This window comes from Paenibacillus sp. FSL M7-0420 (assembly GCF_038002345.1).
GTDB lineage: Bacteria > Bacillota > Bacilli > Paenibacillales > Paenibacillaceae > Paenibacillus_AQ.
On the sequence record NZ_JBBOCJ010000001.1, the window covers coordinates 2,998,308 to 3,113,650 of the forward strand.

110 protein-coding genes and 1 riboswitch (2 of these 111 cut by a window edge) are annotated in these 115,343 nt (G+C 53.9%); of the genes, 76 read left to right on the forward strand and 34 right to left on the reverse strand.

Annotated elements, in window-relative coordinates; genetic code table 11:
* The 5 genes from MKX51_RS12590 to MKX51_RS12610 all read left to right on the forward strand — a co-directional run.
* On the forward strand, positions 1 to 426 hold the 3' portion of the coding sequence (locus MKX51_RS12590; RefSeq protein ID WP_076074433.1) for an ABC transporter ATP-binding protein. 369 nt of this gene lie to the left of the window's left edge; 426 of the gene's 795 nt are visible here — the last part of the coding sequence; its start codon lies beyond the left edge, outside the window; the stop codon is at positions 424 to 426.
* Positions 427 to 605: 179 nt separating this feature from the next.
* A complete protein-coding gene (locus MKX51_RS12595) occupies positions 606 to 1,397 on the forward strand; it encodes an SDR family oxidoreductase (protein WP_340992594.1) in 792 nt (263 codons plus the stop codon).
* 240 nt (positions 1,398 to 1,637) lie between these two features.
* On the forward strand, positions 1,638 to 2,360 hold the full coding sequence (locus MKX51_RS12600) for an MgtC/SapB family protein (RefSeq protein WP_340944578.1): 723 nt from the start codon (positions 1,638 to 1,640) through the stop codon (positions 2,358 to 2,360).
* Between the two features lie 82 nt (positions 2,361 to 2,442).
* Positions 2,443 to 3,435: an aldose 1-epimerase gene (locus MKX51_RS12605; RefSeq protein WP_340941304.1), complete on the forward strand. Its 993-nt coding sequence runs from the start codon at positions 2,443 to 2,445 to the stop codon at positions 3,433 to 3,435.
* Between the two features lie 341 nt (positions 3,436 to 3,776).
* Complete coding sequence (locus MKX51_RS12610; protein ID WP_340992595.1) at positions 3,777 to 5,588, forward strand: LTA synthase family protein; 1,812 nt, start codon at positions 3,777 to 3,779, stop codon at positions 5,586 to 5,588.
* A 15-nt stretch (positions 5,589 to 5,603) separates the two neighbouring features.
* On the opposite strand, the gene MKX51_RS12615 is transcribed toward MKX51_RS12610, so the two are convergent.
* The 4 genes from MKX51_RS12615 to MKX51_RS12630 all read right to left on the reverse strand — a co-directional run bounded on the left by MKX51_RS12615 (position 5,604) and on the right by MKX51_RS12630 (position 8,857).
* Positions 5,604 to 6,605: a hypothetical protein gene (locus tag MKX51_RS12615; RefSeq protein WP_340992596.1), complete on the reverse strand. Its 1,002-nt coding sequence runs from the start codon at positions 6,603 to 6,605 to the stop codon at positions 5,604 to 5,606.
* Positions 6,602 to 7,609, reverse strand: a complete 1,008-nt coding sequence (locus MKX51_RS12620; protein ID WP_340992597.1) for a hypothetical protein — start codon at positions 7,607 to 7,609, stop codon at positions 6,602 to 6,604. The genes MKX51_RS12615 and MKX51_RS12620 overlap by 4 nt, the downstream gene beginning before the upstream one ends.
* On the reverse strand, positions 7,606 to 8,520 hold the full coding sequence (locus MKX51_RS12625) for a helix-turn-helix transcriptional regulator (protein WP_340941299.1): 915 nt from the start codon (positions 8,518 to 8,520) through the stop codon (positions 7,606 to 7,608). The genes MKX51_RS12620 and MKX51_RS12625 overlap by 4 nt, the downstream gene beginning before the upstream one ends.
* A 148-nt stretch (positions 8,521 to 8,668) precedes the next feature.
* Positions 8,669 to 8,857, reverse strand: coding sequence for a hypothetical protein (locus MKX51_RS12630; protein ID WP_340941297.1), 189 nt, complete (start codon positions 8,855 to 8,857; stop codon positions 8,669 to 8,671).
* Positions 8,858 to 9,073: 216 nt separating this feature from the next.
* Between MKX51_RS12630 and MKX51_RS12635 the strand changes: the two genes are divergently transcribed.
* From MKX51_RS12635 to dnaN, 11 genes are all read left to right on the forward strand, one after another.
* Positions 9,074 to 10,087, forward strand: a complete 1,014-nt coding sequence (locus MKX51_RS12635; protein ID WP_340992598.1) for a substrate-binding domain-containing protein — start codon at positions 9,074 to 9,076, stop codon at positions 10,085 to 10,087.
* Between the two features lie 21 nt (positions 10,088 to 10,108).
* Positions 10,109 to 11,974, forward strand: a complete 1,866-nt coding sequence (locus tag MKX51_RS12640; RefSeq protein WP_340992599.1) for a cache domain-containing sensor histidine kinase — start codon at positions 10,109 to 10,111, stop codon at positions 11,972 to 11,974.
* 22 nt (positions 11,975 to 11,996) lie between these two features.
* Complete coding sequence (locus MKX51_RS12645) at positions 11,997 to 13,211, forward strand: response regulator (RefSeq protein WP_340992600.1); 1,215 nt, start codon at positions 11,997 to 11,999, stop codon at positions 13,209 to 13,211.
* A gap of 205 nt (positions 13,212 to 13,416) precedes the next feature.
* A complete protein-coding gene (gene chvE / locus MKX51_RS12650) occupies positions 13,417 to 14,526 on the forward strand; it encodes a multiple monosaccharide ABC transporter substrate-binding protein (protein ID WP_340992601.1) in 1,110 nt (369 codons plus the stop codon).
* Between the two features lie 101 nt (positions 14,527 to 14,627).
* Positions 14,628 to 16,157: a multiple monosaccharide ABC transporter ATP-binding protein gene (gene mmsA, locus MKX51_RS12655; RefSeq protein WP_340992602.1), complete on the forward strand. Its 1,530-nt coding sequence runs from the start codon at positions 14,628 to 14,630 to the stop codon at positions 16,155 to 16,157.
* Positions 16,158 to 16,163: 6 nt separating this feature from the next.
* Complete coding sequence (mmsB, locus tag MKX51_RS12660) at positions 16,164 to 17,327, forward strand: multiple monosaccharide ABC transporter permease (RefSeq protein WP_340941290.1); 1,164 nt, start codon at positions 16,164 to 16,166, stop codon at positions 17,325 to 17,327.
* A 365-nt stretch (positions 17,328 to 17,692) separates the two neighbouring features.
* Positions 17,693 to 18,361: a TraX family protein gene (locus MKX51_RS12665; protein WP_340992603.1), complete on the forward strand. Its 669-nt coding sequence runs from the start codon at positions 17,693 to 17,695 to the stop codon at positions 18,359 to 18,361.
* Between the two features lie 92 nt (positions 18,362 to 18,453).
* The gene (locus MKX51_RS12670; protein WP_340992604.1) at positions 18,454 to 19,962 is read left to right on the forward strand and encodes a copper amine oxidase N-terminal domain-containing protein; all 1,509 of its coding nucleotides are present in this window, start codon (positions 18,454 to 18,456) and stop codon (positions 19,960 to 19,962) included.
* A gap of 162 nt (positions 19,963 to 20,124) precedes the next feature.
* Positions 20,125 to 20,484 (forward strand): BlaI/MecI/CopY family transcriptional regulator, encoded by a 360-nt coding sequence (locus MKX51_RS12675; protein ID WP_340992605.1) that lies wholly within the window; start codon positions 20,125 to 20,127, stop codon positions 20,482 to 20,484.
* A complete protein-coding gene (locus tag MKX51_RS12680) occupies positions 20,481 to 21,911 on the forward strand; it encodes a M56 family metallopeptidase (RefSeq protein WP_340992606.1) in 1,431 nt (476 codons plus the stop codon). The genes MKX51_RS12675 and MKX51_RS12680 overlap by 4 nt, the downstream gene beginning before the upstream one ends.
* 536 nt (positions 21,912 to 22,447) lie before the next feature.
* On the forward strand, positions 22,448 to 23,575 hold the full coding sequence (dnaN, locus tag MKX51_RS12685) for a DNA polymerase III subunit beta (protein WP_340992607.1): 1,128 nt from the start codon (positions 22,448 to 22,450) through the stop codon (positions 23,573 to 23,575).
* Positions 23,576 to 23,871: 296 nt separating this feature from the next.
* Here dnaN and MKX51_RS12690 read toward each other — a convergent pair whose 3' ends face one another.
* Positions 23,872 to 25,287: a metallophosphoesterase gene (locus MKX51_RS12690; protein WP_340992608.1), complete on the reverse strand. Its 1,416-nt coding sequence runs from the start codon at positions 25,285 to 25,287 to the stop codon at positions 23,872 to 23,874.
* A 279-nt stretch (positions 25,288 to 25,566) separates the two neighbouring features.
* Between MKX51_RS12690 and MKX51_RS12695 the strand changes: the two genes are divergently transcribed.
* Both MKX51_RS12695 and MKX51_RS12700 read left to right on the forward strand, forming a co-directional pair.
* Complete coding sequence (locus tag MKX51_RS12695; RefSeq protein ID WP_036729316.1) at positions 25,567 to 26,166, forward strand: nitroreductase family protein; 600 nt, start codon at positions 25,567 to 25,569, stop codon at positions 26,164 to 26,166.
* Between the two features lie 79 nt (positions 26,167 to 26,245).
* Positions 26,246 to 26,440: a DUF2188 domain-containing protein gene (locus MKX51_RS12700; RefSeq protein ID WP_340941281.1), complete on the forward strand. Its 195-nt coding sequence runs from the start codon at positions 26,246 to 26,248 to the stop codon at positions 26,438 to 26,440.
* A gap of 108 nt (positions 26,441 to 26,548) precedes the next feature.
* On the opposite strand, the gene MKX51_RS12705 is transcribed toward MKX51_RS12700, so the two are convergent.
* The gene (locus MKX51_RS12705) at positions 26,549 to 27,727 is read right to left on the reverse strand and encodes a peptidylprolyl isomerase (protein WP_340992609.1); all 1,179 of its coding nucleotides are present in this window, start codon (positions 27,725 to 27,727) and stop codon (positions 26,549 to 26,551) included.
* Positions 27,728 to 27,981: 254 nt separating this feature from the next.
* Positions 27,982 to 28,317, reverse strand: coding sequence for a LytTR family transcriptional regulator DNA-binding domain-containing protein (locus tag MKX51_RS12710; protein WP_173126417.1), 336 nt, complete (start codon positions 28,315 to 28,317; stop codon positions 27,982 to 27,984).
* Between the two features lie 184 nt (positions 28,318 to 28,501).
* On the opposite strand from MKX51_RS12710, the gene MKX51_RS12715 reads away from it, so the two are divergent.
* Complete coding sequence (locus MKX51_RS12715) at positions 28,502 to 29,608, forward strand: lactonase family protein (RefSeq protein WP_340992610.1); 1,107 nt, start codon at positions 28,502 to 28,504, stop codon at positions 29,606 to 29,608.
* Positions 29,609 to 29,745: 137 nt separating this feature from the next.
* Here the strand turns inward: MKX51_RS12715 and hfq are convergent, their stop codons facing one another.
* Positions 29,746 to 29,967 (reverse strand): RNA chaperone Hfq, encoded by a 222-nt coding sequence (gene hfq, locus MKX51_RS12720; protein ID WP_173126423.1) that lies wholly within the window; start codon positions 29,965 to 29,967, stop codon positions 29,746 to 29,748.
* A 112-nt stretch (positions 29,968 to 30,079) separates the two neighbouring features.
* Between hfq and MKX51_RS12725 the strand changes: the two genes are divergently transcribed.
* Positions 30,080 to 30,751 (forward strand): phosphatase PAP2 family protein, encoded by a 672-nt coding sequence (locus tag MKX51_RS12725; protein ID WP_340992611.1) that lies wholly within the window; start codon positions 30,080 to 30,082, stop codon positions 30,749 to 30,751.
* 91 nt (positions 30,752 to 30,842) lie between these two features.
* On the opposite strand, the gene MKX51_RS12730 is transcribed toward MKX51_RS12725, so the two are convergent.
* Positions 30,843 to 31,343, reverse strand: a complete 501-nt coding sequence (locus MKX51_RS12730) for a hypothetical protein (protein ID WP_340992612.1) — start codon at positions 31,341 to 31,343, stop codon at positions 30,843 to 30,845.
* Between the two features lie 193 nt (positions 31,344 to 31,536).
* Between MKX51_RS12730 and MKX51_RS12735 the strand changes: the two genes are divergently transcribed.
* Together MKX51_RS12735 and helD are read left to right on the forward strand one after the other, a co-directional pair.
* Positions 31,537 to 32,592, forward strand: a complete 1,056-nt coding sequence (locus tag MKX51_RS12735) for an FUSC family protein (protein ID WP_076074501.1) — start codon at positions 31,537 to 31,539, stop codon at positions 32,590 to 32,592.
* 85 nt (positions 32,593 to 32,677) lie between these two features.
* The gene (helD, locus tag MKX51_RS12740) at positions 32,678 to 35,035 is read left to right on the forward strand and encodes an RNA polymerase recycling motor HelD (RefSeq protein WP_340992613.1); all 2,358 of its coding nucleotides are present in this window, start codon (positions 32,678 to 32,680) and stop codon (positions 35,033 to 35,035) included.
* Positions 35,036 to 35,387: 352 nt separating this feature from the next.
* Here helD and MKX51_RS12745 read toward each other — a convergent pair whose 3' ends face one another.
* From MKX51_RS12745 to fsa, 3 genes are all read right to left on the reverse strand, one after another.
* Positions 35,388 to 36,584 (reverse strand): MFS transporter, encoded by a 1,197-nt coding sequence (locus MKX51_RS12745; protein WP_340992614.1) that lies wholly within the window; start codon positions 36,582 to 36,584, stop codon positions 35,388 to 35,390.
* Between the two features lie 12 nt (positions 36,585 to 36,596).
* Positions 36,597 to 37,040, reverse strand: coding sequence for a MarR family winged helix-turn-helix transcriptional regulator (locus MKX51_RS12750; protein WP_340941270.1), 444 nt, complete (start codon positions 37,038 to 37,040; stop codon positions 36,597 to 36,599).
* A 154-nt stretch (positions 37,041 to 37,194) separates the two neighbouring features.
* The gene (gene fsa / locus MKX51_RS12755) at positions 37,195 to 37,842 is read right to left on the reverse strand and encodes a fructose-6-phosphate aldolase (protein ID WP_036694437.1); all 648 of its coding nucleotides are present in this window, start codon (positions 37,840 to 37,842) and stop codon (positions 37,195 to 37,197) included.
* Between the two features lie 134 nt (positions 37,843 to 37,976).
* On the opposite strand from fsa, the gene MKX51_RS12760 reads away from it, so the two are divergent.
* Both MKX51_RS12760 and MKX51_RS12765 read left to right on the forward strand, forming a co-directional pair.
* On the forward strand, positions 37,977 to 38,540 hold the full coding sequence (locus MKX51_RS12760) for a hypothetical protein (protein WP_076074512.1): 564 nt from the start codon (positions 37,977 to 37,979) through the stop codon (positions 38,538 to 38,540).
* Complete coding sequence (locus tag MKX51_RS12765) at positions 38,524 to 39,078, forward strand: macro domain-containing protein (RefSeq protein ID WP_340992615.1); 555 nt, start codon at positions 38,524 to 38,526, stop codon at positions 39,076 to 39,078. Before MKX51_RS12760 ends, MKX51_RS12765 begins: the two co-directional genes overlap by 17 nt.
* Before the next feature lie 34 nt (positions 39,079 to 39,112).
* Here MKX51_RS12765 and MKX51_RS12770 read toward each other — a convergent pair whose 3' ends face one another.
* Positions 39,113 to 39,310 carry a hypothetical protein gene (locus MKX51_RS12770; protein WP_340941266.1) on the reverse strand — a complete coding sequence of 66 codons (198 nt, stop codon included), beginning with the start codon at positions 39,308 to 39,310 and terminating at the stop codon, positions 39,113 to 39,115.
* Between the two features lie 125 nt (positions 39,311 to 39,435).
* Between MKX51_RS12770 and rpiA the strand changes: the two genes are divergently transcribed.
* From rpiA to MKX51_RS12805, 7 genes are all read left to right on the forward strand, one after another.
* Positions 39,436 to 40,116 (forward strand): ribose-5-phosphate isomerase RpiA, encoded by a 681-nt coding sequence (gene rpiA / locus MKX51_RS12775; protein ID WP_340944572.1) that lies wholly within the window; start codon positions 39,436 to 39,438, stop codon positions 40,114 to 40,116.
* The gene (locus tag MKX51_RS12780) at positions 40,085 to 40,591 is read left to right on the forward strand and encodes a VanZ family protein (protein WP_340992616.1); all 507 of its coding nucleotides are present in this window, start codon (positions 40,085 to 40,087) and stop codon (positions 40,589 to 40,591) included. Before rpiA ends, MKX51_RS12780 begins: the two co-directional genes overlap by 32 nt.
* 60 nt (positions 40,592 to 40,651) lie before the next feature.
* Entirely contained in the window at positions 40,652 to 41,092 is a 441-nt protein-coding gene (locus MKX51_RS12785) for a GNAT family N-acetyltransferase (protein ID WP_340941262.1), read from the forward strand.
* A 222-nt stretch (positions 41,093 to 41,314) separates the two neighbouring features.
* The gene (locus tag MKX51_RS12790) at positions 41,315 to 41,767 is read left to right on the forward strand and encodes a MarR family winged helix-turn-helix transcriptional regulator (protein ID WP_340941260.1); all 453 of its coding nucleotides are present in this window, start codon (positions 41,315 to 41,317) and stop codon (positions 41,765 to 41,767) included.
* Complete coding sequence (locus MKX51_RS12795) at positions 41,764 to 44,922, forward strand: MMPL family transporter (protein ID WP_340992617.1); 3,159 nt, start codon at positions 41,764 to 41,766, stop codon at positions 44,920 to 44,922. The genes MKX51_RS12790 and MKX51_RS12795 overlap by 4 nt, the downstream gene beginning before the upstream one ends.
* A gap of 198 nt (positions 44,923 to 45,120) precedes the next feature.
* Entirely contained in the window at positions 45,121 to 45,654 is a 534-nt protein-coding gene (locus MKX51_RS12800; RefSeq protein ID WP_340992618.1) for a sigma-70 family RNA polymerase sigma factor, read from the forward strand.
* A complete protein-coding gene (locus MKX51_RS12805; RefSeq protein WP_340992619.1) occupies positions 45,651 to 46,796 on the forward strand; it encodes a DUF4179 domain-containing protein in 1,146 nt (381 codons plus the stop codon). The genes MKX51_RS12800 and MKX51_RS12805 overlap by 4 nt, the downstream gene beginning before the upstream one ends.
* An 84-nt stretch (positions 46,797 to 46,880) precedes the next feature.
* Here MKX51_RS12805 and MKX51_RS12810 read toward each other — a convergent pair whose 3' ends face one another.
* The gene (locus MKX51_RS12810; RefSeq protein ID WP_340992620.1) at positions 46,881 to 47,552 is read right to left on the reverse strand and encodes a tetratricopeptide repeat protein; all 672 of its coding nucleotides are present in this window, start codon (positions 47,550 to 47,552) and stop codon (positions 46,881 to 46,883) included.
* A 291-nt stretch (positions 47,553 to 47,843) separates the two neighbouring features.
* Between MKX51_RS12810 and MKX51_RS12815 the strand changes: the two genes are divergently transcribed.
* From MKX51_RS12815 to MKX51_RS12835, 5 genes are all read left to right on the forward strand, one after another.
* Positions 47,844 to 48,845, forward strand: coding sequence for an aldo/keto reductase (locus tag MKX51_RS12815; RefSeq protein WP_340992621.1), 1,002 nt, complete (start codon positions 47,844 to 47,846; stop codon positions 48,843 to 48,845).
* Positions 48,846 to 48,871: 26 nt separating this feature from the next.
* The gene (locus MKX51_RS12820; protein ID WP_340992622.1) at positions 48,872 to 49,234 is read left to right on the forward strand and encodes a hypothetical protein; all 363 of its coding nucleotides are present in this window, start codon (positions 48,872 to 48,874) and stop codon (positions 49,232 to 49,234) included.
* Between the two features lie 174 nt (positions 49,235 to 49,408).
* Complete coding sequence (locus MKX51_RS12825; protein ID WP_340992623.1) at positions 49,409 to 50,047, forward strand: Hsp33 family molecular chaperone HslO; 639 nt, start codon at positions 49,409 to 49,411, stop codon at positions 50,045 to 50,047.
* Positions 50,048 to 50,052: 5 nt separating this feature from the next.
* Positions 50,053 to 50,739 (forward strand): MerR family transcriptional regulator, encoded by a 687-nt coding sequence (locus tag MKX51_RS12830; protein ID WP_340992624.1) that lies wholly within the window; start codon positions 50,053 to 50,055, stop codon positions 50,737 to 50,739.
* Positions 50,740 to 50,928: 189 nt separating this feature from the next.
* Positions 50,929 to 51,087, forward strand: coding sequence for a hypothetical protein (locus tag MKX51_RS12835; protein WP_340992625.1), 159 nt, complete (start codon positions 50,929 to 50,931; stop codon positions 51,085 to 51,087).
* A gap of 151 nt (positions 51,088 to 51,238) precedes the next feature.
* Here the strand turns inward: MKX51_RS12835 and MKX51_RS12840 are convergent, their stop codons facing one another.
* The 3 genes from MKX51_RS12840 to MKX51_RS12850 all read right to left on the reverse strand — a co-directional run bounded on the left by MKX51_RS12840 (position 51,239) and on the right by MKX51_RS12850 (position 52,250).
* Positions 51,239 to 51,544: an HNH endonuclease gene (locus MKX51_RS12840; protein WP_340992626.1), complete on the reverse strand. Its 306-nt coding sequence runs from the start codon at positions 51,542 to 51,544 to the stop codon at positions 51,239 to 51,241.
* Positions 51,545 to 51,547: 3 nt separating this feature from the next.
* On the reverse strand, positions 51,548 to 51,760 hold the full coding sequence (locus MKX51_RS12845) for a hypothetical protein (protein ID WP_209873220.1): 213 nt from the start codon (positions 51,758 to 51,760) through the stop codon (positions 51,548 to 51,550).
* A gap of 88 nt (positions 51,761 to 51,848) precedes the next feature.
* Positions 51,849 to 52,250: a hypothetical protein gene (locus MKX51_RS12850; RefSeq protein WP_340992627.1), complete on the reverse strand. Its 402-nt coding sequence runs from the start codon at positions 52,248 to 52,250 to the stop codon at positions 51,849 to 51,851.
* Between the two features lie 184 nt (positions 52,251 to 52,434).
* Here MKX51_RS12850 and MKX51_RS12855 point away from each other — a divergent pair, with 184 nt between their 5' ends.
* From MKX51_RS12855 to MKX51_RS12945, 19 genes are all read left to right on the forward strand, one after another.
* Positions 52,435 to 53,787 (forward strand): ABC transporter substrate-binding protein, encoded by a 1,353-nt coding sequence (locus MKX51_RS12855; protein WP_340992628.1) that lies wholly within the window; start codon positions 52,435 to 52,437, stop codon positions 53,785 to 53,787.
* A 99-nt stretch (positions 53,788 to 53,886) separates the two neighbouring features.
* Positions 53,887 to 54,840, forward strand: a complete 954-nt coding sequence (locus tag MKX51_RS12860) for a carbohydrate ABC transporter permease (protein WP_340941242.1) — start codon at positions 53,887 to 53,889, stop codon at positions 54,838 to 54,840.
* The gene (locus MKX51_RS12865) at positions 54,837 to 55,700 is read left to right on the forward strand and encodes a carbohydrate ABC transporter permease (RefSeq protein ID WP_036729216.1); all 864 of its coding nucleotides are present in this window, start codon (positions 54,837 to 54,839) and stop codon (positions 55,698 to 55,700) included. The genes MKX51_RS12860 and MKX51_RS12865 overlap by 4 nt, the downstream gene beginning before the upstream one ends.
* 186 nt (positions 55,701 to 55,886) lie before the next feature.
* A complete protein-coding gene (locus MKX51_RS12870) occupies positions 55,887 to 57,614 on the forward strand; it encodes a cache domain-containing sensor histidine kinase (protein WP_340992629.1) in 1,728 nt (575 codons plus the stop codon).
* A 14-nt stretch (positions 57,615 to 57,628) separates the two neighbouring features.
* Entirely contained in the window at positions 57,629 to 58,996 is a 1,368-nt protein-coding gene (locus MKX51_RS12875) for an ABC transporter substrate-binding protein (RefSeq protein WP_340992630.1), read from the forward strand.
* A 17-nt stretch (positions 58,997 to 59,013) separates the two neighbouring features.
* Entirely contained in the window at positions 59,014 to 60,609 is a 1,596-nt protein-coding gene (locus tag MKX51_RS12880; RefSeq protein ID WP_340992631.1) for a response regulator, read from the forward strand.
* Between the two features lie 525 nt (positions 60,610 to 61,134).
* Positions 61,135 to 62,346 (forward strand): MFS transporter, encoded by a 1,212-nt coding sequence (locus MKX51_RS12885; protein WP_340992632.1) that lies wholly within the window; start codon positions 61,135 to 61,137, stop codon positions 62,344 to 62,346.
* 116 nt (positions 62,347 to 62,462) lie between these two features.
* A complete protein-coding gene (locus MKX51_RS12890; RefSeq protein ID WP_340992633.1) occupies positions 62,463 to 63,530 on the forward strand; it encodes a fatty acid desaturase in 1,068 nt (355 codons plus the stop codon).
* 167 nt (positions 63,531 to 63,697) lie between these two features.
* Positions 63,698 to 64,837, forward strand: coding sequence for a sensor histidine kinase (locus tag MKX51_RS12895; RefSeq protein ID WP_340753984.1), 1,140 nt, complete (start codon positions 63,698 to 63,700; stop codon positions 64,835 to 64,837).
* Positions 64,834 to 65,436: a response regulator transcription factor gene (locus MKX51_RS12900; RefSeq protein WP_340941233.1), complete on the forward strand. Its 603-nt coding sequence runs from the start codon at positions 64,834 to 64,836 to the stop codon at positions 65,434 to 65,436. Before MKX51_RS12895 ends, MKX51_RS12900 begins: the two co-directional genes overlap by 4 nt.
* Positions 65,437 to 65,837: 401 nt before the next feature.
* A complete protein-coding gene (locus MKX51_RS12905; RefSeq protein ID WP_340992634.1) occupies positions 65,838 to 67,283 on the forward strand; it encodes an SWIM zinc finger family protein in 1,446 nt (481 codons plus the stop codon).
* Positions 67,284 to 67,332: 49 nt separating this feature from the next.
* On the forward strand, positions 67,333 to 69,189 hold the full coding sequence (locus tag MKX51_RS12910; protein ID WP_340992635.1) for a HEAT repeat domain-containing protein: 1,857 nt from the start codon (positions 67,333 to 67,335) through the stop codon (positions 69,187 to 69,189).
* An 83-nt stretch (positions 69,190 to 69,272) separates the two neighbouring features.
* Positions 69,273 to 70,376, forward strand: a complete 1,104-nt coding sequence (locus MKX51_RS12915) for an AAA family ATPase (protein ID WP_076074576.1) — start codon at positions 69,273 to 69,275, stop codon at positions 70,374 to 70,376.
* Positions 70,373 to 72,718, forward strand: a complete 2,346-nt coding sequence (locus tag MKX51_RS12920; protein WP_340992636.1) for a DUF5682 family protein — start codon at positions 70,373 to 70,375, stop codon at positions 72,716 to 72,718. Before MKX51_RS12915 ends, MKX51_RS12920 begins: the two co-directional genes overlap by 4 nt.
* Positions 72,719 to 73,960: a VWA domain-containing protein gene (locus MKX51_RS12925; protein ID WP_340992637.1), complete on the forward strand. Its 1,242-nt coding sequence runs from the start codon at positions 72,719 to 72,721 to the stop codon at positions 73,958 to 73,960. It begins immediately after the preceding gene.
* 123 nt (positions 73,961 to 74,083) lie between these two features.
* Positions 74,084 to 75,169 (forward strand): aspartate-semialdehyde dehydrogenase, encoded by a 1,086-nt coding sequence (asd, locus tag MKX51_RS12930; RefSeq protein ID WP_076074596.1) that lies wholly within the window; start codon positions 74,084 to 74,086, stop codon positions 75,167 to 75,169.
* Between the two features lie 147 nt (positions 75,170 to 75,316).
* Entirely contained in the window at positions 75,317 to 75,502 is a 186-nt protein-coding gene (locus MKX51_RS12935; RefSeq protein WP_036729188.1) for a DUF3934 family protein, read from the forward strand.
* A gap of 116 nt (positions 75,503 to 75,618) precedes the next feature.
* Complete coding sequence (locus MKX51_RS12940; protein WP_340992638.1) at positions 75,619 to 76,314, forward strand: pseudouridine synthase; 696 nt, start codon at positions 75,619 to 75,621, stop codon at positions 76,312 to 76,314.
* A 95-nt stretch (positions 76,315 to 76,409) separates the two neighbouring features.
* On the forward strand, positions 76,410 to 77,348 hold the full coding sequence (locus MKX51_RS12945) for a hypothetical protein (RefSeq protein WP_340992639.1): 939 nt from the start codon (positions 76,410 to 76,412) through the stop codon (positions 77,346 to 77,348).
* A gap of 193 nt (positions 77,349 to 77,541) precedes the next feature.
* On the opposite strand, the gene MKX51_RS12950 is transcribed toward MKX51_RS12945, so the two are convergent.
* Positions 77,542 to 79,350: an ABC transporter ATP-binding protein gene (locus MKX51_RS12950; protein ID WP_340992640.1), complete on the reverse strand. Its 1,809-nt coding sequence runs from the start codon at positions 79,348 to 79,350 to the stop codon at positions 77,542 to 77,544.
* Positions 79,351 to 79,555: 205 nt separating this feature from the next.
* Between MKX51_RS12950 and MKX51_RS12955 the strand changes: the two genes are divergently transcribed.
* On the forward strand, positions 79,556 to 80,116 hold the full coding sequence (locus tag MKX51_RS12955; protein ID WP_340992641.1) for a GNAT family N-acetyltransferase: 561 nt from the start codon (positions 79,556 to 79,558) through the stop codon (positions 80,114 to 80,116).
* Positions 80,117 to 80,436: 320 nt separating this feature from the next.
* Here the strand turns inward: MKX51_RS12955 and thiE are convergent, their stop codons facing one another.
* The 7 genes from thiE to MKX51_RS12990 all read right to left on the reverse strand — a co-directional run bounded on the left by thiE (position 80,437) and on the right by MKX51_RS12990 (position 86,337).
* On the reverse strand, positions 80,437 to 81,102 hold the full coding sequence (gene thiE / locus MKX51_RS12960) for a thiamine phosphate synthase (protein WP_340992642.1): 666 nt from the start codon (positions 81,100 to 81,102) through the stop codon (positions 80,437 to 80,439).
* The gene (gene thiD, locus MKX51_RS12965; protein WP_340992643.1) at positions 81,099 to 81,926 is read right to left on the reverse strand and encodes a bifunctional hydroxymethylpyrimidine kinase/phosphomethylpyrimidine kinase; all 828 of its coding nucleotides are present in this window, start codon (positions 81,924 to 81,926) and stop codon (positions 81,099 to 81,101) included. The genes thiE and thiD overlap by 4 nt, the downstream gene beginning before the upstream one ends.
* A 26-nt stretch (positions 81,927 to 81,952) precedes the next feature.
* Positions 81,953 to 82,759 carry a hydroxyethylthiazole kinase gene (thiM, locus tag MKX51_RS12970; protein WP_340995599.1) on the reverse strand — a complete coding sequence of 269 codons (807 nt, stop codon included), beginning with the start codon at positions 82,757 to 82,759 and terminating at the stop codon, positions 81,953 to 81,955.
* A gap of 18 nt (positions 82,760 to 82,777) precedes the next feature.
* A complete protein-coding gene (locus tag MKX51_RS12975) occupies positions 82,778 to 83,857 on the reverse strand; it encodes an ABC transporter substrate-binding protein (RefSeq protein ID WP_340992644.1) in 1,080 nt (359 codons plus the stop codon).
* Positions 83,854 to 84,630, reverse strand: coding sequence for an ABC transporter permease (locus tag MKX51_RS12980; RefSeq protein WP_340992645.1), 777 nt, complete (start codon positions 84,628 to 84,630; stop codon positions 83,854 to 83,856). The genes MKX51_RS12975 and MKX51_RS12980 overlap by 4 nt, the downstream gene beginning before the upstream one ends.
* Entirely contained in the window at positions 84,611 to 85,432 is an 822-nt protein-coding gene (locus MKX51_RS12985; protein ID WP_340992646.1) for an ABC transporter ATP-binding protein, read from the reverse strand. The genes MKX51_RS12980 and MKX51_RS12985 overlap by 20 nt, the downstream gene beginning before the upstream one ends.
* A gap of 79 nt (positions 85,433 to 85,511) precedes the next feature.
* Positions 85,512 to 85,614: riboswitch (TPP riboswitch) on the reverse strand.
* Positions 85,615 to 85,680: 66 nt separating this feature from the next.
* A complete protein-coding gene (locus tag MKX51_RS12990) occupies positions 85,681 to 86,337 on the reverse strand; it encodes a TetR/AcrR family transcriptional regulator (RefSeq protein ID WP_340992647.1) in 657 nt (218 codons plus the stop codon).
* Between the two features lie 150 nt (positions 86,338 to 86,487).
* Here MKX51_RS12990 and MKX51_RS12995 point away from each other — a divergent pair, with 150 nt between their 5' ends.
* The 4 genes from MKX51_RS12995 to MKX51_RS13010 all read left to right on the forward strand — a co-directional run bounded on the left by MKX51_RS12995 (position 86,488) and on the right by MKX51_RS13010 (position 90,567).
* Entirely contained in the window at positions 86,488 to 88,008 is a 1,521-nt protein-coding gene (locus MKX51_RS12995) for a DHA2 family efflux MFS transporter permease subunit (protein WP_340992648.1), read from the forward strand.
* A 268-nt stretch (positions 88,009 to 88,276) separates the two neighbouring features.
* Positions 88,277 to 89,131 carry an amino acid ABC transporter substrate-binding protein gene (locus MKX51_RS13000; protein ID WP_340992649.1) on the forward strand — a complete coding sequence of 285 codons (855 nt, stop codon included), beginning with the start codon at positions 88,277 to 88,279 and terminating at the stop codon, positions 89,129 to 89,131.
* On the forward strand, positions 89,131 to 89,799 hold the full coding sequence (locus MKX51_RS13005) for an amino acid ABC transporter permease (RefSeq protein WP_340941211.1): 669 nt from the start codon (positions 89,131 to 89,133) through the stop codon (positions 89,797 to 89,799). Before MKX51_RS13000 ends, MKX51_RS13005 begins: the two co-directional genes overlap by 1 nt.
* Positions 89,800 to 89,817: 18 nt before the next feature.
* Positions 89,818 to 90,567, forward strand: a complete 750-nt coding sequence (locus MKX51_RS13010; protein ID WP_340992650.1) for an amino acid ABC transporter ATP-binding protein — start codon at positions 89,818 to 89,820, stop codon at positions 90,565 to 90,567.
* 210 nt (positions 90,568 to 90,777) lie between these two features.
* Here MKX51_RS13010 and MKX51_RS13015 read toward each other — a convergent pair whose 3' ends face one another.
* Positions 90,778 to 91,452 (reverse strand): S-layer homology domain-containing protein, encoded by a 675-nt coding sequence (locus MKX51_RS13015; protein WP_340941209.1) that lies wholly within the window; start codon positions 91,450 to 91,452, stop codon positions 90,778 to 90,780.
* Positions 91,453 to 91,566: 114 nt separating this feature from the next.
* Positions 91,567 to 92,142, reverse strand: coding sequence for a hypothetical protein (locus MKX51_RS13020; protein WP_340992651.1), 576 nt, complete (start codon positions 92,140 to 92,142; stop codon positions 91,567 to 91,569).
* A 287-nt stretch (positions 92,143 to 92,429) separates the two neighbouring features.
* Between MKX51_RS13020 and fur the strand changes: the two genes are divergently transcribed.
* Positions 92,430 to 92,903, forward strand: coding sequence for a ferric iron uptake transcriptional regulator (gene fur / locus MKX51_RS13025; RefSeq protein ID WP_340941206.1), 474 nt, complete (start codon positions 92,430 to 92,432; stop codon positions 92,901 to 92,903).
* Between the two features lie 94 nt (positions 92,904 to 92,997).
* On the opposite strand, the gene MKX51_RS13030 is transcribed toward fur, so the two are convergent.
* Positions 92,998 to 93,678 (reverse strand): TIGR00266 family protein, encoded by a 681-nt coding sequence (locus MKX51_RS13030; protein ID WP_036729143.1) that lies wholly within the window; start codon positions 93,676 to 93,678, stop codon positions 92,998 to 93,000.
* A 231-nt stretch (positions 93,679 to 93,909) separates the two neighbouring features.
* On the opposite strand from MKX51_RS13030, the gene MKX51_RS13035 reads away from it, so the two are divergent.
* Positions 93,910 to 94,125: a hypothetical protein gene (locus MKX51_RS13035; protein WP_340992652.1), complete on the forward strand. Its 216-nt coding sequence runs from the start codon at positions 93,910 to 93,912 to the stop codon at positions 94,123 to 94,125.
* 3 nt (positions 94,126 to 94,128) lie between these two features.
* Here the strand turns inward: MKX51_RS13035 and MKX51_RS13040 are convergent, their stop codons facing one another.
* A complete protein-coding gene (locus MKX51_RS13040; RefSeq protein ID WP_340941202.1) occupies positions 94,129 to 94,947 on the reverse strand; it encodes a helix-turn-helix domain-containing protein in 819 nt (272 codons plus the stop codon).
* Positions 94,948 to 95,259: 312 nt separating this feature from the next.
* On the opposite strand from MKX51_RS13040, the gene MKX51_RS13045 reads away from it, so the two are divergent.
* The 5 genes from MKX51_RS13045 to MKX51_RS13065 are packed head-to-tail and all read left to right on the forward strand — an operon-like array spanning position 95,260 to position 100,221.
* The gene (locus MKX51_RS13045) at positions 95,260 to 96,027 is read left to right on the forward strand and encodes a sugar phosphate isomerase/epimerase family protein (protein WP_340941200.1); all 768 of its coding nucleotides are present in this window, start codon (positions 95,260 to 95,262) and stop codon (positions 96,025 to 96,027) included.
* Positions 96,020 to 97,117, forward strand: coding sequence for a Gfo/Idh/MocA family protein (locus tag MKX51_RS13050; protein ID WP_340992653.1), 1,098 nt, complete (start codon positions 96,020 to 96,022; stop codon positions 97,115 to 97,117). Before MKX51_RS13045 ends, MKX51_RS13050 begins: the two co-directional genes overlap by 8 nt.
* Before the next feature lie 48 nt (positions 97,118 to 97,165).
* Complete coding sequence (locus tag MKX51_RS13055) at positions 97,166 to 98,236, forward strand: Gfo/Idh/MocA family protein (protein WP_340941198.1); 1,071 nt, start codon at positions 97,166 to 97,168, stop codon at positions 98,234 to 98,236.
* A gap of 41 nt (positions 98,237 to 98,277) precedes the next feature.
* Positions 98,278 to 99,246, forward strand: a complete 969-nt coding sequence (locus MKX51_RS13060; RefSeq protein ID WP_340941196.1) for a sugar phosphate isomerase/epimerase family protein — start codon at positions 98,278 to 98,280, stop codon at positions 99,244 to 99,246.
* A gap of 3 nt (positions 99,247 to 99,249) precedes the next feature.
* Positions 99,250 to 100,221: a phosphotransferase family protein gene (locus tag MKX51_RS13065; protein WP_340992654.1), complete on the forward strand. Its 972-nt coding sequence runs from the start codon at positions 99,250 to 99,252 to the stop codon at positions 100,219 to 100,221.
* A gap of 49 nt (positions 100,222 to 100,270) precedes the next feature.
* Here MKX51_RS13065 and fabV read toward each other — a convergent pair whose 3' ends face one another.
* Positions 100,271 to 101,467, reverse strand: a complete 1,197-nt coding sequence (gene fabV, locus MKX51_RS13070; RefSeq protein ID WP_340992655.1) for an enoyl-ACP reductase FabV — start codon at positions 101,465 to 101,467, stop codon at positions 100,271 to 100,273.
* Positions 101,468 to 101,779: 312 nt separating this feature from the next.
* Here fabV and MKX51_RS13075 point away from each other — a divergent pair, with 312 nt between their 5' ends.
* Entirely contained in the window at positions 101,780 to 102,850 is a 1,071-nt protein-coding gene (locus MKX51_RS13075; RefSeq protein WP_036729120.1) for an ABC transporter ATP-binding protein, read from the forward strand.
* Between the two features lie 168 nt (positions 102,851 to 103,018).
* Positions 103,019 to 104,452, forward strand: a complete 1,434-nt coding sequence (locus tag MKX51_RS13080; protein WP_340992656.1) for a glycoside hydrolase family 43 protein — start codon at positions 103,019 to 103,021, stop codon at positions 104,450 to 104,452.
* Between the two features lie 135 nt (positions 104,453 to 104,587).
* Here the strand turns inward: MKX51_RS13080 and fabF are convergent, their stop codons facing one another.
* A complete protein-coding gene (fabF, locus tag MKX51_RS13085) occupies positions 104,588 to 105,826 on the reverse strand; it encodes a beta-ketoacyl-ACP synthase II (RefSeq protein ID WP_340992657.1) in 1,239 nt (412 codons plus the stop codon).
* Between the two features lie 132 nt (positions 105,827 to 105,958).
* On the opposite strand from fabF, the gene MKX51_RS13090 reads away from it, so the two are divergent.
* Both MKX51_RS13090 and MKX51_RS13095 read left to right on the forward strand, forming a co-directional pair.
* Entirely contained in the window at positions 105,959 to 106,801 is an 843-nt protein-coding gene (locus MKX51_RS13090) for a helix-turn-helix transcriptional regulator (protein ID WP_340992658.1), read from the forward strand.
* A gap of 128 nt (positions 106,802 to 106,929) precedes the next feature.
* A complete protein-coding gene (locus tag MKX51_RS13095) occupies positions 106,930 to 108,036 on the forward strand; it encodes a citrate synthase/methylcitrate synthase (RefSeq protein WP_340992659.1) in 1,107 nt (368 codons plus the stop codon).
* A gap of 115 nt (positions 108,037 to 108,151) precedes the next feature.
* Here MKX51_RS13095 and MKX51_RS13100 read toward each other — a convergent pair whose 3' ends face one another.
* Positions 108,152 to 108,439, reverse strand: a complete 288-nt coding sequence (locus MKX51_RS13100; protein ID WP_340992660.1) for a hypothetical protein — start codon at positions 108,437 to 108,439, stop codon at positions 108,152 to 108,154.
* 175 nt (positions 108,440 to 108,614) lie between these two features.
* Here MKX51_RS13100 and MKX51_RS13105 point away from each other — a divergent pair, with 175 nt between their 5' ends.
* Positions 108,615 to 109,382, forward strand: a complete 768-nt coding sequence (locus tag MKX51_RS13105) for an exodeoxyribonuclease III (RefSeq protein ID WP_340992661.1) — start codon at positions 108,615 to 108,617, stop codon at positions 109,380 to 109,382.
* Between the two features lie 98 nt (positions 109,383 to 109,480).
* Here MKX51_RS13105 and MKX51_RS13110 read toward each other — a convergent pair whose 3' ends face one another.
* Both MKX51_RS13110 and MKX51_RS13115 read right to left on the reverse strand, forming a co-directional pair.
* A complete protein-coding gene (locus MKX51_RS13110; RefSeq protein ID WP_340992662.1) occupies positions 109,481 to 110,986 on the reverse strand; it encodes an amidase family protein in 1,506 nt (501 codons plus the stop codon).
* A 15-nt stretch (positions 110,987 to 111,001) separates the two neighbouring features.
* Complete coding sequence (locus MKX51_RS13115) at positions 111,002 to 112,147, reverse strand: VanZ family protein (RefSeq protein ID WP_340992663.1); 1,146 nt, start codon at positions 112,145 to 112,147, stop codon at positions 111,002 to 111,004.
* A gap of 133 nt (positions 112,148 to 112,280) precedes the next feature.
* Between MKX51_RS13115 and MKX51_RS13120 the strand changes: the two genes are divergently transcribed.
* From MKX51_RS13120 to MKX51_RS13135, 4 genes are all read left to right on the forward strand, one after another.
* On the forward strand, positions 112,281 to 112,628 hold the full coding sequence (locus MKX51_RS13120; RefSeq protein WP_340992664.1) for a hypothetical protein: 348 nt from the start codon (positions 112,281 to 112,283) through the stop codon (positions 112,626 to 112,628).
* Positions 112,629 to 112,762: 134 nt separating this feature from the next.
* On the forward strand, positions 112,763 to 113,995 hold the full coding sequence (locus tag MKX51_RS13125) for an aminopeptidase (protein ID WP_340992665.1): 1,233 nt from the start codon (positions 112,763 to 112,765) through the stop codon (positions 113,993 to 113,995).
* A gap of 441 nt (positions 113,996 to 114,436) precedes the next feature.
* On the forward strand, positions 114,437 to 114,973 hold the full coding sequence (locus MKX51_RS13130; RefSeq protein ID WP_340992666.1) for a sigma-70 family RNA polymerase sigma factor: 537 nt from the start codon (positions 114,437 to 114,439) through the stop codon (positions 114,971 to 114,973).
* A protein-coding gene (locus MKX51_RS13135) for a DUF4179 domain-containing protein (protein ID WP_340992667.1) crosses the window boundary here: on the forward strand, positions 114,963 to 115,343 show its beginning. 759 nt of this gene lie beyond the right edge of the window; only the first 381 of its 1,140 coding nucleotides appear in the window; it begins with the start codon at positions 114,963 to 114,965; its stop codon lies beyond the right edge, outside the window. The genes MKX51_RS13130 and MKX51_RS13135 overlap by 11 nt, the downstream gene beginning before the upstream one ends.

A 115,343-nucleotide genomic window follows, 5' to 3' on the forward strand; every position in this document is an offset into this window, starting at 1 on the left:
CGCACACTGTTCCGCGAACAGCTCAGCCGCCTGGGCATCGGCCTGGAAGACCGGCTGCGCGCCAAGGTGGGACTGCTCTCAGGAGGCGAGCGGCAGGCGCTGAGCCTGCTGATGGCGACCTTCACCCAGCCGCAGATTCTGCTGCTGGATGAGCATACAGCTGCGCTGGACCCTTCGCGCGCCGAGCTGATCACCACCCTTACGGAATCCATTGTCCGTGAGATGAAGCTGACTACGCTGATGGTTACCCATAACATGGATCAGGCGATCCGCCTGGGTAACCGGCTCATCATGATGGATAAAGGCTCCATCATCCTCGATTTCGATGAGACGCGCAAGAAGGATCTGACGGTTGAGCGTCTGCTTGGCGAATTCGAAGCGATCAGCGGCCATAAGCTGGCCGACGACCGGATGATGCTGGGCTGATTTACGGCTTATCATTCATGTATGTTAGGGCTTGATCTGCCGCCGGTTAAACCGGCAGCGGGTCAAGCTTTTTGTCATTATCAGGTGTTCTGGTCCGATTCACTTCCGGGTATGAGAGGTAAAGTTAAGGGAAAGAACATAACTTGAACATCAAACACCAAATGGAGGCGACTGGACATATGACTGCGAAGAAACTGGAAGGCAAGGTAGCGATTGTTACAGGAGGCGGCTCGGGCATCGGCCGGGCATCTGTGCTGGAGTTCGCCAGAAGCGGAGCCAAGGTGGCACTTCTGGACCGGACGGTGGAGAATGCGGAGAAGGTGGCCGCTCAGATCACGAAGGAGGGCGGGGAAGCTGCAGTGTTTGAATGCGATATCGCTGATCCGCCGCAGGTGGAGCATGCTGTGAAACAGGTTATCGAGAAGTGGGGACAGCTGGATGTGGTCTTCGCCAATGCCGGAATTAACGGGGCCATGACACCGATTGAGACGATGGACATCGAGTCCTGGGATCAGACGATTCAGATTAATCTGCGGGGCACCTTCGCCACTGTCAAGTATGTCATCCCCCATCTCAAAGAGAAGGGCGGCAGCATTCTGATCAACAGCTCGATCAACGGTAACCGGGTATTCTCCAATGTCGGGTTCTCTGCCTATAGTACGACCAAGGCGGGTCAGGTGGCTTTTATGAAAATGGCTGCTCTTGAGCTGGCCCAGTACAAGATTCGTGTAAACGCTATCTGTCCGGGAGCAATTACCACGAATATCGATGATAATACCTATCCTTCGGATGATCTTAAGGAAGTGCAGATTGAAGTGGAATTCCCGGATGGCGGGCAGCCGCTGGAGAAGGGGCCGGGGCGTCCGGATCAGGTGGCCAAGCTGGCGCTGTTCCTGGCTTCTGAGGATTCGGATCACATCACGGGTACGGAAATCTACTGTGACGGCGCGGAATCCCTCCTGCACGGCTAATCCTTCTATAAGTCACTCATCGCTCATATGATGGAATAAGTGAAGTCTTCTCTGAAGCGGACGATGTTCCTGGCCGGAGCCTCAGGCAGTACTGCCTGAAGCTCCCGGTTAGCGGGGATAGGCGTCCGTTTCTTTTGTAACCCTGGCAGCAGAAAATTTCAGTAAAGATTGCAGCGTTTTTCAGGTATACTGTTTCTATGTGCCATGACGGGCGAGAAAGGAGGAAAATGAATTATGAATATGGACCTGCTGCATATGGAGTCAATCATCAAGCTGCTTGTGGCCATGCTGTTCGGGCTGTTCATCGGCATTGACCGCCAATTGAAACAGAAACCGCTGGGAATCCGGACCAGTATGGTCATCAGCATCGCCAGCTGTCTGGTAACTCTGGTATCCATTCATGCCTATGACAAATTCGGCGGACCGGAGCATCCGAACATGGACCCGATGCGTCTGGCGGCGCAGATTGTCAGCGGTATCGGTTTTTTGGGGGCGGGTGTTATTCTGCGCAGAGGCGGAGATGCCATCTCCGGGCTGACCTCGGCGGCGCTGATCTGGACGGCTTCCGGTATCGGGATCGCGGTCGGTGCGGGCTTTTATGTAGAGGCGGGTTACGCGGTTATACTGCTTATGTTCGCGGTTAACGCCGTTCCGCTGCTTATCAAAGCCATCGGACCCGAAGTGCTGAACAAGCACGAGATCTCCATCAAAATCATTATGGAACCGAATTATATTCTGACGGATGTGATTCAGAAGATTGAGCAGCGGAATGTCATTACCGACCAGCGCAAAACACGTAAAACCGGCCGGACCATCCGGCGAATGAAGATTAAGGATCTTGAGGATGGCAGGCAGATGATCGACATGGTCGTTTCTGCGCCAGACAAGGATTATGCTACGGAAATCTATTATGATGTGAAAAAAATCGAGCATGTCATGAGTGTCGAAGTGGAGCAGCTGTAAAAATGGCATGTTGCCATTCCGGCAGATGTGGTACTCTATCTATGAGAGAGTCATTTTGATCATATGGAAGGGGATTATTGTAATGACACCGATTACAGCATTTGAAGGACACTATGAGGGAGAAGCCGCTGTCTGGCTGAAGGCCGGCCGTTATGAAGCGGCTATTCTGCCGGGCATCGGCGGGAATCTGATCTGCTTCCGGGATACTGAGAGCGGTTACCGTTTCTTGCATGAGCCTGGCGCGGAAGAGATGGAAGCGTTCAAGGCGAACCCGGGCATTCACGGTATTCCTGTACTATTTCCGCCGAACCGCTATGAGGATGGAGAGTTCCCGTGGAATGGACAGACCTATCATTTGCCTGTCAATGAAGCCAAAACCGGCAATCATCTGCACGGCTTCCTACATACAGCTGCATGGGAGGTAGAGGAATTCGGCACCGGCACAAGCGAAAGCTTCGTTACTGTAGCGATCAAGGTGGATGAGAACCATCCGTCCTATCAGTATTTGCCGTTCAAATACACGGTCAAGCTGCGCTATACGCTCGGTGAAGGCGGCCTGTCCCAGCAGCTGCTGGTCCACAATGACGGCGATGTGCTGATGCCTTGCCTGCTGGCGTTCCATACCGCGATTAATGCTCCGTTCGCACCAGGCAGCAGCGCGCAGGACTACCGTGTTAAGCTAACGATCGGCGAACGCTGGGAGCTTAACGAGCGGATGCTGCCAACCGGCAAATTCCAGGAGCTGACTGCCGATGAAGTGGCTCTGCGCGGCGAAGGATTGTATCCGTTCTACGCGTCAATGGACAACCACTACACCGCAGCCGCCCAGAATGGACGGAACCGGATGGAGCTTACCGACAGTAAGGCCGGAGTTACGCTGGTGTATGATGTGGGCACCTCGTATAAGCAATGGATGATCTGGAACAACGGCGCGACCGAAGGCTTCTTTTGCCCGGAGCCGCAGATCAACCTGGTGAACGCCCCGAAGGTGGATCTGCCTGCCGATGAAATTGGCTTGTTCGGGCTGGAGCCTGGGGAATATTGGGAGGAGAGCAGCCGGATATACGTGAAGTAGGCTTAGGCACAGGCGTCATTCCGGTGAATATTTGGACTTCCGGCCGCTGTTGTCCCCAGATTTCTTGATTTGTACCGCTTACCGCGGTGGAAATCCGGGGACAAAGGCGGACGCTACCGCTCCTACAGTTCCAAAATCCCCCTCCAATCCTTGGCCTAATTAGTTATTATCCTTTTCAGTCTATCCCGCTGGGATGAGAGTAGAACATAAAGAAGAGAGCAGCGCCTGATGTTTGGATGCTGTTCTTTTTTTGGCGTTGTGCCCATTTGGCTACTAAATTTTAAGGCGGTTTTAAGCTAAAAGGCGTATACTACTCCTTTAACAGTTAGGAGTGAATGAACTTGTCACGGTTATTGCCATCGAAGCGTTTGTCGTATTTATTGATCATTTTGCTGGCTGTGGGATTTGGGCTGAATTTGTTTTTGCAGGCTGCTTCTTTTCGGATGGATGTGCTTCATGCATTGGAGTGGGTTGGCGCTTATCCTTGGCTGTATTGTACCGGAAGTCTGTTTATTTTCTTCATCCTGCTCTTAAGCTCAGTGATTGTGCCGAATGCGTATGCGGGGCCGGCGGTGGTCTCGGCGCTGTTCGTGCTGCTGGGGATTGCCAGTGATCAGAAGCTGGCTACGAGAGGCGAACCGCTGTTTCCGTGGGATCTGATGCTGCTGAAGAATGCCGAAGGCATGAGCAAGATTACCAGCGGGATGATCTCTCCGTTTGCTATAGTGACCGCTGTTCTGCTGGTTGCCGGTCTGGTCCTTGTAATTATTAAGCTGCCGAAGAACCGGATCAGACTGTCCTTGCGCGTGACGCTGGCGGGAATATCTGTGGGGCTAAGCGCGTGGTTTCTTGTGCTGGTCACCGGTCAATCTCCTGTCGTTGCAGCAATGAGCTATCAGAACATCTTCTGGAACCAGAAGGTGAATTATACGCAGAACGGGTTCGTCTATGCGTTCGCCGGGAATCTGCGGCAGAGCCTGATGGACAAGCCGGAAGGCTACAGCCGTGAAGCGGTTGAAGCGGTAGCTGCCAAGTATTCGGCATTGCCGGAGGCACCGGTACAGGCCACGCCAGGGGAGCAGCCGAACATTCTGTTTATGATGAATGAGGCGTTCTTCGACCCTACGCGCCTGCCCGGATATACGCTTAGCGAAGATCCGCTGAAGTTCATCCATGGGGTGGCGGGCCAGACGCCGTCCGGTTATTTGCTGTCCCCGGAATTCGGCGGCAATACGGCTAATGTGGAGTTCGAGGCCCTGACCGGGCTGTCGATGTATTTTCTGGGGGATGGAACGATTCCTTATCAACAGCGCATCGTCAAAATGTCCTCCCTGCCGTCGATCGTCAGTATTCTGAAGGACAGAGGGTATGAGGCACTGGCGCTGCATCCGTTCGATGATACCTTCTATAACCGTAACCGTGTCTATCCGGTGCTGGGGTTCGACCGCTTCACAAGTGAGAAGGATCTGCCGGACGCTGACCGCCTGACTCCAGAGGGGTATGTCTCGGATAAAGCAGCTGTACAGGAGGCGGTCCGGCAGCTTCAAGCGGCATCGGGCCCGGCATTCCTGCATCTGGTGACGATGCAGAATCATTTTCCCTTCACCAAAGGCCTGAACGGACCGAATACCATCACCGTTCAAGGCGGACTGCCAGAGCAGAAGGATGAGCTGGAGACTTATGTGCAGGATACCAAGCTGACAGACGAGGCCATGGCTTATCTCCAGCAGGAGCTGCTGAAGATCAAGCGGCCCACCATCGCGGTGTTCTGGGGAGATCATCTGCCTGCGCTCAGCGCCGGGATCTATACCGCAGCAGGCTGGGATCAGGAGCCAAGGCTGAAGCATGAGACGAAGCTGCTGGTACTCGCTAACTTTGAGATCGGGAAGGAGCCGCTCGGGACGCTTAGCCCGGCCTTTCTCGGCCCTGCGGTCTTCCGGTTATCCGGGCAGACGCTGCCGGCCTTTTATAAGCTGCTGGAGCAGGTGCGGGCGGAAATTCCGGGACTTAGCAAGAAGGTGCTAATCGGGCCGGGCGATACCGGAATTCTGAAGGAGCTGACCCCTGAGCAGCAGGCGCTGCTGGATGACTACCGTCTGGTCGAATATGACCTGCTGGAAGGGGAGAAATATGCGGAGTCGCTGATGTTCTGAGCACTCCGCCGTGGCTTAGCGCAGCCCCACATCATGGAAGCGGTTCTCAATCGGCTCCCGCAGCAGCAGACGAATGGACTGGATCGCTGCGGTCTCGATACGCTTCGCTTCCCGGAGGAGCGGAATCAGGCCCTCAGCATTAATGGAACATGGAGCCTCTGCAGCTTGTACGGGCCTCTCGTTAAGAGCGTCTGTAATTTCATTATAGACAGCGGCTAGAGCCGTATAATGTTCGGCAATCCCTTCAAGCTCGGGCCAGTACAGGCTGGCTTCCCATGCGTAGGCTGCCGTATCCTGCTTCATTCCTGCATAGAAGATCAGCGTCTCATAGGCTCCGGCAGCATCATAGGTCTTCTCCGCCAAGGCCTCCAGCATGGCATCATAAGCCTTAAGGCCGCAGGCATATTGCGGTTCCGGCAGCATCGGATCATGAACCTCTGCCTTGTACACCGCTTGAATGAAGGACTCTCTGATTACCTGAAGCCTATCTTTCGGGACCTGACCTTCATAGATCTGGCCGTACCAATAAGGTGAATCATTCCTCCCGAGCTGCTCGTAAGGCAGTTCGTGCTCAGCGGCTGAATTCAGCTCCTTGTAATAAAAGAGCTGCTGCTCATCATCACAGCGGGTAATCACTACGAACCGGTCCTTCCAGCAGACCACCCCGGTGCCCTGCTTAAGTGATTGACGGATTGCCGCAATGGCCTGCTTCTGATAGAGAGGGAAGGTAGGACTGAAGTTAAAGCCTGCACCCTGCATGGCGATAAGGCCGATCAGATCTGCCGCTACGAAATGTTCAGCCGCCCAGTTATAAGCTGTAGCTGAATCCGGGTGAAGCTGCCTGTGCACGGACAGGCGGAAACATAAGGCCGTCATGCCGGACAGCATATGGACGGGCAGGCTGAACCAGCCTTTGGCCGAGAGGACCTGGTGCATGGCATCTGCAAAAGAAGAAGAGAGCGGCACACGCTGCTGATCCGTAGCGGGTGAAGCTTGTTTGTTATGATAATCACTCATCGTGCGGTATGCGCCCCCCATCTCGGCAGTGTGGACCGTTTCCGGTCCGGGTACTGTTCTGAAATTATCCGAACCAATTGCATGGCCCGCTCCTCCAGCTCCAAGGCCTTCTCCAAAGCAGAGCAGAGGGAAGGAAGCTGTTCCTGGTTCAGCAGCTTGCCGCTGTTCTTCTCAGAGATTGCAGCCGCGAGCGGTCCCCTCAGCCCCTCCACCAGCTCAGCATACAAGTGCTGAACCTCCTCCAACCCCGGCAATACGGACTGAACCTCCTGCAGATAAGCGGAGATCTCGGTCCGTGAAGTCATGTACGATTCAAGGATGTAAATAGCGCCGTAGCTGTCGAATCCGCCCTGCTGAAGCGCCCGGATCAGGAAGCTGTAGGCCAGGCGGCCTGAACCGAGGCTTAAGTCAGGAAGTGTTTTGTGAGGAGTCTCCCAATCCTCCAGCGCAAGCCGCAGCGACTCCAACACAGCTTCATGCAGCGGAATGTTCACCCCATCCCCCACATACTGGTAAAACCAGAAGGGCGTGAAGTTCAGGCCGAAGTTATCATACAGCACAACCTGCGTCTCACCGGACCAGCCATCCTGTACATAGAACACCCGGTCATCCTCATCATAACCATGAATCACGCCGAATTCCGGTATCCAGTAGATGCAGGCCCGGCTGCGGTCCAGACTCTGCTTGACATTGTCAATGGCGATCCGTTGATACTCCCCGAACGAATCATGTCTGGTTCTTCCGCCGTCATATTGGAAGAAGATGCCGAGGTTATCGGCGGCCGCACTATGCTCTGTGCCCCACTGCCCATAAGCCGTAACGGATAAGGGGAGGAGCTTCTCGTGTACGGTGAATTTGAAGGCCATGCCGCTTAGCCCGGAGAGCATGAATTTCGGACTCTCGAATAAACCGGCGGCAGTCACTACGGCATAGAGCGCATCGGTAAAAGATTTGGATTCACGCTTCATCTGAACGTCAAGAATTACGCCTGTTCGCTTGCTCACTGTTCATTCTCCTGTTCATCCAGCCGTCTCACTGCAACCTCACAGATGCTGCGGAGCTTGTCCTTCAGCCATTTGGGAGACAGGAGGGCACTCCACTCCGAGTGGAGCAGATGTGCAATGAACGCGCTGGTATCATAAAAATCAACCTCATAGACATGCTCAGCAGCAGCACGGAGCCGATAACCACCCCATGAGCTGTCCTGAGGTACTTGGTTAATACATATTCTCGCCGTGAATGGCTTCAAGGGTCTGGCCTGCTCCGCCGGTGCCGCAGGGCCGTCTTCTCCGGCTGTGAAGACCCTGCCGGTCAGCGTTAGCTGACGGATGCCGGACAGGCTGAAATACTCACTCCGGCCATCGCCCTCCATAGCGGCCTCCAGATAATCTTCCTCCACCCGCCGGCTTAGCCGCAAAGGGCAGAGATACAGCTCCTGCGAAGTGTCCTCCCCGGCAAGGTAGAGAACATGGACCACCCTGCGGGCCGAGATCGCCTGCTCCAGCATCTCCATCATCTGTATGCGGTGGGCATTCACTTCAAAGACAGGCAGCTTAAGCTCCCTGTCCGTAAGAGGCTGCTCCGTGAACCGCTCCAGCAGCCCCCCGACCTTGCGTATACTCTGGGCATTCTCATAATCATAGTGGCTATACCGGTAAGCCAGATATTTAAGCACCCGCTGCTCCTCGTCCGTAATGTACAGATGAGGCAGCACGAAGCTGTTGTCCTCGTATATATATCCGCGCTGCTTCGCCACATACCGGAGCGGAGCCCGCAGCGATTCTGTCAGGTATTCAATATCCCGCTGGGCTTGGCGCCTGGAAATCTCGAACTGCTCCGCCAGCTTGCTGCTGTTCGGATACGCCAGCTGGCGGACCTGCTGGTCAAACCACTGAATCCGGTGAATATGGCTCATGCTGCTCCTCCCGCTCCTTTCAGTAGCTTTCAGTATAGCTCCTGATGATTATGAAGACCAGCGGGACAACTTCCCTGAATAAGAAAACAAGGATGCTCCCTGCTCCCATGCACGAAGCATGAAGCAGGGCAGACATCCCTGTATCGCCTTACTTGGTTGCTGCGTCCACTCTAACCTGCGTGGCTTTGTCGCAGCGCTTGCAGACCTTTAGGGCGGTGCCGTCGGATTTTATTTTGGTGTAGAGCAGCTTGATCCGGGTGGACCCGCAGACCGGGCAGGTGCCGCGTCCGCGGGAAGGGAGGGTCCAGAGTACCCGTCCGCGTTTGGTTTTTGACATTCTTGTAATCCTCGTTTCATTGAATTGATGGTACTTGTCCAGTATAGAACAATCGGTACGACATAAAATGTCGTAGCAGATAACGATCTTTATCTATAGGCTCTGTAACGTAATTGACGGAACGGCTGCCAAGCCAGTAGACTAGATTGGTCATAGATGGAAGAACCTGGGGCCTGTGGGCCTTCGGCATTCATTGTTATGAAAGGGGTTACATATGTGAAAAAGCTGTGGCTCGTCTATGTGCTGTTAATCGGCATCTTCGTGCTCTACGTGCTGAATTACAAGCAGCAGGGAAAGGCGGCAGACCCGTGGGAGACTACCGGACTGCGCGGTAATATTGAGGACAAATATGTGATGGTCACGTTCCAGATCGGCATTGATTACTGGAAAAGTGTGCTGAAGGGCTTCGAGGATGCCGCAGAGGAGCTTAATGTATCCGTCGAGTATCACGGCTCTACCCAGCATAACGCGAGTGAACAGATGACGGTGCTGGAGCAGACCATCGCCAAGAAGCCGGCGGGAATTGCCATCTCGGCCGTGAATTCCAAGCTGCTTACAGCGACGATTAACAAGGCTGTGGAGAGCGGCATTCCGGTAGTGCTGTTTGATTCGGGAGCGGAGGGCAGCAAGGCGTATTCCTTCCTGGGAACGGACAATTATAATGCCGGAACGAAGGCGGCGCATAAGATGGCCGAGCTGACCGGGGGCAAGGGCGAGGTCGCCATTATCACCACACCGGATCAGCATAATCACCAGGAGCGGACGGACGGCTTCACGGATACCATCCGCAGCAAGTACCCGCAGATGAAGCTGGTGGCGGTCAAGGATGGGCGGGGAGATCAGGTGGCCTCCAGGGAGGCTGCCGAGCAGCTGCTGGTGCGTTATCCGCAGCTGGCAGGGATTTTTGCCACGGAAAGTAATGGCGGTATCGGGGTTGCGGAAGCCGTGGAAGCCGCCCCTGGCAGCGGACCGGTCCCGCAGATTATCAGCTTCGATACGGATAAAGGCACACTCGATCTGGTGAAGGAAGGCAAGATTGCCGCAACCATGGCCCAGGGTACCTGGAATATGGGTTATTGGTCGCTGACCGAGCTGTTTCATCTGCACCGTGATCTGGAGGCTGACCCTGAGGCCTATGCCAATAACAAGCCCCTGCCTGTCCCCGATTCTGTAGATACCGGAATTGATGTGGTCACGCGGCAGAATGTGGACAATTATTATGCCAAATAGGCGGCAGAGGGGGAGCCTGTGATGCGCAAGGCCGGCGTGAGCATGGAGAAGCTGAAGCTGAATAATATGCCAATCCGCTATAAGCTGATTATTCACTTTTTGCTGATTAGCATTCTGCCTTCTATTGGACTGGGGCTGTTGATTGGCTGGACGGTGGACCGGATCGTGGAGGAGCAGAGCACCGAGAACACGATGCAGCTCATCCGCAAGGTGAATACCGCCATTGAGAGTGATGTGGAGAATCTGCAGAAAATTACATACCTGATCTCGTTCGATCCGGGCGTCCAGAAGTTCCTGAAGGGGGCGCCGCCGGTTCCGGCACAGCCGGACCCCGCAGCGGGCAACGGGGAATCGGCGGAATACAATATCCGCAAATTTCTGCAGGGCTTCACCACGCTCAGCTCGGAGATTGCCGGCATTATGCTGGTTAACCGTGAAGGCGATTTCATCAGCAACGAGATGTATACCCGTTCCGGTACCCGGCTGACGGAGGAGAGCTGGTACAAGCAGGCGGCAGAGAATAAGGGGATCTTCCTGATCGTCGGGCATCCGTATGGCCGTGCGGTCAGGTCCCATGTGGACTATAAGGAGAGCGAGGTGGTCTCTGCTGTGCGGGCCATTGTGAATCCTGAGACGCAGGTGGTCCAGGGCGTGGTGCTGGTGGATCTGAAGCTGCGGGTGATCGCGGAGACGGCTAGAGATGTCACGCTCGGCAAGACCGGATATCTGACAGTGGTGGACAATCGTGGAGAGATGATCTACGCGCCGCAGCATCCTTTAATGCGTACCATCCCGGCAGGTCTGTTCACCGAGTCCTCGGGCATTACCTCGGAGACGGTAGACGGCCGCAAGCTTCAGCTGATCTACCGGACCTCGCCGTTTACCGGCTGGACCACGATGGGCGTGTTCCCGATGGATGAGTCGGCTTATGGAATCCGTGAGATTACGTTCAATGTTGTTACCTTTGTATTTGTAGTCTGTATGCTGGGCATGACCGCATCGTTCTATCTGGCCTATTCGATCTCCCGTCCTATCGGCCAGCTGGCTTCCTTCATGAGCAAGGCGCAGTCCGGCGATCTGACGATCCGCTACTGGGGCAGCCGTTCCGATGAGATCGGGCTGCTCGGCCGCAGCTTCAATACAATGCTGGCCCAGATTGGCCGGCTGCTATCCCTGACCGAGCTTCAGGCGCGGCAAAAGCGTGAGGCGGAGCTGCGCAGTCTCCAGGCGCATATCAAGCCGCATTTTCTGTACAATACGCTGGATACGATTCACTGGATGTCCCGCAGCAAGGGAGCGGAGGATATCGCCGAGGTCGTCCAGTCCCTCTCCAGGCTGTTCCGGCTGGGCTTAAGCAAAGGGAGCGATATCATACCGCTCTCCGATGAGCTGGAGCATATCGTCAGCTATCTGAAAATTCAGCATGTCCGTTACAGCACCAAGCTGACGTATTCCATTGAATTGGAGCCGCACTTACAGGAGCTGTATGTGCTTAAGCTGCTGCTGCAGCCGATGGTGGAGAACGCGATCTATCACGGCATCAAGGAGCGGCGCGGCCCCGGACACCTCTCCATTGCAGTCGTGGAACGGGACAACGACCTGTATCTTACTGTACGTGATGATGGGGCAGGGATGTCTGAAGATAAGCTGAAGGAGCTCAGGCGGCGGCTTGAAGCGGTAGGTACAGAAGAACTGGAGCGCCCGGAGACGGAAATAGCTGTAACAGGCACCGCGGGAAGCGGCTACGGCATATTGAATGTGCAGGCGCGGATCAGGCTGACCTATGGAGCGCCGTACGGTATCCAGATAGAGAGCGGGCCGGGTCAGGGAACTCTTGTAACGGTGCGTCATCCGGTTGTTCGTGAGAGTTACCCAGAGAAGCAATAGGATAGAGGAGGATGATCTGTACATGATGGACAAATGGAAAGTAATCATTGCCGATGATGAGCGTATTATCCGGGAGGGCATCCGGCAATGCGTGGACTGGGATAGCCTGGGTATGGAGGTGACGGCAGAGGCAGAAGACGGGGAGGAGGCGCTGGAGCTGGCTGTGGAGCATGCCATCCATATCGCCCTGGTGGACCTGAACATGCCGATTATGCATGGCATGGAGCTGATGAAGCGGCTGCGGGAAGCGCTGCCCGGCTGTAAGATTATTGTAATCACCGGCCACGATGAATTCGCTTATGCGCAGGAGTCGATCCGGCTGCAGGTGAATGATTATATTCTCAAGCCTGCGGAACCGAAGCAATTGATGCAGGTGCTGCGGGGCGTCCGCGATGAGCTGGAGTCCGAGCGGCAGCAGAGCCAGCATCTGGAGCAGGCTTCCCGGCAGCTGATGAAGAACTTCCCGCTGCTGCGCGAGCGCTTCTGCCAGGAATGGCTGGACGGTAATCTGAGCCAGGCGGAGATCCGGGAGCAGCTGCAATTCCTCAAGCTTCCGCCGCAGCGGCCGGAGCTGATCGGCATCATCCGCTGGAGGTGGGAGGGCCAGCATCCGGCGATGATGGAGAAGGAGCGGCAGCTCTTCTTATTCGCCATAGAGAATATCGCCGCCGAACTGTTGGACCCGTATCCCAAGGTGATGTTCCGGGACGCCGCCGGGTTGATCGTTATCCTGCTGTGGGATGCCGCAGGGGAGCGCATCCTGGCCGGAGTGGAGGCCGCGGTGCGCAGCCATCTCAAAATCGCCGTTGAAGTCGGCACCCGGCTGATCCAGGGCGAGATTACAGAGCTGGCCGCCGCCTACCGGAGCTGCCGGGTGGGGCTGGTCAAGGAGCAGCCGCTGTCCCCGCTCGTCCGCCGGGCGAAGCAGCATATCCAGGAGCATTACAGCGAATACGGGCTTACCCTGGAGGCCACAGCAGGCCTGCTTCAAGCCTCTCCGGTCTACCTGAGCCGCTTGTTCAAGCAGGAGGTGGGCGAATCCTTCGGCGCATATCTGACCCAGACCCGTATCCGCCGGGCCGCCCAGCTTCTGCATTCCACCGAGCTCAGTATTAACGAGGTGGCAGAGCAGTCAGGCTATGAGACCCAGCATTATTTCAGCACCGCCTTCAAGAAGCAGACCGGGGTGGCGCCGATGCAGTTCCGTAAAGGGGTGCAGGCTGAGGTACGCAAGTAACTGAAGATACTGAATTAACAGTGGGGGAATGCTTCAGCAGCCATCTATAGGCGCGACGCATTCCTTTTTATATATATAAAGTTGAAATTTCACAAAAACAGTAGTCTCAGTGTAAATACGGCACCTGCCCCCGGTTGCTATACTCGATCTGTCACACGGGAACACCTGTGGAAGACATCAGAATAGTTCAGGGGGTAGTGCAGGAATGAAAAAATATTCAATGATTACGCTTCTGCTAACACTGGTACTCATCTTATCTGCATGCGGCAACAGTGGTAATTCATCCAGCAGCGCTGGCAGCTCTTCCGGCGGCGGGGACACATCGAAGGGCAAGGTGGGCATTGCGATGCCGACCAAATCTTCGGAGCGCTGGGTGAATGACGGCAACAACATGGTCAAGGAGTTCGAGAAGCTGGGCTACGGGACGGATCTGCAATATGCGGAGGATGTTGTCGAGAATCAGGTCTCACAGATTGAGAACATGATCACCAAAGGTGTGAACGCGATTGTAATCGCTTCAATTGACGGCGAGGCGCTGACGGATGTGCTGCAGAAGGCGCATGACGCCAACGTTAAGGTGATCGCTTATGACCGTCTGATCAAAAAAAGTGAATTCGTAGACTATTATGCGACCTTCGATAATTTCAAGGTGGGTGTGCTGCAAGGCTCTTACATTGAAGAGAAGCTTGGCCTGAAGGACGGCAAAGGCCCGTTCAACATCGAGCTGTTCGGCGGATCGCCGGATGACAATAATGCCTATTTCTTCTTCGATGGTGCCATGTCGATTCTGAAGCCTTACATTGATTCCGGTAAACTGGTGGTCCGCAGCAAGCAGCTTACGATGGATAAGGTAGCTACGCTGCGCTGGGACGGCGCTGCCGCCCAGTCACGGATGGATAACCTGCTGAGCGCGAACTATGCAAGCGATAATCTGGACGCCGTCTTGTCCCCTTACGATGGCATCAGCATTGGTATCCTGTCTTCACTCAAGGGTGTAGGCTACGGCTCCGGCGACAAAAAGCTTCCGGTGGTTACCGGACAGGACGCCGAGCTGGCTTCCGTGAAGTCCATTCTGGCCGGAGAGCAGACCCAGACAGTATTCAAGGATACCCGTGAGCTGGCCAAGAAGGCAGTGGAGATGACGGAGAGTGTGCTGAAGGGGACCGAAGCTGAAGTCAACGATACTACCACCTACGACAACGGAGTCAAAATCGTCCCGTCCTACCTATTGGAGCCGGTCTCTGTGGATGCGGCCAACGTGGATAAAGTGCTGGTGGACGGCGGGTACTACACCAAAGAGCAGCTCGGAAAATAATAATCCGCAGCAATTTCTCGCGGTTAACCGGCGGCGTCTAACAACGAAAATGCTGCCGGAGAACCGCTGCACAGTCACAAGGAAAGCTGGGTGAGAGGCACATGAGTGAAATTATTTTGGAGATGAAAGGCATTACCAAGACATTCCCCGGCGTCAAAGCGCTCTGGTCAGTCAATCTGCAGGTGAAGGCAGGCGAGATCCACGCCCTCTGCGGAGAGAATGGGGCAGGCAAGTCCACGCTGATGAAGGTGCTTAGCGGAGTGTATCCGCACGGGACGTATGAAGGGGATATCTATTACCAGGGGCAGGTATGCCAGTTCAAGGATATCAAGGACAGCGAGGGCCTGGGGATCGTCATTATCCATCAAGAGCTGGCGCTGATTCCGTATTTGTCGATTTCGGAGAACATCTTCCTCGGCAATGAACAGGCCAGACGCGGGGTGATCAACTGGAACGAAACGACGGTCAAGACCAAGGCGCTGCTAACGACCGTCGGCCTCAAGGAATCGCCGTTTACGGGAGTCTCTACGATAGGTGTCGGCAAGCAGCAGCTTGTAGAGATCGCGAAGGCGCTCTCCAAGGAAGTGAAGCTGCTCATTCTCGACGAACCGACAGCGGCGCTGAATGAGGATGATAGCGAGAACCTGCTGTTGCTCATTCTGGAGCTGAAGAAGCAGGGGATATCCTCGATTATCATTTCCCACAAATTGAACGAAATCGAGAAAATAGCGGATTCCGTCACGATTCTGCGGGATGGACAGACCATCAAGACCCTGGATATGAAACAGGATGCCGTTACAGAGGATGTCATTATCAAAGGCATGGTCGGGCGTGATCTGACGAACCGTTACCCTGAGCGCACACCGGATCCGGGCGAGACGATCTTCGAGATCCGGGACTGGAATGTCTACCACGAGACACAGGCGGACCGCAAAATGCTGGATCAAATTAATCTCCACATCCGGCGGGGTGAGGTGGTCGGCATTGCCGGGCTGATGGGCGCAGGGCGCACGGAGCTGGCGATGAGTGTGTTCGGCAAGTCCTATGGCAAGCGGATCAGCGGCCAGACTTTTATGCACGGCAAGGAGGTACACCTGAATAACATCAGCCAGGCGATAGAGCATGGGTTAGCCTACGTGACCGAGGACCGCAAGCATTACGGGCTGATCCTGATCGACGATATCAAGCGGAACATCTCGCTCAGCAGCCTGAAGAAGCTCTCCCGCCATGGTGTCATTAATGAGAACGAGGAGGTACTGGTCGCAGAGGAATACCGCAAGAAGCTGAACATCAAGACCCCCAGCATCCTGCAAAAAACAGTGAATCTCAGCGGCGGCAACCAGCAGAAGGTGGTACTCAGCAAATGGATCTACGCCCAGCCGGATGTGCTGATCCTCGATGAGCCTACACGGGGCATCGATGTCGGGGCCAAATACGAAATCTATTCCATCATCAACAGCCTTGCCGCAGAGGGGAAGGGCGTGCTGGTCATCTCTTCCGAGCTGCCGGAAATTATCGGGATGTGCGACCGGATCTACACTATGTGTGAAGGGCGGATCAGCGGGGAAGTGGAGCGGAAGGACGCCACGCAGGAGCTTTTGATGAAATTTATGACACGAAGCAGGGGGTAACACCGCATGGGAGCCATTAGTGAACTGTTCAAAAAAAATATCCGCCAATACGGCATGATCATTGCCTTGATTTTTATTTCGGTGTTCTTTCAAATTCTGACCGACGGCATTCTGCTGAAGCCGCTGAACGTGACCAATCTCATTCTGCAGAACAGCTACATACTGGTGCTGGCTATCGGGATGGTGCTGGTAATCATCACTGGGCATATCGACCTCTCGGTCGGCTCGGTAGCTGCCTTCATCGGTGCCCTGTCGGCCATTATGATGGTGGATATGGAGCTGAATCCGGTGCTGGCCGTAGTCATCTCACTGCTGATGGGCGCGCTGGTCGGGGCCTGGCAGGGCTTCTGGGTCGCTTATGTCAAAATCCCGGCGTTCATCGTGACCCTGGCGGGCATGCTGCTGTTCCGGGGACTGACGATGATCGTGCTGAACGGGCAGTCGATTGCGCCTTTCCCGAAGACTTTTCAGAAGATCAGCTCCGGGTTCATTCCCGATGTTGCGAGCGGGGGTTCGCTGAATGTACTGACCCTGATCATCGGTGTTCTGCTGTCGCTGCTGGTGATCTATCAGGAAATCCGCAGCCGCCGGATCACGGTGAAGTACGGTTTTGAGCGGTCTCCAATCTGGATGTCCGTTGCCAAGGCTGCTGCGCTGGTGATTGTCATCAACCTGTTCACCTATGTTCTGGCGCAATATAACGGGATTCCTAACATTCTTGTGATTCTGATGGTGCTGATCGTGATGTACTCCTTCGTCATGAACCACATGACCATGGGGCGGCATATCTATGCCCTGGGCGGCAATGAGAAGGCGGCCAGCCTCTCCGGCGTCAAAACCAAACGGGTGACCTTCTGGGTATTCGTTAACATGGGTGTACTCGCTGCCCTGTCCGGTCTGGTCTTCGCGGCCCGCCTGAACTCGGCTACCCCTAAGGCCGGTACGAACTTCGAGCTGGATGCTATCGCTGCCTGCTTCATCGGCGGAGCCTCCGCGTCCGGGGGAATCGGAACCGTAGTCGGTGCCATTATCGGCGGTCTGGTCATGGGCGTCATGAACAACGGGATGTCGCTCGTCGGCCTCGGCGTAGACTGGCAGCAAGGGATCAAGGGACTGGTGCTGCTGCTTGCTGTAGGCTTTGATATCTATAACAAGTCGAAGACAGCCTGATATAAGATAGAACCGGGCCGGAACTGCTCCAGAGGGAGCGGCTCCGGCTTGCCTGTCGTACAAGTTCTCCCGCACAGCTTGCAGCATACGGCTCTGGCATGGATAATAGCACCTAAGGTGCTTTATATTTCATGTTATATAGATTGAACTAAAATTTAAGTTAAAGGAAAAGTGGCGGAGGGGAATTTTGGAACTGGAGGAGCGGAAGCGACCGCCTTTGTGTTTGAATTTCTACCGCGTAATGCGGTTTAATTTAGGAAATTCAAACACAACAGCGGCCGGAAGTCCAAAACTTCTCTGGAGTCACGGCTAATCCCAAAACATAAAAACCATTAGTTCAATTTATATAGTACAGGAGGCTACAGATGCAGATTATTGCCATGCTGACCATGCTGATTGACCATGTCGGCCTGATCTTTTTCCCGGGTGAGCTTGCCTGGAGATATGTGGGGAGAATTGCCTTTCCGATCTACTGCTACGCGCTGGCGCAAGGCTATATCCATACCTCCTCCAGACCCCGCTATTTCCGGCGGCTGCTCGTCATCGCTGTGCTGGCACAGATTCCGTACAATCTGGCGATTCATCCGGGAGGCTGGAACGTCGTATTCACCCTGCTGATCTCAGCGCTGGTCCTTGCCCTGCTTGATAAGCTGCCGAATCTATGGACGGGTATTCCGGTAGTAGCCGTGGCTGTGCTGCTGATGGATGCTTTGCCGCTCGACTACAACGCGTACGGCCTGCTGCTGGTGCTGATCTTCCGTTATACCCGTTCTTACGTGCTGGTGCTGGCGCATTTGGCGCTGAATGTATTCTATCTGTTCTATTATAATTGGCTGGTGCAGATGGCCAGCATTATTCCGACCCTTCTGATTGCGCTGACTCCGGGTTTTTGGGTGCTGCTGGAGAAGAAGCGTCTGCCGCGCTGGGTCTGGTGGTGCTTTTATCCGGCCCATTTAGCAATACTTGCGTTGGTAAAGTTTCTCTTTTTCAAAGAATGGGTATTTATAGAATGGCGGAGTTTATTTAGCGTATGAGGGTTCATCATTTCCAGGTGCTGTATTTACAAATCCATGCTCCTCTGAGATGATGGGTACGTTGCCAAATTATGAGCTAGAGGAGACATGCTATGAAGAAAATGAAAGCAAGAACCAAATGGCTGGTGCCGATTCTCGCCCTGCTGCTGATTCTGTCAGGCTGCCAAGCGGTTGGCGGCTTCGATGTCAATAAGGCACTGCTGGGGGATCTGGATGTCAAATCCTCTGAATCCAGCACTACGATGACCCTGAACGCTGTTCCTGCAGCAGGTATCACCGCAGAGGACAAGGAAGTTATTGATCTTATTAATTCCTTATCGCTTACGCTCGGCCATGTGAAGGTTCAGGATAACGGCAACGTCTCGGCCACGGGAGTTGTGGGTTACAAGGAGTTCAAGATTCCTTTCTCCCTCTTCACGGACCAGAAGAACCTGGTCTTCACCGCTGAAGGCGCGAAGCAGCCGTTCTACATGCCGCTTCAGAGCAATGAAATGTTGCTCGGTCTGGAAGCAACCGATCCGGCCAAGACCTTGGAATTCACTAAGCTGGCCTCCCAGTTTGTGATCAAGAATCTTCCGAATCCGGGTGCGATCACAGTGACATCCGTTAATGAATCCGTATACGGCCAGCCAACCAGCTTGACGAAGCTACATACGGAAATTACAGGGGAAGAGCTTCCGGTATTGCTTAAGAGCTTCCTGAGATCTGTGTCGAAGGATACCGAAGGCTTCACCGCTCTGATTAGCGGTCTGTATGATTACATGTATCCGCTCATCAAAGACAGAGCTGAAGATCTGAACAGCATCGGTCTGGGCGATATTCCGCTGGAAGACAAAGAAGGGGTAGTCACCGTAGTGCATGATGCAGCCAAGCTGGCTGTGGATGCTCTCCTGCTGGTCTATGACAAGCAACTGGAGAACCTCTATGAATCGACCCCTGAACTCAAGACTGTTCTCGGCAAGGATACGAAGCTGACTGCGGATATCTTCGTAGATAACGGCTTCCATGTCCGCAAACAGAACATCGACTTCAATGTTGCTCTTCCGGCCGATGAATATCTGCCGCTGCAGAGCATCAGCATGAAGCTGGTGTCCGAGACCTGGAATGTGAACGGTCCGGTAACGGCTGATCCAATCAGCACCGTGGGTGCAATTGATTATTCCAAGGGTGACCTTACTCCAGGGGAAACGCTGAGAAACTTCGATGCCAATTCATCCGTCTATAAGCTGCTCAAAGAGGAGATGGCAATTACCTCCAAGAGCCTGATGATCGCACCGGATGACGATTACTATTATCCGGTCGTGAAGAATGGTACTACCTATGTACCGCTGCGCTATGTGGCAGAGGATCTGGATGCTAAGGTAGAGTGGGATGGACCTAACAAATCGATCAAGGTAACTGACGATGTATACGGCGATCAGCTCGTATTCAAAATCGGTTCCGCGCAGGCACAAATTGCCGGCAAGACCGTGAAGCTTCCGCTAGCAGTATTCGTAGATGAGTATGGAGATGCTAATGTGCCGCTGCGTGTATTGGCTGAAGGCCTGCATGCTACGGTTGAAGTAGATGATGACGGCTATATCTGGATCGAACGTCCGTAAGAAGTACAGTTATAGTCAACAAACCGGGACCCCTGAGCAATCAGGCGGTTCCGGTTTTTTTGTGTGCGGGAGTTAGCGGGTCTTGCCTTGACAATATAGGTTTATTGCAATAGACTTAACGTCATTAGGTCTACTGCAATAAACTTATAAGGAGTGAACAGGATGGAGCCCTACAAATTATATGATGCCGAATATAAATTCGCTTGCCTGATCTGGGATCATGAGCCGATTAATTCTACAGAGCTGGTGAAGCTGAGTCTCTCGGAACTGGGCTGGAAGAAGTCCACGACCTATACCGTATTGAGAAAGCTATGTGAGCGGGGAATTCTCAGAAACGAGGGGGCCACGGTCACAGCTATCATCCCGAAGTCGGAGGCGCAGCGGCATGAGAGCCAGACGGTAGTGGACAAAGCCTTTGGCGGGTCGTTGCCGCAGTTTTTGACTGCTTTTCTCGGGGATAAGAAATTGTCCGCGAAGGAAGCGGCGGAGCTGAAAAGGATTATCGAGGAGGCCTCCCGATGACGGACCTGTGGATCAGCATTCTGAATATGAGCGTTACAGCCAGTTATGTAGCCGTGGCCGTCATGCTGGCAAGAGTCCTGCTGCGGCGCGCGCCCAAGATCTTCTCCTATATCCTGTGGTCAGCCGTAATGATCAGGCTGATCCTGCCCGTCAGCTTCACTTCAAGCTTCAGTATCCTGAGGCTGGCAGGGCAGCCTGCAGGCTCGCCCGGCACAGGGCAGCTGCAATTCGTTCCGCAGCATATAGGGAAGCAAGCGCAGCCTGCATTGGACACCGGAACAGGTTCAGCAGGAAGCCTGTGGAACAGTCTGTCTCCGCCGGTAGCACCGTCGGCAAGCGTGAATCCTGTGCAAGTCATCCTGTGGGCCGGCAGTATGATCTGGCTGACAGGTGTTATAGTCCTGCTGCTGTACAGCGTGATCTCTTACCTGAGAGTCATGCGCAGTGTCCGTACAGCAACAATTGTGAAGGGGCATGTCTTTGAGACGGACCAGATCATGACTCCATTCGTATTCGGCTTCTGGAAGCCAAGGATCTACATCCCGGCCGGGATGAGTGAACAGGAGCTGTCCCATATCCTGCTGCACGAGCAGACTCATATTAACCGGCGGGATTACCTGATCAAGCCGCTGATGTTCCTGCTGGTCATTCTCCATTGGTTCAACCCGCTGATGTGGCTGTCTTTTGTGCTCATGAGCAAGGATATGGAGATGTCCTGCGATGAAGCGGTGATCCGGAAGCTGGGTCCGCAGGTTAAAAGGAGTTACTCAGGCTCCCTGCTTGGCTTCTCATCCCGCCGGAGCGGTCTTATGACCGGCAGTCCGCTGGCTTTTGGAGAGAGCAGTGTAAAGGCGCGGATTAAGCATATTCTTGCTTACCGCCAGCCGACCTCGGGGAGTGTAGCCGCTTTTACCCTCGTTCTTGTGATCCTGCTGATTGGATGTACGGCTAATCCCAAGCCTGTGCAGCATCCGTCGCAGCTGTTATATTCCGGTTATACGGTGGATCAGCTGCTGGAGAGCAAGACAAAGTATATTGGCGACGCCAGCAAGGTCACAGCGCTGCTTGGTGCAATGCCGCTGCCGCAAGGACTGGAGAGGGCAGGCATTGAGCTGACAACCGGCTCCCGGCCGTATGAGTTAACCATCAATTATACAGTGAACGATATTAAGGGAATGTGGAATGATGAGCTTCAGGCGTTAAGCCGGGACCCTCTCCTGAAGAATTCGGTCCTGCTGTTCACCCTGATTGATAACGCGGATATTATTAATTACTCACTTGCGGATGAAGGGATAACTTACAGCTTCACGTTCGCCAGAGAAGAGATAGATAAGCTGCTTGGAGAGGATGTCCGCCCGTATGGAGCGGATGAAGCAGGTCTTCGTAAGCTGATCGACCGGCTGGATAGTGTCAAGCTGACTCCTTAAATGCCGATTTTTACAGAATCCTGCTTACCGCCCTGGATGGTTGTAGTAGCCGGTGCGGCGGGTGGAATGGTGATCGGGTGGTGACTTAAGCGTATAACTCATGGAATGCTCCATATTGAACTGGCCTTTGCTTAATTGCGAGGTCAGTTTTTTTGGTATACAGCCAGATGCATCATCCTTTCGTAGCATTGTAAGCCCATAGATCATGTGATAAAATAATATCAGATGGAATTGAAAAAGGTAACCAAAATCATTTGAGGAGAGGAAGAATCAAATTGAGTCAAAATGATCTAAAAATAGGTATTTCCAATAAAGAAGGTCAATTAGGCTTCATGTCCGCAAGAGGAGGTCCCCGGGAGGGGGCGGGCCGTAAGAGCATAGGTGTAACGAAAAAAGTCTCGGTTACCTTAACTAATGAGCTTTGGCAGAAGGTCGAACAGCATTGCACAGAGCATAAATTGTCCCGGTCGGAGCTGATCCGATCTCTGATTGAGTCTAGTAATTTATAATGTAACTTATGGAAATGGGTGAGGCCAGTGCAGATCAACGTAAGCAAGGATACTATTCTCAAAGCCCTTCAGCTAGTGCTAAAGGCTGTACCGACAAACCCTCTGATTCCCATGCTGGCAGGGGTTCATATACGAGCTCTAACCAACGAACTGATAGTTACCGCAAGCAATAACAGTATGACTATTCAGTACCATATTCCCCAGGAGAATACCTCTTTGACGGTTCAGAGAATTGGGGAAGTAGTTGTTCCGGCAAAGTATTTCTGCGAAGTTATACGTAAGTCTGACTCCGGTATGATTACTTTAGAAGTCGACAGATCCTTAATGCTCACCATCTCCTCAGAACATACAAGAATACGGTTATCCTGTATGAATGCTGTGGATTATCCGGCCATACACTCTGCGGAGAATCATCCTGCACTCAAACTAGTCGTTAATAATGATCAGTTGAAGTCTTCCATCCAACAGGTGGCAGGATCGGTTTCTTTATCAGAACAAAGACCTGTTTTAACAGGGGTTTCTTTTCGGTATCGAAATCACAGACTTCAGTTAACGGCTACTAACGGTATCCGTCTGGCTTCCCGGACTATAGATGTGGAACATGATGCTGAGATGGAGAGGCATATTATTGTTCCTGGCAGAAATTTAGTTGAAGCGGTTAAAATCATGGATGGCGAGGACAGAACAACAGAAGTTGAAGTAAGTAACCATCATGTTAGATTCACAGCTAACAATATTTTGGTTCAATCTGCTTTAATTGAAGGGGAGTACCCGTCCCTGCACCATGTGATTCCGCACACTTTTATATCAGAGATTACAATTGGAACAGCTCCTCTGTTAAAAGCCGTCGAACGGACGACGGTATTGGCCAGCGAAAGTATTATAAGGTTAGAGACCACTGCCGACAGACTACGTTTGTCATCCCAAACCGCAGAAATCGGAGATATTGAGGACGAGGTATCTATACTAGAGAAGAACGGGGAGGATTTCACGATCTCGCTAAATGGAAAGTATGTTGCAGACATCCTGCATGGTACGAGTAGTGAGTTCATACGCTTGAGGTTCGCCGGCAAAATGAGCCCAATAGTCATACACCCGTTGAATGATCTTTCTTCAACTTTTTTTCTAATTACTCCAGTGCGGACTGCAAAGTAAGCGTAAGGCATAGCTCTGTTATCCGTAAAAAAAGCAAAAAGAAGCGGAGGGGAAATTTGGAACTGTAGGAGCGATAGCGACCGCCTGAAAGCTTTCCGTAGGAAAGCTCGCATCGGAAGCATCAGCAGTCACCGGATTTCTACCACGAACAGTGGTTTATATTAAGAAATCTGGGGACAACAGCGGCCGTAAGTCCAAATGTTCACCGCAGCGACGACCCAGCTTGGATTTCAAATCTTAACTATGTACCAATTCGCACAAGGAATTGCCGAACGTAAGGGAGGCTTTGCTGTCTGCTATTGTGTAGTCAGAACCATCTCCAGCGAGGTATTGCTCACTTCTGCATGCTCCGCCATACTGCGGATATATCCCGACATGAAGCCGCCCTCCATACTCTCCCACAGCTTGAATCCCGGCATCGCCCGGATCTCCTCCAGCGAATCAGCAGCGTTCCCGGCAAAATACTTCACGTTCAGCTTCGACATCACCTCAGCCATCGACTGCTTCTGCGCCTCCGTGAAGCTGCTCTCCTTCAACCGGTTCATCGCTTTGTCATATGAGTTTTCTGCGAAAATCTGCTCCGCATACGCCTTGAAGTTCAGCAGGTGCGGATCGGTCTTGTGGTTGGCCTTGGCCCAGCCGTCAACATCTACTTGAGCGGTGTGGTAGGTCACGGCCCGTGAAACGGGATCGAAGGTCATTCTGCCGTACTGGTGCGGATTCACCGCCATGGCGCTTGTAGCAATATCATAGACAGGCAAGGCCGGATCTATCGAGGCTTCCGGAGGATCGCGGCGGATATCCTGCATATGAATATGCCCGGATAATACCAGGTTTAGCCCACTCTTGCGAAAAGCCTTCATCGTCTCCTGGCTGTTGTTGAGCTTGAAACCGGATACGGCCATGGAGGTATGGCTCAGCAGATTATGATGCATCACTGTAATAATCGAAGCATGCTCCTGAGCGGCCAGCTTCACATTGTCATCGATCCAGGCAAGGGTGGACGGCAGCAGGCGCCCGTCGGTCTGCGGAAAATTATATTCTTCGTTATGTGCATACTGGGCACTATCAAGCATTAGCAGCCACAGGCCCGGAGCGGCCTTCACCACATAGCTTAAGCTGTCCGCATCCCGCGAGACCGCCTCGTTATATCCGAAATCGTCATAGATGCGCAGGAAATCCTCTACATTAATATGCTTGGCAACGATCTGCTTGTCACCGTCGAACGATCTGGCCCAGGGGTTGTTGATATCATGGTTGCCCGGAGTCACGTAGACGCGGGTTCCGGCAGCCTCCATCCGGTGCAGCTTCGCAGCCAGCTCCTGATGACTGTCCGCTTCCCCGTTATTGGTGAGATCTCCGCTCAGAATGAGAAAAGCCGGCTTGTTCTGTTCCACATCCCGGACCAGAGCTTCGGTCAGCTCATCGCTGTAAGGAAGCATTTTGCCATCGCCGCCTGTGACATAGGTCTGGAAGGCCTGACCGCCGTCCTCCAGGGATTTGTCCAGATAATGCGTATCGGTCGCGACCCAGAAGGATACAGGTTCTCCGGGTTCTATAGCAGGGGTCACGGCCTCAGCAACTGCTGGAACAGCGTTCAAGGCAGAAGAAGCGGAGTCTTCACACCCGCTGAGGATGAGGGTGGAGGAGAGGAGCATCATTAAGGTGAGCTTTACCGCATGGGTTGTGCGGTTATGAAGAGAGGCGCGCATGGCTTAACCTTCTTTCTGTATTTTTGGCTGAACCATTGTAGCTTATTTATGAGGGGGTTGTATATACGATATGTTAGCCGTTGTTTCTAAACCTCTATAATAGCTTATAGAAAATAGTGGAAGGTGCATAATTGAAGGCAATTCAGCGACACTAAGAGCGGATATACAAAATAAAGCGCTGGTACAGGAAAAACTTGTGAATGATGTGTTGTATTCAGACCGGAACAGTGTTATGATTAAAAAAAGTAAGTTACTTAATTAAATGGAGGTAGTTATTTTATGTCTAAGACTTTTTTTGAAGCGGTAAAAGGCAGACGTTCCATATACGCCATCAGTAAAGAATCCCCAATCTCTGATGAACAAATTCAGAAGATTGTAGAAGAGGCTGTTCTACATAGCCCAACTTCCTTCAATTCGCAAAGCTCCAGAGCTGTAGTATTGCTGGGCGAACAACATGATAAGCTGTGGGATATTACTGCAGAAACCCTGCGTAAGATCGTTCCTACTGAACAATTCGAAGGCACGGCTCAGAAGCTGTCCTCCTTCAAGGCCGGTTACGGCACTGTGCTCTTCTACGAAGATCAGGCAGTAGTGAAGCACCTGCAGGAGAACTTTGCACTGTATGCTGAGAACTTCCCGATCTGGTCCAACCAATCCTCAGGGATTCTGCAATACGTAGTATGGACTGCCTTCGCCGAAGAAGGTCTGGGAGCATCCCTTCAGCACTATAACCCGCTGATCGATGATGAAGTGAAGGAGACCTTCGGTATTGCTGCGGACTGGAAGCTGATTGCCCAGATGCCATTCGGCAACATCTTAACCCCTCCAGGCGAGAAGGAATTCCAGCCGATTGAAGAACGTGTGAAGGTAATCAAGTAAGGAAACCCTGCGATAAGCAGTTTAGAACCTCCCTGATCCGGCTAATTATGAATATAGCCCGTTCAAGGAGGTTTTTATAATGCCATGGGATAAAGATAACTATCCGGATTCACTGAAGAACTTCATGGCCCCCGTTCGCAACAAAGCGGTGGAGATTGCCAACGCCCTGCTGGAAGAAGGCTACGAGGAGGGGCGGGCTATCGCCATTGCCACTGCACAAGCCAAGGAGTGGGGCGAGAATCACGATAAGCAGATCCGCAAAAAGGATCACTGACCGTTCAGCGTGGGCTCCGCTGGTAAGGCGTCCATCTGGACATAAGCAAAGAGGACAAGCGGTTATCCGCCTGTCCTCTTTGTATAACTAGCTTGTCCATCAACAGAGTTATTTCGTTGCAGGAGCTTCTGTTGCAGCAGCAGGTGCTTCACTGGCTGCCGGAGTAGCAGACGCATCCGGTTTATCGGTCAAAGTATTCGTGATCTTGGCATTTTTGTTCAGATCAGCGAGCCAGGTAGCGGACATTTCGGATACCTTTTGGGACATCAGTGTCTTCTTGATTTCGTCTTTCTTCTCGGCCAGTGTATATTCTTTGGCTTCCTTGCGGTCAGTCACCTTGATGATGTGGTAGCCGTAATCGGATTTCACAGCGCCGCTGGTTTCGCCAACCTTCAGCTTGAAGGCGGCATCGGAGAACTCAGCAACCATGTCGCCGCGTTTGAAGAAGTCCAGATCGCCGCCTTTGTCCTTGGAGCCGGTGTCAGCGGATTTTTCTTTAGCCAGTGCGGCGAAGTCCCCGCCGTCTTTGAGTTGCTTCAGAATGGCGTCAGCTTCTTCCTTGGTCTTCACCAGGATGTGGGAAGCACGAACCTCTTCCTCCTGATTGTATTTCGCTTTGTTTTCTTCGAAATATTTGGAGATTTCATCATCGGTAACCGTTACCTTTGGTTCTACCAGCTTGCGGATTTCAACCTGGAGCGGCATTTGCTTCTTCAGGTCTTCAATGGTCATCGAGCTCTGCTGCAGAGCGTTATTCAGAGCTTCCTCGCCGCCGAACTGGGTTTTGAGGTTCTCGATCTCTTCATTGATGTCTGCATCGGTAACCTTAATGTTGGCTTTCTTGGCTTCCTGGCCTACCAGTGTGGTGGTAATCAGGTTTTGCAGGGTGGATTCCCCGCCGGCTTCAACCAATTTATCATACAGCTGCGCTTTGGTGATGTCTGTTCCGTTCACGGAAGCAACGGCAACTTTGCTGTCATCTTTCTTGAAAGGCTGTACAATCAGCACTACGATTAGCGCCGCTGCCAGTACGAGCGATGCAATCATCCAGCCTTTGCCGCCGCCGGATGGAGCAGGTGAGGAAGGAGGAGTACCGCCGCCGCCGACTTTGTTCATCACGGGAACGCTTTCTTCAACTCTTGGAGCTGTTCGTACAGGTTCCTGCGGTACAGGGGCTGTTCCGGCAGGTTCAATAACTTCTTCCGGAGTACTCACAGAAGCGTCGTTCTCTTCCGGCGTAATGCCGTTTTCTAGCTTTTCATTTTCATTGAAATCTTTTTTGTCCATTATAATTAATGACTCCCTTCAATATAGGTGGTGCCTGTCTTTCTACAACTTTACCAGAAAACAGAATTCCAAACCTTAAGAAAGTATAAAAAAGCACAATTACTTTTTAAGATTCCATTAAGAAACAGGTAAAACACAGGAAAAACCGGAGCAGCACGGGTGTCCCCATATGCGCTCCGGCCTGATGAGAGAGACTGTAATGATTCGCATAGAATAGTACCAAGGTGCAAGCTGTGTGCGGATAACGCTCCGGCTTAAGAGCTCAGTCCCTTAAGCAAATGGCGGATGTTCTCCTGCTTGCGTCTTGGAACCCGTACAGACTTGGCATAGAGGCCCATTTCACCGAAGTAGATGCAGTCGTCCTCAATGGAACTGATCTTGTTCAGGTTCACGTAGCAGCCACCGTACACATGGTAATAGCTGTTGCTCGACAATAAGCGGTTCAGTTGCTCGGCAGTCATTCTCTTTTTAATATTGTAGTTTCTGCCGTGAAAAATGACCAGGTCATGGTCCCCGACCTTAAAGAACAGAATGTCTGTCTCCACCTCGAAGTCCTCGTATACATTTCTGGCTTCCAGCAGGCTGCTCATTCGTGTTCCCCCTTTATCTTGATTAATAACATTAATGTTAGCGCTTTCATTATATCATACTCTGAACGGCTTGAGAAGTCTTATTTTTGAAATGTTTTTTGTCATTTTTTCCGTTGCATTTGTCAACCCTCACGAAAAATTGTAAATTATATAGATGGCTGTTTAACTTGAGGAGGAATTCTAGATGAACGAGAAATCGAAGCTGCTGTTATTTACCGGTTCCTATGCCAACGCAGATGAGAGCGGAATCCAGGTGTTTGCCTTTGACGGTGAAGCCGGAGGCACGCTGGAGCGGCTGGATACCGCAGAAGGCCTGACGAATCCAACGTTCGTCAATGTGGACCCTTCCGGCCGGAAGCTGTATGCCATAGGGGAGAAGCCGAACGGTACGGGCGGCAAAGAAGGGGAGGTTATAACCTTCGCTATCGATCCTGAGACAGGCAAGCTGAGCGAATTGCAGCGGATTCAGACTATGCCTTCGGAAGGCAAAGGCCAGAGCACGACCTGTAACATTAACCGGGATGTGAGGAATGAACATCTGGTCGTATGCAGCTATCACGGGGGATCGGTCGGACTGCTTAAGCTGGACCAGAACGGACTACCTGTAGCATTGACGGATATCGCTCAGCATAAGGGACATGGCGGGACTCCGGGCCAGGACCGTCCCCATCCGCATTCTGCCATCTTCAGCCCTGATGGACGCTACCTGTTCGTCTCGGATCTGGGACTGGATCTGATCCGCAGCTACCGGATAGATGCAGAGGCGGGAACGCTGGAAGCGATTGGAGACACCCCGCTGCATGCCGGGGCAGGACCGCGGCATTTCGTGTTCCATCCAGACGGGAAGTCCGCTTATGTCATTAATGAGCTGGACAGCACGGTGACATCCTTCCTGTATGATGCTGCGGCAGGAACCCTGAAGACGGCTGCTACCGTATCCACACTGCCTGATGGATATGGGGCCGGACAGAACAGCTGTGCAGAGATCACCTTCTCCAAGGATGGCAAATATCTGTACGGCTCGAACCGCGGGCATGACAGCATCGTTCAGTACGCTGTAAATCCGCAGACGGCCGGACTGACCCTGGTAGAGCATGTATCCACCAGAGGCGGACATCCCCGTCACTTCACGGTTACACCGGATGGTGCCTATCTGATTGTTGCCAACCGGGACGGCAATAATCTGGTTGTCTTCTCCCTGGACGAAGGCAGCGGCCGCCTGAGCTTCACCGGCAATACAGCCGAGCTGTCGAAGCCGGTGTGTGTAATGCCGGCGGTCTTCCCCGCGTAGGACAGGCTGCCTGCCCCTGCTGGACCTGAGGAGACAACGGCAAAAGGAACACCGGGATGCTGCTCCGGTGTTCCTTTTGAGTTCGTAGACAGTTCATGGGTAAGAGCTTAGGTTAGAATGTGCGCCGTGCAGACAGCTTATTTGAGCGAGACGGGCTTCAGCGGCACCACTGTGGAGACGGCCGATTTGAAGAGTACGTTCTGTCTTCCGTCACCCTGACCCTGCAAGGTGATCGTATAAGCGTCGTAAGAGGTTATCAGTCCCTGCATTTTGACTCCGTTAGTTGTGAAGATCGTCACCGGCATCTTTGTTGAGATGCACTGGTTCAACAAACGTTCCTGCAATTTTAGACTTTCCACTTGGCAGCACTCCATCTTTAATTAAAATAATTTCTCCAGGCCATTATAACACGGGACAGACCATCCCAGGAAATGTGTTCATAAGGCCTGACAAATAGACAAGGGGGTAGTTATGCTATATTATCATTACTGGTCCCGCGGATTCCGGCGTTTTATATGGTTTTTGCTGGCTTTTATCCTGATCGCATTAATGGTTAAGCTGGACTTCGCCAAGGGCTTCGACCATGCGGTGATCCGGTTCGTGCAATCGATGGAATCTCCGCCGCTGACTGCGCTGGCCAAAGGCTTATCCCTGGTCGGCTCCTCGAAGCTGGCAATAGGGATCTCCGTGCTGACCATGCTCATCTTGTTCTTCGCGCTGAAGCACCGGCTGGAGCTTGCCTTGTTCCTGTGGGTGGGCCTTGGCTCCCAGCTGCTGAACACGCTCTTGAAGCTGTGGTTCCACCGGGAACGCCCCACCATTCACAGGCTGATTGAGCAGGCTGGTTATAGCTTCCCCAGTGGACATTCAATGGCAGCCTTCTCGTTATACGGGGTCATTGCCTACCTGCTGTGGCGGCATATGCACAGCCGGAGCGAGCGGTTCCTGCTGATTCTGTTCACTGTGCTGATGACCGGGGGGATCGGCTGGAGCCGGATTTATCTGGGGGTGCATTATCCGAGTGATGTGATCGGCGGCTATGCCGCGAGCGGAGCCTGGCTGATGCTGTCGGCAGCCTGCTTCGAGGCTTACCGGAATTACAAGGCGAATCCGCACCACATAAAGAATGCCCGGAAGAAATAACTCCGGGCATTTCCGCGCCTGTCCTTTTACATATTGCGTACATCTGTAAGGAGGACTGGCTTGTCCTCCTCAAGGCCGGATGCCTTACCGCTCAGGGGGCCTTCGTTGCAGCAGGCGGCGGTGACGGCTTGCCCTGGTGAAGCTGGGCTGCGCGGCTGAGGCTGCGCTTAATCAGCGTCGGCAGGCCCGGCTTCAGCTTCGCCGCGTCTTCCTGCGTCAGCTTCCCATCCTTGACGAATCCATCCAGCTTCAGGCTGGCGGCATCGCTCAGCTTCTGGACATACTGGTCTTCGCTCCAGCCCTTCTTCTCCTGGGCCAGACCCGCCAGGGTCTTACCCGATTTCAGGCTGGCAATCAGCTCCTCGCGGCCCATTCCGAGCAGCTCAGCCGTTTCGCTGATAATGAAATGGCCTCCGGCCCTGAGATTCCGGTCCCCGCTGCGGTGAGGGGGATGCTCTCTGCCGGTATGCGGTGAGGCCGGGGGAGGGGTAGCTGTGCCTTTGGGAAGCTGCTCGCCGAAGGCGGCGGCTGGAGACAGGGCAAGCATCATGGCTGCTGCCCATGCGGTTAGGGTTCGGGTCGTTTTTTTCATGGATACACCTCTTCTGTTGGTTGTAGTTACTACCCGGTATAACAGTATTCCCTGAAAGCTGAAAGAATCCTGAAGCCCGGCTTAAGACATACTAAAATTCGCCAGCGCAGTTCATGGGTAATAACAAGATATACATAAAGGATGAACATCCGCAGTAATTATGATAAGCTTCAAGCTCTTGGGAGGGATGGACTTGGCTTTCGGTGCCCGCATACTCAAAACAGGAATGGCCGTAACGCTTGCCCTTTATCTGTCCGTTCTATTCAACTTCGCCTCTCCTGTCGGTGCGGCTATTGCGGCAATCTTTGCTATGCAGCCCTCCATATACAGATCATGGCGGTATTTCCTCGATCAGATCCAGACCAGCACGATGGGGGCGGTGATTGCGCTGCTTGGCGGAATGCTGCTCTCCAATGAACCGATTGCGGTTGGACTGGTATGCATCCTGGTGATTATGATCAGCATGAAAATGAACCGCGCCGATACCATCGGCCTGACGCTGGTCACAGTCATCTCTGTCATGGAGGCTTCCGGCCAGTGGCAGTTCGCGTTAACCCGGTTCCTGCTGACCCTGACCGGGATTCTGTCGGCTTTTATTATCAATATCTCTGTATTCCCGCCTCAGCCGCGCAAGCAGTACATCCAGCAGATCGAGAATGTGTTCACCAGTCTGTCGCTGCTGCTGCGGACGGCGGTGTCACATGAGATGAAGGAAAGTGTGTTCCGGGATGAGAAGAACGGCCTGGAGGGCTCCATTAAGGCGCTGGCTGACAAATACGCCTTGTTCGAGGAAGAACAGAAACAGCTCCGCAGGGCTAAATACAGTCAGACGAGGCAGATGGTAGTCTACAAAAACCTGCTGAATTCCCTGCAAAAGGGCTATCAGGTGCTTGAGGCGATCGACCGGCATTATTTCCAGGCCGACCGGACGGAGCAAACGGATGAGCTGTTCGACCGGCATCTGGAGCAGCTGATTAAGTATCATGAGTACATTCTGCTGAAATTCGAGGATAAGCTCAAGCCGGGAGCCAATGACTCCGAGCCGCTGGCGGAGGACAATGACCGCTTCCTGAAGTCCGCTATTAACGGGTATGATCCGCAGAAATCCGGGCAGCTTCGGCTGTCGGTGGTGGCTGCGGCCATCTATGACTACGGCTATCAGCTGGAGCGTCTGGATAAGGTGGCTGACCAGATCCACCGGATGAACGCAGACGACAAGGAAAGTGCAGTGCTGAGCGAGAAAATCTAGAGCGTAATGAATATAGCAAAAACTTGTAAAAGGACTACAGAGTTGGTAACATTGTTAGTCAACCTTCCGAAGGGGATGAAATGAATTGGATAAACATGATCACGAGTGGCAAAAGGAGCAGGAGCGGGTCAACGGCATTACCAAGCTGCTGTCTACCCATATCCGGCTGCTGTCAGAGGAGCTGGGACTCCACCGCACGGATGTCGTGGATATGCGCAAAGACTTCTGGGAAGAGGTCACAGTGAACTTCAGCAGCCCCGACGATCTGGGGGAGACTTCAACCAGTCTGCGGCAGCAGGCACAGATTCTGAACGAACGCGAACGCCATCATCTGCAATCCAGCAAGTCGCTCAAAAAATATAAAAAGCTGGTGGTATCGCCCTATTTTGGCCGGATTGATTTCTCGGAGGCGGGGGATGCTGCGGCTGACACCATCTATCTGGGCATCGGTTCGCTGATGGAGGATAACGGGACCTTCCTGATCTATGATTGGCGTGCGCCCATCTCCAGCCTGTATTATGACGGGGCGCCGGGACCTGCATCCTATGAGACGCCGGGCGGACAGATTACGGGTACCATGGAGCTTAAGCGCCAATTCGTGATTGATAACGGTGAGATTGAAGTCATGTTCGACACGGGGGTCACCATCGGCGATGAATTGCTTCAGCAGGTACTGAGCCACAGCGCCGATGACCGGATGAAGTCGATCGTAGCCACCATCCAAAAGGAGCAGAATGCGGTCATCCGCAATGACCGGAGCCGGATGCTGGTTGTGCAGGGAGCCGCCGGGAGCGGCAAGACGTCAGCGGCGCTCCAGCGGGTAGCCTATCTGCTCTACAAGTACCGTGAGGTGCTTCAGGCGGACCAGATGCTGCTCTTCTCGCCCAACCCTTTGTTCAATAGCTATGTATCTACTGTGCTGCCTGAGCTGGGGGAAGAGAACATGCAGCAGACCACCTTCCAGATGTACCTGGAGCACCGGCTGGGCCAGGAATTTCAGCTGGAGGATGTGTTCAGCCAGACGGAGAGTCTGCTGAATGCCCCGGACGGGGAGGACGCTTATATCCGCCGGGAAGGTATTACTTATAAATCGTCAGTAGCCTTCCTTAGCGCCATCCGGCAATATGTGAATCTGCTGGAGCATGAAGGCATGCTGTTCAAGCCGCTGATGTTCCAGGGGAAGGCGGTTGTCTCTAAGGAAGAGATGGAGCGCCAGTTCTACAGCTATGACCCGGGCATCAAGCTGGCGAACCGGATTGAGCTGATGACGGGCTGGCTGCTCAAAAAAATTGCGGCGTTCGGCGTTGAAGAGCGGAGTGCGGCATGGGTAGACGAGCAGATTGAGCTGATGGACAACAGCGATTATCAGCGGGCCTACAACCAGATGCGCCGTAAGGGCGGAGGGCATAACGACAGCTTCGATGATTATGATGCGGAGCGGATCCTGCTTGCCCGCTACGTGGTCAGCCAGCGCCTCAAGCCGCTGCGCGGCTGGACCAAGCGCGGACGCTTCGTGGATGTGAAGGCGCTGTACAGCCGCTTGTTCGAGGGTCGTGAGCTGATAGAGAGCCTGGATACCCGCCAGCCGCTGCCTGAAGCATGGGCTGAGATCTGCGCGCAGACGCTGGCTGCAATTAGGGGCAACGAGCTGGCCTATGAAGATGCGACGCCGTTCCTGTATTTGAAGGAGCTTAGCCAGGGCTTCCGGACGAACACGCTGATCCGTCATGTTATTGTGGATGAGGTGCAGGATTACTCGCCGTTCCAGCTCGAATTCATGCGCCGCCTGTTTCCCCGGGCCAAAATGACCGTGCTGGGCGACCTGAATCAGGCCATCTATGCCCAAGGCGAGGTGCTGGGAGATCTGGCCGGACTGGTGAGCATCTACGGCGAAGAGAACACCGAGGTGATCTCGTTGACCCGCAGCTACCGGTCTACGTATGAGATTGTTGAATTCACGCGGGCGATGATTCCCGGCGGCGAGAAGATCGTACCCTTTAACCGCCGGGGGGAGGAGCCGCTCCTGACGCTGGTGGACAGTGAAGACGATCTGCTCTCCTCAGTGGAGCAGGATGTGCTTAAGCTACATGCGGAGGGTTATCATTATGTGGCCGTAATCTGCAAGACAGCAGAAGAGAGTGCACAGGTACACCGTGAATTGGAGAAGCGGCTGCCGGTGCGGCTGGTCACGAAGGAAACGCCTAATTTTCAAAAAGGGACGCTGGTGCTTCCAGCCTACCTTGCCAAGGGCGTCGAGTTCGATGCCGTAATCATCTATGATGGTTCCGCTGAGAAATACGGGCGTGAACATGAACGTAAGCTGTTCTATACCGCCTGTACCCGGGCGATGCATCTGCTTCATATCTACAGTCTGGGACAGCCAAGCCCGTTCCTGCCTGCTGCTGTGCGTGAAACGGTTACGGCTGGTACGCAGGAGAAGTGAGTAAATATAAAACCGCCTGCGCGTGTGACGCGAGGCGGTTTTGTCTTTTTATTAGGGAACCATAGTTTCCTGCTGCTGTGGACAGGTGTGTGTTGGATCAAATGTATGTCAAAAACAGCATACATTCGGTGCGTAAGCAGGCACAGGGCTTGAATGTATGTCAAAAACAGTATACATTCGGTGCGTAAGCAGGCACAGGGCTTGAATGTATGTCAAAAACAGTATACATTCGGTGTGTAAGCAGGCAGAGGGCCTGAATGTATGTCAAAAACAGCATACGTTGTGCCCGCGCGAAGGTAATCTTCTTCATCCTGTTAGGGTGGTGATATCTCCACTTCACGTAAACGTAAAGCTAGCCCTGTAGGGCAGCTTTACGCTTACTGTTCTGCCGGGCCACAAGTGCCAAAAGATAGACAGCGAGCAGCAGGAGAGGCGCCAATATCGAATACCGGTACATTACGGCGTAGCTGGTGAACATGGCGACAGCGCCAAGCAGCATGGAGCCGATGGCGACACCGAGATCCAGGGAATTCAGGAACATTCCGTTGGCTAACCCGCGCTGGCGCGGCTCGACAGACTGGATCATCCAGGTCTGGAGTGCAGGCTGCATGGAGCCGAAGCCGAAGCCGTAGCATAGTGCGGCCGGGAACAAGCCCGCCGTTGTGGAAGCGAAGGAGAGCAGCAGCAGACCGGCGACAATGAACAGGCTTCCCGGGATGAGCAAGGCAGCTGCACCATAGCGGTCGTAGATTCTGCCGGAGAGCGGCCGGATCACGACAATGGCTACGGCATTGAACAGGAAGAAGTAAGCGATTTGCTGGAGGTGCTTCTCTTGCCCGTAGAGCGCCAGGAAGCCTAGCAGCCCGCCGTAGGAGATGGATAAGAGGAAGTTAAGCAGGCAGGGAAGCAGTAGCCTGCGGTAAGGATTGCTTCCCGCAGCTGCAGCCGGAACTGCGGCCGGCTCCAGATGTCCGCCGGGCAGTGATTTCGCCAGGCGGAAGCCCATCGGCAGGATCAGAGCAAGCGCGACAGCCGTCCCCAGCAGCAGGGTCCCGAAGCCTGGTCCTTGCAGGAGGCTGAGTCCGATTAGCGGGCCAGCCGACATGGCGAGGCTGGTGGATAATCCGAAATAGCCCATGCCCTCACCCATGCGGCGGATAGGGATGACATCAGAGGCCATGGTCGGGAACGCCGTGCTGGCCATGCCGAAGCCTACGCCGAACAGCATGCGGAACAGCAGCAGGGTGAAGATGCTGCCAGCGAAATAATAGCCCGCCACCGCAGAGAGGGAAACGGCAAGGCCGAGGAAGATCAGCAGGTTGCGCCCGCCCTTCTCCAAGGCCCTGGCGGAGAAGAGGCGGGAGGCAATCGCGCTGAAGGCGAACAGGCTGGTGACAAGGCTAACCTGCACGGGTGAAGCATGCAAGGCACTTTCCGCATAAGCCGGGAGGGTAGATAAGGTCATCTGCAGTCCTATGAACAGCAGAAGATTGCAAAGGGTGAGTGTGATGAAGGATGTTGTCCATAGACGTTCAGATGATTGATTCAAGTGTTTTGACTCCTATTCCTGATGTAGATTTCCGGTGTTGTGATAGATTTGCTCCAGCATACTGCGGAGGTCTTCAAGCTGCTGCGGCTCGAGCCCGGCTACAGCCATATCTATAGTCTGCTGCTCCAGTGCTATAGTGTTCTCTATTAACGCCCGCCCCTCTCCGGTGGCATAGAGCTGGAACGCCCTGCGGTCCCCGGGGTTAGCCGTTTTGGTAATGAAGCCTTTCTTGAGCAGGAGCTCCACGATCCGGGCGGTAGTCGGCTGGTCTTTGGCAGAGGCAACCGCAACCTCCTTCTGGTTGACTCCGCTGCGGTCACAGATCATCAGCAGGGTGGACCATTGCTCGGGTGTGATGTCATACGGCTTCAGCGCCCGGGCGAAGCTCACGGAGATTCTCCGGTGGGTCGAGCCCAGCAGGAACCCGAGGAATTGCTGAGGAGATGAAAGAGTCATAAATGAGCTGCTCCTTTGTAATTACTTGTTACAACAAGTATAAGCATAACAAGTAAATGAGTCAAGGATGAATGCGTCCTTCCAATCTGACAACACCAAAAAAGCCCCGCTCCGCATGATGCGGAAGGGGGCTTGAACAGTAAGCTATGTTGTTTTAAACCTGTGGAACCTTCTCCCAGTCCTTCAGGAAGCGTTCGATACCATTGTCGGTCAGCGGGTGCTTCCAGAGCGATGGCAGGAGTGAGCCCGGGATGGTAGCGATATGAGCACCGGCAATGGCCGCTTGCTCCACATGGGCGATGTTGCGGATACTGGCGGCGATGATCTCGGATTTCAGGTCGTAGTTGGTCAGGATCGTCTTCAGATCCTTGATCAGCTTCATGCCATCCACACCGATATCATCCAGACGTCCGACGAACGGACTGATATAAGTAGCTCCTGCCTTGGCGGCCATGAGGCCTTGAGCAGCGGAGAATACGAGGGTTACGTTGGTTTTGATGCCTTTTTTGGTCAGTTCATAACAAGCTTCCAGACCATCTTCGGTCATAGGCAGCTTGATGACCACGTTCGGAGCCCATTCTGCGATCTCGTAAGCTTCCTTAAGCATCTCTTCAGCCGTAAGGCCGATAACCTCAGCGCTTACAGGACCAGGGACAATAGCTACGATCTCCTTGATTACATCCTTAAACAATCTGCCTTCCTTGGCGATCAGCGACGGGTTCGTCGTTACGCCATCCACTAATCCGAGGCGGGTAATACGTTTGATTTCCTCAATATTTCCGGTATCCAAGAAAAATTTCATTTCCAGGTATCCTCCCTTGATTTCGTATGGATTTGACAAAACAGCAGGCTCCACTTCATTATGAGACATGCCACGTGAAGTTTCAACTGTTAATTTGAATCTCTCAAAATAACTTTATGGAATCGGCGCAAAAAATGGTTTTTACGCGGGTGGGACCATTCACGGTTACTTCTGTCCATGATACTATAGAAGCGGTATTGTTCATTACAGGCGATGGGCTGGTGACAGGGATGTATACTTTAATTGCGGGAGTGGTGCTGTTTCTGCTGGTCACAGCCGGAATTATTGCATATCAGAACAGCAGAATTCTTGCGGAGCAAGAGACGGATGCTTCCAGAGCGCATACCGGCAATCTGATGTATTCGGTATATAATCAGAGGTTCTCTGCGGGCGAGGAGCTGCCGGAGGCGGTGCCGTTGTTCCAATTCACGGTGGTTGAGCCCGGGGAAGAGGACCTGCCGGAGGCAGAGGCGGGAACAACCCGTGCCCTGTGCAGGGTTGCTGCTGGTACGGGTGAGCTGGTGTTATCTGATGCGCAGAATTATATGCTGGGCATTCTCCGCCAGGCCGCAGTGCAGGGGGGCCGGCTTACGTATGTTTCTTTTTTGGGGAAGGCTGCCCGCAGGGGTGAGAAGGAACTGATTCAGGCGCTGGAGACTGCGGCGAAGGAGGAGACCAGCTATGCAGATCAACGTTAATGATGTAATCCTGTCGGTGCATGAAGGCGACATTACCTCCTGGCAGGGCGAGATGATCGTCAATGCCTCGAACTCCGGTCTGTATGGAGGCGGGGGAGTGGACGGGGCTATACACCGGGCCGGGGGCCCGGAAATTGCAGAGGAATGTGCGGTAATCCGCCGGAAGCAGGGCGGTATTCTTCCCGGCGAAGCAGCGCTCACCAGTGCGGGACGGCTTGCTTTTCGCGGAGTGATACATACGGTGGGGCCGATCTGGAAGGGCGGTACGGCTGGTGAAGCGGCTGTGTTGGCGAGATGCTATAAGAGCAGCCTTGATCTGGCTTGCGCCCATGGGGTGAAGAGCCTCGCTTTTCCGAATATCAGCACGGGTGTTTACAGCTTCCCGAAGGAGCTGGCCTGCAAGACGGCGCTGGAATCAGTCATTGGGTATGTCCGCGCGAAGAGCCCGGCAGAGCTCCCGCTGCGGCAGATTGATTTCGTCTGCTTCGAGCATGAGAATGCCGGGCTGTACGGGGCCATGCTCGGGAATTATAGCTGAACGGTAAAAGCCTGTCGGGGCAGAAGCCCGGAACTCAGGCGTGATACTTGCCTACGGGTGCGTTCAGCACCCATTCCAGCATTAGAATCAGATCTTCCAGCCTGTTCAGCTGGGCGTCTAGCGCGGCCCTCTGCGGGTCACCGGGGGGCAGGGGAGCCAGCCGCGACTCGAGGGATCTGCGCTGGAGCGTCATTTCGTTGATTTTGGATTGGATTTGGTTCTCGGTTCTCATGCCGATGCCTCCTGATGAATTATTAGTTTCAGGCTGATTAGTAAGGATAAGAATTCCTTGTGGACAGGCACAGCCGATTCCACTTCGTTCATTATAACGGATAACATGGAGGGAATAAAATGAGTATCAATGTGAAGCAGCTGGCAGCAGAGAAGGCAGTCGAATATGTGCAGGATGGTATGAAGGTGGGCCTGGGAACAGGCTCCACTGCTTACTGGGCCATCCGCAAGCTGGGGGAACGGGTAAGCGAGGGCTTGCAGATTACAGCCGTTGCTACTTCACAGGCGTCTGAGGATCAGGCCCGTGAGCTGGGCATCCCGCTGGTAGCGTTCAGTGATGTGGACAGCCTCGACCTGACGATTGACGGGGCGGATGAGCTGGACGGGGCGCTGCAGCTGATTAAGGGCGGGGGCGGTGCGCTTTTGCGGGAAAAGATTGTCGCTATGGGCAGCGCCCGCATGATCGTTGTAGCCGATGAGAGCAAGGCGGTGACCACGCTCGGGAAGTTCCCGTTGCCGGTGGAGATTGTGCCGTTCGCCTGGGAGTGGACGGTTGCCGCTCTGGCTAAGCTGGGCTGCACAACGGAGCTGCGACGCAGCGGAGAAGACCTGTACAAGACGGATAACGGCAATTATATTGCGGACTGCCGGTTTGAAGCGATTGAATCGGCCGCAGAGCTGGCGCTTGCCCTTCAGCGTATTCCGGGAGTTGTCGAGCACGGCCTCTTCATCGGAATTGCAGATCTGGCGATTATCGGCAAGAGTGACGGCACGATTGAGATTATTGAAGGTGGCCAGGATCGCTAAGCCGCGTACAAGCCGCCGGAAGGGGAAGGCCGCTACAGTCAAGCAGGCGCTTCCACCCGGACGCCGGTTCCTGGCCTGGCTGCTGCTGATTGCCTATAGCGGAATGCTGCTGTACTGGATGTTCATCGGGTTCGGACGGACGGTTCAGCTGGACGGGCCGCTCCGTTACAATCTTGAACCGCTGCGGACAGTGCGTTTATACTTTGACATGACCAATGGATTATCGTATGCTAACAGGCTGGTGAACCTTCTGGGGAATGTGGCGGTATTTGCGCCTTTTGGCATTCTGCTTCCGCTGGTGGTGACCGGCTACCGCTCTTTTATCCGGCTTACGCTTCTGTCTGTACTGGGCATTATGGTGCTGGAGCTGCTGCAGATGCTGCTGCATGTCGGGAGTCTGGATATCGATGATCTGCTGCTTAACCTGCTGGGTGTGTGGACAGGGTATGCACTGCTGCGGCTGGTGCGGGGATAGCGGAGGCACCCGGGTCAGGTATAATTTCGGGTCAGGTATACTTTTAGGAGGATGAGACATATGTTGATTGATTTGAAGCCGCTTGTCGGCACACCGCAGGTGAATGAGCTGCTGGCTTATGCGGTTATAGATGACCCGGATGCGCTGGTCCGCACTTCGGAGGAATACAGTAAGCTTGCGGCCATGCAGCTGTGCGGCTGGGAGGAGGACGGGCTGCTGGTCGGACTGACCGGCTACGAAGAGACCGAAGACGGCTCGCTCGACATCCGCCATATCGCAGTGCTCCCGGAGAACCGGGGCAAAGGGTATGCGCGCGGCATGATCCTTGAGCTCGTCACCTCCCGTCAACCGCGTTATCTGGTAGCGGAGACCGAGGACGAGATTGCCGCTGACTTTTACCGCAGTCTGGGCTTCATGGTGTACAGCCTGGGCGAGAACGCTGCCGGCATCGAAATGTTCCGCTGTGTCTATGAGGTGGAAGAGACGGAGGACGAGGAGTAAGCGGCCAGGACGGTATCGGGAGATGCAATAGGTGAAATTCACAATAGCCACTCAGCACTTTGCGTGCAGGGTGGTTTTTTGCGTCCATGAGGCGTATTTAATCCCCCTGATGAATATCAATGTAAAATTCATGAAACCAGTTGACTTTTAACGCAAAGGACAATATAGTTTTACTGTGAAACAGTTCGACACGTGAACTAATATGGAAAGGCGGAAGCAGCATTGAAGAAAGACGCAGAAGAATGGATCAACCGCTACGTAGATGCTTATATGGTCGTTACGAGGCAGATCAATGCGCGGCTCCGGGATATTTTTGGCGAAGGTCTGACAACGGACCAATTCCTGATTCTCAGGCTGATCAGCGGACAGGAGAGGTGTACCTCCACGTACCTGGCTGAAGCAGTCGCCGTAGGCAAAAGCTCGATTACTGCCATCATCAACCGGCTGGATGAAGCCGGGATGATTCAGCGGACCCGGGACGAGAATGACCGCAGGCAGGTGTATTTGACCATGACGGAGTACGGACAGAGCGTCTACAAGACCTCTGAGAAGCAGATGCAGCAGGTGATCTCCCCATACTTGTTCCACTTCGAGGATGACAACATAGAGCTGTTTATTACGATGTTTGAGAAGCTGGCATTTCTGATGCAGGATACAGGGGGGAGAAGCAATTGAGAACGATTTTGAAGGCAAGATGGGCGGTTATCGCGGTGTGGCTGGCTGTGGCGGTTGTGCTATTCCTCACGGCTCCCGGGATGTCCGATCTGGTGCGCGAGAAGGGTCAGATCGCTGTTCCGGCTGGCTACACCTCATCGCGGGCTGCGGAGATTATGAAGGAGGTCGCTGCGGCCAAAGACGGGGAAACGGTACATCAGGTTGCACTGGTGTTCCATAAGCCGGAGGGGCTGACGACCGCAGACACCGAGAGTATTAAGCAGGGTGTGGAGCAGCTGGCCGGGAACAAGGATTCCCTGAAGCTCAGCGCGATTACAGATCCGTTCTCACAGCCTGAGCTGAAGGATACGCTGATTGCGGAGGACGGCAAGACGATTATGGTCGCATTGTCGGTGCAAGGCGGAGAGGAGGCAGTCAAGGAACTCCCGGCTAAGTCTGCTGAGCTGCTGGGCAACGTTACGGCGGAGCATTATATGACCAGCGAAGGACTGATCACGGAGGATACGATTGCCAGCTCGGAAGCCGGTCTGAAAAAGTCGGAATACATCACGGTCGTGTTTATTCTGCTGATTCTGTTCGTGGTGTTCCGTTCGTTCGTGGCTCCGTTCGTGCCGCTGCTGACGGTGGGGCTGAGTTATATCGTGTCCCAGTCGGTTGTCGCGTTCCTGGTGGACCGCTTTGACTTTCCGCTCTCGACGTTCACACAGATCTTCATGGTCGCTGTCATGTTCGGGATCGGGACCGATTACTGTATCCTGCTGATCAGCCGGTTCAAGGAGGAGCTTGCCCAGTCGGAGGATACGCAAAGCGCCATTATCGCCACTTACCGGAAGGCTGGCGGAACGGTGTTCTATTCAGGGCTGGCGGTCTTTGTCGGCTTCGTGGCGATCGGCTTGTCCAAGTTCATGCTCTACCGTTCGGCGGTAGCGGTGGCTGTCGGCATAGCGGTGATGCTGCTTGCACTTGTGACCGTTGTGCCGTTCTTCATGGCGGTGCTGGGTCCTAAGATGTTCTGGCCCTCCCGCGGCAAGCTGGAGCATAGTGAGAGCCGGATCTGGGGAGCGGCCGGTTCGTTCTCGCTGAAGAGACCCTGGGCCGCGCTGCTGATCGTGGCTGCGGTTGTGGCACCGTTCCTGCTCACCTACAGCGGGAAGCTGAGCTTCAACAGCATGGATGAGATCGGGCCTAACTACGCCTCGGTCAAAGGGTTCAATATTATATCGGAGAGCTTCGGACCGGGTGAATCCATGCCGGGCAAGATTGTCATCAAGAATGACGACCGGATGGACACTGCTGAGTACATGGGCCTTGCAGAGAAGATCAGCCGCGAGCTGGAAAAGGTCGATGGCGTTAAGGCTGTGCGCAGCATGTCCCGGCCTACCGGGGAGCAGATTAATGACTTCCTGATTCCTACTCAGGTGGCTACGCTGGCGGACGGTCTGGATCAGAGCAGTGAAGGGTTAACCAAGATCCAGAGCGGGCTGAGCGAAGCGAGCAAGCAGCTGAAGGATAATGGGCCTAAGCTTGCCGAGGCCGCCTCGGGCAGCGCGAAGCTGACAGAAGGAACGGCTGAGCTGAAAAAAGGCATTGACGCGCTGGGCGATGGCCTAACGCGGATCGAGGAGGGTATCCGCAGCGGCGGGGCCGGAGCGGGAGAGATCAAAGCCGGCCTGGCGCAGGCGGCAGACAGTGCGAAGCAACTGGCACAGGCCAATGCCGCGCTGCTCGAAGGGTACAAGAAGATTGGCGGCGGCCTGACAGCGTTGAACGGAGGTCTTACTGGTCTGCAGACACAGCTTCAAGGCGTGGCAGATGCGCTTAACGGTCTGGGAGCTTCCTTCACCGGACTGGAAGCCGCCTATCCAGAGCTGCTCCAGGATGTGAATTACCAGACGATCAAAGGTACAGTTACGCAGAGCGGTACGGGAGCTGCGGGACTTGCCGGAGGATTGGGCCAGATCTCGGCCCAGCTGAGCGGAGCGGCGGCCGGATTGACCGAGGCCAACGCCGGGTATTCCAAAGCGGCAGCGGGGCAGGCTGCGCTGGCGAAAGGGCTGGATCAGCTGGTAGCCGGTATCGGCAAGCTGCAGTCCGGGCTGAAGCAGGCGGCTGACGGCCAAGGGCAGATTGTCGGCAAGCTTCCGGATATCACCACCGGGCTTACACAGCTGCAAGGCGGGCAGAAACAGCTTGCTGACGGGTTCGGCGAGCTTACGGGCCAGCTTGGACAGCTGACGGACGGACTGACGCAAAGTGCGGACGGTCTGGGACAAATCACCGGAGGCTTAAGCTCGGCGCAGGATTATCTCAAGCAGATTCAGGATGCCAAGGATGATGAGCTGAGCGGGTTCCTGGTTCCGGCAGAGGCGCTTGAGGCCAAGGGCATGCAGCAGGTATTCGATACCTATCTGTCCGGGGACCGCAAGGTTATGACCCTGGATGTGGTCTTCGCCGGGAATCCATACAGCGCGAAGGCTATTGACAGCGTCGGACAGATCCAGGAAGCGGTGGACCGTGCCGTGGCCGGCACCAAGCTTGCGAATGCGGAGACAGCCATGAGCGGCGTGACCAGCACCTACAATGATTTGCAGACCATCTCCAATGAAGATTACACGCGTACAGTAATTCTGATGCTTAGCGGTATTTTCATCATTCTGGTGGTGCTGTTCCGCTCGATGATTATGCCGCTGTATATTATTGCCTCATTGTTAATCACTTACTTTACGGCACTGGGCATCACTGAAGCGATCTTCGTGCATCTGCTGAACTACTCGGGAATTACCTGGACGACGCCGTTCTTCAGCTTCGTGATGCTGATTGCCCTCGGGGTGGATTACAGTATCTTCCTGATGGACCGCTTCAATGAGAACAAAACCTGGGATGTGCGGGAAGCCATACTGCACGCCATGCGCAATATGGGGACCGTGATTCTCTCGGCTGTAGTGATTCTGGGCGGTACCTTCGCCTCAATGTACCCTTCCGGGGTACTGTCGATGATGCAGATTGCGACGGTTGTATTGTCCGGTCTGGCACTGTATGCACTGGTATTCCTGCCGTTCTTCGTGCCGGTGATGGTGCGGATGTTCGGCCGGGCCAACTGGTGGCCGTTCCGTCCGGCGGCCGGGGAGGATCACCCGAAATCACTGGATATGTAATGTTCAGTATTACAAGAGATGAAACAATAAAGAGCAGGCTTCCTGTTAAATGGAGCCTGCTCTTTGGCTGTTTACGCAGAAAAAATAAAAAATCACCATGCTGATGTAACCTTATCGGCTTGTGCTTCATCTAAAGAGCATATGGAAGTAATGAATGAGGGATGCGGCGGCTTCCCGGAAGAGGGGAGGCAATCATATTTGAATACCGGACAAGAGGAGCTGGTCAGGCATGCCCAGGCTGGGGACAGCGAGGTCTTCATCCAACTGGTGAAAAGTCAGGAGCGGCGGATGTACAGTGTGGCCAAGTCTATGGTAACGAATGATGAGGATTGTGCAGACGCGATGCAAGAGACTGTACTGAAAGCTTTTAAAGCAATCTCTGGACTGAAAGAAGCGGCTTATTTCAACACGTGGCTGTTTCGTATTCTGATCAACGAGTGCAACTTGATTCTTCGCAAACGGGAAAGGGTAGTCGTCATGTCAAATCCTCCGGAGAGCGTACAAGCCATATCTTCGTTTGCAGAAGAGATGGATCTTCGTCAGGCCATTGGCAGGCTGGAAGAGATATCAAGGACCATTGTTAAGCTTCATTATTATCAGGGGCTAACTGTGCAGGAGATTGCCGGGCTGCTTGAGCTGTCAGAGAGTGCTGTCAAGACCAGGCTGCACCGCGCCCGTAAGACGTTACAGCAATCCCTGGAGCAACCTGTAGAAAGGAAGGTGAACGGATGAGCCAGCAGCGGTTGGAGAGCAGGCTGGCAGACCTTCAGGAAGAGACTCTTCCTGAACTGCCGGAGCTTGTGCATCTGCGTATGGAGAAGACTTACCGGATCATCAGTGGAAAGGATGAGGCAAGCTTTGAGGCGGCTTCAGAACATCAAGAGACCGTTAGACGTAAAAGAATGCCCCGGTGGCTGTCCCGGGTGATGATCAGTGCAGCATCTGTGGCAGGAGGGCTGGTGCTCCTGATTAGCCTGGGATTCATCTCCCCTGCCATGGCAGAGACCTTGAAGCAGTTACCGTTCATGTCAAGCGTATTCCAGCTTGCAGGAGATGCCGGGCTGCGAAAAGCAAATGAAGCAGGGTTAACCACAAATGTTGAGCAGAGTGTCACTCTGGATGGAATGACTCTCAAGGTGTCGGAACAAATGTATGACGGAAGCCGCTTCTCGGTGGTGCTGACCCGTGTTCAGGCAAAGGAGGATCAAAAAAAGGAGGGCTGGTGGGATTTATTGACCCGCAGGGGGCAGCCAGCAGGCGGAATAAATAATATCGAGTTTTTGGTGAACGGGAAAATGGTAAATACCGGATTCGGGTTTGCCCAGGGAGGTGCCGGCGCACCTGACTCTATCATTGTTTCAGCACTGGATGGACCGAATCTACAAATCCCTGACCAGTTTGACCTTACTATGATAGTCCTTATTGATGGAATGGATGAGCCATTTCGCTTTGAGTTTCCCGTTAGCAAGAATACTCTGGGCGACCTTGTTCTTGGCCCTGGGGAGACCAAGGTACATGATCATATCCATCTCCGTTACACACGGCTGGAACTGAGCCAGACATCGACCCGTTTGCTAACCGAAATTAAGGGAGACCCTGGCGCGGATCTCAAGGCGATGGAGGAAGCCATTCCAGATAAATACAAGAATGCGGGGATATTAATGATCGGGTTTGAGCTGTGGGATGATCAAGGGCAAAAGGCTGTTTTTGTTAGTGGAAGCGGCAGCGGTGAAGGGGATACGTTCTCACACAGTATGGTCTTTGAACCTTTTGAGAATAGGCCGGAGCGTGTGATTATTAAGTCTTTCGTTACATTAAAGGATGGGGGGAAGAAGTACATCCCCGAGCTTGAGATGACCGTCCCTATACCTTAAAATAAAACAACCTCCGGCCACTGTAACATGCAGCAGCCGGAGGTTGTTCTGCGGTCAAGAGACTATATGCCTATAGTCTGCCGCTCACCGCGGCTTCGCAAAATAACTGCGCAGCGCCCAGCCGCGTTCCTGGCGTTTCTTGTATTTGGGCAAGGAACGGTAGACCGCAAGCGATTCCTCAAAAGCGCGCTTAGCATCGTCTGTCCGGCCCAGCGCCTTATACATCGACCCGGCCAGATAATAAGCCTCGCTGGAGGAGGTCTGGATCTCCTGGAATTGGCTCACATAATGCAGCGCCTTGTCCTGGTCGATATGCCGGAAGGTCTCGGCCAGACGCAGGTAAGGCTGCCCGTATTGCGCCCGGCGGTTGATGTCCAGCCCCTTGAGCATCTGGGCTTCGCCTTCGGCAAGCTGGCCCAGCTTCAGGTTCGCATAGCCGAGCTCCACCCAGTATTCGGCGGAAGTCTCATAACGGTCAGCGATGGCGGTCAGCAGCTCCTTGGCCTCGCTGTAGCGCTTGCGTTCAATCAGCAGCCGGGCCAGATCGAATTTGGCGGTGACATCGTTCGGGTTCTGGGCAATGGCCGTCCGCAGTCTGGACATCTGACGGCTGCGGCGGAAGGGCTTGGAGAAGCTGGGCAGGATGCCGACATAACGGCGGTCCACGAAATACAGAACGACCAGCAGAATAACTAGGGCCAGAATAGGATTGCCGAGCAGCCGGTAGAGCAGCAGGAAACCTAGAATTTTAATCATGAATATGAATTCCCTCCGTTACGTGTGTGGTTCGATTGCGCTTCCTGCAAATTGGATATGAATAGGCAGGGTAATTATACCATATCATCCTTTTTTGAAGCCACGATAAAAGAGGATGGGGCCGTTCCTCAGTTTCAGGTGATCCATAAACCCCCCGCTCCTGCCTGCACTGCTGTCATTGACAGCCTGCTGCGGAAGTCATAAGCTTTGTGTACAGTCAGATTGTCTCATCGCTATATTGGCTCTTATATAACAGTGTATTCAACTAACACTTGGAAAGAAGGATGAACCGTGGAGACATTGGCAAGCAAGGTCCAGCTGCGTCCTCTGGGACGCTCTGAGTTATCGGTATCGCCGCTTGGCCTGGGCTGCTGGCAGTTCAGCCGGGGCAAAGGATTCGTAGGCCGTTACTGGAGCAATATCACAGACGCGGAGATTCTGGATATCGTGCGGGTCAGCCTGGAAGGCGGCATGAACTGGGTGGATACGGCAGAAATCTATGGCGGCGGCAAGTCGGAGGAGGCGCTCGCTCATGTACTGGATCAGCTTCAGCAGGAAGGCAGCCCGCATGCGGCTCCGCTGATTGCGACCAAATGGTGGCCGATGCTGCGGACGGCAGGCTCCATCACCTCTACTATCGACCAGCGCATCGCTTGCCTTGGTGGCAGAGGCATTGATCTGTACCAGATTCACCAGCCGTTCTCGTTATCCTCCATTGCCAGTGAGATGAAGGCAATGGCAGGACTGGTACAGGCCGGCAAAATCAGGTATGTCGGGGTAAGCAATTATTCCGCCAAGCAAATGACAGAAGCACACCGGCTGCTAAAGACCTACGGTCTGTCGCTCGTATCCAATCAGGTCAAATATAATCTGCTGCACCGCAGCATCGATCAGAACGGCATCATGGCTGCGGCCAAGGAGCTGGGGATCTCGATCATCGCCTATTCCCCGCTCCAGCAGGGCATCTTGACCGGCCGTTTCCATAGCGATCCGTCGCAGGTGGCTGCCGTCTCGCGGTCCCGGCGGATGATGTCCGGCCTGGACGACAAGAGCCTGGCCCGCAGCAAGCCGCTGATCACCTCCCTGACCGCACTGGCTGACAAATACGGGTGCACACCGGGACAGATTGCACTGAATTGGCTGATTTATTATCATGGCGACACTGTAGTTGCGATTCCCGGCGCGTCCAAGGTCCGTCATGCCCGGGAGAATGTCGGTGCCATGACCTTCCAGCTGGAGACGGAGGAGCTGGAGCTGCTGAACGAGGCCTCCTGGGCTGCCTTGAAGAAGTAACCCAATAAGTCTGGTGGTGAACACAAATGAATGAGAAGCATTGGCTCGTGGTACAGTATCCCTTGAAGAGCGCAAAGGGAAGCAAGCGTGATGAATGGCTTAGAGACAAAGTAACCGAATACCTGAATCTGTTCCTGGCGGATGCCGAACTTGGTTATGTAGATGGTTTTGAGCTGGGGAAGGGCGTAGCCGACCCGGCAAAATATGTGCTTAACCTCTTCTGTGTAGTGACGGATGAAGCACGCGGAATTGCTATGGTTAAAAGAGTGCTCAAAGAGCACAGGCTTGACTATACCCGCATCAGCATCGCCACGATGCCTTTTGAGGGCGGAGGAACCTATACACTGAAGTATGCCGCCAAGAAAGGTGTGACTGATTTTTCGTTATAAGTCATTCTTAAAAATATAAGAAATTATATGTTTCACACGATAACTTGTCCTTCTATTTCTCGCTGAAACGGTACCGTCCTTACAAAGGACGGCAAAGCCGTTTCCACTTGTATCAATCAGGGGTTGTGTATCACGTAACGTGATACAGTACGATTGGTGTAAGAGGTGATAGAAATGAACAATATTGTAAGAATGCTGTCCGTGAACCAAGATTTCAGAATGGCAGTTGCGGATACCCGTCAGATAGCTGTAAAAGCATTAAATGCGTTTACCGGCACAACCGGAATGCGCAGCCTTTTGCAGGAGACCATAACGAATTGTGCATTATTATCTTCCATCAATGATGCCCCTTCTAAAATAAGTTTTTCTTTCCGCCTTTCTCAAGGCGTCTCAATTTTTTGCCAGATCTCTGATGCGAAGTTTACTATGGAGTATAGTGCTAAAATTAATGAATTTGACGGGACAGCCGCTGATCTGTTTGACGATAAATCTGTGGTCTCGGTAACGACAGGGAATTGGGAGACAGGGATACACACTAGTACAGTTGAAGCGTATATGGATAGCGTTGTTATGCTGTTTTCTCACTTTACAGTACAGAGCGAGCAGCTTCCAAGTCATATTATACTCGGTGAGGACAATGCTTCCAGGGGGATTTTGATGCAGCCCTTACCCTTCGCAGATAACCAATTGATGGGAAAGGCTGCTTATGAACTGGTATATCAAGCTAAGGAATGGGGACAACTGCCTTGGGGGCAGGTTCCCGGGAGGTTGTCCTGTTTAGCAAAGGTGATCTCAGAAAATACGATAGAGTAGAGTGTATGACTATGGAAAAATACATTAAAACCAAAGAATTTGCAGAGCTGACTGGGGTTAGTGTGCGTACCTTGCAGTATTATGATGACATAAAGGTTCTCACTCCGGCCTATGTCAATGAGCAGGGGCACCGCTTTTATGACTCAGATTCCTTCTCCAGCATGTTTGTTATTCTTTCACTTAAAAATATGGGGATGACGCTCAGCGATATTCAGCAATATCTTAACAATGACAGCTTTGACGTCAGGCTCTTTATCCGTGAGGAAAAAGACAGGATTCAGACAGTGCTATCGGATCTGCAGCTTCGATTCATGCGTCTGTCCGTTCTCGAGGAGAAGGTTAGTGAGGGACAGGACGTAACCCCTTATATTCTTCCGCTTTTTTCACAGCTGCCGGCTACAGGCGATTCTCCAAAAGGCAAACCGGCTTCCTTTAACCTCAAGCATTGGAATACCTTCATCAAGGAATTGAATTTCTGTGCTGAACACCGCTTGTCTGCAAAAGATGATAGAGCGGAAAAATGTGTTCAATACTGGAAAAAGAATGTTCTTGAGGCAAATCAGGTACCGGAGGATACGGTAAAGAAATCAGAGGCATATTATCAGCAGAATCCGGCGAACACTTTCGGGATCACGCAGGAAAATTACCGCTATTTAGTCCAGTTGATTGATGAGTATGATACCGGCTTGTAAGCCGTAACAAAGAGCATCGATTCTCCATGAGGGGAACCGCTTGCTCTTTTTAATTGGATAAATGTATAGCATCCTCACCTAAAATTCAGATAAAACTGTTTAGGATTGGAAAGAGCGGTTTATATAAGGGATAAGATGCTTCGCACTCACGCAAATAAGGTGAAGATTATGGAAGGAGGTTGAACTTCAATGAGTATGAGCGTACATAACCTTATGGCTTTTAATCATCAGTTTTTTAGACCTCAGCCTGTTCTCGACCCCAAAGTGCAGAGACAGGAAGATAAGGTCAAGAGCTTTCAGGAAGTCCTGAACGAGAAGCTGAGCAGCTATGGCGACATGAAGAAATAAGTAAGCAATAGAACCGCAGAACTATTTTATGCAGAAGACATCGCAGCAAATCATAGAGTATTCAGCAAAAGCAGCAAAAAGGTGCCTCCCGGAACTCGGAAGGCACCTTTTTGCTGCGTCCTGGACATGAGCGCACCTGCCATCCGGCAGGTTAACGTTTGCTTCGTACGTGCTTTGATTTGCGCAGCTTCGGTTCCGAGCCCGGCGCCTGCCGCATGATCCATTTCAGATAAGCGGCAATCTGCGGGTCGCTGCGCAGGCTATCCAGTGTCGTAAGGCCAAGAACAACGAGATCGCTGTTGGTATACAGGGCATGAATCTGCCGGTGGCAAGCCTTGCACAGAAGGGCCGTCGGGAGCAGGCTGCCGCCTTTCTCGCGGGGGATCAGATGATGAACGGTAGTTGCAAGAGGAGAACGGCCGCACAGCTCACACGTGTCCAAGGCCCGGGCAGTCATATCTTAAGGCCGGACTTCGAAGAATTCACAGCGGCTGCGCGAGTAATAAGTCAGATCACTGACCCGCGACTGGATCACAACATCCGAATCCGTGAACCGCACTATAGTAGCGCCGGAATTCACCAGATGGTCATCCTGGAAGACGCGGACGGGCAGCTTGCGGTCAATCGCTTCCTGCAGATCCTGGTCAGTGAGTAGTGGTCGGTTGATGGGCATGGAATAAATCTCCTTTAGTTAGGGATAACTTCAGTTGCAGCAAATACGATCAGTATACCCGTCTGCCTGCCGGAAATCCACTTAACACTTACTTGGTCAGCTCCGTCACTTTATAAGTACAGGAGGACGGAGTGCCTTGAATATCGTACTGAAGGGTAAGAACCTCATCCTTCCTTTCGGCCTCGACGGAGAAAGCAGGAGCTTCCGGGTTGGTCAGCTGCACCTCAAGGGACTGATTTTTGCCGGTTGAATAATTTCCATAAGACATCTGTACAACGTTCCCGCTAGTCTCTTCTATAGAGACGGCGTCTCCAGAAGTAGCAGGGTTCGCAACAAAACGGACTGTCGTATAACAGCCTGTGTCTCCGGAAGACAAGGCCCACCTGCCTTCGATGTCTGCTGCGGTGCCTGAGCGCTTCGTGTACCCGTACCAGCCCAGCGCGGCAATCAGCACAATAAGCACGGGAACTATGATTATTAATTTCTTCATCGCTGAAGCTCCTTTCCTGGTAACTAATACATTATTTACCCGCAGGGAATGGAAGGTAAGCTACTGCACGGGGGATAATCAGAATAATTTCCACCATAAATCGGCAATATGCCTCCTCAAAAAAAATCGTGGCCTACGGTACACTAAATCTTGTAAAAGAAACCTTTGAGAGGGGTACAGAGGAATGAAAAAAACAAAGAACCTGGCGCTCGCGCTGGTCTCCATCATGCTCATGAGCTCACTTGCGGCATGTGGAGGAAATAACAACGGCGGCAACAAGTCTGCGGAAGGAAATACGGGTAACAACGCGTCAAGCACAGCAGCATCCGCAGCTGAAGGAGACAAGGCAGAGAAGGTCGAGCTGTCATTCTGGACGCTGGGCAACGTGAACTATGAAGAGCTGGCGGCTGCCTACACCAAGGAACACCCTAACGTAACCATTAAAATTCAGAATACCGGTGACCAGACGGCCCACCACAACAATCTGACCACAGCACTCTCGGCGGGTTCAGGCGCACCTGACATTTTCCAGCTTGAGATCGGTTTCATGGAACGCTTCCTGGGAGCCCAGGACAAATTCTACAACCTGAACGACCTCGGAGCCAAAGACATCCAGGCCAACTATCTCGACTGGAAATGGAAGCAGGCTTCCTCCATCGACGGCAGCTTCCAGCTTGGACTTCCGACGGATATCGGCCCGACAGTAGTCTACTACCGTACTGACCTGGCTGAAGCCGCCGGCCTGCCGGCCGATCCTGAGGGCTTCGGCGCAGCCATCGATACATGGGACAAATTCGCTACTGTAGCGAAAGCGTTCAAAGACAAGACCGGAAAGTATTTCTCCGACTTGACCGACCTGACGTACAATGCGCTTCGTGACCAGTCGGCGGACGAGATCTATTTCAGCAAAGCAGACGGCAGCTTCATCGGCGATACCAATCCGCAGGTGAAGAAAGCATATGATTTTACCGTTAAAGGCATTCAAGAAGGCTGGATCAGCAATGTCATGCTCTGGTCGCCTGAATGGGGCCAAGGCATGAACGATGGATCGTTCGCTGTCGTGATGGGTCCGGCCTGGATGGCCGGCAATATCAAGAGCAACGCTCCGGACTCCTCCGGCAAATGGAAAATTGCCCAGCTTCCTGAGGGCGCCGGTAACTGGGGCGGTTCGTTCATCACGCTGCCGAAGGAAGGCAAGCATTCCAAGGAAGCCTATGATTTCATCCAGTGGCTCGTGAACAAGGATAACCAGCTGGAATCCTTCAAGACCAAAGGCCTGATGCCTTCTATCCCTGCACTGTACGAAGATCCTGCGTTCGTGGATTTCAAGGATGACTTCTTCGGCGGACAGCAGACGGCAGTGGAATTCGGCAAAGCGGCTAACCGCGTGAAGCCGGTATACTACGGACCACTGCATGACCAGACCGATACCTTCTTCAAGAATGCGCTGAAGAACGTGCTGGAGAAGAAAGCCGATCCGGCCAAAGAGTGGGACGATGCTGTCAAACAGTCAAAAACGCTTGCAGAACGCGGCTAACCTGTAATATGCGGGGAACAGACTTCCCCAAATGTCCGGATTCACGGAGCAATCTCTCTGTGAATCCGGATTTAGATATGAATTCTCTGGAGGTGTGACATGGCTGAGCCCGTAATTACGAGTCCGCATGCCGAGAGCAAACGACCTTTCTTCACTGAACAAAGACGGAGCCGCATCACTGCGTATACTTTCATTTCACCGTTCTTTATTCTGTTCTCGATATTCGGACTATATCCAATCTTCTTCACATTCTATTTATCGTTCTTCAAGTGGGACGCCTTGGGTCCAATGAAATATGTGGGCTTCAAAAACTTCGAGCTGATCACCACGGACCCGACGTTCTGGATCTCTTTCAGCAACACGCTGATTATGGGGCTTATGGGTACTGTGCCGCAGGTTATGCTTGCGCTGCTTCTGGCGGTGCTGCTGCATTCGGGGATGACCCGGTTCAAGAAGACCTTCCGCATCCTCTATTTCATGCCGAATATCACTTCGATCGTGGCGGTTACGCTGGTATTCAGTACGCTGTTCGGCAATAACGGGATGATCAACTGGCTGCTTAACGGAATCGGGGTAGAGAGCATGGCCTTCAATTCCGGCTGGTGGGGGGTCAAAATTGCCATCTCCACGATGGTCATGTGGCGCTGGACGGGCTACAATGCGATCCTGTTCCTCTCGGGCCTGCAGAGTATTCCGATGGATCTGTACGAATCGGCCAAAATCGACGGGGCCAACCGCAGACAGCAGCTTTTCTTCATTACACTGCCCCTGCTTAAGCCGTTCATTATCTTCGTGTCCCTGCAATCCACCATTGGTGCGCTGCAGCTCTTCACCGAGCCTTATGTCTTCCTCGGCCAATCCGGCACCGGATCTACCCGGCAGGAAGGGATTACGATGGTTACTTATTTGTACAGTGAGGCCTTCCGCAACGGCTTCTTCGGCACAGCGGCGGCTACAGCGGTTCTGCTGTTCCTCGTTACGATTCTGTTCTCTGTCCTCAATATGCTGATCTCCAGAGGCGGCGGCAGACAGACTGGAGGGAAAAAAGCGTGAGCACACTGCGTATGTTCAGAAAAAAACCGGATGATCTCGGCTTCTTCGGCAAGCTGGGCTTCTATCTTCTGCTGATTCTCGGAGCACTGGTCTCCATCTTCCCGTTCTATTGGATGTTTGTGGTCGGGACCAATGACAAGGGAGCCGTATTCCACGTACCGCCGCTGTTGACCATCGGAGACCAGTTCTTCGAGAACTTCAAGCGGGTGCTGGACAAATCGGACTTCTTCCAGGCGCTCGGCAACTCGCTGTTCGTCTCGTCCATGGTGACGGTCTCGGTCGTGTTCTTCTGTACGCTGGCCGGGTATGCTTTTGCCAAATATGAATTCCCCGGTAAAAACGTGCTGTTCGTATTCGTTATTGCCACCCTGATCGTTCCCCAGCAGCTCGGCGTACTGCCAACCTATGTCATTATGGCCAAGCTTCACTGGATCGACAGCTTCAAGGCGCTGATTGTTCCGGCTATGGTAAATGCTTTCGGAATCTTCTGGATGCGGCAGTACATCTCCTCGGCCGTGCCTACCGAGCTGATTGAAGCCGGACGTATTGACGGGGGAGGCCACTTCCGGATTTTCTGGAGGATTGCCGTTCCGGTCATTACACCCGCGATGGCTACCCTGGGTATTCTGAATTTCATGACGGTATGGAATGACTTCTTCTGGCCGCTGGTGGTCTTGAAGAACAAGGAGCATTTCACGATTCAGATTGCATTGCAGCAGCTGTTCACTACACGTGACGGGCTTGATTACGGGATGATTATGTCCGCTACCTTCACGGCCACGCTGCCGCTGCTGGTTGTCTTCCTGTTATTCAGCCGCTGGGTGATCGCCGGACTGACTTCAGGTGCCATCAAGAGTTAACTCTCTGTCTATTTGGTATGTAAGAGGATTTACAGAATGCTGTGAAGAATAATAATCAAGTGGAAACGGCTTTGCCGTCCTTTGTAAGGACGGTACCGTTTCAGCGAGAAATAGAAGGATAAGTAATCGTGTGAAACCTATGAATTCTTCTATTTGGACAGAGACCGCAGGAGGAAGGGACCCGTCATGAAGCTCCGCCGCAAAATCTTGTTCGCTATTATTCTTCTAGTATTCATTCCCGTGATTGTCATGGGGATTGTGACGTATGTGAATTATTCGAATGCTATGGAGAAGAAATCAAGTAATTTCTACTGGATCTCCCTGCTCGAGACGGACCGCAAGCTGAAGTTCGCCCTCAGTGAGATTTCATCGATCACCAATTCAGCGATCACGCAGCCTGCGATCCAGCAGTCGCTGAAGCAGCAGAATTTCGTCCTTACCTATGACCGCAAGCAGGAAATCAACAACCTGCTGATTAATCATCCGATGATCACCTCGTTCAGCCTGTACGGGAAAGACCGGCTGTTGTATCAATACAATGCGCCGATGTCTTTTGCAGATATGCACAAGCAGGTCTGGTTCGGAGCCATGGAAGGTGCCGAAGGGCGTCCTATATGGTCCGGTCCCGGAGAGAACGGCTCGGCCAGCGGCGATAAGCCGGTGCTGGTCCATGCCAGAGTGATTAAGGACTATTATTCGCTGGAGGATATCGGCTATCTGGTTGTATATGTGAAGCCGGATCTGCTCGATCAGATTTTTTGGGAGGCTGCGACCCTGAAGAAAGGGGATATCCTGCTGGTCAACAAGCAGGGCAATATCGTCTTTAACAAGTCCGGGGAGCATATCGGGGAACGGACGGATTTTCCTTTTTTGCAGGAGAATTATAACCAGGAGCAGGACTATTACATTGACAATTATCAGGGGGAGCGGTCACTGATCACTTTCCTGCCTTCACATAACGCGGACTGGTATCTGGCGGCCATTACGCCGATGAACCTGATCTCCTCCGAATCGGTCTCCATCCGCAATATTGCGATTATTCTCGGGATGGTGTCGCTGCTGTCGGCCTTCCTGTTCGACCGTTATTTCATCCGCAGGCTTGTCCGCAGCATTAACAGTGCCGTGAACGGCATGAAGCGGGTCAAGCAGGGGATCTTCACCCCGATTCCGGTACCGCTGCGGGCCAATGATGAGAGCGATTCCCTGATTGACGGCTTCAACCGGATGAGCTCGCAGATCAATGAGCTGATTGACCAGGTCCAGACCGAGCAGGGACGCAAGAAGGAAGCGGAGATGCAGGCGCTGATGGCCCAGATCAACCCGCATTTCATCTATAATTCACTGGAATCGATCAACTCCATGGCGGTGCTGGCAGGCAACCGGGATATCAGCAAAATGGTCATCTCGCTCGGCAGGCTGCTGCGGATCAGCATCAGTCAGAATCAGGAGCTGATCCCGCTGCAGATGGAGTTCGAGCATGTCCGCCATTACCTGGATATCCAGAAGTTCCGGTTCGAGGACAAATTCTCCTATGAGCTGGACTTGCCTGAGCCGCTGAAATACGTGATGACCCAGAAGCTGATTGTTCAGCCGATTGTGGAGAACGCTTTGTATCATGCCATTGAGCAGATGGAGGAGCACGGGACCATTACAGTCACCGCTCAGGAGAACGGCAAGGATATTATCATTATTGTGCAGGATAACGGGCCGGGCTTCGATCTTGAGGTGCTAATGAGCCAGTGGAACAAGGAGCGGAGCAATCTCAAGAAATACAGCGACAGCGGGGTTGGGCTGAAAAATGTGCATGAGCGCCTGAACATCCGGTTCGGCAATCCCTATGGTATTCTGGTCTGTTCTTCACCGAGCTTCGGATCAGCCATCTGCATCCGGATTCCGAGGATACAGCCGACATGAGGGGGAGAAGCCAAATGAAGGATCAGCGGCATGTGCTTAGATGGTTGACCAACTGGGGATGGATTCTCCTCTATATTGTGCTGATGTCAGGCGCCGTATGGTTCATTATGCAGGAGGACCGGGAGCAGATCGAGGATACCTCGCCTGAGAAGATCACACTGACCTTCCGGCATTTCTGGATTAAGGAGCATGACCGGCCGCTGCTGGCGATCTTCGAGGAGGTTGTGCGCAGCTACCAGGAGAGCCATCCGAATGTGAAGGTGAACTTCGAGGGACTGGACCAGAATATCCACCGGGAGCAGAAGCTGAAGAGTGAGATGGTAACCGGCACACCGCCCGATATGTTCGTTCTGTTCGGCGGAGCGGAGATCGAGCCCTACGTGCGTTCAGCCCGGCTGATGGATCTGACCGATTTCACTGCCCAGAACGGTCTCAGCAACCAGTTCAAGGATCTGCATCTCTGGACGTTCAACAAGCATATCTACGGACTGCCGATTGAGGGCAATGCGGAACCGCTCTATTACAATAAAAAAATCTTCACCAAGCTGGGCATTAACACTCCGGCTACGTTGGCCGAGCTGGATACGGTGATGGCGAAGCTGAAGGCAGCGGGGTATATCCCGTTTGCGCTGGGGAACGAAGACCGCTGGCCTGCGGGGATATTCGCCCATTATCTGATGGACCGCTACGCGGGTCCGGAGTTGATTCAGAAGCTGGTTACTGGCGAGGATAGGTCGAGCTTCCAGAACAGCGGCTACCTGGAAGCGTTCCGGCACCTGAACAGATGGGTGAAGGCAGGCTATTTCAGTGAGGACTCTAATGATACCTCCACCGAGGGTGCGGTCCGTCTGTTCACTGAGGGCAGGGCAGCCATGTACCTGAACGGCAACTGGGATATCAATTTATTCTCGGGGGACAATGCCCCGGACGATTTCCAGAGCCGGGTTGGAGTCATTCCCTTCCCTTCGCGGGAGGCCGGCACAGAGCCGTCTATCGCCGGAGGGTATACGATTGGCATCGGGCTGTCTTCGAGCCTCACCGGAGCGAAGCGGACAGCGGCCCTGGAATTGATGAAGGGCTTCTATACGAAAGAGATTCAGACGCGGATTGTCTATGAGGGACTCCGAATTCCGTCGATGCGGATTGCATTTGACCCGGAGAAGACCGGACCAGTCTTCGCCCAGGTGATGGATATGATGGAGGAGAATGAGCAGAGCTTCGTCCCGTATGACAATCTCTTATCGCCTGAAGTGAAGAAGACCTTCCTCAGTGTCATCGAGGAGATGATTGACGGAGGGCTGCAGGCGGAGCAGGCCCTGCAGCAGCTGCAGGATGCGTCCAAGCAGTATTGGAATCTGATCCGGAGTTCTTCGGGTCAATAAGCCTGGGGGTGTAAGTGATGAATGAGCAGCAGGAGAAATATAAGGTACTGCTCGTAGATGATGAGCCGATTATACTGCGCAGCCTGAAGGTTGCGATTCCATGGGATGAACTGGGCCTGAGCATTGTGGGGGAAGCGAAGAACGGGGAGGCTGCCTTGCAGCAGATTCAGCAGACCGCACCACACATCATTATCAGCGACATCCGCATGCCGGTGATTGACGGGATCACGCTGATGAAGGAGGTGCTGCCGCGCAGCGCCAAGCTGATCTTCATCTTCATCAGCGGCTACGGGGAATTCGAATATGCCAGGGAGGCCCTGCGGCTGGGGGCCTTTGATTACTTGCTGAAGCCGATTGACCATGACGAGCTGGTGGAGATGCTTAAGCGGGCCAGGGAGCGCCTGGACCGCCAGAAGGAGAACGAGCAGCTTATGCTCTCGGTGCAGACCCTGTCGCTGCTGGCCCGCGAGCGCATGCTGGCCGAATTCACGCTGGGCAATCCGCGGCCGCTGCAGCACCTTGCGTGGCTGGAGAACAGCGAGCTGGAGGGAGAATACTTCATGGCTGTGGTCCGTCTGGACGACTACGCCGCCTTGACGGCGAAATGGAGCGCCGAGGAGAAGCGTCTGTGGCTGTTTGCTGTGCGCAATATCCTGGAGGAGTGGTCGCTTACGAACGGGGCATTGTCCATCTTTCCCTTCTATAACGGGGAATGGATTCTGCTCTTCCCGGCAAGTCTGAATGATGGCAAGCGGGAACTCGGGGAGCAGCTTATAGCCGGAATCAAGCGCTATTCCAAGCTGAATTGCTCTGTCGGCATCAGCAGAAGTACCAGCGGGATTGATCAGCTTAGTACGGTATACCCGTTAGCCTCCCAGGCGCTGTACCAGCGCTTCTATTCCGGCCAGGCCGGTGTCTTCCTGGAAGAAGAGACCGCAGCGGCAGGCAACCGCGAGGTGCAGTATCCGAAGGAGCTGGAGCTGTCGCTGATTGAGAGCATCCGTACTCTGAATATGGAGCGGATGCTGACTCTTTTTGACGAGATGTCCGTATTCATTGAAGCCCAGAGCTTGCCCCAGCCGCTGGCGGAACGCCTGATGATTGAGATGAGTGTGGTGCTATACCGGCAATTCGAACATCTGAATACGCATAGTGACTGGTCCATTGAAGGGCTGTTCAGCAAGCTGAACGGACTGGGCACGTTGCCGGACATGATGAATGTCCTGAAGACCACCTTCCGCGACTGGCTGGAGCAGAGTCATAAGACCGCAGCCCGGGAGGACGGCCGGAGCATCATTGAGAAGGTCCAGCGGTACATTGAATCCAATTACCATAAGGATCTCAGCATCGAGGAGGTATCCGAGGTGGCCGATCTCAGCATCAGCCATTTCTGCACCCTGTTCAAGCAAATCTCCGGCTACACGTTCCTCGAATTCGTCACCCACTGCCGGATAGAGAACGCCAAATACATTCTGCGCAGCAGCAATGTGAAAGTGTATCAGGTCGCACCGCTGGTCGGTTATCAGGACCCGAGATACTTCACCCAGGTATTCAAAAAAGCGACCGGCAAGACGCCCACAGAGTACCGTGAGGAGCATGTGAAGCAGGCCTAGCCCGGGCGAGTAATATGCAATTGAATAGGACGGAACCTTAAAAAAGAAACAAAAAAAATCGCTCGTTTTGGTAAATGGAGGTACCACCCAACCATCCCCAAAGGAGCGATTTCTTTGTATATTCACGGATTAACTTTGTCTTCCAAATGGAACTTGAGGAGGATATTCCAGCCACCCCCCTGAGAGTCACCCCCTGAGAGTCACCCACCTGAACGCCATCCTGCCTGACTACCAACCGCCTACAAAATATCGGCCATCCGCCAGTTCTCCGACTCGCTATACACCTAGTTATTTTACGCCATCAATCCAGCCTTAACGAACCTGAAAGACGTTATTTCCAGGAAAACGCGCCAAACGCCTCTTATAAACCATCCCGTCATAACCATCCATCCTCATTTATGTTTTTATAGATAAAATAAAATATATCTATTTATAACTAGACAAAATAAATAAAAGTCTATATATTAATATACAGATTAGACGTTTGTCTATTTAGAATATATTCAAATGATGGAGGATGTTAACGTGTTAAGTAACAAGTATGTACGGACGATTATGCTGTCAAATGTGCTATTGCAGCTCGGGGTATGGGTGCGGAATTTTGCGATTCTGCTGTATGTGACGGAGATTACGCAAAATGATCCTTATTATGTCTCGCTCATTTCGGTGGCTGAATACGGCCCGCTGTTTCTGTTCGCCATCATTGGGGGAACCTTCGCAGACCGCTGGCGTCCCAAACGGACCATGATCGTAAGCGATCTGTTGTCCGCGTGCTCAATCTTTGTTGTACTGCTGGTGGTTATGTCAGGCTCATGGCGTGCCCTGTTGTTTGCAACAATGGTGTCGGCCGTCCTGTCCCAGTTCTCGCAGCCTTCAGCGATGAAGCTGCTTAAGCAGCATGTGCCTGAAGAGCAGCTGCAGAGTGTTATGGCCATGTTTCAGTCGCTTACAGCATTCTTCATGGTCATTGGTCCGGTGATCGGCACCTTCATCTATAGTCATTACGGCATTGAGGCCTCACTTGCTGTGATGGGCGGGATGTTCATCGGCTCGGCGCTCATTCTGGTCAAGCTGCCCGCTGACCGGCTGGAGGAGACCGGACAGGCCCGCAGCGGGTTCCTGGCGGAGATGATATCCGGACTGAATTATGTGCGTGCAAGCCGGGTACTGAAGAACCTTGGAGTAACGTTTGCCTTCGCCGGGCTTGCCGCCGGACTGGTTCAGCCGCTGGGTGTCTTCATCATTATGGAGAATCTGGGCAGAGACAAAGGCTTCCTGCAGTGGGTGATGATGGCGAATGGAGCGGCGATGCTGCTGGGCGGAATGTTTATTATGAGTAAAGGCAAAACTATGAAGCCGCAAACAATGTTATCCCTAGGCCTGCTGATCAGTGCGGCTGGAACGGTAGGAGTAGGCTGGTCGCATCACACAGCGCTCACGCTGGTGCTCCAGACGGTTAGCGGATTCTTTTACCCTTGTATTCATATCGGTATCAATACACTGCTGATCCGTCATACGGAGACTGCTTATATGGGCAGGGTGGGCGGCATTATGGGGCCGATGTTCATGGGCTTCATGGTGATTGGAATGTCTGTAGCCGGCTATGCTAAAGGAATGCTCTCTCTGTCCGCAGTCTTCACGGGGAGCGGCGTGCTGTTCCTGATTGCGGTGCTGATTCTGCTGCCGCTGCTCAGAACGAAGGAGGCGGGCAGACAAGCACTCCAGAGCCGACTATGACATTTGTCATACATCAGAGTTGATATTTATGACTTACGGGGATGACACTTCTTTCTTTATACTGGAAATATAAGAAGTATCCTTGAATGGATGCATCCGAGGAGGAACCGATCCCGATGACCAACAACCAGATACCCCAGCTCTCTACATTGAAGAAAAGCGTAGCCCCTTACGAGAAAACAGACCTCAGCACGAGTATAAAACAGCTCATTAATACGCTTGGTCCGCTAGTGTTATTATGGACCGCCGCTTACTTCAGCTTATCCGTGTCCTACTGGCTGACGCTGCTGTTCGCTATTCCGGCTGCCGGCTTTGTCATCCGCACCTTTATTATTTTTCATGACTGCTGTCACGGGTCGTTCTTCAAGAACCGCAAGGCCAATGATATTGTCGGCACCATCACCGGTGTGCTTACCCTGGTCCCTTACCGCCAGTGGAAGCACAGTCATTCGATTCATCATGCCGGAAGCAGCAATCTCGACAAAAGAGGCATCGGGGATATCTGGATCATGACGGTGGATGAATATGCGGCTGCCAAGCCGCTTCAGCGGCTCTATTACCGGATCTACCGCAACCCGCTGGTAATGTTCGTCATCGGACCGATTGCCGTATTCCTCATCCAGTACCGGTTCAATGCCAAAGGGGCAAGACGCAAGGAGCGCATGAATACCTACCTGACCAATGTGTCCATTGTGGCTCTATATACTGGAATTATTCTGCTCATTGGCTGGCAGGCGTTCCTGTTGGTGCAACTTCCAATAGTGTTCGTGTCCGGGTTCCTCGGCATCTGGCTGTTCTATGTACAGCACCAGTTCGAACATACTTACTTCGAGCATGATGAAGAGTGGAGCTACGTGAACGCCGCTGTAGAAGGAAGCTCTTACTATAAGCTGCCTAAGCTACTACAATGGATTACCGGCAATATCGGATTTCACCATGTACATCACTTGAGTCCAAAGGTGCCGAATTATAATCTGGAATTGGCTCACAATGCCAGCCCGCCTTTGCAAAAGGCAACCACCATTACACTCAGCACCAGTCTCGAAGCGTTGAAATACCGTCTTTGGGATGAAGAGCATAAGGTCTTCGTCAGCTTCAAGCAGTTGAAGCAGCGGTTGCGCAAGAGTGAGCCTGCCGTGAAAGAGGGGCTGAAGGTAATCAAACCGGGGTTCCAGAGCGAATAGAAGCGGTAACTTGATAATATGCAGAAAGACAGATCCGGGGAGCAGGATGCCGGGTCTGGTCTTTCTTTTTTAGAATACACACAGGTTGTTTCGAAGGAAGTTGCCGGTCGGAGGCTGGTTTATGTTAAAATGGGGGTATAAACTTGCTGGCAAAAAGGATGGCTAACATGCAGAAGTGGCATCATATTTTTCATAAAAGTACGGGACTGAGCCCTTATGTATGGGTTGTTTTTTACATTCTTCCGTTCTATTTCATCTTCCGATCCTCCTCGGCGGACCGCTGGGTGTATGGCATTCTGATGATTATGGTCTTCTTCGCCTGCTACGTGCTGTCGTTTAAGGCCAGGGGCTGGGTAGTCTATTTCTGGACCAGTGTGCAGATGATAGTTTCTGTTACGATGACGCTGCTGTTCGGATACATGTACTTTGCGCTGTTTCTGGCTTTTTTTATCGGGAATATTCAGAAAAGAGCGGCCTTCTTCACCCTCTATCCGATCCATCTGCTGACGACGATTGTAGCCATTAACTATGAGCTGATTATGCGCAATCCCGTATTCCTCTCGCAGCTGCCGTTCGTGCTGGTCAGTATCATTGCTGTGGTGCTGCTTCCGGTCACAACCTATAACCGCAACAGGCAGGATAAGCTGGAGGAACAGCTGGAGGATGCCAACAAACGGATCTCCGAGCTGGGTATTATGGAAGAGCGTCAGCGGATCTCCCGGGATCTGCATGATACGCTGGGACAACGCCTGTCACTGATCGGACTGAAGAGTGACCTGGCCGGCAAGCTGATCAGCAAGAATCCGGCACAGGCCATGATCGAAATTAACGATGTCCGCGTAACCGCCCGCAGCGCGCTTAAGGAAGTCCGGGAGATGATCACACAGATGCGGGGCATCCGGGTTGAAGATGAGCTGGTGCGCATCCGGCAATTCCTCCAGGCGGCGGAGATCGGTTATATGCTGGAGGGTGATCCCGTTCTGACCAATACCTCGCTGATTACCGAGAATGTGCTGAGCATGTGCATGAAGGAGGCCGTAACCAACGTGGTGAAGCATAGCGGCGCCTCGCTCTGCCTGATCCAGATTGAGCCTTCCCGGACAGACCTGGTGATTAAGGTGAAGGATAACGGCACGGGGATTGAGGGGACCAGGCTGTATCATAAGGGGCATGGCCTGCAGGGAATGCGGGAGCGGCTGGAGTTCGTGAACGGTTCTATGGAAGTGATCCAGGATGAAGGAACTACGCTAGTGATTAAGGTGCCGAATGCGTCGCAGCAGCCGGACATGGAGGTGAACGCGCAATGATATCAATCGTGATAGCCGAAGACCAGCGGATGCTGCTGGGAGCACTGTCGGCGCTGCTGGACCTGGAGGAAGACATGAGGGTGGTCGGCAAGGCGAGCAACGGGGAAGAGGCTGTGAAGCTGGTGAAGCAGCTGCAGCCGGATATCTGTATTATGGATATTGAAATGCCGGCTATGACGGGCCTGGAAGCGGCAGAAGCCCTGAAGGGGGCAGGCTGCAAAATCATGATTCTGACCACGTTTGCCCGGGCAGGGTACTTCGAGCGTGCGGTCAAGGCCGGAGTGGATGCCTATCTGCTTAAGGACAGTCCCAGCGAGGAGCTGGCGCTGTCGATCCGCAGTGTCATGGACGGCAAACGGATGTATGCGCCGGAGCTGATGGATGAAGCCTACAGCAAGGAAGCGAATCCGCTGACCGAGCGGGAGAAGGAAGTGCTGGGGCTGATTGCCGACGGCAAGAATACGAAGGAGATCGCCAGCCAGCTCTACATCACCACCGGAACGGTCCGCAACTATATCTCGGTCATTCTGGACAAGCTGGATGTGGGCAACCGGATCGAGGCGATTACGCGGTTTAAGGAGAAGGGCTGGTTCAAATAAATAAAATTTCCCTTCGGGGAAGCGGGAACGGCAGCTGTCTTTTAGGAGGGCTGGCCGTTTTTTTGACAGATAAGAATTTATATGTTTTGGGGTCCCCGCAAAGTACCTGAGTCATCACCTACGCTAAAGCCCCACTTTGTGGGGTTATTTTGTTCGATTATAGAGTGTACATAAACCGCTTAGAACGGAGCTTGACTAGAAGCGAATCTAGGACCTATCACCCATTTTTCATCTGAAAGCGGTTACTCTATTGGATCGGACGCTAAAATTTGCTAAAATAAATGCAAACATATGATCCTATTTGTAGTCGTTTCATGTGAAGTTGGGTAATAAATACTTGTGCCCCGTATGCACGTTTATTCATTCTGCTTACATCCTAATTCAGCCGGGAGGAATCTAATTTGCCAGAGCTAACATCCACGTACGTCGATTCACTTGCACCCAATGCTGCTGCGATCAAGAACGGCCAGGGGCTGGTCCGCAAAAAGAGCTTTGTGGAGCTCCATCAGTCGGAGAACGGAGAGCTATTATTCGGAAAATGTGCCGGAAGCGGCAAAACGCCCTATGAGTGCTCAGTGGACTTCATCGTACCAGACAGCCCGGTTTTCCGCTGCAGCTGCCCAAGCCGCCAATTCCCCTGCAAGCACGCACTAGGTCTGCTGTATGCCTATACCGAGGGCCAGACGTTCACACCTGCTCCGGTTCCCGAAGACATCGCATCGAAGCGCGAGAAGGCGGAGAAGCGGGAAGAGAACAAGGTGAAGCAGGCGGCTGAAGGAGCAGACCCCAAGCCGAAGAAGGTTAACAAATCCGCCCTGAAGAAAAAAATCAACGCGCAGCTCGAAGGGCTTGATCTGCTGGAAAAGCTGGTGCTCTCCTTCGTACGCAGCGGCCTGTCCACGATTGACAAGTCTGCGGCCAAGACGCTTCAGGGGCATGTGAAGCAGCTCGGGAACTATTATTTGTCCGGTGCCCAGATTGAGCTGCGCCGCTTCGCGAATCTGATGTTCAGCGGCAAGGATCAGGAGCAGAACTATACATATGCGGTGGAGCAGCTGACACGGCTACACGCATTTATCAAGAAGGGCCGGGCGTATCTGCTGGCCCGGAGCGAGGACCCGGAGCTGGCGCTCGATCACGAATCAACGATTGATGAATGGCTGGGCCATGCCTGGCAGCTTAGCGAGCTGAAGGAATACGGGCTGGTGAAAGAGGGGGCAGAGCTGCTGCAGTTATCCTTCTACAGCTACAACGATGGGGCCCGCCAGGAGTTCGTAGACCTTGGCTTTTGGCTGGATCTCTCTGCGGAAGGCGGAGAGATCCGCCGGACCTTTAACTACCGCCCTTACAAGGCGGCGAAGCTGATGCGCGAGGAAGACAGCTTCTTCGACATTGCCGTGGTTCCACAGCTGTACACCTATCCCGGGGATATGAATGCCCGGATTAGATACGAGTCCATGTCTTCAAGACCGGTGCAAGGCACGGATCTTGAGCGGGCGGCCGCCAAGGCTCACCGTTCATATTCGGAGGTCTTCAAGAAGGTGAAGAACCAGATCAAGAACCCGCTGAGCGACAAGCAGCCGGTCATGCTGCTGCATGCCGCAGCTCTGGGCGTTACAGAGAACGGCCAGTATGTTATGACGGACGGGGAAGGAACAAGGCTGCTCCTGGAGGATCTTCCGTCAGTCGCGCAAGGCACGGTAGAGCTGCTGCCGTTCCTTCCGGCCGGCGCCCGCGAGGACTGTACCGTTCTGGTCATGTTCGAGCATGACCTGGACCAGGGACGTTTGCGTGCCCAGCCGCTGAGTGTCATTAAGGGCGAAGAGATCATTCGTCTGCTGTACTAGTGTAATTCAACATTATCCACAAACCTTTATTCATATGGGAGGACAATCCATGAGCACAGCGTTATTGCAAGAGCTGCATCAGGAATACAGAAGACTGTATATTGCCGGAAGTGAGCTGGCGGCTGGAGATTTCCGCCTGAAGCGGCTGCTTCCGCAATTTCAGCAGCTAGGCGAGCGGTCACCGGTCTTTAAGAAGCTAGGCGAGGGAATGACGGCACTGATTGAACCGGGGAGCCCGGACGGTCCTGCCCCGGGCATTCAATTGCAGGAGAATACCCTGCTGCTGGAGTCTGTTCTGTACACTCAGGGAACGACAACCGTGGATGGAACTCCCGGACCCATGCCGGTTCGAAAGTTCACCCTGCAGACGAAACAGACTTACCGGAAGCTTGCGCCTGTGCTGGAAGCACTCACCACTACCGGAAGCGGCAGATATGAGATTGTAGTGGATGCGTATAAGGATGGGGTCTTCCAGGACCTGCGATTGCTGCCGCTGGCGGTCTCTGCGCTGAACGACCCGTATGCGGAGCTGGCGGAATATGCGATGAATCATATTCTCCCGTCCTACGGGCCGGTCATTGCCAGCCACCTGCTGGAGAGTCTTAATCTCTCAGGGGGAAGAAGTGAGGTCCGCAAACTGGAGGTAATCTGGAAGGTCGGTGCAGACGAATACCTGGATAAGATCTTCCACGCTGCCGAGAGTGGAAGCGAGGAGGTCCGCGCTGCAGCCATCAGATGCCTGGGCGGTTATGAACAATTCACGCCCAACCTGCTGGAGTGGTCCACGGACAAGAAGAAAGCCATCCGCGAAGCGGCCTATGCAGCGCTGGCGGCAGGCGGTACGTTACAGGGAGGGGAACGGCTGGTTGAGGCATTCATCCAGAAGAAGGACCGCGAGATTCTGGGCAGAGTGCTGGCGGACGGGCATTCCGCAGAGGTGAGTGCCCGTCTGGCGGCATTATTCATGGAAGAGCTGCAGGCAGCCCCGCAGAAAAATGACGGCGTGAAGCTGACAGACAAGATATGGAATGAGCTTCTTCCCTTCCTTACCGCTCTTCGCCGGGTACGGAGTCCGCAGCTGGATGAAATCTACAGCTATATCCTTCAAGAGTATCCCCGGTTCTCGTCACTGGGCTGGATTCCGCTTTTGGACCACGCAGCCTTGTATAAAGAGAAAACTCCAGACGGTGCTGCTCTGGCAGAGCTTGCAGAGCTGGAGAAGCGGAGCGTGCGTTTCCTGCCGCATTATTTCCATGCCGCCCAGCAGTCTATAAGTCCGAAGGAGCTATTCGACCGGTTCGCCGGCGGAACCTTCTTGGATAAACTCAAAGCACTTGTGGGTAAGGAGGCCAAGGATGCGGCTCAGCGCTCCCAGCTGCTGATTAATACCATTGAGGATCAGGTTGTGGATATCCGCCGGAGGAATTATGAAGTAGAGTGGGATGCAGCGGGAATCAGACAGCCTTACAGCAGGGAGATGCTTCCGGCTCAGGAGATTGCCGCAGCTTGGGACCCCCGCTGGCTGGACTGGTTCATCCAGCACAATGCTGTGAATCTGGCCAGTGCCTTTGCCCGGCCGGGTCACAAGGGCGTGCGGAACTTTCTGGTTGATAAGCTGCAGGACCTGTCCAAGCGCCGTGCCAGTGATTTCATTCCCAACATCTTCAAGGGACTGGAAAGGGCCGGGATGCCTGAGCCGGAGCGTCTGGAACTGTTGATGAGTGCCCTGGAGACTAAGAGTCCTCATAACCCGTATACCTTCGAATTGTATATATTTAAAATGATGGAGCGCTTCCCTGCCAGCTATGCCAGCCGTGTGGAAGCGGTTATTCCCAACTATAGATATGAATGCAAGCAGCAGCTGGAATATGTGCTGAACAGCCTGCGGAGTGCCAAGAATACCTGACCCTTATAACAGCTACCCTGTTCCTCGAAGCCATACATTCTTAACTTTAGCTTTTCACAAAACAGTTGCAAGGAGAGGTGTACATGTCAACAGAACAAGATCAGCTTCAGGATTACATGCGTCTGCCTGCCGAAATCCTTTATCAGGATGAGCTGGAGGCTCTGCGCAAGGAGGACACCGGGCGTATTCCGGCCGGATGGCAGATGTCCCCGCGTTCAGTTCTCACGTTCATTACTGGCGGCAAGGCGGGCAAGACCGTGATTACGCCCAAATATATCGGGAACACCCGGCTTATCGAGATGGCGGTTGCCACACTGGTCACCGACCGGGCATTGCTGCTGATCGGAGAGCCGGGCACGGCGAAATCCTGGCTGTCCGAGAATCTGGCGGCGGCAATCTATGGCAACTCAGGCATGGTTGTTCAGGGGACAGCAGGAACCAGCGAAGAGCATGTACGCTATTCCTGGAACTATGCCATGCTCCTGGCGAACGGACCAACGCCGGAGGCGCTGGTCAAGAGCCCGATTATGCGGGCGATGGAGGACGGCGGCATTGCCCGGTTCGAGGAAATCTCCCGCTGTGCCTCCGAGGTACAGGACGCGCTGATCTCGATTCTCTCGGAGAAGACGATCTCCGTGCCGGAGCTGGGCAAGGAGACCAGTGCCCGCAAGGGCTTCTCGATTATTGCCACTGCAAATACCCGGGACCGCGGAGTCAATGAGATGTCGGCTGCCCTGAAGCGGCGCTTCAATATCATTGTGCTGCCAGCGCCATCGGACCTGGAGACGGAGCTGTCCATTGTGAAGAAGCGTGTCGGCGAGATTGCCTCCTCCTATGAGCTGCAGGCTGCTGTTCCGGCGGATGAAGCGCTGCTGAAGGTGGTCACCATCTTCCGCGAGCTGCGCAGCGGCATGACTCTCGACAAGAAGGAGAAGGTGAAGACTCCAGCCGGTGTAATCTCCACGGCAGAAGCCATCTCGCTGCTGACGAACAGCATGGCTCTGGCGGCAAGCTTCGGGAGCGGAGAGCTGACCGACGAGGATCTGGCAGCGGGACTCCAAGGGGCGATCGTCAAGGATGACGACAAGGATAAGCTGGTGTGGAAGGAATATCTGGATAATGTAATGAAGAAAAAAGGAGCGGACTGGCGCGGACTCTATCAAGCCTGCAAGGAGATGAACGAGTGAGCAGGGCAGCGGTTGCCGGCGTTCATGTCTTCGGAGTCCGGCATCTGTCTCCGGGGGGTGCCAGGCATGTCCTGGAATACTTGAACGAGCTGCAGCCGACCGCCGTGCTGATTGAGGGGCCGAGTGATGCAAGCGGAGAGATCCGTCATTTAACCCATGCGGTAACGAAGCCGCCGGTAGCTATTCTGGCCTTCACCGAGGATCTGCCTGTACGGACGGTACTCTGGCCGTTCGCTGTGTATTCCCCGGAATATCAGGGGATGAAATGGGCGCAGGAGCATGGAGCACAGGCAGAGTTCATCGACCTGCCTTCCTCTGTAACACTGGGGCTGCAGGATGCGTTGCGGCAGGATGCCGGCGGACGCCCGGAGCTTGCGCCTGTGGCTGAAGAACAGGGGGAGCCGGAGGAAGAGGAAGTCAGTGAGCCGGAGTCCGTATACAGCCGGATTGCCCGGCTTGCCGGTGAGCATGACTATGATATGTACTGGGAGCGTAATTACGAGCATAACGCCAGCAGCGGCGCATACCGCGCCGCGATACTGGCCTTCTCTGCCCAGATGCGGGAGCTGTCGGAGTCCACGGAGCGTGCAGAGCAGCCGCGGGAATATGCTTATAACGCTTTGCGTGAATCTTATATGAGGCGGAGAATTAAGCTCAAGATTGAAGAAGGGCATCTGCCGGAGAAGATTGTTGTGATCTGCGGTGCATACCACGCAGCCGCACTGGCTGATCTCTCGGAGGGGATGAGCGATACGGAGCTGGCGTCATTGCCTGTACGCTCTACCAAGCTGACGCTGATGCCGTATTCCTACTATAAGCTCTCCACCATGTCGGGTTACGGTGCGGGCAACGCGGCTCCGCACTACTTCCAGATGATGTGGGAGCTGATGGCCTCGGGCCGCGCTGAGGAGCTGCCCCATCTCTATCTCTCTTCTGTGGCCCGGATGGTGCGCAGAGCAGGGACACACCGCTCCACGGCCGAAGTCATTGAAGCGGTGCGGCTGGCAGAGTCGCTGGCGGCGCTGCACGGCGGAAGCGCACCTACGCTGCGCGATCTGCGCGATGCCGCACAGACCTTGCTTGGCCACGGTGATCTGGCCGTTATCGCTGATTCGCTGGCCCGGGTGGATGTCGGTACGAATATCGGAAGGCTGGCCGATGGCGTCAGCCAGACGCCGATTCAGGATGACCTGAACCGGCTGCTGAAGCGCTACAAGCTGGAGAAGTACAGATCGACTGTAGCCAGTGACCTGACGCTGGATCTGCGCGAGAACCGCCGGGTGTCAAGCAGTGAAGCGGCTTATCTCGATCTGCACCGCTCGGTGCTGTTCCACCGGCTGGAGCTGCTCGGCATCCACTTCGCCCGGAATGTGCCGAGCGGCCAGTCCGGGGCGACCTGGGCGGAGCACTGGATACTCCAGTGGGCGCCGGAGGTAGAGATTGAGATCGTGGAGTCTACACTGCTGGGCGAGACCATTGAGGTGGCGGCAGCCTACGTGCTGCGCGAGAAGCTGCTGGAATGCAGCTCTATCGCTGAGGCCTCTGCGCTGATTGTCACCGCCTGCGAGTGTGCCATGACCACGCAGATGGAGGAGAGCAGCCGCGTGCTGCAGCGCCTTGCGGTGGATAGCCGCGATGTTGTCTCGATTGCCACAGCGGCCAGAGAGCTGGCCAAGATCATTGGTTATGGCGACATCCGCAAGGTGGATACGGCCCCGTTCGTACCGCTGCTGGAGGAGCTGTTCCGCCGGGGCTGCCTGTTCCTGCTGGATGCCAGCGGCTGCAATGATGAAGCGGCGGCGCTGATGATAAGTGCAATGAATGACCTGAACAACATCTCGCAGGAGCATAGCGAGATTGCGGATACAGCGCTGTGGCTGCAGGAGCTGCTGCAGCTGGCGCAGCGGGATGACCGCAACCCGCGGCTGTCTGGCTTCGCCTGCGCGATCCTGATGGAGCGCGGAGCCATCCCTGCCGGGGAGGTAGCGGCGGAGGTGTCGCGCCGCTTGTCTCCGGGGATACCGGCGGACCTCGGGGCAGGCTGGTTCGAAGGGTTGTCCATGCGTAACCGCTATGGTCTGCTGTCGCGAATGAGCCTGTGGGAGCAGCTAAATGACTATATCAACGCCTTGGAGGATGAGGAATTCAAGCGTGCGCTGGTCTTCCTGCGCCGGGCGTTCAGTACCTTCTCCCCGCGTGAGAAGACGATGATCGCTGAGCTGCTGGGTGAGCTGTGGGGCGTGAACACAGAGCAGGCCGCCGAGATTCTGACAGGAGAACTGAAGGAGGAGGAAGCCAAAATGCTGGATGATCTGAATGATTTTGACTTCGGGGATCTGTAGATGGGTGAAGAAGAGTTGAAGGAAGAGCTGAAGGAGGATAACCAGAACGGTGCCCTTACACGCTGGCGGCTGATTCTGGGGCAGGAAGCTGAAGAGGCCTTGCCCGGCTATGGCCAAGGCAGTGGCCGGACGCTAAGTGAGGAAGAGCTGATTATGGATGCGGCACTGGCGGCTATCTATAATGAGACAGGCGCAGGTCAGGCAGGCGGGAGTGCCGGTGCCGGATCGAAGGGCAGAGGTGCAGGCTCGGGACATGCTGCGGTTAACCTGTCCAAGTGGCTCGGAGATGTGCGTAATTTCTTCCCGGAGGATGTGGTCTCGGTCATTCAGACCGATGCGATGGAGCGCAAGGGCTGGAAGCAGCTGCTCTTCGAGCCGGAGCTGCTGGCGGCAGTGAAGCCGGATATCCAGCTGGTGGGTACGCTGCTGGCACTCAAGGGCAAAATCCCGGAGAAAACCAAAGAAACCGCAAGGATGCTGGTCCAGGCGCTTGTGGATGAGCTGGTCAAGCTGCTGGAGACCGATATCCGCCGTGCCGTTACCGGAGCGCTTAACAAGCGGCAGCATTCCCCTTTGCCTTCACTCAGCGGGCTGGACTGGAAGCGGACGATCGAGCGCAATCTGAAGCACTATGATGCGGAGCGGCGGATGATTATCCCCGAGCGCTTCTTCTATTTCGACCGGGCCCGCCGCAGCAAGGAATGGACGGTCATTGTGGATATTGACCAGAGCGGCTCGATGGCCAGCTCTGTGATCTGGGCATCGGTGATCGGCTCGATCTTCGCCAGTATCCCGGCGCTGAACACGCGTGTCGTTGCTTTTGACACCGAGGTGGTAGACTTGACGGAGCAATGTGCGAATGATCCTGTTGACATGCTCTTCGGCATCCAGCTCGGGGGCGGCACGGATATTCATAAGTCGGTGAAGTATTGCGAGCAGTTCATCGAGGAGCCGAAGAAGACGCTGTTCATTATCGTATCGGATCTGTACGAGAACGGCAATCAGGCCGGTCTGGTCCGGCGGATGCGCGAGCTGCGGGAATCCGGGGTGCGGACGATGACGCTGCTGGCCCTCTCCGATGAGGGTAAGCCTTCCTATGATGAACGGCTTGCCGCTCAGCTCGCCCGTGACGGAACCCCTTGCTTCGCCTGTACTCCGGCACTGCTGCCTGTCCTGGTGGAAGGGGCACTGAAGGGCCAGGAGCTGGGTGAATTGGCGAAGCGGCTGGGGATGACGCGGTAATTTTAGAAGAAGAGGAAACACTTACTTTATAATCACATATTGTGTAACATGCCGCTATCATTTATAATCGGTTATTAAAAAGCGCCTTTCGCTAGGCGCTGCTTGAAAGGAAATGAATTTCTTATGTCGAGGAAGCTCAGAGCGGGTATTGTTGGCGGTACCGGTATGGTCGGCCAGCGTTTCATTGCACTTTTGGAGAATCATCCATGGTTTCAGGTAACGGCGATTGCGGCGAGCGCGAATTCAGCCGGCAAGTCCTATGAGGAGTCTGTTCAAGGCAGATGGAAGCTCTCCACCCCTATGCCCGAAGCAGTCAAAGGCATTATGGTTCAAGACGCCTCCAAGGTGGAGGAAGTGGCTGCGGATGTGGATCTGATCTTCTGCGCTGTAGATATGAAGAAAGAAGAGATCAAGGCGCTGGAAGAAGCTTATGCGCGTACCGGAACTCCGGTGATCTCCAACAACTCGGCACACCGCTGGACACCTGATGTTCCGATGGTGATTCCCGAGATCAATCCGGAGCATCTGGAGGTTATCGCCCAGCAGCGCAAACGTCTGGGGACAGAGACCGGCTTCATCGCCGTGAAACCGAACTGTTCCATTCAGAGCTATATGCCTACTCTGAATGCACTTCATGAGTTCAAGCCTTCTAAGGTGGTTGTAACCACTTATCAGGCGATTTCAGGTGCAGGCAAGACCTTCGCGGACTGGCCGGATATGGTGGATAACGTGATTCCTTTCATCGGCGGGGAAGAAGAGAAGAGCGAGCAGGAGCCGCTGCGGATCTGGGGTAAGGTAACCAGTGAAGGGATCGTACCAAGCGAGCAGCCGGTAATCACCACACAGTGTATCCGTGTACCTGTTGCTGACGGCCATATGGCGGCTGTCTTTGCCTCCTTTGAGCAAAAGCCTTCCCGCGAGGAGATTCTGGAACGCTGGAACAGCTTCCAGGGGCGTCCGCAGCAGCTCGGTCTGCCGAGTGCACCTAAGCAGTTCATCACGTATTTTGAGGAAGAGAACCGTCCGCAGACCCGTCTGGACCGCGACATTGAGAACGGTATGGGCATCTCTGCAGGACGCCTGCGCGAGGATTCACTGTACGATTACAAATTCGTCAGCCTGTCCCACAATACGGTGAGAGGCGCTGCCGGCGGTGCAGTACTGATCGCCGAATTGCTTAAGGCCGAAGGATATATTCAGCCCAAATAAGCAATTCTATGTACTTGGATGGATACCCGTTATGCAGCCTGCCGGAGGCTCTCCGCGCAGGCTGTTTGCAGTTGGACCTGACAATCTGCCCGAAATAATGGTAAGATAGAGTAATGTACGACGAAAACTGAATATTGACGGAGTGATATTGTGGCAAAAAGTAAAGGCGGCGGCACAGGCAGAGGAACAGGCAGCAAGGGCTGGACCCGCTGGAATAAGACAGCAAAACCCGTGAAGCCGGCCCGAAGCGGCCCTCCCGGAAGCCCAGGTGCCAAAGGAGCCAAACCGGCTAAGAGCAGCAGCGGCAGCAACAAAACCGGAGGCGCTAAATAAGCGGACATCTGCCCATTGATAATTACCAAATATAAGGGTTATAGGTTGGAGGCAACATCTGATGGGTATGTGAATCAGGTGTTCTTTCATATGTAGGACCTGAAAGCGGGTACTTCATGAGAATTAACAAATATATCAGTGAGACCGGTGTCTATCCGCGCAGAGAGACAAACCGGCTGATTGCCGCCGGCAGGATCACGATTAACGGGAAGGTCTGTACGCCTGGAGCAAGCGTGGAGCCTGGAGATACGGTAGCTGTAGACGGAATTACTGTGACTCCAGACCGGGAGGAGCGGGTCTATCTGGCGCTGAACAAGCCGGTAGGCATTACCTGTACAGCCGCCCGGCATGTGGAAGGGAATATCGTAGATTATATCAACTATCCTTCCCGGATTTTTGCCGTCGGCAGATTGGACAAGCACTCGGAAGGGCTGATTCTGCTGACCAATGACGGGTCGATTGTCAACCGGATGATGCGCTGCGAGCATAGTCATGAGAAGGAGTACCGGGTGAGCGTGGATAAGCCGGTCACGGAAGACTTTTTGGCGGAGATGTCAGCGGGTGTAGATATTTTGGAGACCCGGACCAAGCCATGCCTTACCCAGCAGATCTCGGATCAGGAGTTCATGATTATTCTGACCCAAGGGCTGAATCTGCAGATCCGCCGGATGTGCAAGGCGCTGGGCTACCGTGTGCTCCGCCTGGAGCGGATACGGATTATGCATATCACGCTCAGCGGTCTTCCGCAAGGGCAGTGGAGACGGTTGACGGAGGAAGAGCTCGCAGAGCTTCATGCCAGACTGGAAGGTTAGCCGCAACTCACATACCAGTACAGGCTTCCGAAGCAGGCTCCCGGACGGGTATACAGGTAGTTATGCTACCACGACACGACATTTAGGAGGATTACATGCGGATTATAAGCTTATTGATAGCCTTAGCGATCATAGCAGGTTGCTCAAGAACAGGGGGTGGCGGATCAGCAGCTCCGTCTGCAGCGCCAGCCGCTTCCCCGGCAGCGGATCTCTCAGCAGCACCTGGAGGGCATCAGGAGGAAGACGCGGCTGCCGCTGCGCTCGCGGAAGTGTCCCCTGAGATTGCAGATGAGTATTCGGGATTCGTACATATGGATGCGGTTCAGTTGAACGGGCAGATTTTTCAGGTGTATTACTGGAATAAGGGAGAGTTCAGCTATACACAGTTCGCCATCGTTAAGGAGGGCAAAATGGTCTTTGACAGCAAGAAGGCCGGACTTATCCTGGAAGGCGGCGACATTTGGAATGAGGAGGAGCAGCTCTGGGCTGAAGCGGTGGTACAGAACAACCGGAATACCTTCTTGTTCAGTCTGATGGATAACCGTCCGTCGTACGCGTCTATTGTGGTAGAGGAGATTGACGGAACGATGCAGGTAACCGTTAACGATCTGTTCAGCGTGAATTATGAGGATGTGGATCAGGACGGGAGCGAGGATCTGCTGGCCAGTCCTTATCCGGGCCAATCCCCCCTGGGTCCGGCGCTGACGGGCATCTACCAGCTGGAAGGGACCAATTATGTGCCGGATAAGCTGCTTACCAAGCGATATGCGGACGATCAGCTTCAGCTCAGTGAGCAGGAGTATAAAAACAATCCGTCCGAGCAGACATTAGAGCAGCTGCTGAACGCCTACCTGATTCTCGGGAAGCGTAGTATCGCACTGACACGGTTCGAAGAGTTCCATGAGTGGGCCGGACAGCTTGCCGGTGACGGCGGCTATGTGGACGAATATCAACGGCTGCTGCGCAGCACGGAGACGGCAGAACAAATCAGCGGCTGGATGGACAAGCTGAAGCCGCTGCGTACTACGAGGTAAGCCGCACTGATCGCGGACAAGAAGAAAAGAGATTCCCGGGGCAGGTGATGCTGCTCCGGGAATCTCTTTTTCAAAATATAAGAATTTATATGTTTCACACGATAATTTATCCTTCTATTTCTCGCCGAAACGGTACCGTCCTTTAAAAGGACGGCAAAGCCGTTTCCACTTGCGTGTGACTGAACCTGTTGGCTTATGAATCTTCCCGCTGAAACTGCTTGTTGTACAAATCCCGGTATACCCCATTCTCTGCCAGCAGGGAAGCGTGCTGCCCCGACTCCACAATCCTGCCGTCCTGAACAACCAGAATATTGTCGGCTGCCATGATGGTAGAGAGGCGGTGGGCGATGACCATGCTGGTCTTGCCCCGCAGCAATTCATGCATGGCTTGCTGGATGTAATATTCCGATACCGTGTCCAGCGACGAGGTGGCCTCGTCCATAATGATGATGGGCGGATTCTTGAGCAGCACGCGCGCGATGGACATCCGCTGCTTTTCACCGCCGGACAGCTTGATTCCCCGGTTGCCGACAACCGTGTTGTAGCCCTCAGGCAGCTTCAGAATGAAATCATGAATAAAAGCAGCTTCGCAGGCGGCCGTCAGCTCGGCTTCCGTGGCTTCAGCGTTGGCATATAGCAGATTCTCACGGATCGTCCCGTTGAATAGGTACGTGTCCTGGGTGACTAGGCCAATCTGTGAGCGAAGCGAATGCAGCGTGAACTCGCGGATGTCCTTGCCGCCGATACGGATCACGCCTGAATCCAGCTCATAGAGCCGGGGAATCAGGTTGGTAATGGTGGTTTTGCCTGCTCCGCTGGGTCCGACCAGGGCAGTCAGTGATCCGGCGGCTGCCGTGAAGGAGATCCCGCTCAGAGCGGGCTTGTCCGGAGCGTAGGCGAAATTCACCTGCTTGAAGACGATATCTTGTCCCTCTACGCGGCTTGGAAGAGCCAGCTTAGCATCCACAATCAGCGGGTCCATATCGAAATAGTCAAAAATCCGTTCAAACAGCGCCACCGAACGGTTCACATCCACATAGAGATTGGTCATCTGCATAACCGGAAGATACAATCTGCTCAGCAGTGCCACGAAGGTGATAATTGCTCCAATGCTCAGCTCTCCCTGAATGAATAAATAACCCCCGTACAAATAAATCAGCATCGGCCCGATACTGGTGAAGGTGGTAAGGACCAGCATGAACCAGCGGCCGGCCATCGATTCGCGGATTTGCAGCCGTGTCGCCTGGGCGTTTACGCTCTGGAAGCTAGCCAGCGCGGTATCCTCTCTGGTGAACAGCTTCATAAGCATGTACCCGCTGAGGCTGAGCGTCTCTTCAATGATCTGATTCTGCTCCGAGATCTTCTCCTGCGTCTCTTTGGCCAGCTTCCAGCGGACATTGCCCATTTTGCGGGTCGGCACGATGAATAAGGGAATGACCAGGATGCCTAGCAGCGCAAGCTTCCAGTTCATGATGAACAGGGTTACCGCCGTGGAGATCAGAATGAACAGATTACTGGCACAATTGACGATGGTGCTGTTGAAGACGCCCTGAATTCCGGCAATGTCACTGGTCATCCGGGTGATGACCTCGCCTTGCTTGACGCCTGAGTAGAACTGCAGCGGCATGCTCTGTAGATGGCGGTACATCTGGTTTTTCATATCATGGACAATATTCTGGGAGATAAAAGAGTTCAAATAATTCTGCAGCACGCCGAGCAGTCCTGACACAACCGTTGTAGCCAGCGAGGCGGCAACCAGCAGGAAGAGCAGCTGCAGATTCTTGTCCGGGAGCGCCCGGTCAATGATCTGCTGAATCAGGATAGGAGGGAGCAGCCCCAGCACTGCGGAGATGCACAGCACGGTCATCACCAGCAGCGTCTGCTTCCAGTACGGAGCGAAATATTTGACGATGCGTAATAGCAGCGCTTTGGATATATCCGGCTTCGCCTCCTCCTCATCGAACTTTAATTTGCCAGGCCCGAAGCCTCCTCCGGGTCCCATGGCTCTGAAGCCTCTTGACAATGGGGTCACCAGCTTTGCTTGAATTTTTAGGATGCAATATATGTAAAAATAATCCGGTGCAGGGTCTGACATGGGCATTATACGCCTGGATTATACGGATGTAAATGCTAAACTGGATAGGCTGGCATGAACCGGAGAACGCGATTGCAGCATTAGACTTAGGTTCGGGAGGAGAGGAAGCAGAATGATTATTGTTGCACTGGGATATGAAAATAAAGGGCTCCGCTACACGGTGAGATCCGCCTCACCGCAAGATGCCCTGCAGTTGTCCGAACTGAGGCTGAAGATCGACGGGGAGACGGAGAATTTAGACCGGGTTCAGGGGGAAGCATTCATCGGCCCGGAGGGCTTCAGGTCGCTTATAGCGGCCGATACGGCCAGCGGCACGAACCTGTTCCTGGTTGCCGAGGTTCAGGACAGGCTGGCGGGCTTCGCCAGATGTGAAGGAAGTCCGCTGCGGAGGCTGGCTCATCAGGCCGAGTTCGGAGTCGGGGTGCTGCAGGAGTTCTGGGGATACGGAATCGGCCGGAGCCTGCTGGAGCAGTCTATCGGCTGGGCGGATACCATCAGTCTGGAGAAGCTGAGCCTGAAGGTTCTGGAGAGGAATGACAAGGCGATCCGGCTGTATGAGAGCCTTGGCTTCGAGGTCGAGGGTGTCCTGCGCCGAGATAAGCGGCTGGCCGACGGACAATTCTATTCTACTATTGTTATGGGCAGATTACGCGGGGACAGAGGGGGAGCGTAAGCCGAATGTAATCGGAAAACCGATCATAATTGGATTGGGAGCGCCACGTAAGCCAAATGTAATCGGAAAACCGATCATAATTGGATTGGGCGCGCCACGTAGGGGCGAATGTAATCGAAAAACCGATCATAATTGGATTGGGAGCGCCGCGTAGGCCGAATGTAATCGGAAAACCGATCATAATGTGCGTGCGCCCTGGTTAACGTTATTTGTCGCCACGAAGCAGACGGATGGAAAAGTGAGGTACATCCTATGCTTGGCATGAGGCACCCGCATTGTTCCACCAACATCGTTCCACCCGCAGCGTGCCTGGTTTGAAATTATGAAGAAGGAGCAGTGACGAGCTGCGCGAATCTCCGCGTGGTCTCGCGTATATCCTCAGCTCCGGCAATGGCTGAGATGATGGAGAGACCATCCGCACCCGCCCGGATTACCGGCGGGGCATTCTCCAGAGTGATGCCGCCGATTCCCACCACAGGAATGCTCAGACCGCTTCGTCTTAGCTCTTCAATGACAGTAGTTCCCCGGACGGCCTGGGCATCATCCTTGGACGAAGTAGGATAGACAGGACCGACTCCGAGATAATCGGCACCGTCCGCGATAGCCTGCCGGGCTTCCGTCAGATTATGAGCGGAGACTCCGATGATCTTATGCTCACCGAGCTGCTCCCGGATCAGCCGGGCAGGCAGGTCATCCTGGCCGACATGGATGCCATCGGCGTCCAATGCTGCGGCAAGCTCCAGATCATCGTTCACGATGAACGGGATGTTATAGGCCCGGCATATCTGCCGGAGCTGTTGCCCGAGATGGAGCAGTGCGGCGCCTTTGAGCGCAGCAGGACCCTTTTCCCGGAACTGGAACAGAGTGATGCCCCCAGCGGCAGCAGCGGCTAAAGTGTCCTCCGGTGATTGGCGGCAGTTTACACTGCCCATAATGAAGTACAGCTTCAGCAATCTGCGCATATCCTCGTTGTGTATCCGTGTCATAGCAGTATCCCCCTAGTTCTCATCCGGTTCCCATAAGCAAAATGATTCGTCGGCCCCTGCCCGGCCCCAATGTTCAGACTATCCTCAATCGCCGCTTGAATGAAGGCCTTGGCGGTAAGGACGGCTTCAGGCATGGAATGGCCCAGCGCAAGACCTGCCGTAACCGCAGCCGAGAAGGTGCAGCCAGTCCCGTGAGTATGCTTCGTCGCTATGCGCGGGCTGGACATATACTGGAATTCCCGTCCGTCATAGAGCAGATCCACGGCCTCATCTCCTGAGGAGTCATGTCCGCCTTTCAAGATAATGTACTCGGGTCCCATCTGATGAAGCAGTCTTGCCGCCTGTTCCCGGTCTTCCCGGCCCTGAATCTTCATGCCTGTCAGCATCTCTGCTTCAGGGAGATTGGGGGTGATGGCAAGCGAGAGAGGAAGCAGGCTTGTAATCAGCGCCTGTACTGCCTCCTGGAGCAGCAGCTGTGAGCCGCCCTTGGCGACCATGACCGGATCGATCACCAGCTTGTGCTGCCAGCCGTACTGCTGCACTTTACCGGCAACCACGCGGATAATCTCACTGCTGAACAGCATCCCTGTCTTAATAGCATCCGGCGGCAGATCACTGCCGATCGAATCCAGCTGGGCTGCAACGGTCTCCGGCTCGATCGGAAAGACTCCCTGGACACCTAGTGTATTCTGGGCGGTGAGTGCAGTAAGTGCAGACATGCCGTACACTCCCAGCTCCTGAAACGTCTTCAAATCCGCCTGAATCCCGGCCCCGCCGCCGCTGTCAGAGCCGGCAATGGTCAACGCTTTGCGTATGCTAGTCATCTTGTTCTCTCCTTTGGCTGTAGGGTCTAGGCTTCGGCGAGCAGCTGCAGCCGTGAGCGGCTGCTGTATTGCTCCGGGGTCACCAGCGACAATTGATTCAGGAACAAGGTCTGGAAGCTGCCGGGACCTTGGGCTTCAGCCGCCTCAGCGGCAAGCTCTGCTGCCACGCCGTAGAAGGAGAGGGCCTCAGCTGCCGCCTCAAGCACCTCCCCGCCGCTTACAGCAAGAAATGCACCCACCACAGCACTGAGCAGGCAGCCGGTTCCGGTCACCCGGGTCAGGATGGAGTGCCCGTTGCTGGCGATATAAGTGCGCTTGCCGTCTGTGATGATGTCTTCCTTGCCGGTGATAATCACGACACAGTTCAGCTTCTGCGCCGCCTTATTGGCTAGAGCAATTACATCGCCTTCGCCTGCTCCGGCATCCACGCCTTTGCTGGCCCAGCTCTCCCCGGCCACATTGGCAACCTCGGCCACATTTCCGCGCAGGGCAGTAAGCTGAAGCTCTCGGAGCAGCCCCGCCGTAACGTCCGTGCGGTAGGCGGTAGCTCCAGCTCCAACGGGATCAAGCACGAGCGGCACCTGGTGGCGGTTCGCAGCCTTGCCTGCTTCGATCATGGAAGCGATGGCAGCTTCATTAAGTGTGCCGATGTTCAGCACCACTGCCCCGGACATGGCGGCGACATCTGCTACTTCTTCGATGGCATCGGCCATGAACGGCGAGGCTCCCAGAGCCAGCAGCCCGTTCGCTGTGAAGTTAGCGACTACGATATTCGTGATATTATGCACCAGCGGGTTCGCTTGGCGTACTTTGGACAGATAAGACATATGAATTCCTCCTGTAGGTATAATTTAAAAATTAATAAAAGCATTCTTAACATCCACTTCTGCAGCCAGCAGACCGTTCTCGCTCAGCCACTGGTTCACCTTCTCCCATGAAGCGCTATCCTGATAGCCGAAGGGCTGGGAACCGGCATCCATCAGCGGCAGCAGGATCTCCAGACTGCGCTGTTCAATGGCTTCATCCAGCGGTGCGGTATCCTCCTGATGGGCAAGCAGCAGCTTCAGCGCTTCATCCGGGTGACCGGCAGTATACTGCTGGCCTTTTCTGATGGCATCCACGAATTTCTGATAAAAGCCCTGTGAATCCTGCAGTCCCTGCTCACTGGCGACCAGCACCAGCTCATAATAATCCGGGACCCCGTAATCCACGGGATTGAAGGAGCGGACCGGATGGCCTTCCTGCTCCAGAATCAGCTGCTCATGGTTGATGAACCCGCCCATAATGCCATCCACCCGTCCGGTGGAGAGAGCAGGGATCAGCTCATAGCCGACATCCACCAGCTTGAGGGAGGAAGGGTCCCCGCCGTCGCTTTTGACCATCGTGTTCAGCATGGCTTCATACAACGGGACGGAGGAATATCCGGCTTGCTTGCCGGACAGCTCTCCGGGGCGGGTAATGCCGCTGTCTGCGGCTACCATGAGATGATTCAGCGGATGACGCACCAGCGCGGCAATCGACTTGACTGGAATCTGCTCACCCCGTGCCATCAGCACCTGGGGCTGATAACTGAGTGCCAAATCCACCTTCCCCGCAGCAACAAGCTTCAGCGCATCATTGGTATCGGCCGGCATCTGAATCTCAACCTCCAGACCTTCCTCAGCGAAATAGCCTTGAGCCTCTGCCGCATACAAAAAAGAGTGAACAGCATTGGGATACCAGTCGAGCATAATCGTCAGCTTATGGGCCCCGCCTTTAGCCCCGGCCTCAGAGGTAGAGGGTACAGCAGCCGGGGGGCCAGAGGCCGCCGGACTGTTCGTATTGGCGCAGCCTGCCAGGACAGGCAGCATACAGAGCAGCAGAGCAGACAGCAGCATGGCTGGCCTTGAAATCGCATGGTGCAGATAACGGGTATAGCGGATAGTAGTCATGAATAACGTCCTCTTTTCTTCAGAATAATCTTCTCCAGCGCGGCGACTGCCAGAAACAGCAGGATACCGAGTAGGGATAATAAGACAACGGCGGCGAACATCTTGGCGCTCTGCAGATTCCCGGCCATTCTGCGGCTGAAATAGCCCAGCCCCTGGCTGCCCCCAAGCCATTCCCCAATAGTTGCACCGATCACACAGTACACAGCCGACAGCTTCAGCCCGGAGAAAAAAGAGGGTAAAGCCAGCGGAACGCCCACCTTCCCGAGAATCTGCCAGCGGTTCGCGCCATATGTCAACAGCAGCTCCCGGTAGGCGTCCGTGTTCTTGGACAACCCGTCATAGGTGCCGATGACCACCGGGAAGAAAGCGGTCAGGAAGACAACGGCGACCTTGCTCCATAGGGTGTAGCCGAACCACATGATGAACAGGGGAGAGAGGGCGATCAGCGGAACCGTCTGGCTGATAATCAGCAGCGGGTACAGCGCCTTGGCCAGCGGACGGAACAGATGCATGGCGATTCCCAGCAGGCTGCCGCAGACCACGGATAGTGCGAAGCCTGTGAGCACTTCAAGCAGTGTGGCGGGCAGATGTACCCCGAACAATAGATGGCGCTCTTCCATCAATGCCATCCACACCGCAGACGGAGCCGGAAGGATGAAGGGAGGAACCAGGCCCAGCCGGGCTACAGTCTCCCAGACTGCAAGCGTCAGCAGGGCGAGCAGGGCAGCCGGACCGTAATGCTGGAGCAATCTTCTAGGAGCGGCGGTTCTCATATAGCTTCAGCTCCAATTCCTGGCGCAGGGCGGCGAACTGCGGCTCATAATTCAGACTGTGATGACGCGGGCGGGGGATACCGGCTGGGAATTCCTGCATCCCGCTGCCGCCACTGCCCGTCATTAGATAGATTCTGTCACTGAGCAGCAGAGCCTCCTCCAGATCATGGGTGATGAACAGCACCGTCTTGTCCAGCTCTGCCCATAACTCCAACAGCCAGCGCTGCAATGAACGCTTGGTAATGGCATCAAGCGCCCCGAACGGCTCATCGAGCAGCAGCAGATCATTCCCCGCCGCCACGGTGCGGAGGACCGCCACGCGCTGGCGCATCCCGCCGGACAGCTCCTGGGGATAAGCCCCTTCGGTTCCCTCAAGGCCGAAGCGTTGCAGCAGGGTACGGATCTCGGCCACAGCGGCCGCTTTGGGACGGCTGCGCTTGAGTTCCCAAGGCAGCAGACAATTGTCCAGCACGGTGCGCCAAGGGAGGAGGAGATCCTGCTGCGGCATGTAGGCCACACTGCCCAGCCTCTTCGCTGCTGCCGCGGACTCGGCTCCGTTCAGCGTAATCCTGCCTTTGTCCGGCTCCAGCAGGCCGGCGATGATTTTGAACAAGGTGCTTTTGCCGCATCCGCTTCCGCCTACGACAGAAATGAATTCGCCGCGCTGCACATTCATGGATAGCCCTGAGAAGACGGGGGTACGGGACGAGCCCGTCCCGAAAGCATAGGATAGATTGCTAATGTTGATCATAAGACTATGTACGAAGCCTCCCCGGATTGGTATAGATACTGCGTTGAGCACAAAAAAGCCCCATTCATTCCCGGAGGAATGAATGGGGCGGAAGGTACAGTCAGCTGCGGCCCTGTGACGTGAACCACTGATACATTCTGCTCCACTTCCCTCCGCTGGTATGATCCAGATCAGGTTCAAAGGGTCCGGAGCTTAAGCTCCGTCTCAGTCGGCCGACTCCCCTAGTGAATAATGTTGCTATTGAATTGGTAATTGCTACTTAATATACCACAAATTCTTCTCTTGTAAAGAGCAGACGCTCAGCGCTTCGCCAGACCGGTCACGAATAAAGTGACGATGCCCCGGGAGATGTCCAGCTTGGAGGAATGGTGCCGCTTCTGCTCATACAGGTACAGATCGGGGCTGAGGACAGAGATTAAGGCGGTGGCCGCAAAGGCCGGATCAATGTCAATAATCTCACCGCCCGCCGCAGCGCGCTGCAGCAGCTCTGTCATCATCACCCCCAGCCGCTGAAAAAAAGGATGCTCAAACTGGGTCAGCTGCTTCTTGCCGGTGAACTCGGCTTTGATCATATTCAGCAGCTCGGCATACTGCTCAATGAAATCGGCAATCTGCTCAATGCTGCTCTGCAGCTGAGCGAGAGCCGGAGCTTCACCGGCACTGGCAGCCACCTGCTGCTCCAGCCCGGACAGGAATTGATCTGCGCTGCCCTTCAGCAGTGCAGAACAGATCTCACCCTTGTCCGTGAAGCGGCGGTACAGGGAGCCTTGTCCTATGCCTGCTCGCTTGGCAATGCTGTACATGCTGACCGCCTCAAGACCGCTCTCGGTGAACAACTGGCGGGCAGCTTCAAGAATCCGCTGTACATAAGGATCGGCGGACTCGGGCGGGGCGGATTCTATGGCTTGCGGAGCTGAGCGCGGGAGCTGCGCAGCATCGGTGTCTGGCTTTTTCATGAGAACCCCTTTCAGAAAAGAATTGACACAACGGACAATTGTCCGTAGACTATGAATTGCGCTTACGGACAGTTGTCCGTTCACTCATTATATAGAACAATCTGCCCGCAGGTCAATCTAGAACGCGGACAGCTCAGGAGGAGAAGAGACATGGATCAGACCTTGAAGCAGGAAGCCGATTTCCGGCTGTCCGGCATTCTGGTTCCGCTGCTGGCCATCATTGCAGGAGTATTTATGGTTGTACTGGACAGTACGGCGATGAACGTAGCCTTGTCCAGGCTGGTGGTGGATTTCAAGACAGATCTGCATACGCTGCAGTGGGTAGTTACCGGATATATGCTGGCCCAGGCTTCCGTTATTCCGCTGTCCGGCTGGCTGTCTGACCGGTTCGGGGCCAAGACGGTCTTCCTGACGGCGGTAGTTGTGTTCACGATAGGCTCGATTCTGTGCGCTACACCAAGCAGCGCCGAGTGGCTGATTGTTTTCCGGGTTATTCAGGGACTGGGCGGCGGCTGTGTGCTCCCTGTCGGAATGGCCTATGTATACAGACTGGCTCCTAAAAGTAAGGTTGGCGTAGTCATGGGCATTATGGGTATTCCCGTCCTGTTCGCTCCGGCTATTGGTCCGGTATTGTCGGGCTGGCTGGTTGAATACCATTCCTGGCGCTGGATCTTCCTCATTAATATTCCGATTGGCATCATCGCTGTGCTGATCGGACTGCGCAAGCTGCCGAGTGCGGCGAAGAACAGCGTGCCCGGCATGGATAAGCTAGGTATGGTTCTTGGACCGCTGGCCTTTGCTTCGCTAACCTACGGGGTCAGCCAGGGCGCGCAGAGCTGGACCTCTGAGAAGACGCTGATCGGGCTGCTGCTGGGCGCTGTGGCTCTGATCGCTTTTGTCATCGCCGAGCTGCGCTCCAACACACCGCTGCTGGAGCTGCGGATTCTGAAATCCGTAGATTTCACGACAGGAATCATCGTGCAGTGGATTGCCCAGTTCGGCTTATATGGCGCGTTATTCCTGCTCCCGCAATTTCTGCAGCAGGCCCGCGGCTTCGGCGCATTTGATACCGGTCTGACGCTGCTGCCGCAAGCGATCGCTTCCGGGCTGATGATGCCGATTGCCGGGATACTGTTCGACCGGATCGGTGTGCGCTGGCTCGTGGTCTGCGGTCTCAGTCTGGTCTCCGGCGCGTTATTCCAGTATTCGCATGTGGATCTCACCACGCAGAGCCGAGACCTGATCCTTCCGCTGATCATGTGCGGGGCCGGCATGGGCATGATGATGATGCCGATGAACACTCATCTGCTCAACAAAGCTCCAAGCCATCTGGTGAACCGGGTAACCTCGCTGACGAACTCGATGCAGCAGGTCATTACCTCGCTGGCTGTCTCGACTCTGGTTACGATTCTGACGGCAAGAACAACGGCGCGCGGCATAGAGATGCAGGAAGCGGCGGCGGCTGCCGGTAAAAGCACCGCAGGCGCTTCACAGGAAGCACTCCTGCTGGCCAAGCAGACCGTGTTGTCGCAGGGCTTCGCGGACACGTTCCACATTATGATGTTCGTTGCGCTTGGCGGTGCGGTCCTTGGACTGCTGCTGCGCCGGGGCCGCCATTCCGGAGCTGAGCGTTCTAAGGACAAGGCGGCACCGGAAATCATGCACGTATAGTAATGCACCATATAGAAGCAGAGCTTGTAACATCCATATAGCAGCGATTCTCCTTTTGCCGGAGGGTCGCTTTTTGTTATTTTCTATTCTGAATATTCTGATGCAGGAGCCGAAATTGGGGCAAGCTAAGCTATGGAAAATCAATACTATACAAATCCGATGAATATAATCGGAAAAAATCATTGACGCAGGTAACGCCTCAGTGTTACTATTCTTTTTGCCGGTAATTACGGTATCTAAAGAGAAGATATGAGAGGGGATTCATCGAATGAAAAAACTAAGTCTGACTATTATGCTGCTCCTGACCATGGTCACGGCTGCGGCTTGCGGAAACAACAATACGGACAAGGCAGCAACGGGCGGCAATACCGGAAATGAACCCACAGCAGCGGCTACAGAGGGTACAGCTTCCGGGGAGCAGAACAGCCTGGAGGCCGTCAAAGCCAGCGGCAAGCTGCGCATCGGAACTGAAGGAACCTACGCACCATTCACCTTCCATGATGCGGACGGCAAGCTGACAGGTTTCGATGTTGAGATTGCTGAGGAAGTGACCAAGCGTTTAGGTGTGAAGCCGGAGTTCATTGAGACGCAATGGGACGGGATTTTTGCCGGGATGGATGCGAAGCGCTTCGATGTGATCTTCAATGAAGTCTCTATCACTGATGAACGTAAAGTGAAATATGATTTCTCCGATCCGTATATTGTTTCCAAGGCGGTGCTGATCGTGCCGGAGGACAATCAGGATATTAAGACGTTCGCTGATCTCAAGGGTAAAAAAGCCGGCCAGTCCCTGACCAGTAACCTCGGCAAAATCGCCACAGACAACGGTGCCGAGATCGTATCCACCGAAGGCTTCAACCAGGCGATTGATCTGCTGACCTCCGGCCGGATCGATGCCACCGTGAATGACGGCTTGTCCTTCCTCGACCTGAAGAAGCAGAAGCCGGATATCAAGATTAAGAAGGTAGATGAGATTGCCGAGGGCTCGCATAGTGCCGCAGTCTTCCTGAAAGGGAATGACGAGCTGGTGCAGGCTGTGAACGAAGCGCTGACCGCTATGAAGAGCGATGGAACCTACCTTAAGATCTCCGAGAAGTACTTCGGCACTGACGTATCGAAATGATGGATGACCGCCAAATACAAATATTTCTCGATTCATTGCTGCCCCTGTTCAAAGCCGGGGTGGCTTTTACCCTTCCGCTTGCGGTGGTATCCTTTATTCTGGGGCTGCTGCTGGCGGTGATTACTGCGCTTGCCCGGCTGTCCTCCTGGAGACTTCCGAGGCTGATCGCCAGATTTTATGTCTGGGTGATCCGGGGAACGCCGCTGCTGGTGCAGCTGTTTATTATTTTCTATGGACTGCCCGCCGCCGGGATTGTGCTTGATCCGTTCATCGCCGCTGTCATCGGGTTCACGCTCAGTGTCGGGGCCTACTCCTCCGAGATTGTCCGGGCTGCCATCCTGTCTATCCACAAGGGCCAGTGGGAAGCCGCGTTCTCTGTGGGGATGAGCCGGAAGCAGGCTCTGCGCCGGGTGATATTGCCTCAAGCTGCCCGCGTGTCGGTTCCGCCGTTATCGAATTCTTTTATTAGCCTGGTTAAGGATACTTCGCTTGCGGCCAGTATTACTTATGTAGAGATCTTCAGAAAAGCCCAGCAGATTGTGGCGACATCCTATGAACCCCTGCTGCTGTATTGCGAAGCGGCGTTGTTCTATCTGCTGTTCTGCTCCGTATTGTCGGCGCTGCAGAATTACTTGGAGAAGCGGCTGGACCGGTATTCGGCCAGTTAAGGTGAAGGAGGCACACGCATGATTGAAATACGCGATTTACATAAGTCCTTCGGGCCGCTTGCGGTGCTGAAAGGTGTGGATCTCGCCGTTGAACACGGCCAGGTCATGGTCATTATCGGACCTTCCGGCTCCGGCAAAACCACGCTGCTGCGCTGCTTCAACCTGCTGGAGACCCCCGACAAGGGCAGTCTTACGCTGAACACGATTAAGCTGGATTTCACCCCGGGCGGCATAATTCCACAGCGTACCGTACTCTCCCTGCGCCAGCAGACAGGAATGGTGTTCCAGTCTTATAATCTGTTCCCGCATATGACGGCGATCGGCAATGTCATGGAGGGACAGATCACGGTGCAAAAGCGTTCCAAGGAGGAAGCGCGCAGCAAGGCGCTGGCACTCTTGGACAAGGTGGGTCTGGCAGACAAGGCAGATGCGTATCCGCATCAGCTGTCCGGCGGCCAGCAGCAGCGTGTAGCGATAGCCCGCGCCATGGCGGCCTCGCCGGAGGTGCTGCTGTTCGATGAGCCGACCTCGGCGCTTGACCCTGAGCTGGTCGGCGAGGTGCTGAAGGTCATCAAGCAGCTGGCCCGGGAAGGAATGACGATGGTTATCGTCACCCATGAGATGAAATTCGCGGCCGATGTGGCCGACCGGATCATCCTGATGGATAACGGAGTCATTCTGGAGCAGGGAACCCCCCGGGAGGTACTGGAGCAGACGAAGAACCCGCGCGCCTTGCAATTCCTGAACCGGCTCAGCGGGGAAGAGTGATTGCGGGACGGAGCATATTAAGGCAGACCGGGAGGGGAGTCCTGGTCTGCCTTTTTATTGCTGCCCAGTTTGTGATTGTCACAGAATACTCACAATAAGCCTACGTATTTCCTGTCAAAAAAACAAGGCTGCCCCTAGCCGTAACGGCTTCCGGGACAGCCTTTGATCTATCATACGCGGGGGAGCGGTATGAACGAATCCAGCTTTCCTTTACTTCTGTGTGCCGCCATCGCTAACGGACTTCAAGTAGTCCAGCGTGTTGTACAGCATAACTGCTGCTTCAGCACGGGTGATAGTGCTCTTCGGATTGAACTTGCCGCTGGCATCAAGGGCAGTGATCTTGTATTTCAGCGCCCGCTGAATGCTGCCCTGATAGGAAGGGTCCAGCGCGTCTGCATCTGCAAGCTCAGCCGGAACGAGATTGATCATCGGCAGGTTACCGGCCTTTTCCACAGCTTGAACCAGCATACTGGTATACAGCTCTTTGGTAATCGGCTTGGCCGGATCGATATTGGCCGGGATACTCACACCATTATAATGGGCATTGATGAAGGCTTCTGCGTACCAGGCATTGTCTTTTACTTTGGAGAACAGCGCACTTGCCTGGGGAGCCTTATTGAAATCAATTGCCGCCAGGCTAAGCTGGAGACCGCCGGAGATAAATTGTATCCCTTGCGCTGTAGTTACTGTGGAGGCCGGCAGAAATTGGGTGTCGGAGATTCCTTTGATCAGGCCCTGCTCCTTCAGAGAGTTGATCTTATCCTTACCTGTCACCTGGCTGATATCCTTGAAGCTGCTGCCGGCTGCAAAAATTTGTCCGCCAAGAGAGAAGGAAAGGAGGGTTACTGCTGTAATAGCTGCGATCGTGTTTTTTTTCATACTCATCTGAATTCCACCTCTATTATAGGGTTGGGCCGTTTGGCCTGTATCAACTCCTCTAACGTAATGAGATCAGAAAAGGTTGCAAGCGTATTAATCCCGATCTGCTGGATCGGCAAGCTACATCATTTCCTGAAACAGCAGATTGCGGTAGGGGTACCGGCTGAAGCGGGTCTTGAACAGCAGCGCAATTCCGCTTTCTTCAATCGTTACGGATTTCAGTGACGTTGTTCTTACCAGACTGCGCACCATCGCCCTTACCGCCCGGTTGTCCTTACGCCGGATGGCGGCAGCCAGGGCTTCCGCGAAGCTACGGTTAACCGCAAGCTCGCGGTACAACGGGATGATGGAACGCGCTATGCAGCGGTGGGCGTCTGTATTGAAGGTGAACTGAACGGTTCCCGGCGGAATCGTCGTTCCATTGGTATAGAAGGCAATCGGCAGCGGAAAGGGAAAAGAGATAAAATAACCGATTCCGTTCGTTCCGTAATTCTCCGCGTCGGCAAGTGCGGGGATACTGTGGAGCAAGCTGCCCATCAGGTCCAGGTCGGCAGTGACAACCGCGGTTGTCCATTGCCTGGCATAACTGCGGTTTCCGGCAATTTTCCGGTAGAACGGCAGCATGGCCGCAGCTACGCTGCGCAGTACACGGGCTGTTACCAGCCGCTGCGTCTGCTTAGGTTGTACTTTCGCCATCCGGATCATCCTCACTTTGCACAGATTCTTTCCAAGTATAAGCATGTATCGGTTACATTTGATCTTGATATAGAGTATGGGGATTACGCACACTTCGGAATGGGCAACTCCGGTTTCGGCAGAAATATTATCTATACGTGGAGCGGCAGAGGGGGGCTATTGCGGGCAAGTGATGTTATACTGGTGTCAGGACTTTTCTTTGACGGGCAAGTTTGTTATGCTTATATCGTAACGATTACTAATTATTCTGCGGGAATTGTTCTGCTTCCGGAAAGGTGGGAACCCGGGTGAACCGAGTGTCAAATATCAGTCAGCAGTTTGCGGCTCATAATTATAAGCTTACACCACAGCGTGAAGCGATAGTGAGAGTGCTGCTGGATAATGAGAAGGATCATCTAAGCGTGGAAGAGGTATATATGCTGGTCAAGCGCAGTTACCCGCATTTGGGGCTGGCGACTGTCTACCGTACCTTGGAGCTGCTGTGTGAACTTCATATTGTGCAAAAAATGAATTTCGGCGACGGCGTCGCCCGTTATGATCTGCGCGACGACGATCATGTGCATATGCATCATCACCTGATCTGCAATGTATGCGGTAAGCTGGAAGAGATCAAGGATGATTGGCTGGTGGAGCTGGAGGCGCGGGTAGCCCGTGAATACGGCTTCAGTGTGACTGATCACCGTCTCGATTTCAAAGGCACCTATAATAGCTGTCAAAAGAACGGCTGCAAGGGCGACAAGGACTGCCGCGCCGTCTCATAAGCACATCTGCAACGCACAGAAGGCGCAGGGCTGAAGTTCAGCCTGCGCCTTCTTGCAAATATTAAGAAGTTACGGAATCTGCGAAATGCCGCTGCTAGGAGCGGTTCGGAACGAAGGATTTGATCCAGGTTCCGAAGCTGCCGGGATTGCGGGTCTGAACCAGGATCACCCCTTCGCCGCGGAACCGGCAGACCAGGGCCTCGCCGCTGGTTAAGCTGTTCAGCCAGCCGGAGGCTGCTTTTTCCACCTTGTAATCCATATAGTCCGGCCAAGCTACAAGGTGTCCGTTATCGATGATCATCTCTTCGCCCGGTCCGAGGTTAATGGCGTGAATCGCTCCGAAGGAGGAGAGGAAGACGGTGCCCCTGCCGCTGATTTCCAGAATGAAGAATCCTTCGCCGGAGAACAGGCCGCGGGTCAGATTCTGCATTTTGGTATTGACCTGAATGCCTTGGGTTCCCGCCAGGAAGCCGTCCTTCTGTACGATCAGCTTGTACGACCCGTCCAGCTCAATGGCCTGTACATCCCCGATAGAACCGGGTGAGAGCAGGACCTCACTCTGTCCGCGCGTGGCGGTCAGCTCCTGGAAGAAGAATTTCTCCCCGCTAAGCATGCGGCCCAGGCCGCGCATAATTCCGCCGTCCACGGTGCCCCGCAGCTCCACATTCGGTGACATGGCGACCATCGCACCCATCTCCGCCTTAACGCTCTCGCCCGGCTCCAGCAGGACCTTAAGCATGGCGAAGGCGCCGTCATACAGCACATCATATTTCATATCCCGTTCCTCCTCATTCTTGCGATTATTGGTTATGCCACAGGTATGTATCTTGCTCTTCAAGGATACTGTACCAGATAGTCCAACTGCAAGCCGGGTACAGCCAAGGCTGGAGTACAGTACCAAATGAATATAGTGAACAGTACCGGGCAGCGGTCAGGATAGTGTGTTAAAATGAAGTGGACAGTGCAGCCGCACTGATTATACGAATGACAAGGAGTGTCGCCGCTTATGGTACGGACAAGAACGCAGAAGGCGCTGCTTAAGGCAGAGCGCTCAGGCACATGGTGTGCAGAAAGAAACCGCAGACTCAATCAGGATTACGGGGCCATCTCCCAGCATGTCAGAGTTACACCCGGCAAACGGGAGCAATTGAATAAGGTCAAACACAAGGAGCGGATCTTCCATGATGGCGCTCCTTTTGCATGCCTGGGGGCAGCGGGGTAATACTTATACCTGTGCCCTGCTGTGAATACGGTATTCCTTGGGCGACATGCCGAACCGGCTGCGGAAGATCCGGTGGAAATAGGTATAGTTCGCAAATCCGCAGGTCTCGGAGACATGCTCCAGCGGCATGGGGCTGAACGTAATCTTTTCCCGGGCCATATCCAGCCGTACATCATTTACATATTTGACAATCGTGGTGCCGAACGCTTCCTTGAACAGATGAACCGCACGGGAGACCGAGATATCCACATGTGCGGCCACATCCTCCAGCCGGAAGCTGTAAGAGGCATGTTCTTCCACGTACTGCTTCATCCGGTAAGCCAGATAAGCCTTCGGTGAGATCGCGGGCTGATCAATCATCAGCCGGTCAATCTCCATACATAGAATCTGCAGATAACAAGCAGAGATATCCGGTGAGGAATCCGATAAGCGGCGCTGCTCCAGCACAAGCTGGCGGAAGAGGCCGAGAATATGATCGCTCATCGGCAGGCGGAGTACCGCCGGACGCTGCTTGCGTCTCCACCACTCTTCAATCCATGGGCCGCTGCAAAAGATATGATAGTCACCGCTCTCGATCCTCGGCTTGCCGACGGGATAGACTTCCTTGTCGATACTCAAGTAGTAGGGGTCATTCGGTGCGAACAGCATGAGATCGCCGCTCTCAACGGTCGTAATGGCTCCGTTCTCCCTGGTGCGGCTGCGCCCTTCAGTCTGGAGCCGCAGCAGATAATACTGTACACCCTCGCTGCGTGACATATGAAATGGTTTGCGGTGGAAGGAGAATCCGGCGGATAGAATGTGGCAAGCGGCAGATGTTGTCATGTGTCCCTCCTAGTCTAATAAATGATAAGCAGATTGTTCATGTTTTAATCATATTATTCATTTTATTATATACGCTTTCATATTACCATGTAGCTAAGCAAAAAACATACAAATGATGTGGAGAAGGCCGTATTGCGGCGCTAATCGCTACATTTACAAACTCTGGAAGCAGTGGATGAAACCAAGAGAACGCTGCGTTCTCCAATGTTTACAGCCCGTTTGTTCAGGTGATGCGCTTCAGGGAAGGTAACCGGGAGTGCGGCGGCAGCAAGAACAGGATAACTCCGGATCATATAAGGAGTGGGAATAACAATGCTTAAGGTTGGATTGCAGCTGTACACGCTTAGAGAAGAACTGGAACAGGATTTCGAGGGAACTATACGTAAGGTAGCCGAGCTGGGCTACAGCGGTGTGGAATTCTTCCACTATTTCGGCCGTACGGCTGAACAGGTGAAGGCGCTGCTTGAAGAGACAGGACTTGTTGCTGTCGGAGCACACCGTCCGTACGATGCGATGCTGAATGATACGGAGCAGGAGATCACCTTCAATCTGGAGATCGGCAACCGCAATCTGATCGTGCCTTATCTGACAGAAGAACAACGGAACTGGCCGGAGGTAGCCGCGGGTCTGCGGACCATCGGCGAGAAATGCAAGGCTGCCGGTGCTGTTCTGTCTTATCATAATCATGATTTTGAATTCACGGAGAAGGTTGACGGCCAGCCAGCCTTTGATTATCTGTTCGAAGCGGTGCCTGCTGAGCAGCTTCAAGTGGAGATGGATACATGCTGGGTGTATTACGGCGGATATGATCCGGCAGAATATATCCGTAAGTATGCAGGACGCCTGCCGATCATCCACCTCAAGGATCTGAAGAAGAAAGAAGACGGCTCACCGGAGACTGTAGTACTCGGCGAAGGTGAAGTGGATCTGGCTGCGATCATTGAAGCAGCCGCTAGCGCTGGTGTGGAATGGGCAGTGGTGGAGCAGGACTTCTGCAGCCGCTCGCCGCTTGGTAGTGTCGCTGACAGTTTGAACTGGATCAAAACATACGAGAATCAAGGAGGAAGTATTCATGTCTAACAAACTCAAAATTGCTATTATCGGTTGCGGTGGTATCGCAAACGGCAAACATATGCCAAGCCTTGCCCGTCAGGAGGATGCCGAAATGGTGGCATTCTGTGATATCGTGGAAGAACGTGCCCAGGAGGCTGCCAAGACCTACGGCTCGGAAGGCGCTGCTGTATTTACCGATTTCCGTGAGCTGCTGGCAACGGGCGGGTTCGATATCGTGCATGTCTGCACGCCGAATGACAGCCACTCCGAGATTACGGTTGCCGCACTGGAAGCCGGCAATCATGTACTGTGTGAGAAGCCGATGGCCAAGACCACTGCACAGGCTAAAGAAATGCTGGATGCCGCCAAGCGTACAGGCAAGAAATTGTCTATAGCTTATCAGAACCGTTTCCGCGCAGACAGCGAATATCTGAAGGGGCTGTGTGAAGAAGGGGAACTCGGCGATATCTATTACGGTAAGGCTATTGCGCTTCGCCGCCGCGCTGTTCCAACCTGGGGCGTGTTCCTGGATGAAGAGAAGCAGGGCGGAGGACCGCTGATCGATATCGGTACCCATGCGCTGGATCTGACACTCTGGCTGATGAATAACTACAAGCCGCGTATGGTTGTAGGCTCTACCTTCCATAAGTTGGGCCAGAAGAAGAATGCCGCGAATGCCTTCGGTCCGTGGGACCCTGAGCAATTCAAGGTAGAAGATTCCGCCTTCGGCTTCATTACAATGGAGAACGGTGCTACAATTGTACTTGAATCCAGCTGGGCGCTGAACGTATCTGAATTCGGCGAAGCCAAGACCATGCTTGCCGGAACGGAAGGCGGAGCGGATATGAAGGACGGGCTGCGTCTGAACGGCGAACGTGCCGGCCGCCTGTATGAGACCAAGGTGGACCTGTCCTCCGGCGGTGTCGCCTTCTACAGCGGAGCTGCGGAGAATGAAGCAGACCGTGAAGCCCGTCTGTGGCTGGAAGCCGTAAGACAAGACAAGGACCCTGTGGTTCTGCCGGAGCAGGCCTTCGTAGTTACCCAGATTCTTGAAGCAGTGTATGAATCAGCACGTACCGGACGCGCCGTATATTTTGACGGAAGTTCTGACAACTAAGAGCCTCTTCCGGTTCACGCGACTATTAGACAAACAGGAGTGGAATCCATGAGTTCAATCAAACATACTGTAGCCATCGTTGGTTACGGCGGAATGGGAAGCTACCATACCCAATTAATCAAAGAGAGTGACCGGGTGGTAGTGACCGGTGCCTTCGATCTGCTGGCAGAGCGGCGCGCCTTGGCTGAGGAAGCAGGCTACACCGCGTATTCCAGCTATGAAGAATTGCTGGCAGATCCGGCTGTGGACATTGTTCTGATCGCTACACCGAATGATGTGCACAAGGACATCGCCCTTCAGGCTTTTCAGATGGGCAAGCATGTAGTCTGTGAGAAGCCGGTTGCCATGTCCTCGGCTGAATTCATCGAGATGCAGGCTGCTGCGGAGGCGGCCGGACGGGTGCTGATGGTGCACCAGAACAGACGCTGGGATGAGGATTTCCGCGTAATCAGGGAGATGTATGAGCAGGGGACGATTGGATCACTCTTTCAGATTGAATCCCGGGTGCATGGTGCCAACGGAATTCCCGGCGACTGGCGTCATGTGAAGGAGCAAGGCGGCGGGATGCTGCTGGACTGGGGCGTGCATCTGCTGGATCAGCTGTTGTTCATGATTGACAGCAAGGTGAGCAGTGTCAGCAGCAGTCTGAGCTTTGTCCTCGGCAATAATGTAGATGACGGATTCGATGCGGTGCTGCAGTTCGAGAACGGCATCAGAGCCATCGTCGAGGTAGGAACTACCAATTTCATCACGATGCCAAGATGGTATGTGAAGGGCACCGGGGGAACCGCTATTATTGAAGACTGGTCGCTGAGAGGCAGAATTGTAGCCCCCAACCACGAATCGGAAAAGATTGAACCCACGCCGATCCGCGCAGGTGTAGGCTTGACTAAGACGATGGCCCCGCCTTCAGAAGGCTCGACCGTCCTTGAAGATCTGCCTGCGGCATTAGAGATGACCTCCAGCTTCTATGATAATCTGGCCGCTGTTATCGAAGGCACGGCGGAACCGGTTGTCAAGAATGCCGAGGTGCTTCGTGTGCTGAAGCTCATTGAGGCAATCTTTGAAGCGGCAGAGCGTAATGAGACTATTAAGAATTTCGATAACTACGGAGCTTAATCTAGGCTTCAATACGACCCTAAGAGAGGTGGAATCTGCAAATGAAACTTGGAGTATTTATGGTGTTGTTCGGCGGCCGCAAGCTGGAGGATGCACTGGATTATGTGGTCTCCAAAGGACTGAAGGCCGTTGAGATCGGTACCGGAGGGTATCCGGGGAACAGCCATTGCAATCCCAAGGAGCTGCTGGAGAATGAAACGGCCCTTCAGGAATTCAAGCAGCAAATCGAATCCCGCGGCTTGATCATCAGCGCGCTAAGCTGCCACGGCAACCCGCTGCATCCGCAGAAGGAGCTGGCAGACAAGGATCACGAAGTATTTGTAGACACCGTGAAGCTTGCACAGAAGCTGGGCGTTAAGGTTGTGAATACCTTCTCCGGCTGTCCGGGCGATCATGAAGGCGCGAAATATCCGAACTGGCCGGTTGCCCCATGGCCGAATGATTACCAGGAGATTCTGGCCTGGCAGTGGGAGAACAAGGTCATTCCTTATTGGACAGAGCAGGCGGCCTTCGCCACTGCACACGATGTGAAGATTGGTCTTGAGCTGCACGGAGGCTTCTCGGTACACACTCCGGCTACCCTGCTGAGATTAAGAGAAGCAGCCGGAGAGGCCATCGGGGCGAACCTTGACCCGAGCCATATGTGGTGGCAGGGAATCGATCCGGTACAGGCCATTCATATTCTCGGCCGTGAAGGTGCGATCCATCACTTCCACGCGAAGGATACCGTTATTGATCCGGTGAACGTCAACAAGCATGGCCTGACGGACATGCAGTCCTATACGAATATGCTGGACCGCGCCTGGCAGTTCCGTTCCGTAGGCTACGGACACGATGTTAAGGTCTGGGCAGACATGATGAGCGCACTGCGTCTGGTAGGCTACGACTTTGTAGTCAGCATCGAGCATGAAGACGGCCTGATGTCCATTGAAGAGGGCTTCTCCAAAGCGGTAGACAATCTCAAGCAGGTGCTGATCGAAGAGCCGCTGTCTGAGATGTGGTGGGTCTAACCGGTGGAGAGCTTCACTAAAGTCCAATTGAACGACTGGCAGCTCAGTCTCCTGACTGCCGCTGCCTTTGGTACAGATGTGCAGATCGCCGGCAGCAGGGAGCTGACCGCCGGATTCTTCAATACGGCTTATGACCTGGAGCTTAGCGACGGCCGCTCCGTCATTCTTAAGGTGGCTCCGGACCCGGAGACAGAGACTCTTAGCTACGAGAAGGATATTATGCGTGCTGAGGTGGAGGCTCTCCGGCTGGTACGTGCTGCAGGCGGTGTGCCTGTGCCTGAAGTGTACAGCTATGACGATAGTCTGCAGTTGGTTCCGTGTCCGTATTTTTTCATGGAGAAGATTGAAGGGCAGCCGTATAACGAGGTGAAGGAGAGTCTCACCGAGGAACAGCGGTATTCCATTGAATACGAGCTGGGTCAGTATCAGCGCAGAATCAATGCGATAGAAGGGACAGCCTTCGAGCTGTTCGGCAAAGAGTCTGACGGGAGTGGACGGTCCTGGAGAGAGACCTTCCGGTCTATGCTGCTGAATCTGCTTCAGGATGCGGTCAGACTGGAGGCACGGCTACCGGCTAGTCAGCAGGAAATAGAGCAGGTGCTGGAGCTGTATCTGCCGGCCCTGGATGAAGTAACACAGCCCCGGCTGGTGCACTGGGATCTGTGGGGCGGCAACCTTTTTGTACAGGATGGGGTAATCGTATCGATTATTGACTGGGAGCGGGCGATGTGGGGCGATGTGCTGCTGGAGTATTATTTCCGGCATTTCGAGAGCTCGGCAGCGTTCTATGAAGGGTATGGGTCGGCTTTTACCAGCCGGAATGAACTGCTGCGGAAGCAGCTATATGACCTGTATCTTGACCTTATCATGCTTATAGAATGTTATTCGCGCCAGTACAAGGATGAGAATCATGTGAACTGGGCGCATGACAATCTTGCTGAATCCTGGACACGGTTCACAGCGTTGGTACTATAGCATACTTATGAGGCCGGGTCTCTTACTGAGATCCGGCCTTAAGCCCTGTTTATCCTTCGTAACTGTTGCGGATGGCAACAGCCGGGTTGATATCAGCTTCATAGTCAACGCCGCCGGATTCGAAGCCGAACAGCTGGAAGAACTCGCGTCTGTAAGCGGCCAGATCGGAATATTCGTAGACGTTCTCCGTGCTTAGCATAGGCCAGATCCGTTCCACTTCCGTCTGCACAGCGTGGCTCATCTCATGGTCATCTATCCGTATGCGCCCTTGTGCATCTACAGGAGTCCCTTCAGGGTTGTACAGGAAATCGGTATACAGCCGGTAAGCTTGCTCAATACAGCCTTCGTGCACTCCCTGTTCCTTCATGACCTTGTAGAGGACTGAAATGTATAGCGGGACTACAGGAATCGCCGAGCTGGACTGGGTCACCAGACCCTTACTGACTGCAACATAGGCGCGGCCGCCAGTTCGAGATAATTCTGCATTCAGCTGTAAGGCTGTAGCTTCCAGATGGTCTTTAGCCCGGCCGATGGTGCCGTCGCGGTAGACAGCCTGTGTTAGCTCTGGACCTACATAGGAGAAGGCAAGTGTAACCGCATCCGCCGCCAGAACGCCGGAATCCCGGAGCGCTTCAATCCATAGCTGCCAGTCCTCTCCGCCCATCACATGAACGGTAGCATCGATTTCAGCTTCGGTGGCCGGTTCAATCTGTACGGTGCTTAGTTCTCCGGTATGGAAATTGACGGTTGTATTGGTATAAGGGCTGCCGATGGGCTTCAACACAGATTGATGAACTTCTCCGGTCTGCGGGTCTGTTCTGCGCGCCGAGGCTACGCTGTAGATGACAAGATCAACCTGTCCAAGCTCGCGGCGGATCAACGCTATAGTCCGTTCTTTGGTCTCAGCGCTAAAAGCGTCCCCGCACACGCTATAGGAGTGCAGACCCGCTGTGTAGGCCATCTCCTCAAACGCTGCGGAATTATACCAGCCTGCGGAAGCAGTCCGGGTCTCGCTGGCTGTACTCGGCCTATAGACACCTACAGTGGCTGCTCCGGCACCAAAGGCTGCTGCAATTCTAGCTCCAAGCCCATAACCGGTTGAAGCGCCGATAACGAGCACATTGCGGGGACCGGCAAACCTTCCTTGATTCTTTACATAAGATACTTGCTCTTGTACCTGGTGTGCACAGCCTGCCGGGTGGGCAGTAGTGCAGATGAACCCGCGGGTTCTTGGTTTTATGATCATTTGAGTAGTTACCTCGCTCTCATCAGTGGTTGCAGGGATTGCAGAAATAAACATACCAGATGACGACATTCTTTGGCAAAGAGAGGGATGTGGGAATGATGCGCGTAACTGCCGGGAATTTTGCTATGGATGTGCTCTTCGTGTATTCTCATAGTAGGGGGAAGCTTGGCCCCGAATCATGATTGTTGACGGTGGCGTTTTCAGAAAAATCTTGACGTAAGCCCCCTAAGATAGATAAAATAATAGTATTGCGTGTTTTTTCGATATTAAGAATAAAGATCATACTTGAAAAGAAACAGAGAGGGTGACAGGATGGAGCGCCTTTTAGAGGTAAAAGACCTGGCTATATCATTCAGAACACGCGGAGGAGAAGTTCAAGCAATCCGTGGTGTCAGCTTTCATGTAAATAAAGGGGAGACACTGGCGATTGTTGGCGAATCCGGTTCCGGTAAGAGCGTAACCTCGCAAGCCGTCATGAAGCTGGTTCCTCAGCCTGCGGGCGAATATAAGCGTGGACAGATTCTGTTCGATGGACAAGATCTGATCGGCAAGAGTGAGAAGCAGATGCAAAAAATCCGCGGCAAAGAAATCGGGATGATCTTCCAAGATCCGATGACTTCACTCAACCCGATGATGAAGGTTGGCCGGCAGATTACGGAAGTGCTGTTCAAGCATGAGAATATCACGAAGGAAGCTGCTTACAAACGTGGTGTTGAATTGCTCAATCTGGTAGGTATTCCGTCACCGGAGCGCCGTTTCCAGCAGTATCCGCATGAATTCAGCGGCGGGATGCGCCAACGTGTTGTAATCGCTATGGCACTGGCTGCTAACCCTAAGCTCCTGATTGCCGATGAGCCGACAACCGCTCTTGACGTAACGATTCAGGCACAGATCCTTGATCTGATGAAGGACCTGCAAAAGAAGATTGATACTGCGATCATTTTCATCACCCATGACCTTGGGGTTGTGGCAAGAATGGCTGACCGTGTAGCTGTAATGTATGCCGGACAGATCGTTGAAATGGGTACCGCAGAAGAGATCTTCTACGATCCAAGACATCCGTACACTTGGGGCCTGCTGGCTTCCATGCCAAGTCTGGAGAGCAAAGGCTCGATGCTTACAGCGATCCCGGGCACACCTCCTGACTTGATCAAGCCGCCTAAGGGGGATGCTTTCGCCCTGCGCAGCACGTATGCAATGGCGATTGACATGGAGAAGGAACCGCCAATGTACAAGGTATCGGACTCCCATCTTGTGAAGTCCTGGCTGATGCATCCGATGGCACCAGCGGTAGAGCCGCCGGATGTCGTGAAGAAGCAGCGCCGCGTGTTGAGCAATGCCTATCCAGAGCCGGTACTTGTCGGCAACAGCAGCGAATACTAAGTTTGATTAGATCAGCGTCAGGCCATAATCGGCCTGGCGTTTTTTGTTTTATGGGGTGTTATGTTTCATATAAACATAAAACAAAACTAACTAATATAAATAAAAGTATTGACTTAATCTCATTTGCGCAGCAAAATGTAAGGGTATACATAGGGAGGTTATGATGAGATGAGAAAAAGATCCTTAACGGCGTTGATATCCTTATCCCTGCTGTCGGCATGCGGTGGAGGGAATCCGGAAGGACCGCCGAAGTTCGGGAATGTATCTGTACACGATCCCTCTGTGATTAAGGTGGAGGATACGTATTACGTGTTCGGTTCGCATCTGGCCTCGGCCAAATCCAAGGATCTGATGGCGTGGACGCAGATTTCTTCCGGTGTGACGGACGATAATGTGCTGATACCGAATGTAACGGAGGAGCTTAACGAGACGCTTAGTTGGGCCCAGTCGGATACGCTGTGGGCACCGGATGTCATTCAGCTGGCAGACGGCAAGTTCTACATGTATTACGATGCCTGTAAGGGAGATTCCCCGCTGTCTGCGCTAGGTATTGCCGTAGCCGATAAGATTGAAGGTCCGTACAAGAATAAAGGCATTATTCTGAAGTCGGGGATGTCCGGCATCGGGGATGACGGAGAGGTCTATGATGCTACACAAAAGCCGAATGTAGTGGACCCGGATGTGTTTTGGGATAAAGACGGCAAGCTGTGGATGGTCTACGGCTCCTACTCGGGCGGCATCTTCATCCTGGAGCTGGACCCGGCTACGGGCTTCCCGCTGGAGGGTCAGGGTTACGGCAAGAAGCTGCTCGGAGGGAATCATGCGCGGATTGAAGGGCCGTATATGCTATACAGCCCGGAGACCGATTATTACTATCTATTCCTCTCCTACGGAGGGCTTGATGCGAATGGCGGCTATAATATCCGTGTAGCACGTTCCAAGCATCCGGCTGGCCCGTTCGAGGACTCGGAAGGCAAGGCTATGCTGGATGCGCAGGGGACGCCTGGAGTGCTGTTCGATGATCCGGCCTACGCACCATACGGCGTTAAGCTGATGGGGAATCATGAATTTGTGAATACCGATGAAGAAGCGGCCGGAGCGGGTACAGGCTATGTCTCCCCGGGACATAATTCGGCGTACTACGATGAGACAAGCGGGCAGTATTATCTGATCTTCCATACCCGTTTCCCGGGTCTTGGGGAGCAGCATGAGGTTCGGGTTCATCAGATGTTTATGAATGAAGCAGGCTGGCCAGTGGTCGCACCCCACCGTTATGGAGGGGAGAAGATCGGCAAGTACACAGCCAAGGATGTGGCGGGTGCTTACAAGCTGGTGAACCACGGCAAGGAGATTACGGCTGAGCTGGCGGAGTCGCAATTGGTGGAGTTGAACACAGACGGCACGATAAGCGGAGCAGCAACAGGTACATGGACCTTGAGCAATGACCATATGGCGAAGCTGACGATAGAGGGTGCGGAGTACAGCGGGGTGTTCCTGCGGGAATGGAATGAAGCGGCTTCAAGCGAGGTAATGACCTTCACGGCACTTTCAGCGGAAGGCGTTGCAGTCTGGGGCAGCCATGTGTCTCCGGAGAAAAAGTAAGCTGATCCCGTGAATCCCTTATCGCGGCATGTCCATAACAATAACAAATAGCGGATCTCCGTATACCGGGGATTCGCTATTTGCTGTTCACGGGCCTTTCACGGAAAAGCGGGCTGCTGCGGAAATGAGCCTGGTTTATGCTTCATACTTGCGCAGAACAATTACAGCGTTGTGGCCGCCGAAGCCAAAGGAATTGGAGATCCCGATCTTCAGCTCCGCTTGGCGGGCTACGTTAGGGACATAATCCAGATCGCAGGACTCGTCCGGCTGCTCCAGATTAATGGTCGGCGGGATGAGCCCTTCTTGCAAACTCAGCAGCAGGGCAATAGCTTCCAGACCGCCGGCTGCGCCGAGGGCATGTCCGGTCATCGATTTGTTCGCCGTGACCGGAATCCGGTAGGCCTGCTCTCCGAACAGCTTCTTAATAGCCAGAGTCTCCGAACGGTCTCCGACGATTGTGCTGGTCGCGTGCGCGCTGATGACATCTACTTCCCCAGGTGTAATTCCGGCCTCGCTTAGTGCCAGCTTCATTGCCTGATAGGCTCCTATCCCCTCAGGATGGGTGGCTACCATATGATAAGCGTCCGAGCTGGCGCCATATCCGGTGACCTCGCCATAGATGACGGCATCTCTGCGCAGGGCATGGGAGAGGGATTCGAGGATCACAATAGCTCCGCCCTCCGCAATGACAAATCCGTCCCTGTTCCGGTCAAAAGGCCGGCTGGCCCCCTGCGGCTCCCCATTCCGGGTAGACAAGGCTGTCGCATTCCCGAAGCTGGCCAGGGCAATCTCGGTCACCGCCGCTTCTGCCCCTCCGGCGATGATTACATCGGCCCCGCCGTAACGGATCAGGCGGAAGGCTTCGCCAATGGCCGTGTTCCCGATGGAACAGGCAGTCACCGGCGAGAGTGTCGGCCCCTGAGTCCCCAGCTTGATGCTGATCATCGCAGCCGCCATATTGGAGATCAGCATCGGGATCAGGGTAGGGCTTACCCGCTCCGGTCCCCGGGAACGCAGCAGCTCGCCCTGGTCCATCAATGTCTGGATACCGCCAACGCCGGAGCCGACATAGACACCCAGCCGTTCCCGGTCCAGCTCCTCCAGACGAAGACCGGAATGCGTCCAGGCCTCCTCTGCGGCAGCAAGCGCGAACTGGCTGAACCGGTCCATCCGCCGGGTCTCCTTGCGGCCGAATCTGGCATCCGGGTCGAAGGCCTGTACCGAGCCGGCAATCTTGGTTTTGAAATGGGTGGTATCAAAAGAATCAATCGGCGTAATCCCCGATTCTCCTGCCGTAAGGCGGCTCCAGAACTGGTCCACGGTATTGCCTAGCGGGGAGATGACACCCATTCCTGTAATCACGACACGTTCCATCTGCTATTCCTCCTGTTAGTCTGAATAAGCTTATTTTTTCATGTTGCTTATCCTATTACAAGTTGTAGTTTATACTAGTATAATTACTACTACACTAACAGGCAGACGAACTGTAAGGCAGGAGGAAGCATGATGTCCAATCAGAACAGGCTTCAAGCATTATCGGAATTCCTGAAAGCAAGACGCGCGGCCATCACCCCGGCAGCGGCGGGGCTCCCGGAGGGTACCCGCAGGCGGACGCCCGGGCTCCGGCGCGAGGAAGTGGCGCAGCTCTCCGGAGTTAGCAGCACCTGGTATACCTGGCTGGAGCAGGGGCGGGATATTAAAGTATCTCCATCCGTTCTTGATTGTATTGCCGCAACACTTCAGCTGACGAAGGATGAGCGGAGTTATTTGTTCGCTCTGGCGCTGGAGAAAGGGCCGGGAGTCACAGACTATACCCAAGAGGAGCATTCGGTGATTCATCCGTCTCTGCAGAAGATATTGCAGGAGCTGAAGACCTGCCCGACCATTATCTCGGACCGGCACTGCGGCATTGTGGGCTGGAATGAGGCAGCAGCGCATGTATTTCTTGATTTCGCCAAGCTGGCTCCGCAGCAGCGTAATATGATCTCACTGCTGTTCGAGCGCAAGGAGTTCAGGCGGCTGGCGGTGAACTGGGAGCAGTTCGTGCGGGGATACTTATCGATCTTCCGCGCCTACTATGGGCAATACCTGGAGGACCGCTGGTATGACGAATTCATTGCGGAGATGAAGGAGGGGCATCCGGAATTCAATCATTTATGGGAAGAGAGCCGGGTCAGCTCCGCGCCGGATGTTGTACTGGAATTCCGGCATGCCAAAGCCGGCAAAATGCTGTTCCATCTGACCTCCCTGCAAGTACAAGGTACAGCAGATCTGCGCTGTAGCATCTACACGCCAGCCGGTGACTCTGGAACAGAAGCCAAGCTGAAGCAGCTCATGGAACCTAAGTAATACAGGTGATAGATTTTTCTTATGAATTCATAAAAAACTATAAATATGCAATATCGATTTTGCAGTTTATACTCCTAATATGATGAATTTCTTCCTGCGGGAAGGACCGGAAAAGGGGTAAAGGTATAATGGCTAAAGTAACGGGATTAGAAGGCGTAGTTGCCGGAGAGACAGCAATCGGATTGGTAGATGGGGAGAAAGGCTATCTGGTGTACCGCGGATATTGGGCCAAGGAGCTTGCGGTGAGCAAAAGCTATGAGGAAGTTGCCTATTTGCTCTGGAACGGACATCTGCCTGATGCGGAGGAACTGGCGCAGCTCAGGGCGCAAATGGCAGCGGAGAGAGTGATTCCTGAATATCTCTGCAAGATGCTTGACCTGTATCCCGCTTCTGTACCGCTAATGCTGGTATTGCAAAGTGCAGTGGCTGCACTTGGGGATGAGGAGAACGCTACCTGGCCGCCCACGCTTAAGCAGGCAGTGCGGCTGACGGCAATGCTTCCGGCGATCATTGCTTACAGGTACCGCAGCCTTCAAGGCTTGGCGCCGCTGAAATCGCTTCCTGAGCTTGGCCATGCCGCGAATTATCTGTATTTGCTCACAGGCCAGCTGCCGGAGGAGGCTCATGTGCAGGCGCTCAGCGCCTATATGATCCTTTGTATGGAGCATGGCATGAATGCCTCGACTTTTGCCGGGCGGGTGGTGCTGTCCACGGAATCGGATATCTGTGCGGCTGTAGCCGGTTCGATCGGGGCCATGAAGGGTCCGCTGCATGGCGGCGCCCCGTATGAAGTGATATCGATGCTGGAGGAGATCGGGACGAAGGAACGCGCGGAGCCTTGGCTGAGACGGAAGCTTGAGGCCGGAGAGAAGCTGATGGGCTTCGGGCACCGGATCTACAAGACCAAGGACCCGCGGGCGGAAGCCTTGCAGATTGCGACACTTACGATGATCGGCAAGGATGCTTCCTTTGATCTTGCGCTTCATGTGGAGGCTACAGCGGTAGCGCTTCTGGAGGAATATAAGCCGGGCCGCCGCCTGTTCACCAATGTTGAGTTCTATGCTGCGGCTATTCTGAAGGCGCTGCAGCTGGCGCCGGAGATCTTCACGCCTACGTTCACAGCGGGAAGAATTGTCGGCTGGACGGCCCATCTCTTGGAGCAGTCAGCCCATAACCGGATTTTCCGGCCACAATCTACTTATATCGGATCGATGCCTGAATCAGAGACAGTCTGATTAGCAACAGCTTCTCTATTGAACATGCAAAAGCACCCCCGGCCGTCTACCAGCCGGAGATGCTTAACAAGGGAATGTTAATGAGAGAGTATGAGGGGGATACTCTTACATTAGATTAGAAATCAGAGGTTGCCACTTCGATTGTGCCGAAGACTGCCCCGGCAGCTGTGCTGAGAAGTCCAGCGACAAGCAGTGCATGAACAGATAGAGTGAGACTGTTAAATGCAGGGATAATATAAGTGACCACTGGAGCGTTGACGCGGTAAATAACGAGATCCACGGGGAACCCGGAATTGTTGTTTACCGTCACAGCTGCGTTGATGCCACCTGCCAGATTTTCATAGTAAGATTTACCTACAGATGCCGGCAGGTTGAAGAATTGTTGCGGTAATAAGATAGCCATTGTAATGTCCTCCTTTTCCTTGTGATAGGATAGTATATTCGGCAAAACTATGATTGCTGTAACGTGTGCCATGGGAGATTCACACATTTCAATAGGATGCCGGCAGATTCATATACAACCCGGATCTATGGTAGACTAGATGTAATCTAGTGACAGGTAAGGGGAAATGACAACGATGAAGCTGGTGTCTTGGAATGTGAATGGTCTGAGAGCTTGTGTGAATAAAGGGTTTAACGAGTATTTCCGGGAGGTTGACGCTGATATCTTCTGTGTGCAGGAGACGAAGCTCCAGGAGGGGCAGATTGTTCTGGACCACGGGGAGGAATATGCAGGATACTGGAATTATGCGCTCAAAAAAGGATATTCGGGTACGGCTGTATTCACTAGAATCAAGCCGCTATCCGTACGATATGGACTGGAGCAGGAGACGGAGGACGAGGGGCGGATCATCACCCTGGAATTCCCGGATTTCTATCTGGTGAATGTGTATACCCCGAATGCCAAGCGAGATTTGACGAGACTGGACTACCGGATGGAGTGGGAGGACCGGTTCCGTGCCTACTTGCTGAAGCTGGATGCGCATAAGCCGGTTGTGGTGTGCGGGGATCTGAATGTGGCGCATCAGGAGATTGACCTGAAGAATGCGAGATCGAACCGGGGGAATTCAGGCTTCACCGACGAAGAACGCGGCAAAATGACCACGCTGCTCGCAGCCGGCTTCGTGGATACCTTCAGATGGTTCTATCCTGAGCTGGAGGGTGCCTATAGCTGGTGGTCCTATATGCCCAAGGTCAGAGAGAAGAATGTGGGCTGGCGGATCGATTATTTTCTAGCATCGGAGCGCTTGACCCCGCGTATGCTGGACGCCGGAATTGAATGCAATGTCCTTGGCAGTGATCATTGCCCGGTGGTCCTGCATCTGGCGGATACGGGGGAAGCATAGACAGAGAGTATATCTATGATATAAAAAGAGGCGGTATCCCGGAGTTCGGGATACCGCCTCTTGTGGTTGTGTCAGCGGCTGAGCGGAGGCTAACCGGGTTATTCTGACGAACTGCCTGGCTCCAGCACCGGCGGTCGCCGGTGCTTCGTGGCCTGTTCGTAACTATACGCAATCCCTAGCAGCATAGCTTCACTATGGGCTGAGGCACAGAAGGTGATACCTTGCGGTCCCTTGGTCAGATAGCCGCCTGGTGCAACAATACCCGAGCAGGTATAGCCGGCAGGAACTGTAATCAGCGGATAACCCGCTCTTGCCGCTACTTCACATCCGTGATCTCCGGGGAACAGGAGCGCATCCAGAGCGTAATGCTCCAGGGCATAATCGATTCCCTGCTTACCGGCTAGTGAACGGGAGGAATGCAGCTGCTCCAGATATTCCTTCTCTGTAATATCATCCCCGGAGGTGTTCAGCCATTCCAGTGTTCCTTGGCCATATTTCAGCGCCTGTTCGCTATGCTGCTGGTTGAAATCAAGCAGCTGCTGCAGAGATTGCACAGGAGCCGACTCCGACAGGCTTCCCAGATAGCGGTTCAAGCCGTGCTTGAACTCGTATTGTAGAATCGTAGGGTTCCATTCAGCATTCTGACAGGGAAGCTCCACGGGTTCAATGATTTCTGCCCCCAGCTCCCGCAGTACCGCTATGGCTGATTCCATCATATCCAGAGCTTCATGATCCAGATTACTATAATAGAATCGTGGAATTCCGATCCGCTTGCCTGCCAGTGCATGAAGCTCCAGACCTGCCGAATAATCCAGTACAGCAGAGGAAGAAGAGTCAGCGTTCCCGGCTAATACATTGAGCAGGAGTGCAGCGTCCTTGACCGTTCTGGCCATCGGACCGGCGCTGTCCTGGCTGCCGATTCCCGGTATAATGCCCTTATTGCTGACCAGTCCCCAGGTAGGCTTAAGGCCGACCAGGGAGTTATGGGCTGCCGGGCTGATGATGGAGCCGGAGGTCTCCGTGCCCACGGCGACGGTGACAAGGTTAGCGGCAACCGCAGCCGCACTTCCCGAGCTGGAGCCGCCAATGAACAGCTCTCCGGGTCCGTAAGGGTTCAGTACAAGCCCACCGCGCGAGCTGTATCCGGCCCACATCGAGGGCGACATGAAGTTGGCCCATTCGGTCATATTGGCTTTGCCCAGAATCACTGCCCCGGCTGTCCTTAACCGTGTGACGACCTCAGCGTCTTCATTAGCTATGTAATCGGCAAGCGCCAAGGCTCCTGCACTGGTGTGCAGCTTATCTGCTGTGCCGATGTTATCTTTGACCAAGACGGGAATACCGTGCAGCGGTCCCTGGCTACCCTGATCCCTTCGTTCTTGGTCGAGTCTCGCGGCAATCGCAAGAGCCTCTGGATTCACCTCCAGTACGGAGCGGAGCAGACCGTCCAACCGGTTGATCCTTTCCAAATACCAGCTTACCAGTCCCTCGGAGGTTAGGCTCCCTTGAGCCATTTTCTCCTGAATGCTGGTGATGTCTGCTTCTATTAACCACTCTTGCTCATTTAGAGCAGGGGATATACGGGAAACGTCGTTATTACTCATAAGGATGTTGCACCTCTATTCATTGTTTGTAGTGTTGTCCATGGTCTCGCTTGCCGCTGCCTGATGCCGCTTCGGCCAGCTGATTACATTGCAGGTTCTGCTAAGCTCCTCGTAGATGAGCGGGCGGTCACGTTTGATCAGCCGCAGCACCAAATGAATGAAGAAGGCTACATCTGCCGCCAGGATGACCAATTTCACTACGGCAGCCAATGCTGTGCCGATGCTCAGGAAGACCGCGGAGTCAGGCGTCAGGGAATTCACTCCTCCGAGGACGCCATAGAGTAATCCATACCGTACCCATACCCTCCAGGGTCTGACCAGACTGCCGTCTTCACTCCTTAGCCGGATACGCACAACCCATTTGCCGAAGGTGCGTCCGCCAGTGAACAGAGGAATACTCAGGAAATAGACCATACTAACTGCCCACAGCGAAATACGCAGTGAGAGCAGATTGAGGAGAATGGTCACCGCGAGCAGCAGGATGGAATCCAGCAGGAAAGCAAGGGCGCGGCGGGTGTAAGTCACTTTTTTGGCAGAAAGGTCCTCTTGGCTGTCAAGCTTCTCAATCCTCGGCAGCAGGCCGGAGATCCATAAGGAGAGCTTGAATCCGATCATGCCGCCCAGCGTATTCGTGATCATGTCATCCACATCGAAGATCCGGTAGGGATGGTCGAAGAACCCGTAAATGCCGGTAATCTGCGTAATTTCGAACAACAGCGACAGCGCAAAGGACAGAACAATGCACACCACCCAGCGCGTGCGGAAGTAGTAGCCCAGGAACATACCGAAGGGCACCGTCAGCAGTACATTGAAGGCCGCCAGCAGAAAATCCGGTCCGGTCAGCACATTAAGGTAGCTGGAAGGGGCACTGCGCGTAATTGGCGTATTGTGCAGAATATCCTGGATGAACTGCAGCGGTACAAGCTGAATCATGCTCCCGGAGGGGGCTGCATTATGCCTGGAGTCAGGCAAGGGCAGAAGGACAAGGAAGAATGCGTTAAGCAGGTACAGCAGCAGCAGATACAGCACCAGGGCCCGGATTTTATTGATATAGCCGTGCCGGCGGTATTGCACGATTAGAAACGGCAAGGTGAAGAACAGTGCCGCAACCGGAAAAGCCATGAATGCATAGGAAATCGGAAATAGATAAGTCTGAAACATGGGTTCACCTGCTGTCTAGGTTTTGTCACAACGACTTCATTATAGAAGTAAACATAAACCATCTCAACAGAATTAATCATTCTAACCGTTCTTTCCTGCATAGACATGTTAGGAGAGGAGCGTGAGGACTATTATGGAAAAGAAGGTTCAACAGTATTACAAGCTCAAGGCGAAGCAGAAGGAGCTGGAAAAGGACCTGGCTGGACTCCGGCAGGAGATTCTTGCCCATATCAATGAAGCGGGGCAGACTGAGGCGGTGTTCGGCAGCTACAAGGTGAAGCTGGTCACTCAGAACCGCAAGGAATATGATGATGACAAGCTCTATCAAACCTTATCCGACCCCGAGCTGTGGAGGCTGCTCTCCCGGGCAGACCCGGCCAAGGTGGCCAGCCTGACGAAGCTGAAAGTGATTGCGGAAGAGAAAATCGCCCATACGTACGAGGTGAAGAACATTCAGCTGCTGCAGGTGGATAAGCAGTAGAGGAAGCGCTGCCGGAAGCGGAGGCGTTACGTCATGCTCAGCTTCCGGTTGTACATAGAGCATAGATTACGTGCCATCTTCACGGTCTTCCGCTATAATTATACAGAGACAGTGAAGATATGGAGGAAGAGGAAATGAAGGATTTTGAGCAGATGCTGGAGAAATACGCAGAGCTGGTAGTGAAGGTCGGTGTGAATGTGCAGCCGGGACAAGTGCTGATGGTTCACGCCCCGCTGGAGACAGCGGAGCTTACCCGGCTGATTGTAGGCAAGGCCTATGACGCAGGAGCGAAATACGTGCTTGTAGACTGGGATGATGAAGCGGTCACACGCATCCGTTACGAGAAGGCTCCGGAGGAATCATTCGGGTATTATCCGCAGTGGCATGCCGATATGCTGGAGGGATTCGCTGAAGAAGGCGGGGCTATATTACATATAAAGGTGCCGGACCCGGAATTATTCCGCGGGATCGATTCGGCCAAGGTATCCACTGCCGTTAAGGCGGCTGCGGTTGCGCGCAAGAAATACCAGGCCTACACCCGCAACAGCAGAATCAGCTGGTCGCTGATCAAGGCACCGACACGTGCCTGGGCGGACAAGGTGTTCGCAGATCTGCCGGAGGAAGAACGGATCGATGCGATGTGGGAAGCGGTGTTCCAGATGAACCGTGTGAACAGCGAAGACCCGGTAGCCGCCTGGCGCAGTCATATCGGCGAACTGAAGCAGAGCCAGGACCGCATGAATGCCAAGCGCTACAAAAGCCTGCATTACCGAGCTCCGGGCACGGATCTGCGTGTCGAGCTGCCGGAAGGACATCTGTGGCGTGGCGGCGGCGGGGAGAACGCGCGTGGCGTTTATTTTGTAGCCAATATGCCTACAGAAGAAATCTATACGATGCCTCATCGCACCGGCGTGAATGGCACCGTCAAGAGTACGCTCCCGCTGAACCTGAACGGGCGGCTCGTCGACGGAATTACCGTTACCTTCACAGACGGCAAGGTTACAGCTTATGACGCTGAATCCGGCCGCGAGCACCTGACTTCCCTGCTGGATACGGATGAAGGAGCCTCCTACCTCGGAGAAGTGGCCTTGGTGCCGCATGATTCCCCGATCTCCCGGCTGAACAGAGTATTCTACAACACGGGAATTGACGAGAATGCTTCCTGTCATTTCGCGCTGGGCAGTGCCTATCCGGTGAATATTGAAGGAGGCACCTCCATGACAAGCGAGGAGCTGCTGGCCAGAGGGGCCAACGTCAGCCTCACGCATGTCGATTTCATGGTCGGCTCCGATGCGCTTGATATTGACGGAGAACTGGCTGACGGCACGATTGAGCCGGTGTTCCGTAAGGGGAATTGGGTGCTTTAAGTGCGTCCTATACGGAACTAATTCATCCTAACGGATGAATTGGATTACCTTCGCACCAGTACAATGTATACTGTTTTCCGCATACATTTGGGCCATACGCCCGCGCGCAGCACAATGTATGCTGTTATCCACATACATTCGGTCCATATGCCTGCTTGCGAACACATTGTATACTGTTTTTCACATACATTCAGGCCGAGTGCCTGCTTGGGAGCACAACGTATGCTGTTTTTCACATACATTTGGTCCAATACGCCTTCTCCACAGCAGCAGGAAACTATAGTTTCCTATATAACAAGAAAAGCCGCAATATTCCCGGCAGCGGGGATTGCGGCTTTTCTGTTGTTGAAGGCGGGTTATAAAATATTTGCCGCAGACTAAAACTGTTTGCATAACCTCTCCGTCTAATTCATGTAAAAGTGATGGAGAGGAGAGGGAGAGATGACGATGTCCGGGGCAGAGATGAAGCGGGTAACTGCCGCCGTGCCGCTCGAGGAGACGGATTGGGTCAAAGCGGTGATGGAGCACAGCGACCAGTTATATTCTATTGCCTACAGTTATCTGGGCAATCGCCATGACGCACTGGAAGCGCTCCAGGAGACCACCTGCCGGGCCTGGTTGAAGCGGCGAACCCTGAAGGACCCCAGCGCGTTCAAAACCTGGCTGATCCGAATATTAATCTATGTCTGCATAGACGAGCAGCGCAGAAGAAAAAGGGCGGTCCCTACAGCCGCAGAGAATATGCAGGAGGGGGTCACCCAGAATAGTACGGATGCCATGGAAATGCAGTGGGCGCTCTCGCAGGTGAAGGTGAAATACCGCCATGTGCTGCTGCTCAAATATTATAATGATCTGACCCTGGCCGAGATTGCAGTCCTGCTAGGCAAGCCGGAAGGAACCGTCAAAACCTGGCAGCACAAAGGCCTGAAGCAGCTGAGGGAAATTATGAAGAACCGGGGTGAATGGAATGAACAGTAGCAGAGAAGAGCAGGCGATGCTGTCCGATGCGATACGTATCCGTGAGGAGGTGCGGGTAGACTGCGGGGGCAATGAGATCAGAGGGGCGGTTCAGGCGGGAATCGAGCGCGGACGCAGGAGAAGCTGGCAGTGCATACTCACCAAAGGCTCCTTCCTCGGATTAGCCGCAGCCGCGGTTGCCGCAATAATCCTGTTCCTCATTCCGGTCATTCATGATACAGCACCGCAACCTGCCGGACCTGCCGGAGAAGTGAACTGGGGCGGGCTGGAAATGTTCAAGCGGCTCCATGAATTCGATTTAGAAGCGCCTACACTGGATACGGCCATCCGGCACGGCTATATTCAGGAAATTAATCAAAGCGCAGCCAGC

Excerpts from the sequence above, each read along its gene's own strand:
- MKX51_RS12595 (WP_340992594.1), top strand. The coding sequence starts at position 606 with ATGACTGCGAAGAAACTGGAAGGCAAGGTAGCGATTGTTACAGGAGGC.
- MKX51_RS12600 (WP_340944578.1), top strand. The coding sequence starts at position 1,638 with ATGGACCTGCTGCATATGGAGTCAATCATCAAGCTGCTTGTGGCCATG.
- MKX51_RS12605 (WP_340941304.1), top strand. The coding sequence starts at position 2,443 with ATGACACCGATTACAGCATTTGAAGGACACTATGAGGGAGAAGCCGCT.
- MKX51_RS12615 (WP_340992596.1), bottom strand. The coding sequence starts at position 6,605 with ATGAGTGATTATCATAACAAACAAGCTTCACCCGCTACGGATCAGCAG.
- MKX51_RS12625 (WP_340941299.1), bottom strand. The coding sequence starts at position 8,520 with ATGAGCCATATTCACCGGATTCAGTGGTTTGACCAGCAGGTCCGCCAG.
- MKX51_RS12630 (WP_340941297.1), bottom strand. The coding sequence starts at position 8,857 with ATGTCAAAAACCAAACGCGGACGGGTACTCTGGACCCTCCCTTCCCGC.
- MKX51_RS12640 (WP_340992599.1), top strand. The coding sequence starts at position 10,109 with ATGCGCAAGGCCGGCGTGAGCATGGAGAAGCTGAAGCTGAATAATATG.
- MKX51_RS12645 (WP_340992600.1), top strand. The coding sequence starts at position 11,997 with ATGATGGACAAATGGAAAGTAATCATTGCCGATGATGAGCGTATTATC.
- chvE (WP_340992601.1), top strand. The coding sequence starts at position 13,417 with ATGAAAAAATATTCAATGATTACGCTTCTGCTAACACTGGTACTCATC.
- mmsA (WP_340992602.1), top strand. The coding sequence starts at position 14,628 with ATGAGTGAAATTATTTTGGAGATGAAAGGCATTACCAAGACATTCCCC.
- mmsB (WP_340941290.1), top strand. The coding sequence starts at position 16,164 with ATGGGAGCCATTAGTGAACTGTTCAAAAAAAATATCCGCCAATACGGC.
- MKX51_RS12665 (WP_340992603.1), top strand. The coding sequence starts at position 17,693 with ATGCAGATTATTGCCATGCTGACCATGCTGATTGACCATGTCGGCCTG.
- MKX51_RS12670 (WP_340992604.1), top strand. The coding sequence starts at position 18,454 with ATGAAGAAAATGAAAGCAAGAACCAAATGGCTGGTGCCGATTCTCGCC.
- MKX51_RS12675 (WP_340992605.1), top strand. The coding sequence starts at position 20,125 with ATGGAGCCCTACAAATTATATGATGCCGAATATAAATTCGCTTGCCTG.
- MKX51_RS12680 (WP_340992606.1), top strand. The coding sequence starts at position 20,481 with ATGACGGACCTGTGGATCAGCATTCTGAATATGAGCGTTACAGCCAGT.
- MKX51_RS12690 (WP_340992608.1), bottom strand. The coding sequence starts at position 25,287 with ATGCGCGCCTCTCTTCATAACCGCACAACCCATGCGGTAAAGCTCACC.
- MKX51_RS12695 (WP_036729316.1), top strand. The coding sequence starts at position 25,567 with ATGTCTAAGACTTTTTTTGAAGCGGTAAAAGGCAGACGTTCCATATAC.
- MKX51_RS12700 (WP_340941281.1), top strand. The coding sequence starts at position 26,246 with ATGCCATGGGATAAAGATAACTATCCGGATTCACTGAAGAACTTCATG.
- MKX51_RS12705 (WP_340992609.1), bottom strand. The coding sequence starts at position 27,727 with ATGGACAAAAAAGATTTCAATGAAAATGAAAAGCTAGAAAACGGCATT.
- MKX51_RS12710 (WP_173126417.1), bottom strand. The coding sequence starts at position 28,317 with ATGAGCAGCCTGCTGGAAGCCAGAAATGTATACGAGGACTTCGAGGTG.
- MKX51_RS12715 (WP_340992610.1), top strand. The coding sequence starts at position 28,502 with ATGAACGAGAAATCGAAGCTGCTGTTATTTACCGGTTCCTATGCCAAC.
- MKX51_RS12725 (WP_340992611.1), top strand. The coding sequence starts at position 30,080 with ATGCTATATTATCATTACTGGTCCCGCGGATTCCGGCGTTTTATATGG.
- MKX51_RS12730 (WP_340992612.1), bottom strand. The coding sequence starts at position 31,343 with ATGAAAAAAACGACCCGAACCCTAACCGCATGGGCAGCAGCCATGATG.
- MKX51_RS12750 (WP_340941270.1), bottom strand. The coding sequence starts at position 37,040 with ATGACTCTTTCATCTCCTCAGCAATTCCTCGGGTTCCTGCTGGGCTCG.
- fsa (WP_036694437.1), bottom strand. The coding sequence starts at position 37,842 with ATGAAATTTTTCTTGGATACCGGAAATATTGAGGAAATCAAACGTATT.
- MKX51_RS12760 (WP_076074512.1), top strand. The coding sequence starts at position 37,977 with ATGGTTTTTACGCGGGTGGGACCATTCACGGTTACTTCTGTCCATGAT.
- MKX51_RS12765 (WP_340992615.1), top strand. The coding sequence starts at position 38,524 with ATGCAGATCAACGTTAATGATGTAATCCTGTCGGTGCATGAAGGCGAC.
- MKX51_RS12770 (WP_340941266.1), bottom strand. The coding sequence starts at position 39,310 with ATGAGAACCGAGAACCAAATCCAATCCAAAATCAACGAAATGACGCTC.
- MKX51_RS12785 (WP_340941262.1), top strand. The coding sequence starts at position 40,652 with ATGTTGATTGATTTGAAGCCGCTTGTCGGCACACCGCAGGTGAATGAG.
- MKX51_RS12805 (WP_340992619.1), top strand. The coding sequence starts at position 45,651 with ATGAGCCAGCAGCGGTTGGAGAGCAGGCTGGCAGACCTTCAGGAAGAG.
- MKX51_RS12810 (WP_340992620.1), bottom strand. The coding sequence starts at position 47,552 with ATGATTAAAATTCTAGGTTTCCTGCTGCTCTACCGGCTGCTCGGCAAT.
- MKX51_RS12820 (WP_340992622.1), top strand. The coding sequence starts at position 48,872 with ATGAATGAGAAGCATTGGCTCGTGGTACAGTATCCCTTGAAGAGCGCA.
- MKX51_RS12825 (WP_340992623.1), top strand. The coding sequence starts at position 49,409 with ATGAACAATATTGTAAGAATGCTGTCCGTGAACCAAGATTTCAGAATG.
- MKX51_RS12830 (WP_340992624.1), top strand. The coding sequence starts at position 50,053 with ATGACTATGGAAAAATACATTAAAACCAAAGAATTTGCAGAGCTGACT.
- MKX51_RS12835 (WP_340992625.1), top strand. The coding sequence starts at position 50,929 with ATGAGTATGAGCGTACATAACCTTATGGCTTTTAATCATCAGTTTTTT.
- MKX51_RS12840 (WP_340992626.1), bottom strand. The coding sequence starts at position 51,544 with ATGACTGCCCGGGCCTTGGACACGTGTGAGCTGTGCGGCCGTTCTCCT.
- MKX51_RS12845 (WP_209873220.1), bottom strand. The coding sequence starts at position 51,760 with ATGCCCATCAACCGACCACTACTCACTGACCAGGATCTGCAGGAAGCG.
- MKX51_RS12850 (WP_340992627.1), bottom strand. The coding sequence starts at position 52,250 with ATGAAGAAATTAATAATCATAGTTCCCGTGCTTATTGTGCTGATTGCC.
- MKX51_RS12855 (WP_340992628.1), top strand. The coding sequence starts at position 52,435 with ATGAAAAAAACAAAGAACCTGGCGCTCGCGCTGGTCTCCATCATGCTC.
- MKX51_RS12860 (WP_340941242.1), top strand. The coding sequence starts at position 53,887 with ATGGCTGAGCCCGTAATTACGAGTCCGCATGCCGAGAGCAAACGACCT.
- MKX51_RS12870 (WP_340992629.1), top strand. The coding sequence starts at position 55,887 with ATGAAGCTCCGCCGCAAAATCTTGTTCGCTATTATTCTTCTAGTATTC.
- MKX51_RS12875 (WP_340992630.1), top strand. The coding sequence starts at position 57,629 with ATGAAGGATCAGCGGCATGTGCTTAGATGGTTGACCAACTGGGGATGG.
- MKX51_RS12880 (WP_340992631.1), top strand. The coding sequence starts at position 59,014 with ATGAATGAGCAGCAGGAGAAATATAAGGTACTGCTCGTAGATGATGAG.
- MKX51_RS12890 (WP_340992633.1), top strand. The coding sequence starts at position 62,463 with ATGACCAACAACCAGATACCCCAGCTCTCTACATTGAAGAAAAGCGTA.
- MKX51_RS12895 (WP_340753984.1), top strand. The coding sequence starts at position 63,698 with ATGCAGAAGTGGCATCATATTTTTCATAAAAGTACGGGACTGAGCCCT.
- MKX51_RS12900 (WP_340941233.1), top strand. The coding sequence starts at position 64,834 with ATGATATCAATCGTGATAGCCGAAGACCAGCGGATGCTGCTGGGAGCA.
- MKX51_RS12910 (WP_340992635.1), top strand. The coding sequence starts at position 67,333 with ATGAGCACAGCGTTATTGCAAGAGCTGCATCAGGAATACAGAAGACTG.
- MKX51_RS12915 (WP_076074576.1), top strand. The coding sequence starts at position 69,273 with ATGTCAACAGAACAAGATCAGCTTCAGGATTACATGCGTCTGCCTGCC.
- MKX51_RS12925 (WP_340992637.1), top strand. The coding sequence starts at position 72,719 with ATGGGTGAAGAAGAGTTGAAGGAAGAGCTGAAGGAGGATAACCAGAAC.
- asd (WP_076074596.1), top strand. The coding sequence starts at position 74,084 with ATGTCGAGGAAGCTCAGAGCGGGTATTGTTGGCGGTACCGGTATGGTC.
- MKX51_RS12940 (WP_340992638.1), top strand. The coding sequence starts at position 75,619 with ATGAGAATTAACAAATATATCAGTGAGACCGGTGTCTATCCGCGCAGA.
- MKX51_RS12945 (WP_340992639.1), top strand. The coding sequence starts at position 76,410 with ATGCGGATTATAAGCTTATTGATAGCCTTAGCGATCATAGCAGGTTGC.
- MKX51_RS12950 (WP_340992640.1), bottom strand. The coding sequence starts at position 79,350 with ATGGGACCCGGAGGAGGCTTCGGGCCTGGCAAATTAAAGTTCGATGAG.
- MKX51_RS12955 (WP_340992641.1), top strand. The coding sequence starts at position 79,556 with ATGATTATTGTTGCACTGGGATATGAAAATAAAGGGCTCCGCTACACG.
- thiE (WP_340992642.1), bottom strand. The coding sequence starts at position 81,102 with ATGACACGGATACACAACGAGGATATGCGCAGATTGCTGAAGCTGTAC.
- thiD (WP_340992643.1), bottom strand. The coding sequence starts at position 81,926 with ATGACTAGCATACGCAAAGCGTTGACCATTGCCGGCTCTGACAGCGGC.
- MKX51_RS12975 (WP_340992644.1), bottom strand. The coding sequence starts at position 83,857 with ATGACTACTATCCGCTATACCCGTTATCTGCACCATGCGATTTCAAGG.
- MKX51_RS12980 (WP_340992645.1), bottom strand. The coding sequence starts at position 84,630 with ATGAGAACCGCCGCTCCTAGAAGATTGCTCCAGCATTACGGTCCGGCT.
- MKX51_RS12990 (WP_340992647.1), bottom strand. The coding sequence starts at position 86,337 with ATGAAAAAGCCAGACACCGATGCTGCGCAGCTCCCGCGCTCAGCTCCG.
- MKX51_RS12995 (WP_340992648.1), top strand. The coding sequence starts at position 86,488 with ATGGATCAGACCTTGAAGCAGGAAGCCGATTTCCGGCTGTCCGGCATT.
- MKX51_RS13000 (WP_340992649.1), top strand. The coding sequence starts at position 88,277 with ATGAAAAAACTAAGTCTGACTATTATGCTGCTCCTGACCATGGTCACG.
- MKX51_RS13005 (WP_340941211.1), top strand. The coding sequence starts at position 89,131 with ATGGATGACCGCCAAATACAAATATTTCTCGATTCATTGCTGCCCCTG.
- MKX51_RS13010 (WP_340992650.1), top strand. The coding sequence starts at position 89,818 with ATGATTGAAATACGCGATTTACATAAGTCCTTCGGGCCGCTTGCGGTG.
- MKX51_RS13015 (WP_340941209.1), bottom strand. The coding sequence starts at position 91,452 with ATGAGTATGAAAAAAAACACGATCGCAGCTATTACAGCAGTAACCCTC.
- MKX51_RS13020 (WP_340992651.1), bottom strand. The coding sequence starts at position 92,142 with ATGGCGAAAGTACAACCTAAGCAGACGCAGCGGCTGGTAACAGCCCGT.
- MKX51_RS13030 (WP_036729143.1), bottom strand. The coding sequence starts at position 93,678 with ATGAAATATGATGTGCTGTATGACGGCGCCTTCGCCATGCTTAAGGTC.
- MKX51_RS13035 (WP_340992652.1), top strand. The coding sequence starts at position 93,910 with ATGGTACGGACAAGAACGCAGAAGGCGCTGCTTAAGGCAGAGCGCTCA.
- MKX51_RS13040 (WP_340941202.1), bottom strand. The coding sequence starts at position 94,947 with ATGACAACATCTGCCGCTTGCCACATTCTATCCGCCGGATTCTCCTTC.
- MKX51_RS13045 (WP_340941200.1), top strand. The coding sequence starts at position 95,260 with ATGCTTAAGGTTGGATTGCAGCTGTACACGCTTAGAGAAGAACTGGAA.
- MKX51_RS13050 (WP_340992653.1), top strand. The coding sequence starts at position 96,020 with ATGTCTAACAAACTCAAAATTGCTATTATCGGTTGCGGTGGTATCGCA.
- MKX51_RS13055 (WP_340941198.1), top strand. The coding sequence starts at position 97,166 with ATGAGTTCAATCAAACATACTGTAGCCATCGTTGGTTACGGCGGAATG.
- MKX51_RS13060 (WP_340941196.1), top strand. The coding sequence starts at position 98,278 with ATGAAACTTGGAGTATTTATGGTGTTGTTCGGCGGCCGCAAGCTGGAG.
- fabV (WP_340992655.1), bottom strand. The coding sequence starts at position 101,467 with ATGATCATAAAACCAAGAACCCGCGGGTTCATCTGCACTACTGCCCAC.
- MKX51_RS13075 (WP_036729120.1), top strand. The coding sequence starts at position 101,780 with ATGGAGCGCCTTTTAGAGGTAAAAGACCTGGCTATATCATTCAGAACA.
- MKX51_RS13080 (WP_340992656.1), top strand. The coding sequence starts at position 103,019 with ATGAGAAAAAGATCCTTAACGGCGTTGATATCCTTATCCCTGCTGTCG.
- fabF (WP_340992657.1), bottom strand. The coding sequence starts at position 105,826 with ATGGAACGTGTCGTGATTACAGGAATGGGTGTCATCTCCCCGCTAGGC.
- MKX51_RS13090 (WP_340992658.1), top strand. The coding sequence starts at position 105,959 with ATGTCCAATCAGAACAGGCTTCAAGCATTATCGGAATTCCTGAAAGCA.
- MKX51_RS13095 (WP_340992659.1), top strand. The coding sequence starts at position 106,930 with ATGGCTAAAGTAACGGGATTAGAAGGCGTAGTTGCCGGAGAGACAGCA.
- MKX51_RS13100 (WP_340992660.1), bottom strand. The coding sequence starts at position 108,439 with ATGGCTATCTTATTACCGCAACAATTCTTCAACCTGCCGGCATCTGTA.
- MKX51_RS13105 (WP_340992661.1), top strand. The coding sequence starts at position 108,615 with ATGAAGCTGGTGTCTTGGAATGTGAATGGTCTGAGAGCTTGTGTGAAT.
- MKX51_RS13110 (WP_340992662.1), bottom strand. The coding sequence starts at position 110,986 with ATGAGTAATAACGACGTTTCCCGTATATCCCCTGCTCTAAATGAGCAA.
- MKX51_RS13115 (WP_340992663.1), bottom strand. The coding sequence starts at position 112,147 with ATGTTTCAGACTTATCTATTTCCGATTTCCTATGCATTCATGGCTTTT.
- MKX51_RS13120 (WP_340992664.1), top strand. The coding sequence starts at position 112,281 with ATGGAAAAGAAGGTTCAACAGTATTACAAGCTCAAGGCGAAGCAGAAG.
- MKX51_RS13125 (WP_340992665.1), top strand. The coding sequence starts at position 112,763 with ATGAAGGATTTTGAGCAGATGCTGGAGAAATACGCAGAGCTGGTAGTG.
- MKX51_RS13130 (WP_340992666.1), top strand. The coding sequence starts at position 114,437 with ATGACGATGTCCGGGGCAGAGATGAAGCGGGTAACTGCCGCCGTGCCG.